This is a genomic window from Dyella agri (genome assembly GCF_044904705.1).
GTDB classification, from domain to species: Bacteria; Pseudomonadota; Gammaproteobacteria; order Xanthomonadales; family Rhodanobacteraceae; genus Rhodanobacter_A; species Rhodanobacter_A agri.
The window spans coordinates 112,571-227,913 of sequence record NZ_JADIKL010000001.1 but is presented as its reverse complement, the minus strand read 5'-3'; the positions used below and the strand labels follow the sequence as shown (position 1 = coordinate 227,913).

Below are 115,343 nucleotides of genomic sequence, written 5' to 3'. Positions count from 1 at the left end.
CTGGCCGCCTTACTGTGCGCGGCGGCGCTGCTGCCTCTCGCGTCGCAAGCGCAAACCCTGCACGTCGCGCCAGGGGGTTCGGCCAACGGCGCCTGCGATGCGTCGTCGCCCTGCAACTTGCAGGCGGCGCAGGCGAAGGTGCGCGCATGGCGTGCCCAGGGTCGCAACGACATCACTGTGCAGTTGCAGAGCGGCACTTATCGCCTGCAGCAGCCACTGCATTTCGACCCGGCGGACAGCGGCACGAACGGCCATCCCGTGCGCTGGCAGGCGGCGCCGGGGGCGCATCCGGTACTGTCGGGTGCCCGCCTCGTGCAAGGTGCACGCGATGGCGCGCTGTGGCGTTTCGCCTTGCCTTCGGACGATGCGCCATCGAGTGTCTATGTCGATGGCCGGCGCCGCTGGCCTGCCCGCACCAGGGCCTGCCCGCATTGCGTGGTGGATGCGAAGGGCTTGTCGAACGTGCCGCCGGCGATCCTGCATGTATTGCAGGTCGGCTCGGTGGCGGCGATGCACGCGCGCTGGCGCGATTTCCACTGCCGCGTGATCGCCCTCGGCACGGATCGCGTCGATCTTGCGCAGCCGTGCTGGCATAACGCCACGCTGGATTCGCGCGGCAACGGCTGGGCGGTGGCGAGCCCGGTGGGCAAGTACTACGGCGGCGTGGACTGGTTCGAGAATCTTTCCGGCGATCCGCTCGAGCCCGGCAGCTACACGGTCGATGCAACGCATCGCACGCTGCGCTACCGGCCCCTGCCGGGCGAAACATCGCGCGCACCGTCGATCGAACTGCCGGTGCTCGAACAATTGCTTGTGTTGAAGGGCACGCTCAAGGCGCCGGTGCACGACCTGGTGTTCAGCGGCATCACCTTCGCGGGCACCGATTGGCGCAGGGCCGCGTCCGGTGACGGTTACGTAAGCCTGCAGGCAGGTTACCTGGTGGATGGCCCGCGCCAGGGCGGGCTGCCCGACGATGGCGAGGGCATGACGCGCATAATCAGTGCCGTGGATGTGCAGGCGGGCCGCGACATCGTGTTCGACCGTGACAGCTTCCATCAGCTTGCTGCAGCGGGCATCACGTTGGCAGGCGGTACGCACGGCGGAGCCGTGACGAACTCGCGCTTCACCGACCTTGGCGGCGGCGGCGTGTTCACCGGCGACACGGAAGGGCATCCCGCCGATCCGGCCAGCAAGACGTCGGACATCGTGGTCGCCGACAACCGCATCGATCACGTGGCGCTGGCCTGGCGCGACAACGTGGCGATCATGGCCGGCTTCGTGAACGGCCTAGCCATCGCGCACAACACCATCACCGATCTGCCCTACAGCGGCATCTCGGTGGGCTGGGGCTGGAACTACGAAGGTACGGCACCGGTGGAGTCTTCCATCCACATCGTCGGCAACCGCATCGAGCGGGTGATGTTGCAGCTGGCCGACGGCGGCGCGATCTACACGCAGGCGCAGTCGACCCCGGGCACTTCCTGTGTGGTGCGCAACCTCACCGACATGCGCCACAGCGGCGAAGGCAACGGCATCTACCTCGACGAGCACAGCACGTATTTCGACGTGGAACGCAATGTGGTGCTGGGCTCATGGGTGAGCGCGTGGGCCTCGTGGAGCGGACATCTGCGCATCGTGGACAACTGGACCGACAACGCGGGCGGGCCGCACAACGCCGGCCCGACCAAGGTCTGGTCGCCCAACTTCACCCAGTTGAAGACGCTGCCTGCCGCAGCCTTGGCCGTGCAGCAGGCGGCTGGCGCGAGGGAAGGCAGGCCCGAATCCGCACTGCCGATTCGCGTGCCGTCTCTCTGCCCACAACCGTAGGAGCATCCCGATGCAACGCAGGCACTTCCTGAAACTCGGCGCGCTCGGTGTGGCCGGCACGCTGGCCGCGGATTTTGGCCTGCGTGCCGATGCACTTCCCGCGCAGGACGAACACACGCCGCGGCCCAACGACGGCAAGCCGCACCGATTCAGTTTCGGCAAGCGGCAATTCCTGCTCGACGGCAAACCGTTCCAGATCATGAGCGGCGAGATGCACCCGATCCGCATTCCGCCGGTGTACTGGCGGCAGCGCATCCGCATGGCGAAGGCGATGGGCCTCAACACCGTCAGCCTGTACCTGATGTGGAACGCCTACGAGTCCGAGCCCGGTGTGTTCGACATGGACAGCGGCGCGCGCGACTTCGTGCGCTTCATCCGCCTGTGCGCGGAGGAGGGCATGTGGGTGTACCTGCGCCCCGGCCCCTTCGTTGCCGGTGAATGGGATTTCGGTGGCCTGCCCTCATACCTGCTGCGCGATCCGAGCATCGTCGTGCGCACCAAGGACGATGCGCGCTACATGGCCGCGGTGCGGCGCTATTTCGACCACGTCGCACCGCGCATCGCGCCGCTGCTGGTGGCGAACGGCGGACCGATCCTGATGCTGCAGATCGAGAACGAGTACGCCTCGTACGGCAGCGACCTCGCTTATCTCGAAGTGCTGCGCCGGTTGTGGCTGGAACGCGGCATCGAAGGTCCGTTCTCGATCTCCGACGGTTTCAGCCAGATCCAGTCCAAGCACACTTATCTGCCGGGCGTGGCCTTGGGCCTGGACGGCGATACCGATTTCGACGCGGCGCAGGCGATCGCCGGCGATCATCCGGTATGGATGGGCGAGGGCTATCCCGGCTGGATTTCCTCCTGGGGCGAGAAAGACTTCCCCAAGGACGATTTCGAGCCGACGCTGAAGCAATTGCTGGCCGCCGGGCGCTCGTTCAATCTGTACGTGGTGCATGGCGGCACTAACTTCGGCCTCACCTCCAGCGGTGGTTCGCGCCCGGACGGTAGCGGTTTCTCGACAGTGACCACGAGTTACGACTACGGCTCGCCGATCAACGAGCATGGCGCGCCCGCGCCGGCCTATCACCGTTTCCGCGCCTTGCTCGCGCAACACTCGCGGCGCGGTCTGCCCGAAGTGCCGGCGACGCCAACCATCGCGGGTTTCGATCCGGTGCAAGCGAAGCCGGTGGCCTCGCTGTGGGATCTTCTCCCGGCGCCGCAGAAGGTGCACGCGCCGCGCTCCAACGAGGAACTGTTCGCCCAGAACCAGGGCATGGTGCTCTACCGCAAGCGCGTGCGCGGCCGGCAACTGCAGTTCACCGGCGTGCACGACTACGCCACGGTGTTCACGGACGGCAACTATGTGGACTACGTCTCGCGTGTCGTCGACCCCCGCCTGCACACCACGGGCAAGTTCGCCCTGGACGGGCAGGAGCGCGTGCTCGACCTGCTGATCGACAGTTTCGGCCATATCGGCAACGCGCAGATATACAACGACCGCAAGGGTCTGGTCGGCGGCGCGCAACTGGACGGCCAGACGCTGCTGGACTGGGATGTCTACAGCCTGCCGGTGGACGACGCGCTGCTGCAGCGCGTGCGCCATGCGCCTGCGCCATCGGCACCCGATCGACCGGGCCTGTTCTTCCGCGCCGAAGTCACGCGCGACGTCGAAGCCGATGCCTACGTGGACATGAGCGCCTGGCGCAAGGGCTATCTGTGGGTCAACGGCCACCTGCTGGGGCGCTACTGGAACCTCGGGCCGCAGCAGCGGCTGTATTGCCCGGCGCCGTGGTGGCGCAAGGGTGTCAACGAGATCCTGGTGCTGGACTTCCATCGCACCCGCGGCGCGGCGATTGCCGGCGCCGTCAGCTTGCACGATTGAGGGGCGGCCACCCGTCAGGGCAGCCCGATACGCCGCGCTCCCAGTGTTTTCGGTTTGCTGGCCGCTGTCCCGTCGATCGCTGTATAGACGGGTTCCGCGCCGGATCGATCGACGCGCCGGATCAGATAGGCCTTGCCGGCCTGCACGCTGAGCCGAAGCACGTCGTCGTGGCCATCGGCTTCGGCGACACGCGTGCCGCTGCCTGAGGCGACGGCCTCCGTAGCCTGCCCGGGCCATGGATTGCGCACCGCTATGCGGCCATCGGTACCTGCTTCGATCACCACAGTGTTCGGCACGCCATCGCGAATCTGCAGATCGACCTTGCTGCGTTGCTGGATATAGACCGTGGCATCGGCGTTCCAGCCTTTGGGCCACGCGGGTGCGATGCGGATCAGTCCGTCGTGGTCCTGCGCCAGCGCATCCTGCAGCGTGGCGGCGACCACGCCCATTTGCTCGACATAGAACTCGTTGCCGGTGAATCCAGAGAAGCCGGAAAGGTATTTCTGGTATTTGCCGGTGAGCGTCAGCAGGGCGGTTCTCACTTCATCGGCGAGGCCGAGGTGCGCGGCCTGCAGCGGGTCGTAGCTCCAGTCGTTTTCGAACTTGTTCGGACGTTGCATGTACGTCTGCACGCCGAGCGCGTGTTGTGGGCCGCTGTCGCCGATCAGCGCATAGGGCCAGACAGGTTCGAGGCCGATGTTCTCGGTGTTCTGGATTTCTGCGCCGGCGTCGTAGGAGGGGCCGATCACATCATCGCCGCCGGATTTCTGCAGCGGCAGTGCAGGGATCTTCGGCAAGGCCTTCTGCAGCTCGGCGATCAGCGCGGCATCGGTGTGCAGGGTTTGCGCCGCCTCGATGATGACGGGGAACGCCGCCTTCATCGCCGCGATGTCGGTGGTGGGGTCGTGCACGTCCCACTGGGTTTCGTGCGCGTTGGAGGGAAAGGTGTGCAGCAGGCCGTCCGCGCCGGGCCTGGCATAGGCAAGCAGGAAGCGCGCGGAGGCGGCCATCACCGGGTAGTTGGCGGCGAGGAAGGCACGGTCCTGCGTAGCGAGGTATTGCTGCCAGATCCACAGCGATATCTCGGCGCCGGTGCTCAGCGTGCGCGCGTTGTAGTACGGCGGCGACTTGGTGCTGCAATTCACGCCGGGCTGCTTCAGCCAGTTCGCGTTCTCGTAGCCGCGGCCGTTGAAACGCATGGTCTCCGGCACGCAGGCGCCGGGGCGGCCATCCATTTGCGCGCGCGTCCAGGCTTCGATGCTGGTGAGGTTGCTGCGGTAGAGGTTGAAGTATGGCGTGTTCAGTTCGTACAGGCCGGCGCCGAGGTTGGCGGCGACCTGCATGCGCAGGTTCCAGTGCCAGTACGCGGAAGGCGACCAGCGATGCTGGTCGCGGGTGGAAGAAAACAGGTCGGCGATGCCTGCCTGCGAGCCGGGCAGCGGGCCGCGGCTTTCGGCGGCGGTGGCATACAGGTCGATGGCGCGCAGGTTCTCCATGTACTCGGCGCTGCCGTCGGCGGAAGTCAGCTTCATCAAGCCGGCGCGTCGCCAGAATGCACTCCACCAGTCACGATGCGCGGTGTCGGGAACCCCGCCGGCGTCGGCGAGCAGCCGCCTCGCGCTGCGCATGGCGTCGCCGCCTTTCCACGCTGGCGCAGCGACCAGCACGCGGAACGAGCCATCCGCGTTGGGCTTGAACGACAACGCCACCGTCTGCGGCCCTTGCACCTGCCCGCGTACGTCGCGTGCAAGCGCGGTAATGGCGGCCAGCGAGCCGAAGGTCTGGCCGGAGGCGCCGGCCTCGCCGGTGTCCTTCCATGTTTCGGCGAGCGCAGCCAAGCCCTGTTGCGCGATGGTCTGCGGCTGGCGTGGTTGCCACAGCTGCAGCAGCACGGATTGCCGCGCATCCGGATCGGCGCCATGCACATCGATCACCGCGACATCCGTATCGGGCTGCACGTAGACCGTGGCCTGCATGCCGGCGCCGCTTTCGCGGAATTCGCCATCGTGGAGATCGAGCCGGCCTGCATAGTCGGGCGCGTCGACCAGGCGCTTGAGGCCGGGCAGCAGTACCTGTCCCGGCGAAAGGCGGCCCGGCAAGGTGTCCGCGCGATTGAGCTGCAAGGTCAGGCCGTCCTGCGACCACGCGGCGAGGCCCAGGCGACCGTTGCCCAGCGGCATCGCTTCGTCGGCGCGCAGGTTCGCATGCCCCAGCACGATGTCGGACCGGCCCACCACGCCGCTGACGTCCGCATTGAAGCGTTGATCGTGCCAGGCGGTGGTGATGTCTGCGGCAGCGCAGGCCGATGTGACCAGGCATGCGATGAGTGTGAATGTGGCGGTGCGCTTCATCGCTTGTCCCCGGGCATGGCCGCACAGGCTTGCAGTACCGGTGGTGCGTTACCCAGTTGCCCGGCCAGTGTGCGGTACTTCGGCATCAACACCGCTGCCTGCGCATACAGCGCGGCGCTGTTGTGCGGGTCCCAGGCGCCGCCGTAGCCCTTCAGTCCGGCCTTTTGCCGTTCGATGTCGAACGGTTCGCTGGTGTGCACGAACTCCTGGTGTGTGCGCCGGCCTTCGGCCCAGGGCGCCAGCCAGTCCAGTGCGGCGGCGATGGAGCTGCCGGTGGAGGAGCGTGCCTCCAGCAGGTTGTCTTTGCCGTAGGACGAGAGCGCGAGCGCGGCCTGTACCAGCGGCTCAAGATCGTAGGTGACGTAGTGCAAGGCGTCGCGCTGGGCGAAGTCCACCGTGCTGCCGTCCGGGCGGATGTTGGCGGCCACCTGGATCAGCAGCCGCTCGCGCGCGGCGGCGACCAGCTGCGGATCGCCCAGTGCGGCGGCGCTGGTGGCGAGCAGCTTGATGCGATGGCTCTGCCAGTTGTTGATGTCGTTGATGTAGGTGGAGCCGGTCTTGGCTTGCAGACGCGTGAGGTAACCCTCGGCGATGCGGCGGATCAGCGCGGCCGTCGCCTTGCGGGTGGAGGCGGGCAGGGCGTCGTGGGTAAGCACGTAGGCCTGGAACAGGTTGGCGAGGTTGGTTTCGTCGATCGGGTTGAAATCGGGCTGGTAGGTGCCGGCCCAGGCGTCGAGGTAACGCGCCGCCTGCTGCAACAGTTCCGGCTTGCCGCTCAAGCGCCACGCTACCGCGGCCCGCAGCGCCAGCGGCCAGTCGCGTTCGGCTTCGTCGCTGGCGTCGTGGATGCCTTGGTGCGGCAGCAGGCCTTGTGTGTGCACGTGGGCCATGGGGTGTGGCTGGGCATCCAGGTGCGCGAGCGCGTCGGTCACCACGGCATCGTTCGCATGCGCGGGCGATGGTGCGGTCAGCGGGCACCACCAGCGGGGCGCATCGTCGGCGTGGGCTGCGGCGCAGGTGAGCGTGAGCAGGGCGACGGGAATGAGGTGGCGCGTGTTCATCGCGATGTCTCCTTGCTCAGCGCATCGACTTCGCCGGCGGCGAGCAGGAAGGCGCCCACGCCGTACACGTAGCTGGCGCCGGGCGGATAGTCACCCGGCGCGGCGCCGATCGGCTGGATGTCGCCGAGCCGGCCGTCGGCATAGATTTCGCCGACCAGCCCGCGCCAGCCGCGCTCGATCGCGGGACGATAGCTGGCGTCGTCCAGCACGCCGTGGCGCACGCCCCACGCCAGTGCGTAGACGATGAAGGCGGAACCGGAGGTCTCGGGGCGCGGATAGGCGTCCTCATCCAGCAGGCCGGCGCGCCACAGACCGTCGCGGCCTTGCAGTTGCACCAGCCGCGCGGCCATCTCGCGGAACTGTTGGACGTAGCGCGGACGCTGCGGATAGCCGGCCGGCATCAGTGTCAGCACGCGTGCGAGGCCGGCCATCACCCAGCCATTGCCGCGGCTCCAGAACAATTTGCTGCCGTTGCGCTCGTGCTTGTGCAGATAAGAGGCGTCGCGGCTGTAGAGGTGTTCCGCCGGGTCGTACAGCAGCGCGCTGGTGATCCGCCACTGGCGATCCATGTAGTCGAGATACGCCGTGTCGTGCGTGGTGCGGGCGAGGCCGGCCCAGGTCGGCGGCGCCATGAACAGTGCGTCGCACCACCACCACAGCGGTCGCTGCGTATCGTCGGGTTCGCGCATCTGCGCGTCGTAACGTTCGCGCAGCGGCTTGAGCATCGCTGCGTCGGGCGTGCGTGCGTACAGCGCCAGCCAGGCCTGCGCCACCGCCTGGTCGTCGGCATGGTGCACGCGTGGGCCGAGGCCCCAGCCGGCATGCTTGCCCACGCCACGCACGTAGTCCGCGTAGCGCGGTTCGTGCAGCAGTTCCGTGGCGCTGAGAAAGCCGAGATAGAGCGGGGCGTAGGTCCAGTCCAGGCTGTCGTGGTCCTTGACCCGGCCGTATTGCCAGGCGGCGACCATTGCCGCGGCGCGGCGGATGTCGGCGGAATGCATCGCGCCGGAAAGCTGCGCGCGCGGACCGGGGTTGGCCGGCGCATCGCCGGCCTGGGGATCGTCGGCCCGCGCGTTGCCCGGCGACATTGCCAACAGCAGGCTGGCCAGCAGGCATAGCGCGCCGGCCAGCAGGCGCGATGGAAGCGGGGACGGTGCGAGGCGTGCGGATGGCATGGCGATCCCGGAGACGGATGGCGTGTTGAGGCCGAAGTCGAGCTTAGGATAGAGTTTCGAAAAGTTTCAACAGATTTTGAAAGTTTCGAATTCTTTCTGTTGGCCGGAGACGGGATGGCTAGGCATGTGCGCAACAAGAGGTGTGGCATAGCGGCGTTGCTGTTGCTGGGCGCCGCTGCCGGCGCCGCGACTGCCGCGCCCGTGGCAGGCCGGGGCACGCCGCCGCTGCCGTTGGCGGTGAGCAATCCGCTCGCACTGGCACGCCACGCCGAGGTGCTGTCGTTGCCGCTGGCCGAGGTGCTGCGGCGCCGCCCGCAATGGAAACCGGGCCAGCTGGCCGTGCGCGAGGCCGGCGCAGCCGGCTGGCTGCCCGTGCAGCTTTACGCGAGCGACGGCGGCGACGTGCCGGACTGCCTGCTGGTGCAGATGGATATCGCGCCGCATGCCACCGAACGGCTGGAAATCCTGCCGGCGCCGAAGCCGGCGCCGGCATCCGCGAATCCTCTTTATGCCCGCCTCGTGCCCGAACGCGACGACGACTTCGCCTGGGAAAACGAGCAGGTGGCTTATCGCATCTACGGCACCGCGCTGGAAAAGACCGGCCAGGTATTTCCCGGCATCGACGTATGGTCCAAGCGACCGCCGCGCCACGTGGTCGACGCGTGGTACCGCCGCGACGCCGAAGGCCAGCGGCTGAACGATCCTTCGATGTCTTACCACATCGACCACGGCGACGGCATGGACAGCTACGACGTGGGCCGCACGCCCGGCGATGGCGGCACCGCAGGTTGGCTGGACGGCGTGCCGGTGGCCTCGCACAACGCCGCGAAGGTGCGCATCACCGCGCTGGGCCCGGTGCGGTTGCGTTTCGAGGTGGATTACCCGGCGTGGCGCGTGGGCAACGCACTGCTGCGCCAGCACAAGGTGATCACGCTGGATGCCGGTTCGCATCTCAACGAGCAGGTGGTGAGCTACCGCATCGAAGGCGCATCGCGCGCAACCGTGGCCGCGGGCGTGGCCGTGCATGCCGGCGCCGACTCCGTGCACGACGGCGCCGCGCGGATCGCCGTGTGGGACACGCCACAGAAAGCCAGCGCCGGCCGCATCGCCACCGCGCTGTTGCTGGCGCCGGGCGAGAAGGCGCGCTACGCCACCACACACGATGCGGCCTGGGCGCTGTTCGACGTGGCCGACGGCGACAGCATCCGTTTCGCCTCCGGTGCCGGCTGGTCGCAGGGCGACATGCACGACTTCCATGCCTGGCAGTCATATTTGTATGATTATTCGTTGCGCTGGTCGAACCCCTTGCAGGTGCGCTGGCCGCACAGCCGCGACTGATGCCATCCACGAGGAGTACACCATGCAACGCCGAACCTTCCTGCGCCTGAGCATGCTGACTCCATGGGCCCTGGGCGCGGGTTGGCGCATCGACGGCGCGCAGGCCGCCACGGCGACGGTCGGCATCAAGCCGGATGGCCGGCCGCATCGCTTCGCGCTTTCTGCGCAGCACTTCCTGCTCGACGGCAAGCCGTTCCAGATCATGAGCGGCGAGATGCACCCGATCCGCATTCCCGTCGAGTACTGGCGCCACCGCATCCGCATGGCGAAGGCGATGGGGCTGAACACGATTTCCGTCTATCTGATGTGGAACGCGCTGGAGTCCGAGCCGGGCGTGTTCGACCTCAAGAGCGGCAACCGCGATTTCGCGCACTTCATCCGGCTATGCCAGGAAGAAGGCATGTGGGTGTACCTGCGCCCCGGTCCCTACATCTGCGGCGAGTGGGACTTCGGCGGACTGCCGCCGTACCTGCTGCGCCACCCGCACATCCGCATACGCGACAAGGACGACGCCGACTACATGGCCGCGGTGCGCCGCTACATCGCCACCGTCGCGCCGGTGGTGAAGCCGCTGCTGGCAGAAAACGGCGGCCCGGTCCTGATGGTGCAGGTGGAGAACGAGTACGCCTCGTTCGGCAAGGATCTCGGCTATCTCGAAGCGATCCGCGCGCTGTGGGAACGGCACGGCGTGCACGGGCCGTTCTCGATCTCCGACGGCCTGGGCCAGGTGCGCGAGGCGAAGACCTATCTGCCCGGCACGGCGCTCGGCCTGGATGGCGATACCGATTTCGCGGCCGCCCAGACCATTGCCGGCGAGATGCCGGTATGGATGGGCGAGGGCTACCCCGGCTGGATCACCCACTGGGGCGACAAGGATTTCGCGCGCGGCGATTTCGCCGACACGCTGGGCAAACTGTTGGCGGAGGGCCGTTCGTTCAACCTGTACGTGGTGCACGGCGGCAGCAACTTCGGTTTCGGCGCGGGCGCCAATGCGAACGGCGACTACTCGAAGTTCCAGCCGGTGATCACCAGCTACGACTACGGCGCGCCGATCGACGAACACGGCGCACCCACGGCGGACTACCACGGTTTCCGCAAGATGTTCGCCGCCCACGCGACGCAGCCCTTGCCCGAGGTACCGGCCACGCCGCCGATGGCGAGCTTCGCTCCGTTCACGCCGCAGCCGCACGCCGCGCTGTGGGACAACCTGCCGGCGGCGAAGCGGGTGCAGCAGCCGCAGCCCAACGAACTGTTGTTCGGCCAGGACCACGGCATGGTGCTGTACCGCCGGGCCGTGCAGGGCGGTGGCGGGCTGAGCATCGACGGCGTGCGCGATTACGCCACGGTGTTCCGCGGCGGCCGCTACGTCGACTACATCTCGCGCGCGGAGCATCCGAAGCTGCGCGCAGGCAACCGGCTGCAACTGCCGGCCAGCCGCGACGAGTCGCTGCTGGAAATTCTCGTCGACAGCTTCGGCCACGTCGGCTACGGCCACGCGACGGCCGACCGCAAGGGCATCGTCGGCGAGGTGCAACTGAACGGCCGGGCGCTGGAAGGCTGGGAGGCGGTGAGCCTGCCGCTGGACGGCAAGTGGCTGGCGTCGTTGCAGCCGCTGCGCGGCAAGCCTTCGCGGCCGGGCGTGTTCTTCAAGGGCAGGCTGTCGTTGCAGCAGGCAGGCGACTGCTACCTCGACATGGCGGACTGGGCCAAGGGCTACCTGTGGGTCAACGGCCACTTGCTGGGGCGCTATTGGAACATCGGCCCGCAGCAGCGTTTGTACTGTCCCGCTTCGTGGCTGCACGCGGGCGACAACGAGGTGCTGGTGTTCGACCTGCACCGGACGGAAGGAGCGGCGATCCGCAGCGCAGCTTCGCTGAGTATCTGAGCGCGGCCCCGCCGCGCCCCCTCTCCCACACGTGGGAGAGGGGATGACTCTTACGCCTTGCCGTGGAACAGCTCGCGGCCGATCAGCATACGGCGGATCTCGTTCGTGCCAGCGCCGATCTCGTACAGCTTGGCGTCGCGCAGCAGGCGGCCGGCGGGGAACTCGTTGATGTAGCCGTTGCCGCCCAGCGACTGGATCGCCTCCAGCGCTACCTTCACCGCGTTGGTGGAGGCGTTGAGCAGGCAGGCAGCGGGATCGACGCGCGACTTCACGCCGGTGTCGAACTGCTGCGCCACCATGTAGGCGAAGCCGCGCGAGCTCTGCAGCGCGGTGTACATGTCGGCCACCTTGGCCTGCATCATGCCGAAGGTGCCGATCGGCGCATTGAACTGCTTGCGCTCGCGCACGTAGGGCAGGGTGAGGTCCAGCGCCGCCTGCATCAGGCCGATCGGGCCGCCGGAGAGCACCAGGCGCTCGGTGTCCAGGCCGCTCATTAGCACGCGCACGCCTTCGTTCACCTCGCCCACGACGTTCTCGGCGGGGATCTCGCAGTCCTCGAACACCAGTTCGCAGGTGTTGGAGCCGCGCATGCCGAGCTTGTCCAGCTTCTGCGCGGTGGAGAAACCCTTCATGCCCTTCTCGACGATGAAGGCGGTCATGCAACGGCTGCCGGCGGCGCGCGGCGCGGTGCGCATGTAGACCAGCAGCACGTCGGCGTCGGGGCCGTTGGTGATCCACATCTTCGAGCCATTGGCGACCCACACGCCGTCCTTCAGCTCGGCCTTGCAGCTCATCGAGCCGACCACGTCGGAACCGGCGCCGGGCTCGCTCATCGCCAGCGCGCCCACGTACTCGCCCGAGCACAGCTTGGGGATGTACTTCTTGCGCTGCGCCTCGTTGCCGTTATGGAAGATGTTGTTGACGCACAGGTTGGAGTGCGCGCCGTAGGACAGGCCCACCGAGCCCGACGCGCGCGAGATTTCCTCCATCGCCACCATGTGCGCGAGGTAGCCCATGCCGGTGCCGCCGTACTCGGTCGGTATGGTCATGCCGAGCAGGCCCAGGTCGCCGAACTTCTTCCACAGGTCGGCCGGGAACAGGTTGTCGTGGTCGATCTGGGTGGCGCGCGGCGCGATTTCCTTCTCGGCGAAGGCGTGCACGGTGTCGCGCAGCAGGTCGATTTCCTCGCCAAGCGGGAAGGGGCGCATACGAGGACACTCCGTGGGGATCAGGAGGCGAATGATAGCGTGCCGGCCGTATGGGCGGCATCGACGCCGCCGGCCGGCCCCGGCGCGAAAGGAAACGCCGGCACAGGGCCGGCGTTTTCGTTCAGCAGCGGGTAGCGGGGGTGTTCAGGGCAGCTTGACCAGCTTGGCCTTCAACGCGACGCCGGACATCAGGAAGCCCTTGTGGCATTCGTAGTTCTGGCCGTCGCGGTACTCGGTGTCGTTGTAGTTGCTGACGATCTCCGTCACCGCGTTGGCGCCGGCCTGCTTGGCCTCGCTCTGCAGGTAGATCAGGTCGGTGGCGAGCACGTGGTTGCAGGTTTCCTCGTCGCTCTTGCCGAAGGCATTGGTCTTGCGGTTGATGGTGACGTTGTCGTTGACCACCTTGCCGTGCGGGCCGTTGCCGGCCAGGTAGAACTTCACGCTGCCGTCGATCTGGCCGGCCTTCTGGGCGGCAGCCACGCCGTTCTCGAACGACAGGTGGATCACCTTGTCACTGGCCATGGCGGCGGCCGGAGCGGCCAGAAGCAAGGCGGTAAGACCGATGGTGAGTGCTTTCATGCGTTTCTGTCTCCTTGGGTGGGCAGGGTGGGCAACCGTCGTGAAGGGCGCGCCGAGCCAGCATGCTGCCATGCTTCGCCGCATTCAGCACAGGCCGCCGTTGACGGCGAGCACCTGGCGGGTGATGTAGCCGGCTTCCGCGCTCGCCAGGAAAGCCACCGCGGCGGCGACTTCCTCCGGCGTACCGGCGCGCTGCGCGGGGATGGCCTTGAGGATGTCCTCCACCGGCACGTCGGCGTCAAGCATGTCGGTGTCGATCAGGCCGGGCGCCACGCAGTTCACGGTGATCCTGCGCTTGGCCAGTTCCACCGCCAGCGCTTTCGCCGCGCCGATCACGCCGGCTTTCGACGCGCTGTAGTTGACCTGGCCACGATTGCCGATCAGGCCGGACACCGAGGTGATGCAGACGATGCGGCCCGGCGCGCGGCGACGGATCATCGGCATCACCAGCGGGTGCAACACGTTGTAGAAGCCATCGAGGTTGGTGCGCAGCACGCGGTCCCAGTCCTCGTCGGAGAGCGCGGGAAACGCGCCGTCGCGGGTGAGTCCGGCGTTGCACACCACGCCGTAGGGGGCGCCGTGTTGTTCCACGTCGGCTTCCAGCGCGGCGCGGCAGGCTTCGCGGTCGGCGATGTCGAACTGCAGCACGCGCGCGGCGCGGCCCATGGCCTCGATGTCTGCGCGCACCGCCTCGGCTTCGTCGCGTTTCGCGCGGCAATGCAGGACGAGGTCGTAGCCGGCCTGCGCCAGCCGCAGCGCGATCGCGCGACCGATGCCGCGGCTGGAGCCGGTGACCAGGATGGTGTCGGCCATGTCAGGACTCCGTTGCGGGTGATGGGGAGTTGCCGCTTTGAAACAAGGCGCTGGCGTCGGGCGGGCTGAACACGGTGAGCCGGGCCTCGGCCAGCACGCCGGGTGCCTCGATACGGCAGGCGAACACGCCCATGCCGCTGTCGTCGTGGAAGTCGCGCCGCGCCTCGACACGCAGCTCGCTGCCGGGCGCGAAGGCGGCCACGTTGCAGGTGTAGTGGCGGGTGCCGAGCAGGAAGCCCAGCCGCACCGGCTCGCCGGCTTCCCTGGCCTGGCAACCGGCCCAGGCGGCGATGGCCTGCGCCATCAGCTCCACCCCCATCCACGCCGGCAGTGTGCCGTTCGCGTCGTGGAACAGGCCGGAGGCCGGGACGCGCCGGCTGCATACGGCATGCTCGGGGCCGTGTTCCAGCACCGCGTCGAGCAGGATCATCTCGCCCGCGTGCGGCAACAGTTCGGCGATGGGCCAGGCGGTCATGCGGCGTCCCCCAGGATCAGGCAGGCATTGTTGCCGCCGAAGGCGAAGGAGCTGCTCATCAGCCGGTGCGGCTGGCCGTCCGGCAGGCGTGCGCCGATCTCGACGAAGCGCAGCGCGGGCAGCTCGGGATCGGCTAGGCCGTCCCATGGCTGCGGCGGCAACCGGCCGTTGCGCAGGCTGAGCCAGCAGAACGCCGCTTCCAGCGCGCCGGCGGCGGCCAGCGTGTGGCCGGTGAGCGGCTTGGTCGACGAGCACGGCACGCCGAGCGGGAACACTGCGGCCACCGCCTGCGCCTCCATGGCGTCGTTGTGCGTGGTGGCGGTGCCGTGCAGGTTGAGGTAGTCGATCTGCGTGGGCTCCAGTCCGGCCTGCGCCAGCGCGGCGTGCATCGCCTGCCGGGCGCCCAGGCCTTCCGGGTCGGGCGAGGACATGTGGTAGGCGTCGGAGCTCGAACCCGCGCCGAGCAACTGCACGGGACCGTGCTCGCGTGTCATCAGGAACAGCGCGGCAGCCTCGCCGATGTTGATGCCGCGGCGCTCGCGCGAGAACGGATTGCAGCGTGCGGGGTCCATCGCGCCCAACGCGTGGAAGCCGTTCAGCGGCAGCCGCGCCAGCGTATCCACACCGCCGCAGATCACCGCGTCGCAGAGGCCGGCCTGCAGCAGTCGTTGCGCGCTGATGAGGGCGCGTGCACCGGCGGTGCAGGCGGTGGAGATCGTGTAGCAAGGGCCGGCCAGCTCCAGCCATTCGGCGAGGAATTCGGCGGGCCCGGCCAGCTCCTGGTGCGCGTAGCGGTAATCCGCCGGCCAGGCCTGGTCGCGGCGATACGCGGCGAGACCGTGGGTGGCTTCCTCGATGCCGCCAGTGCTGGTGCCCAGCACCACGCCGACGCGCGCATCGCCGTGGCGCGCGATGGCCGCGCGGAGGTCGGTTTCGATTTCCTGCGCCGCCGCCAGCAGCAGGCGGTTGCAGCGGTTGTCGCGCGAGGCAGCCAGCGCTCCGGGGATGCCGGGCAAGGGCGTGCGCACCGCACCCAGCGGCGGCGCGTGGCCGGGGATCCAGCCGGACTCCGCCTGCAGCCCGTGTTCCTCACCGGCGAACAACGCCTCGGCCACCGCATCCTTGCCCGCGCCCAGCGCGCAGACCACGCCTAGTGCGTTGAGGAAGGTTGCGTTCATGCCTGCGCCGGTTTGCGGGCGGCCACGTTCACCAGGGTTTCCTCGCGCTGGCCGGGGGGCGGCGGTGCGCGCAGACCCCAGCGTTCGAGCAGGCCGAAATCCTTCGCCCGGCTCCACCACAGGTAGGGCAGCGAGACGTTGGCGTCGGTGAACTCGAAGCCTTGCGTGCGCAGCATCGCCAGGTAGCCTTCGGCGCTTTTCTGCACGTGCATCGGGTGGCGGAAGAACCAGCGGATCACCCAGCTGTCGATGTAGGCCTTGGTGGATTCGGCGAACAGCAGCCGGCCGCCGGGTTTCAGCACGCGCCAGAACTCGGCCAGCGCACGCTCCTGCTCGACCAGGTGATGGAAGGTCTGATGGCAGAACACCACGTCCACGCTGGCGTCGGGCAGGTCGATGTGCGCGCAGTCGGCGGCAATCAGTTCCGCGGCGATGCCTTCGCGCTGCGCCTCGGCGCGCGACAGCGCCAGGCTGTGCGCGTCGGCGTCCAGCCCGATCAGCCGGTCGGGCGCGAAGGCTGCCTGCAGCAGTCGGAACGACTTGCCCTGGCCGCAACCAGCGTCGAGCAGCACGCCGCCGCGTGGCAGCGGTTCGCCGAGCAGACGCTTCAAGTCGTTGATCGCCACGCGCAACACATGGTGCTGCCAGGTGTGGGTGGCGAGAAAGCGGAAACCGATGCGGGTTTCCTCGACGTAGGTGGGGCTGGCGTAGGTCATGCGAAACTTCCGGAAAGACACTGCTCTACTGCGTCGATGAACACGGCCGGCGAAACCAGCTGCATCGCGCCGTCGGCAAGGCGCACCGCCACTTGCACGGTGCTGGCGCGGGTGAGGCGTTCGCCGCTGGCGGCGTCGCTGATGAGGTAATGGATCTTCAGGCGGTTCTGCCACTCGACCAGGTCGGCGCGCACCACCAGCCGCTGGCCGAAGCGCGCGGCGCGCGCATAGCGCAGCTGCAGGTCGATCACCGGCCACACATAGCCGGCCGCCTTCATCTGCGTGTAGTTGTGGCCGATGCGGTCGAGCAGGGCGCAGCGGGCGATTTCCAGGTACTTCACGTAGTGGCCGTGCCAGACCACGTCCATCGAGTCGACGTCGAAGAACGGCACGGTGACCTCGGTGTCCACATGCAGCACGCCGCGGCTACGCATCGGTGCTTCCCCAGTACGGGTAGAAATTGAACCACTGCTGCGGTGCCAGCAGGCACCACTCGGCGAGACGGTCGGCGTAGCGCTGCGCCCAGCCGGCGATGGCTGCGTCGCGCTGGCCGCGTTCCCAGGCCGGCGCATCGAGGAAGCGTTCCAGCCGGATCTCGTAGCGGCCGGCTATCTTCAGGCAGCACATCAGGTTCACCGGGCAGCCGAGCAGGCCGGCCAGCAGCCACGGCCCCTGTGCGAACGCGGCGGGATGGCCGAGGAAATCCACCTCGATGCGGCGGCCATCGTGCAGGGGCACGCGGTCGCCGGCCATGGCCAGCCATTCGCCGCGCTCGAGGCGTTGCGACAGGTCGAGCATCAGCGCGGCGTCCAGTTCGCTGACTTGGATCAGCCGCATGCGTTGTTCACCCGCTTCGCCGAGCAGGCGGTTGAGGTGCGCGACGTGGTGCGTGTGCACCAGCACGTTCAGCGGCACCTGTTCGCCCAGTTCGGCCAGCGCGCGGCAGACGTCGAGGTTGCCCAGGTGGGTGCCGACCAGCAGCTGGCCGCGGCCGCCGCTGCGGGTCGCCAGCAGTTGCGCGCGCAGACCGTCGGGGTCGATCAGGCGCACCTGTTCCAGCCGCAGTGCGCCGCGCCACACGTCGAGGCGGTCCAACAGGCAGTCGGCGAAAGCCATGAACTGCGCGAACACGCGGCGCGGCGTCGGCAGCAGCCCGTCGCGGCCGCTCCACGCGGCGAGGCGCTGCAGGTATTCGCGGATGCTGCGCCGCGCGCGGCGCCCGGTGAGGAAGAAGTACAGCACGATCAGGTGCAGCAACGGCGACAGCAGGCGTCGTCCGCAACGGCGCGCCACGAAAGCGGTGAAGCGCATCAGCAGCAGGCTGCCGCGCTCGCGCTGCGCGGACCAGTGCTGCTGCGTGGCCGCCTGCGCCTCGCTCATGCACGCGGCTCCAGCACCAGGCGGCCGGAGGAGTACGCCGTCTCGGCTTCGCGGTAGGCGAAGTGCAGCTTGCCGCGTGCGCGGTCGTAGCGCAGCGCCAGCGTCACGTGGTCGCCCGGCTGCAGCAGGCGCTGGAACTTCAGCGCTTCCATCTCGCGGCACTGCGGTGCGGTGCCGAGCCGCGACGCGGCCAGCTGCAGCGCCCAGGCGATCTGCACTGCGCCCGGCAGCACCGGTGCCTGCGGGAAGTGGCCGGGGAAGTAGGCGAGCTCGTCCGGTATGCGCAGCCGCAGCGTGCATTCGTCGCCGTCGCGCCGTTCGTCCAGGATCGCCGGGGCGGTGCGCGGCGCGCTCACGCGTTCACCCGCAACCGTTTGCGCAACAGCCATTCGCCGACGAACAGCGGACCCATGATGAAGTACACGATCAGGCCGTTGTACAGCGTCCACCATTTCAGCGGTGCGTACAGCGTGAGTGCGGCCGACACCACGGCGTTGAACACGAAGAAGCCCACCCAGACCCAGGTGACCTTGCGCGTGTAGGGAATCGCTGCGTCCGGTAGGTTCGGTTCGCGCACGCGGGCGATGCGCTCCACCACCGGCGGCCCGTACACCAGGCTGAGCCCGAAGGTGAGCAGCAGGAACAAGCTGATCAGGGTGGGGTACCAGCGCAGCAGCGCGGACTCGCCGCTGACGCCGAGCAGCGCGCAATAGGCCAGCGCCACGATCAGCATCCAGCGCCCGCCCGGTTCGCGCAGCAGGAACGGCGCGCGCAGCAGCCACGCCGCCGCCAGCGCCAGCGCGAACACGTGCGGCGGCACCGTCTCCATCCCGAAGTAAACCAGGAACGGATACAGGATGCCGATCAGCGGCAGGAGGATTGAGAGCCTGTTCATGGCTTCACCGTGGTTCGCGTTGAGTCGCTGTGCGGGCGTAGCGATTCAACCCTTTGGGCCGGATCGGCTGGCAAATGCCAGCCGATCCCGGCGCGGGCCAGGGTGGGGCCATGGGCAGGCTCTGGAATCAGTTTGCGCATGCGGCCTGCTGACTGGCGACGAAGGCGGCGAGGCTGGCCACGCTGGCGAAGTGGCGGCGCGCGTCCTTGTCGTCCGAGGCGATGCGGATGTCGTAACGCTTCTGCAGCGCCAGCGCCAGTTCCAGCGCATCCACCGAATCCAGCCCCAATCCGTCGCCGAACAGCGGCTGCTGTGGCGGGATGTCGGCGACGGCAAGGTCTTCGAGGTTCAGCGTGTCGATGACGAGCTGGGCGATCTCCTGCTCCAGCGCGGTGTGGGCCAGCGCGGTATGGGTCGGTGCGTTCACGAGGCGGCGAGCTCCCTGAGGAAGAGTTGGTGCAAGTGGTCGTTGAGGCGGCGCGAGGCGATCGGCATCGGCGCGTCGTCGCGGAACGGGGCCGGATCGATGTCCGCACCCACGTGCAGCCGCACGCGGAAGCGGCAAGGCGGAATGTGATACCACGGCCGGCCCTTGGTCAGCGTGGGCGGGTCGACCGTGATGAACACGGGCGTCACCGTGCGCGCGCCGCGCAGCGCTATCGACGCCGCGCCGCGGTGGAACCGCGGCGGTTGGCCCGGTACCGTGCGCGTGCCCTCGGGAAACACGATCAGGCACTGGCCATCGCGCAGCACGTCGGCGGCGCGTTCGAGCATCTCCATGCTGCCGTCGTTGCCGATGTATTGCGCGGTGCGTACCGGGCCGCGCGTGCACGGGTTGCCGAACAGCCCCTGCTTCACCACGCAGTTCGCGTCGCGGATCTGTGAGATCAGGAACACCACGTCGATCAGCGAGGGATGGTTGGCTACCACCAGCTGGCCGGGGCGCCCCAGCCGCTCGGCGCCATCGATGACGAAGTCCAGCACGCGGGTGCGGTACATGAACTGCACGTGCAGCCAGAACGCTTTGCTGATCGCGTCGCGCGCCCGCCGGCGCCTGACCAGCGTGTCGCCCGGCAGGCAGCCGAGCAGGGGCAGGACCAGCACGCGCAACACCAGGCCGCCCAGGCCGAACAGCACGAAGCTGGCGCCGGTGGCGATGAGGCGCCAGGCCCAGAAGTCGCGGCGCTGGTTCAGCGGATACGTTGCCAGTTCCATCGGCGTGCCTTCCAGGTGTGTTGAAGCGAGGTCTCGCGGGTGAGCAGGGCACGCAGGAAATCCAGCGCGTGCGGCCAGGCACAGGGCGCATCGTCGTGGCCGTGGCCGAGGCGCAGCTGCCAGTCGCCATCGGCGGGTGCCGTAGCGTCCGCGTCGAGCTTCCCCAGCCGCAGCGCCACAGCATAGGAGAACGGCACATCGGCGATCCACCGCGCGTAAGCCGGCGGCGGCCGTTCCTCAGCCACTACCACCAGCGCCGATGGCGCACCGGCGGCCAGCTGCAGGGCGCCTTCCAGCAGCGCGTGTTCGAAGGTGTCGGCTTCGCCGGCGATGGCCGCCGATTCGCCGTGCTGGCCGCGCAGGATCGACCACTGGCCGGCGATGGCGTTGTGTACCGACAAGCCGAACTGGGTCGGCGACAGCGGCTGGCCATCGGCGACTTCGCCGAGCAACTGCCAGGTGCGCGGCGTTTCGCCGTGCCGCGAACCGAACACGAAGGGCAGCTGTTCGGCGTCGCCGCACAGCGGCCACGCCGTTTCCATCGTCATCCGCGCCAGCCGGCTCAGCCGGCGTCGCTGCAAGGTGGGCAGGAAGGCGCAGGCGGGCTGCGCCTGCGCATCGTCGGGCACGACGTCCGGTGCCTGCGCCCAGGCCTGCCAGCCCGCTGCGCTGTCCAGCCCCGGCGCCCAGGCCCGCCAGCCTTCGAGGCGGAACGCGATCATGCGGCGTCCTCCGCCGGGCGGCGGAACAGCAGCGCGGCACAACTGCCGCCGAAGCCGAAGCTGCTGCTGAGCGCGGCATCGATGCGCTGTGCACGGTTCGCGGCCAGCAAGGGCGCGCCGGCAAAGGCCGGGTCGGGATCGTCCAGCGGCGCGCCGGCGGCGAGGAAGCCGTGTTCGAGCATCAGCAGGCAGGCGATCGCGTCCAGCGCGCCGGCCGCGCCCGGCGCGTGGCCGAGCAGCCCCTTGATCGAGGAGATCGGTGGCACCGCCGCGCCGCGCTCGGCGAACACGGCGGCGATGGCCTGCCATTCGGCGAGGTCGCCCTGTGTGCCGCCGGCGTGTGCGTTGATGTAGTCGGGCAGCGTGCCGGCGCGGTCCAGCGCCTGGCGCAGCGCGCGGGCGATGCCGTCGGCGCTGGGGCCGACCATGCTGGTTGCGTCGGTGGCGCTGCCATAGCCGGCGAGCTCCGCCAGCACGGTGGCGCCGCGCGATCGCGCGTGTTCCAGCGATTCCAGCACCAGCACGCCGGCGCCGGCGGCCAGCGCGAAGCCGTCGCGCGCACGGTGGAACGGGCGCGAAGCGTCGGCCGATGCGGCCTGCGGCGACAGCGCGCCCATCGCGTCGAACCACATCGCGGTGCTGGGGTGCAGCTCTTCGGCGCCGCCGGCGATGACTACGTTCTGCCGGCCGAGCTGGATCAGCTCCATCGCATGGCCGATCGCGTGCGCCGAACTGGTGCAGGCCGAGCTGACCGTGTAGCTGCTGCCGCCGATGCCGAAGGCATGGGCCAGGCTGGCGGACAGTGCGCTGCTCATGCCGCGCGGCACCAGGAAGGGCGAGAGTTTCGCGATGCCCCTGGCGCGATGGTCGGCCAGTGCTTCTTCGTGCTCGCTGAGTGCCGCGCCGCCGCCGAGCACCAGGCCGCAGTCGGCGCCGGCGAGGCGGGCGGCGGGCAGGCCGGCCTGCACCAGCGCCTCGTTGGCCGCATGCCAGGCGTACAGCGCCGGGGCGGGCAGGAAGCGGCGCAGCTTGCGCGGCGGCTCCGGCGGCAGCGCGGCCTCGTCCACCGGGCCGCCGACCTTGCCGCGCATGCCCAGCGCTGCAAAGGCATCCATGGCGCGCAGGCCGTGGCGGCGCGCGCGCAGTGCGTCGAGCAACGCGGACACGCCCGTGCCCACGCAGCTCACCGCGCCCATGCCGGTGATGACCACGCGCGGCAGGCCGCTGGCGTCGCGCAGACGCATCAACCGACCGCCTTGAAGATCAGCGAGGTGTTGATGCCGCCGAAGGCGAAGTTGTTGTTCATCACCACGTCGGTGGCGATGGCGCGGCCTGCGCCGGTGAGGTAGTCAAGTTCGGCGCAGTCGGGAGCGCGTTCGTCCAGGTTGAGCGTCGGCGCGAACCAGCCGTCGCGCATCATCTGGATCGCCCACCACGACTCCAGCGCGCCGCAGGCGCCCAGCGTGTGGCCCACGTAGCTCTTCATCGTGCTGACCGGCACGCCCGCGCCCAGCACGGTGGCGGTGGCGTGGCTCTCGGCCGCGTCGCCGCGATCGGTAGCGGTGCCGTGCGCGCTGACGTAGCCGATCGCGCCAGCCGGCAGCTGTGCGTCGTCCAGCGCCAGGCGCATCGCCACCGCCATCGTCTCGGCGGTGGGCTGGGTGATGTGGGCGCCGTCGGAGTTGCAGCCGAAGCCGACCACCTCGGCGTAGATCGTGGCGCCGCGCGCCTTGGCGTGTTCGTATTCCTCGAGCACCAGGGTGGTGGCGCCTTCGCCCACCACCAGGCCATCGCGGCGCGCGTCGAACGGGCGCGGCGTGAGCGCAGGCTCGTCGTTGCGCGTACTGGTGGCGAACAGCGTGTCGAACACCGCGGCGCCGGGGCCGGAGAGCTCCTCCGCGCCGCCGCACAGCATCAGCTGCTGCCTGCCGCAGCGGATCGCCTCGTAGCCGTAGCCGATCGCCTGGCTGCCCGAGGTGCATGCGCTGGAGGTGGGGATCACGCGGCCTTTCAAGCCGAAGAACACGCCCACGTTCACCGCCGTGGTGTGCGCCATCATCTGGATGTAGCTGGTGGCGGTGACGCCTTGCATCGAGCCGGTGTCCAGCATGCGTCCCATCACCCGCACCGGCTCCACGCTACCGCCGGAGGAGCCATAGGCCACGCCCATGCGGCCGTCGCGGATGGCCGCGTCGTCGATCAGGCCGGCGTCGCGCAGCGCGTGTTCGCTGGCGGCCACCGCCAGTTGCGACACGCGGCCCATCGAGCGGGTTTTCTGGCGCGGCCACGGCGGCGTCGCGAAGTCGTCCACCGGGCAACCGAGGCGGCCGTTCAGCGCGTCGAAATAATCCCATTCGTGCATGCGCCGCACCGCGTTGCGGCGTTGGTGCAGCCGTTCGGAAATCGTGGCCCAATCGTGGCCCAGCGGCGTGATGCCGCCCATGCCGGTGACGACGACGCGTTTCATCGTGGCAGTCTCGCAGTGGTGTCCGTGGTGGCCCGGCTCGCCGGCACCAGCAGCGCGGTGAATGCAATGCCGAGCAGCAGGGTAAGGCCGAAATCCCGCAGCGCGGGCAGCGAACTCAGCGACAGCAGGCCGAAGGAGAGCAGGGCGGTGAGCGCGGAGAGCAGCACGCTGGCGTACATCGCGCCCGGCCGGCCGGCGGTGTGCGGCTCGCCCTCGTGCAGGAACACCGCGTAGTTCGCGCCCACGCCCAGTACCAGCATCAGCGCCATCCAGTGGAACAAGGTCAGCGGCTGGCCGAGGTAGCCCAGGGCGGCCAGGGTGAGCGCGATGCCCAGCACCGGCGGCGCCAGCACGCGTGGCGCGCGGCGCCAGCCGTAGCGCCAGCCGAATACGGGCACGATCAGCAGCATCGCGGCGAGCAGCCACAGGCTGGCGTAGCCGCGGTAGCGGCCGAACAGGCCGGAGACGCTGGCCGGCTTGTCCACCAGTTGCACGCCGGGCAGGCCGGCGGCGGCTTGGGCGAGCAACGCGTTGTCGTCGCTGCCCTGCGGCAGCACCAGCGAAGCGCAGCCCTGTGCGTCGCAGCCCATCCACAGTTGGCGGAACGGCGTGGACAGCGGCGTCTTCAGCCAGTCGTCCAGTCGCAGCGGCGCGCCGGGCCATGCGGCCAGCCAGGCATCGATGGCGTCGGCGCGGAAGCCGGCGTCGGCCAGCGTCTGGCGCAGGTGCGCGGGGTCGTGGAACAGCCGGGCGAGCAAGGCGTGGTCCTGTGCCTGCCGCGCCGGCGAGGGCACCATGCCAGCCAGGCCCAGCCAGCCTTCCAGCTTGCCGTCGTCCACCAGCGCCTGCAGCCGCGTTTCCAGTGCTTCTTCGCGTTGCGCGACCTGCGCGCTGTCCCGGCCTTGCACCAGGTAGAACTGGCTGCCATTGCCCAGTCCGGTGATGTCACGGATCTGTGTTTCCTGCGCGGTGAGCGCGGCGGGCTGGGCGATCAGGTTGTGCACGTCGTCGTCGTGGCGCAGCTGCATCCAGCCGGGCAGCGCGAGCAGCAGCAACAGCAGCGCCGCCAAGACGCCGCGCCAGCCGTGCGCCGGGCGGGACAGCGTGTGTTGCAGGGCCCGCGCGCCGCGCACCAGTGCGGCTGTCATCGGCCGCGCCGGGCGTTGCAGCAGCGCCGGCAGCAGCCAGAACACGCTGAGGCAGGCGGCGCTCATGCCGCTGATCGCGAACACCGCCATCTGGCGCAGTGCCGGAAACGGCACCAGCCCCAGCAGCAGGTAGCCCAGCAGCGAAGTGGCCAGCGCCAGCAACAGGGCAGGGCGCACCTGGCGCAGGCCCGCGCCGGCCTGCCAGTGCGCGCCGGCATTGGCGCGCGCGCTCAGGTACTGGATCGAGTAATCCACCGCTTCGCCCAGCAGCGCGGCGCCAAATACCAGGGTGAGCAGGTAGATCTGGCCGAACACCAGCAGCGAGACGGTAGTGGCGGCGACTACGCCTACCGCGGTGGAGAGAAAGGCCAGCAGCAGCGGCCCGGGCGAACGGAACACCCCAAGCAGCAGCAAGGCGATGCCGATCGAGGAGATCCAGCCCACCATGTGCACGTCGTGCTCCGCGCCGGTGCGCGCGGCGGCGGCGTAGAACACCGCGCCGGTGCGCAGCAGCCGGGTGCCGGGGAAATCGTGTTCGAGCTGCTGTTCGGCGTCGTGCACGGCGCTCAGCGCACGGCGCTGCACGTCGTCGTCGTAGGAGGAACCGTCCAGCGTGGCGGTGACCAGCACGTAGGTGGCATCGTCGCGATGCGCGACCAGCAGGTCGTCCTCAGGCAGCAGCGGCGAGCGGCTCCACGGTTGCTGCGCAAGCCAGTGCTGCAGCCAGCCGAACGGATCGTCCTGCAGCGGCACGCCCACGCCGGTGAGGAAGGGCTCGTTGAGGCGTTGCGCCAAGGCCTGTGCCGGGTCGTAGCCCGGCTTCGCCAGGGCGGCGCGGTCGGCGTCGGTGAGCAACCAGTCGCGGTGCGCCAGATAGGGCGCGAGCAGTTGCTGCAGGTCGAACGGCGGCAGCTCGGCGGTCACTAAGCCGAACACTTTGTGCGTGGCCAGCGCCTTGCCCAGCGCGCGGGCGGCGTCCTTGGCGCGGGTGTCGTCGGCGTCGGCTACCAGCAGCGCCACGCGGTCGCCGTTGGCGTGGGCCAGCCGCTCCACCGCGGCTTCGGCCAGCGGGCTTTGTTCGGTGGCCGGCAGCATGGCCAGCAGGTCGGTCTGTATCGGCAGCTTGCCGCGGCCGAACAGCAGGAAAGCGCCCAGTGCGGCGATCAGCAGGGAAGCGACGGCGAACAGGCCGGCGCGCAGCTTGAGCGCCTGCGGCGTCATGGCAGGCCGAGCGCGCGCCGCTCCAGCGCGGTCAGCGCGCCGGCATCGCGGGTCTGCGCGAAGCGGATTTCGGTGCGGGTGCCGTCCTGCATCGCGATGGCGATGCCTTGCAAGTAGGCGTCGCCGCGCAGTTCGATGCTGCCCAGTACGCGCGCCATGCGCTCCTGCTTCGGCACGAAACGCAGTGTCCAGTTTGCGGGTGTGCCGCTGGCCTCGACCTTGAACTGGCGCAGCGCCTCGTCCAGCTTGCCGCCCAGCATGCCTTGCAGCATTTGCGAAACCTGGCTGACGCCGCGGTCGCCGCGCATGGCATGGGCCGTACCGTCGGCGTCGATGCGCGCGGTGCGGCTGCCGGAAAGCGCCAGGGTCTCCTGGTAGGGCGATTCGGTCTGCCACAGCATGCCGTGGCCGAGCACGAACAGCAGCCGGCCGCTGCTCACCTGTGGCTTGGCCAGCACGGGATTGCTGCGGGTCTGGGTGAAGTCGGCGCGTACGGCGGCATGCCGGCCCAGCTCGGCCAGCACGTTCTGCATCAGCGTGTCGTCCGCCTGCGCGTGGGCGAACGGCACGAGGCAACACAGCAGCAACAGCAGCATCAGGCGACGCATGCGGGTTCTCCTCGCAAGCGGCGCCACAACAGCCGCGGCGCCCGGGGCAGCATGCCAAGTAACAGCCGGGTGTGCATCGCCGAGATGCGCAGGTTGTCGCGGAACATGCGGAAGTGGGACAAGCCGTTCGCCGGATAGATCACCCGGGTCGGCAGGTTGAGCACAGGCAGGCCGCGCCAGACCAGCCGCACCGCGATCTCGGTGTCGAAATCCATGCGCGCGGGCGGCGGTTTGTGCGCGATCTCCGCGCAGACGGCATCCAGCGGGTACAGGCGATAGCCGCACATCGAGTCGCGGATCGCCAGCGACAGGGTTTCCAGCCAGACGCAGACGTGGGTGACGTAGCGCCCGTACAGACGCGCCCGCGGCACGCTGGCGTCGTAGATCGGGGCACCGCAGATCAGCGCCCGCGGGTGCGTGCGCGCCGCGGCGATGAAGCGCGGCACGTCGTCGGTGTCGTGCTGGCCGTCGGCGTCGATCTGCAGCGCATGGCTGTGGCCGGCTTCATGCGCGGCGCGCAGGCCCAGGCCGAGGGCGCGGCCCTTGCCCTGGTTGTGCGGCAGCCGCAGCAGCAGCACTTCGTCGGTGTCCCGAGCCAGCGCGTCGAGTATCTCGCGCGTGGCTGCATCGCTGCCATCGTCGACGATCAGCACGGGCAGGCCGTGCGCACGCAGCGCCTGCACGGTGCGCACGATGGTGCTGCCGTGGTTGTAGATGGGGATCAGCGCGCAGGGGGCGAAACAGCCGTGGGCATCCGGCATGGCCGGGCTCAGCGTTCGAGCAGGCTGCGCACGGTGCTTACGACATCGCCCACGGTGCGCACGTTCTTGAAATCCTCCGGCTTGATGCGCATGCCGGTCATTTCTTGCACCTGGATCGCCAGGTCCACCGCGTCGATGCTGTCCAGGCCGAGGTCGGTGAACAGGTGGGCGGACGGCGTGACGCGCGCCGGCTCGATCTCGAAGGTGTCGCGCAGCACGTCGCGCAGACGTTCCAGGATGTCCGTGTCGCTGATGTCGGCTGCCAGGATGGTACTCATATCGCGTTCTGCTCTTGTTGTTCCATGCGTGTCGTGAGGCCTTCCGGGGCGGTGGTTCCGTGCGGGGCGGCCGGAGCGCCGCTGGCGGCGCGCGGTCCGGGCGGCATCGACGATACCGGTGGTCCCGACGAGGTGGTTCCCCTGGGTGGCGGACGCCGGCCAGGCCGCCCCGCCACTGCCTGGGGATTGTACCAGAGCCCTGCCGCGGACCGGGCATGACGGGCGGCAGGGTGACATGAACGAAAAGGCCGCCTTGCGGCGGCCTTTCGCGGGGATTCCCGGGCAGCGGGCTTACTGGCCGCGCATGCGACCCTGGAAACGGGTGCTGCCATTGCCCATGTGCGGCAGCTTGATCTTGCCGATCGCGTTGATGCGCTCTTCGGCAAGGCGGTCGGCGGCCTTGTAGGTGGGCACGTTCTGGGTCTTGCTGATCTCGAAGATGCGGCCCAGGTTGTAGTAGATCGTGCGCATCATGCGCATGGCGCGCTCGCGGTTGTAGCCGTCGATCTCCAGCGACACGTTCATCACGCCGCCCGCGTTGACCGCGTAGTCCGGCGCGTACAGCACGCCGCGGCGCTGCAGTTCGTCGCCGATCTCGTCGGTGGCCAGCTGGTTGTTGGCGGCGCCGCAGATGATCTTGGCCTTGATGCGGTCGATCGTCTGCGCGTTGACGGTGCCGCCCAGCGCGCACGGCGAGTACACGTCGGCGTCGACGTCGTAGATCTCGTCCAGGCCCACGGCTTCGCAGCCCAGCTCGTCCACGCAGCGCTGCACCGCATCCTTGTTGATGTCGGTGACGAACACCTTGGCGCCCTGTTCGCGCAGCAGCTTGATGAACTCGCTGCCGACGTGGCCGCAGCCCTGCACGGCAAAGCTGTACTTGCCCACGTCCTCGTTGCCGTGCTTGAAGTTCAGCGCGGCCATCAGGCCCTGCAGCGTGCCGTAGGCGGTGAACGGCGAGGGGTCGCCCGAGCCGCCGTGCACCTGGTGCACGCCGGTCACGTATTCGGTCTCGCGGAACACGTATTCCATGTCGTTGACGTCGATGCCGACGTCTTCGGCGGTGATGTAGCGGCCGTTGAGCGAGTTGACGAAGCGGCCGAACGCGCGGAACAGCGCCTCGGACTTGTCCTTGCTCGGGTCGCCGATGATCACCGCCTTGCCGCCGCCCAGGTTCAGGCCGGCCACGGCGTTCTTGAAGGTCATGCCGCGCGACAGGCGCAGCACATCGTTCACCGCCTCCTGCTCGGTCTTGTACGGCCACATGCGCAGGCCGCCGAGCGCGGGGCCCAGCACCGTGTTGTGAATCGCGATGATGGCCTTCAGGCCGGCGTCCTTGTTGTGGCAGTAGACGACTTCTTCGTGACCCGTGTTGGCGATGGTTTCGAAAATCATTGGAACGGCGACTCCATGGAGAGGTGCCCGCAGGCATCTATGGATGACGGCATCGCAGCGATGGCCGCCGGGGGACAGCAAACAACACGATGACGCCGCCCCGGAACGGACCGGGGCGGCGAATCAAGTCGGTCATTCTAGTACGGCGACCCGCGCGGGCCGTGCCGCGACGCAGCAAGGCGGCGGCGGTTCTACCCTTGTCCGGCGCATGAACGAAAGCTGAATGAATCCGGCGGGCGTGCCCGTGTTTCGCGCGCCGTTGCGCATTGGGTAGTGAGAGGAAATCTCGGCGGCGCTCGCGTCCTGCCGCACCGGCCGTGCCTGCCACGCCGGTGCGGCACGCGCCCCGAAATCGGGCTCGACAGGGGAATCCGGAGCGTGCGAGGCCATCGCGCGCGCTGTTCTCCCCGCGGCGATCCGTGCTGCACGGATCGCCGACACCTTGCAATCAGGCAGTACCTACGTCCCGGGAGACATCGCATGGCCAAGCAGAGCAGTCAGAAGTTCATCGCGCGGAACCGCGCGCCGCGGGTGCAGATCGAGTACGACGTCGAGGTCTACGGCGCCCAGAAGAAGGTGCAGGTGCCGTTTGTGATGGGCGTGATGTCGGACCTGTCCGGCAGCAACAACGCCGAGCTGCCGCCGATCGAGGATCGCAAGGCGCTGGAGATCGACGTGGACAACTTCGACAACCGCCTCCAGTCGATGAAGCCGCGCGTTTCCTTCGCCGTGCCGAACACGCTCACCGGCGAAGGCAACCTCAGCGTCGACATCACCTTCGAGAGCATGGACGACTTCTCGCCCGCGGCAGTGGCGCGCAAGGTGAGCTCGGTGGCCAAGCTGCTTGAGGCGCGTACCCAGCTCGCCAACCTCGGCACCTACATGGATGGCAAGGCCGGCGCGGAGAAGCTGATCTCGCAGGCCATCAACGATCCGGCGCTGTTGCAGTCGCTGGTGTCAGCAGCCAAGCCCGGCGACGCCGGCAAGGACGGGGAGTAAGCCATGGCAACCGAGAAACTGGCCGAACAGGGCGGTGAAGCCCAGACCCTGGTGCCCGATGATTTCGCGGCACTGCTCAGCAAGGAGTTCAAGCCCAAGAGCGATCGCGCGAAGGAAGAGGTGGAGTCCGCCGTCCGCACGCTCGCCGAGCAGGTGCTGAACAAGGCCGACATCGTTTCCGACGACGTCACCCAGACCATCAACGCCTACGTGGCCGAGCTGGACCGCAAGATCAGCGAGCAACTCAACCTGATCATGCACCACGAGGATTTCCAGAAGCTGGAAAGCGCCTGGCGCGGCCTGCACTACCTGGTCAACAACACCGAGACCGACACGCAGCTGAAAATCCGCGTGATGAACATCTCCAAGAAGGAGCTGGGCAAGACGCTGAAGCGCTACAAGGGCACGGCGTGGGACCAGAGCCCGATCTTCAAGAAGATGTACGAGGAAGAGTACGGCCAGCTCGGCGGCGAGCCCTACGGCTGCCTGATCGGCGACTACTACTTCGACCACAGCCCGCCCGACGTGGAGCTGCTGGGCGGCATCGCGCAGGTTGCCGCGGCCTCGCACGCGCCATTCATCGCCTCGGCCAACCATACCTTGATGGGCATGGACAGCTGGAGCGAGCTGGCCAACCCGCGCGACCTGGCGAAGATCTTCTCCACGCCCGAGTACGCCTCCTGGCGCGCGCTGCGCGAGTCGGACGATGCCAAGTACCTCGGGCTGGCGATGCCGCGCACGCTGGCGCGCCTGCCGTACGGCGCCGCGACCGATCCGGTGGAGGAGTTCGATTTCGAGGAGGACACCTCGGGCGCCGATTCGTCCAAGTACACCTGGCAGAACGCCGCCTATGCGATGGCGGTGAACATCAACCGCTCGTTCAAGGAATACGGCTGGTGCTCGCGCATCCGCGGCATCGAATCGGGCGGTGCGGTGGAAGGCCTGCCGGTGCACACCTTCCCCACCGACGACGGCGGCGTGGACATGAAGTGTCCTACCGAGATCGCGATCACCGATCGTCGCTCGGCCGAGCTGGACAAGATGGGCATGATGCCCCTGGTCCACCGCAAGAACTCGGACATGGCCGCGTTCATCAGCGCGCAGTCGCTGGCCAAGCCGGAGGAGTACGACGATCCGGATGCGACCGCGAACGCGGCGCTGAGCTGTCGTCTGCCCTACCTGTTCGCGGCCAGCCGTTTCGCGCACTACCTGAAGTGCATCGTGCGCGACAAGATCGGTTCGTTCGCCAGCCGCGAGTCGATGCAGAGCTGGTTGACCAACTGGATCATGCAGTACGTCGACGGCGATCCGACCAACTCCAGCGAACAGACCAAGGCGCGCAAGCCGCTGTCGGCGGCGGAGGTGGTGGTGGAAGAGGTGGAGGGGGCGCCGGGGTATTACACCTCGAAGTTCTACCTCAAGCCGCACTACCAGCTGGAAGGCCTCACCGTGTCGTTGCGGCTGGTGTCGCGGCTGCCGTCGGCGGCCAAGGCCTGACGAACGCCGGGTCCGGGCGCGGCCGCCGCCGGCGGTCGCGCCAGTGCCGGGCGAAGGAGTCGCGCTGGCGCATCGGGCATCGATGAAGCGCAACACAGCGTCTGGATGACAGCGCGGGGAAAGTGGCGACAAACACGTGGCAACCGGCCATGGCGCAGCCCGGCCGGGTGGATCAATTCATCAACAGGTGATCGAGGAGAAGGTTCATGGCATTCGACATGCACATCAAGTTCGGCTCGGGCAAGGTCGAGATCAAGGGGGCGTCCAACCACAAGAAGCACAAGGGCGAGGTGCCGATCCTGGCGTGGTCGTGGGGCGTCAGCAACAGCGGCGACCTGCACAGCGGCGCGGGTTCGGCCAGCGGCGGCAAGGCGCATGTGCAAGACATCTCCATCACCAAGTACGTGGACGGCTGCTCCAACGCGCTGATCAACGCCTGCTGCACCGGCGGTCGCGTGGAACAGGCCTGGCTGTACGTCACCAACGCCACCGGCGAGCAGACCGACTTCCTCACCATCGAGTTGAGCGAGGGCGTGCTGGTCACCTCGGTGTCCACCGGCGGCAGCGGCGGCGAGGACAAGCTCACCGAGAACATCACCTTGCACTTCGGCAAGTTCAAGTACTCGTTCCAGCCGCAGGACGACAAGGGCGGCAAGGACGGCGGCACCAAGGACTTCACCTTCGACATCCAGCAGGTGGCCAGCGCCTGAGCTTGAAGCGGTCCCTTGCAGCGGCCTCGTTCCTTCCAACCTACACACGCTTCGGTATGCCGATGACTCCCGAAAACATGCTGAAAGAAGGTCGGTTGGACGAGGCACTGCAAGGCCTGACCGCGCAGGTGCGCGGCAATCCCGCGGACGCCAGGGCGCGGGTGTTCCTGTTCCAGCTGCTGGCCGTGCTGGGGCAGTGGGAGCGGGCGCAGAACCAGCTCAAGGTCAGCGGCGAGCTGGATCCGCTCAACACCTTGATGGTGGAAGCCTACAGCCGCGCACTGGCCGGCGAGCTGCAGCGGCAGCAGGTGATGGCCGGCACGCACTCGCCGATGGTGATCGGCGAGCCCGCGCAGTGGCTGGCGCTGCTGCTGCAATCGCTGAAGCTGCAGACTGAGGATAGGCACGTACAGGCGCAGCCGCTGCGCGAGCAGGCCTTCGAGCAGGCCGAGGCGGTGGGCGGCGAGATCGACGGCGTGCCGTTCGAGTGGATCGCCGACGCCGACTCGCGCTTCGGGCCCTGCCTGGAGATGATCGTCAACGGCGGTTATGCCTGGGTGCCGTTCACCCGCCTGAAAAAGCTGGTGTTCGAAGCGCCTGCCGATTTGCGCGACAAGGTGTGGGCACCGGTGCAGGTGACCTGGAGCAACGGCGGCGAGGCGGTAGGTTTCGTGCCGTGCCGCTATCCCGGTTCCGAACGGGCGCAGGACAGCGAACTGGTGCTGGCGCGGCGCACCGACTGGACCGACCTCGGCGACGAATGCTTCGTTGGCTCCGGCCAGCGCATGTTCGCCACCGATGCCGGCGACTACCCGCTGCTGGATATCCGCAGCATCGTATTCAACGCGGCCTGAGCGGACCTTGCCGAGTCATGGCCGAACTGACCACCCAGGAACGGCTGCAGCCCTCGCTGCTCGACCGGCTCACCGATGACGAACCGGGCAAGGCCGACGAGAGCCGCGAGAAGCGGGTGATCTCCGCCACGCGCTTGCGCGACTGCGTGACGCGCGACATGTCCTGGCTGCTCAACTGCGTGAACCTTGGCGGAGAAGCCTTGGCGGACTACCCGGACGTGGCGAGTTCGGTGCTGAACTTCGGCGTCCCCGACCTCACCGGCGCGGCGCTGTCCGGCATCAAGGCCGACGCGCTGCAGCGCCAGGTCCGCGACGCCATCCTCGCGTTCGAGCCGCGGCTGACGCCGAGCACCTTGCAGGTCACCGTGAAGGCGGACACCCAGCGCATGGATCGCCAATCGCTGGTGTTCAACATCGCCTCGGAGATGTGGGCGCAACCGATCCCGCTGAATCTCTACCTCAAGACCGAGGTGGACCTGGAGACCGGGCGCTTCAACGTCTCCGAGAGCTTCGGCTGAGAGCTTGCCCATATGGATCCGCGTCTGCTCCGCTACTACAACCGCGAATTGCAGCACGTCCGCGAGATGGGCGGCGAGTTCGCGCGCGAATACCCCAAGATCGCCGGCCGCCTCGGCATGGAAGGCTTCGAGTGTGCCGACCCCTACGTGGAGCGGCTGCTGGAGGGTTTCGCCTTTCTCGCCGCGCGCGTCCAGCTCAAGCTCGACGCGCAGCATCCGGTATTCACCCAGCACCTGCTGGAGATGATCTACCCGCACTACCTCGCGCCGGTGCCTTCGATGGCAGTGGTGCAGCTGAACCCCGACATCAAAGAAAGCGCGCTGGTCACCGGTCCCGTGGTGGCGCGGCAGACCGCCTTGCGCGGGCTCACCGGCCACGACGAGCGCACCGCCTGCGAATACCGCACCGCGCACGACGTCGCCCTGTGGCCGCTGGAGCTGGCCGAGGCGAAGTATTTCGAGACGCCCGCCGCGCTCGCCGCCGCCGGCGTGCCGCTGCCGACCGACCGCATCGTGCGCGCCGGCCTGCGGCTGAAGTTCACCGTCACCGCCGGCGCGCAGGCGAACATGCTGGCGCTGGACGAACTGCCGCTGTTCATCGCCGGCGCCGACGAATTGCCCAAGCGCCTGTACGAGCAACTGCTCGGCAACGCGGTGGGCTACCTGGTGCGCACGCCGGGCGCGGGTGGCCTGGTCAGCGAGTTCTTCGACGGCAGCTGCATCCGCGACAAGGGCTTCGCCGAAGACGAGGCCTTGCTGCCGTACACCGACCGTTCGTTCAGCGGCTACCGCTTGTTGCAGGAGTACTTCGCCTGTCCGGAGCGCTTCCTGTTCGCGGTGTTCACCGGGCTGAAGCAGGTGCTGGCGCGTTCGTCGGCCTGCGAGTTCGAAATCGTGACGCTGTTCGACCGCAGCGTGAGCCGCCTGCACAACGCGGTGGATGCAGGCAATTTCCGGCTGTTCTGCACGCCGGCGATCAATCTGTTCCCGCGCCGTGCCGACCGCATCCACCTGCAGCAGGGACGCACCGAGTACCACATCCTGGCCGACCGCACCCGGCCGATGGATTTCGAGATCCACAGCATCGCCGACGTGGAAGGTTTCGGCGACCGCCAGGAGCCGGAGCAGCGCTTCCAGCCGTTCTACGGCAGCGACGAGCGTACCTGGCACAGTGGCGCCGCGGCGTTCTACACCGTCCGCCGCGAACCGCGCCTGCTGTCCTCGCGTCAGCGCCTGCAGGGCGCGCGTTCCAGCTACGTCGGCAGCGAGATGTTCATATCGCTGGTCGACGCCAACGACGCGCCGTATCCCACGCAGCTGCGCCAGATCGGCATGCGCTTGCTGTGCACCAATCGCGACCTGCCGTTGCAGATGCCGGTGGGCAAGTCGCGCACGGACTTCACCCTCGACACCGGTGCACCGGTGGCCTCGATCCGCTGCGTGGCCGGTCCCACCAAGCCGCGCGCGCCGACGGCCAATGGCGAAACCGCGTGGCGGCTGGTCAGCCACTTGCAGCTGAACTACGTCTCGCTGCTCGGCGACAGCGGCGAGGAGGGGGCGTCGGCGCTGCGCGAGATGCTCACGCTGTACAGCGACGAATTCGATGCCAGCGCGCGGCGCCAGATCGAAGGCGTGAAGGCGGTTGCGGCGCAGCCGGTGGTGCGGCGCATCCCGGTGCCGGGGCCGATCAGTTTCGGTCGCGGGCTGGAAATCACCCTGACCTGCGATGACGGTGCCTTCGAGGGTACCGGTGCCTTCCTGCTCGGCGCGGTGATGCAGCACTTCTTCGCGCGGCATGTCTCGGTGAACTCCTTCACCGAAACCGTGCTGCGTACCTTGGAACGCAACGAGGTGGCCCGATGGCCGGCCCGACTCGGCAAGCGCCAGATCCTGTAGCGCCGGCGCGCGCGGAGCTCGAGCGCGCGCTGCGGGAGCAGCCGGAGGGCTTCGAGTTCTTCGAGGCGCTGCGTCGGCTCGAGTGTGCGCATCCGGAACGGCCACGGCTGGGCGAATCCGCCAAGCCGACGGAGGACGCCGTACGCCTGTGCCACACGCCGTCGCTGGCGTTTTCGCCGCGCGCGGTGGATCGCTACGAAGCCGCGGTCGACGGTCGGCCGCCCCGGTTGCACGGCTTGTTCTTCGGCTTGTTCGGGCCGAATGCACCGATGCCGCTGCACCTGACCGAGTACGCCATCGATCGCCAGCGCAACGCCAAGGACCCCACCCTGGTCGCGTTCGCCGACATCTTCCATCACCGCATGCTGAGCCTGTTCTACCGGGCCTGGGCCAGCGCGCAACCGACCGTGCAACTGGACCGTCCGGACGAGGATCGTTTCCGCCTGTACATGGGCGCCCTGGTGGGGCTGTCCACTGGCGGGCTGGAAGCGCGCGACGCGCTGCCCGACCAGTACAAGCGCTTCTTCGCCGGGCGGCTGGTGGCACAGGCGCGCAATGCCGAGGGCTTGCGCGGCTTGCTGGAGCACTTCTTCCGCGTGCCCGTGCGCGTGCTGGAATTCGTGGCGAGCTGGATGCGCCTGCCGCGCGAAGCGCACTTGCGCTTGGGCGCCACGCCTGACGTGGCGGGGCTGGGTCGCACCGCGGTGCTGGGCGAATACGTGTGGGGCTCGCAGCAGCGCTTCCGCCTGCGCCTGGGCCCGCTGACGCGCGCGCAGTTCAACAACTTCCTGCCCGGCGGCGAAGCCTTGCGCCAATTGGTAGCGGCGGTGAAGACCTACGTGGGCGAAGAAAAGGCCTGGGACGTGCAGCTGGTGCTGCAGCGCGCCGAGGTACCGACCATGAAACTGGGCCAGTCCGGGCGCATGGGGCTTTCCACCTGGATCGGCGAGCCGCGTCGGGACACCGATGCGGATCAGGTGATCCTGCAACCGGTGGGCTAGCCGATGACCCGAACCAGCGCCCGCGCCGCTTTCCCGATTTTCCATTCCACCGGTGGTGCGCAGGCGCGGCCACCGGTTCCACCTCAGGGGTAGATCCATGGCAGAGATCAGTCGCAGCGCGCTGTTCGGCAAACTCAACAAGCTGGCGTACCGGGGCATCGAGAGCGCCACCGTGTTCTGCAAGTTGCGCGGCAATCCGTATGTGGAACTGGTGCACTGGATTCATCAGATCCTGCAGCTGCAGGACTCGGACCTGCATCGCATCGTCAAGCAGTTCAACCTCAACCCGTCCAACCTGGCGCGCGACGTCACAGACGCGCTGGACCGCCTGCCGCGCGGCTCCACCAGCATCTCCGACCTGTCCAGCGACGTGGAAGAAGCCGTCGAACGCGGCTGGGTGTTCGCCACCTTGATGTTTGGCGAGGCGCAGGTGCGCACCGGTTATCTGATGGTGGGCGTGCTGCGCATGCGCCACCTGCGCAACACGCTGCTCGGCGTCTCGAAAGAGTTCGAGAAGGTCAAGCCGGAAACGCTGGTGGAGAAGTTCGCCGAAGTGGTCGCCGGCTCGCCCGAGGACGGCCAGAGCGCCAGCGACGGCTTCAAGCTCGGCGGCGCCGCCGCGCCGGGCGAGGCCAGCGGCGCGATGGGCCCCGCACAGATGGGCAAGCAGGAGGCGCTGCGCCAGTTCACCGTGGACCTCACCGAGCAGGCGCGCAGCGGCAAGATCGATCCCATCGTCGGCCGTGACGAGGAAATCCGCCAAGTGGTGGACATCTTGATGCGCCGTCGCCAGAACAACCCGATGCTGGTCGGCGAGGCCGGCGTGGGCAAGACCGCGGTGGTCGAGGGCTTCGCCCTGCGCATCGCGCGCGGCGACGTGCCGCCGCAGCTCAGGGACGTGGAGCTGCGCACGCTGGACGTGGGCCTGCTGCAGGCCGGCGCCAGCATGAAGGGCGAGTTCGAGAACCGCCTGCGCCAGGTGATCGAGGAAGTGCAGTCCTCACCCAAGCCCATCATCCTGTTCATCGACGAGGCGCATACCCTGGTCGGCGCGGGCGGCGCGGCCGGCACCGGTGACGCCGCCAACCTGCTGAAGCCGGCGCTGGCGCGCGGCAATCTGCGCACCGTGGGCGCCACCACCTGGGCCGAATACAAGAAGCACATCGAGAAGGACCCCGCGCTCACCCGCCGCTTCCAGACCGTGCTGGTGGAAGAGCCCAGCGAAGAGAAGGGCATCTTGATGATGCGCGGGGTGGCCAGCGTGATGGAGAAGCACCACCGCGTGCAGATCCTCGACGAAGCACTGGAAGCGGCGGTGAAGCTGTCGCACCGCTACATCCCGGCGCGCCAGCTGCCCGACAAGGCGGTGAGCCTGCTCGACACTGCCTGCGCGCGCGTGGCGGTGAGCCAGCACGCCGTGCCGCCCGAGGTGGACGACACCCGCAAGCGCATCGAGGCGCTGGAAACCGAACTCGCCATCATCGCCCGCGAAAAGAGCGTGGGCGTGGAAGTGGCCGAGCGCGAGGCCTCGGCCAACGAGCGGCTCGCCACGCAGCAGGCGCGACTGGAAAAGCTCGACGCGGACTGGCAGGCCGAGAAGACCCTGGTCGAGCAGATCCTCGCCCTGCGCGCCAAGCTGCGCGGCGACGCCGCACCAGTGGAAGGCACAGGCAGCAAGCTGGAAGCGGCCGCCAATGCGGAAGCCGCGGCCGAAGCCGCCCCCGCGACGCCCGCTGGCCCCAGCGACGCCGAACGCGCCGCCACGTTGGAGCAGCTCAAGGGCTTGCAGGCGCAACTGGCCGAACTGCAAGGCGAGCATCCGCTGATCCTGCCGACCGTGGATTACACCGCCGTGGGTTCGGTGGTGGCCGACTGGACCGGTATTCCGGTGGGGCGCATGGTGCGCAGCGAGCTGGAAACCGTGATGAAGCTGGCGTCGATCATGAGCAAGCGCGTGATCGGCCAGGATCACGCGATGGAGATGATCGCCAAGCGCATCCAGACCAGCCGCGCGGGCCTGGACAACCCGAACAAGCCGATCGGCGTGTTCATGCTTGCCGGCACCTCCGGCGTGGGCAAGACCGAGACCGCGCTGGCGCTGGCCGAGGCGCTGTACGGCGGCGAGCAGAACCTGATTACCATCAATATGAGCGAGTTCCAGGAGGCGCACACCGTCTCCACGCTCAAGGGCGCGCCTCCCGGCTACGTGGGTTACGGCGAAGGCGGCGTGCTCACCGAGGCGGTGCGCAGGAAGCCGTACTCCGTGGTGCTGCTGGACGAGGTGGAGAAGGCCCACCCCGACGTGCACGAGATCTTTTTCCAGGTGTTCGACAAGGGCGTGATGGAAGACGGCGAGGGCCGCTCCATCGACTTCAAGAACACCTTGATCCTGCTCACCACCAACGCCGGCACCGACATGATCGCCGGCCTGTGCAAGGACCCGGAGCTGATGCCCGAACCCGAGGGCATCGCCAAGGCTCTGCGCGATCCGCTGCTGAAGATCTTCCCGCCCGCGTTGCTGGGCCGCCTGGTGACGATCCCGTATTACCCGCTGAGCCCGGAAATGCTGGGCGAGATCGTCAAGCTGCAGCTGGGCCGCATCAAAAAGCGCATCGAAGCGCGCTACCGCATCCCGTTCGACTACGACGACGACGTGGTGAAGCTGGTGGTGAGCCGCTGCACCGAGAACGAATCGGGCGGCCGCATGATCGACGCGATCCTGACCAACACCATGCTGCCCGACGTGTCGCGCGAATTCCTCAACCGCATGATCGCGGGCGCCCCGGTGACGGGGGTGAAGGTCGGGGCCGGCAGCGGAGAGTTTACGTACGCGTTCGCCTGAGCGCCAAGGCGCGCAGCGAATCGACCGTCAAGGCATGAACTTTCATCGCTTTGCTTACCGTGTTTGGCAAGAAGAAGGTTGGAGGACGTGGTTGTGACCGTGACATATCGAAATTATCAGGACCATCGCATCAACGAGCTGGTGTTTGCCGGTACGCACGACGCCGGTATCAACAAGGGCTCGGGAAATGAAAAGACGCAGGATCTGGATATCGGCGGCCAGGCCACGGCGGGCGCCCGCATCTTCGACCTGCGCATCGCGGCGAAATCCACGGGTCTTACGGGTTCCGGTGTCCTGAAGGCTTATCACGGCCAGGGCTTGCACAAATCCATCGGCGGCAACCGCCTGGTGGCCGGTACCTGGGGCGGCGGCCTGGAGGGCATGCTGCAGGATGCCAGGCGGTTCGTGACGACCAAATCCAGCGAGTTCCTTTTCCTCAAGTTCGACCACTGCAAGAACTGGGGCAAGATCGCCGAGATGTGTGTCGACGTGCTCGGCAACGCGATCTATACCGGCGGCGGCAACCTCAACACGAAGACGGCCGGTGAGCTGGGCGGCAAGGTGGTCGTGCTGTTCACCAATGCCGGCCTGCGGGAGATCGGCGGCGCCAGGCCGGCGCAGGGCATCATCGGCATCAAGAGCCTGTACGAGAAGGGTGAGAACCAGAAAGCCTACGATCCGAACTTCGTCGGCCTGCAGTACCACGGCAAGGGTGGTACCAGTGCCATGAATGGCAAGTCCGACAACAAGAAGATCAACGAGAACGTCAAGAAGCAGACGACGATCATCAGCTCGGGACGGAAGATCAACGGCGGCGATCCCCGCGTGATGGGGATGATCTACTGGACGTCCACCGGCCTGTTCCGGAACATCAAGTCGCGCGACGACTTCAACTGGTCGAAGGGCGGTTTCGGCGACGGCATGGTCAAGCTGTGGCTCGATGGCGTGGGCGAGTACATCGACGACAACCTGCCGCTCTACATCATGCGCGATGCCTACGGCTCCGCCAGCGTGCTGAAGCGGTTCATGCCGAACTTCGTGATGATCGATTTCGCCGACAGCCAGAAATGCGAGACCGTCTTCGCGCTCAACGAATTGAAGGGAACGCGGCTGGTCCAGGCGGCGATCAACTATGGCGCGGTCAGCCCGGAGCGGTACCAGGACGGTCTGCAGAAAACCATGCAGAGGGGCTGGGTGCGGGCGGTTTGACGCGGCGGCCGGGTCGAGTGACCGACCCTGGCCCGGCCGCTTGTACAACGAACGAAGAGTAACGGCGCCCGCCTTTGGCGGCCCCCGGTACTTCAATGATGCTGCGGTTACATCACGACTGAAAGGTGGTGCATCGATGGACTGGAATGCCTATCAGATTTTCAGGGCCGGCATCTTGAACGGCAGTACGCCCGAGTCGTACGCCGGATCGCTGATGCTGTCCGGCACCACATTCGACAATCACACCGATCTCTCCATCAAGGGAGAAGAGCGGGACAACGTGTTGGCGAACTTCACCAACGATATGGACGACGGCAGCGACTTCGTCTGGTTGGGCAGGGGGCGTATCCGTGGCCATTTCGGGATGACCACGGGAGGGCATCCGGCGCTGAAGGGACATCAGGAGATTTATTCTGCCGGCGAGGTCCACAACGGCAGCGTGGTTTTCAAGAGCGGCCATTTCCATCCGGCGCGGGAAAACGCCATCGGTTTCATGATCGACATGGTCGATACTTCCTGCAACGGCCTTCTGGGATTGGCGCGAGACACGATGGTCGCCGATATCGCCAGGCTCCCGATGGTCATCTATCGGTCCGAAACGGCGACCTACCGGACCACGCTCGATCAAATCAACGCTCCGGTGGTGCCCATGGCGCCCGTGGTGGCAACAACTTCCACGAGATCGGCGCCCAGGGCTATCGGGGGCAAGCCGGTGGGCGGTGGTATGGCGAGCAGCTCCGTCGTGTCGATTTCGAGGGCGCCGGTGATTACGGTGCTGGACAATGGCGCATCCCGCCGCAAGCAATGGCAGCCTGATTCCGCCAACCCGAATTGCCATGAGTGCGGCAAGGCGTTCACTTTCACCAAGCGGCGTCACCATTGCCGGCGATGCGGGCACGTTGTGTGCGGCGATTGCTCGCAAACTCGGCGATATGTTCGCTTTCCGTCCAACTCGCGCAACGTTGACGAGGAGAATACAAGCCGCGATCAGGTGCGCGTTTGCGATGGCTGTACTGCCGTCAGGGATATTTAGAGGAATGTGAGGTGGCGGGCAAAAAGGCGGAGCGGCTTGCGCTTGCAGGCGGTCGGGAAGACTTGTAAAGGTATCGGTCGATAAAAGGCTTGTGGCGGTGTCGGTCGATAAGAGGTCGGGTTATTTATCTCTTGGATGCCGTTATGGTGGAAATGAATTAACTGAACCTGTCCATTTTTCGGTCGGCTGTTGGCTTGCTAATCGCGAGGATGTGTCATGCCTAAGATTTATGCGTCATATCTCGGAAAGATTAGTGGGAAGAGAATCAGTCGTGAGGGATTCAATGCCAATGAGCGTGCGAGGGGCAATCGACGAGCGCCATCGATCAACATAAAGAAGTATGCCCCTAAGCTGGGTGAGTTGATGGATGGTCTCAAGCTTGAAAGTCGTAGCGCATATGCATGTGCCGAGGCGCAGGCGCTGGCCAAATTACTTGGCGCGATAAACAATTTTGGTCTGGATTTCAGTCAGATTGAATTTTCCAGGCCGACTTCGGATTCAGGCTTGCTGTTGTGGTCGCCGTGTCAGAATTGTTCTTCATGGATGTCCCTGAAATCAGGGGGAGGGTCGACTGGTATCTATAAAATCAAGGATGAAGTCGTCGCGCAATTGCATCCAAAAGAATCTCCGAGGTTCAGTATAAACATAGATAGCAAGACGGAATTTCCGGATCTTCCCTCCAAGTGATGAGGTGGGTGATTTAGGGTATGGGTGGATGGCGGGATGGATGTCGGAATGTGCTTTTCTCCGCCCTTGGCAACAGTCCGCTCTGACTCTGGTTTTGCAAGCCGATCAAATTGGCGGCCAATGGCGGATTCGTTATCTTTATCTTTGCGTGTCCGATGGTGGTCCGCGTTTCGGTGCTCAGGCATTGATCGCCTGAATGTTTTTGCAGCTATCCATCAACTCCTGAGGGCTGACCATGGCCGCAATCGACTATGAATACGAAGTCTCCCGTGGCATACGCAACTCAGCCGACCCCGGGGATGATCCGGGTGCGCGTTGCGGTGCCGGTGGACGCCTGGCTGTCAAGGAAACCGATCCGCACCGCATACCCATCATCCGGGAGTGGGAGTACGCCGCGGGCCGGGTGATCGCCTTTTCAAAAATCGACTCGTGCCTCGGCGCCATACAGATCGCTGACAACAACAGGTTGCGCGGAGCCCACTTCGCGATGTTCGCGTCTGGCCTGCAATACGACACTGTCCAGTTCGTCGCGGCGATGGCCGCTGCCGGATTTCAGGTGGCACTACCCATTTTGTACATCGGAGGAGGGGTTGCCGATTGGACGGCAGGCCTGGGAGCGAATGCGTACATGGGCGTCGCTCCTTTTCCTCATGCCGTGGTAGATGCAGCACAGCAAAGGTGGATTTTCGAGATCAGCAACGGTCTGTTTACCTACCACTCCATGGCGTAGAGCGTCGCCGCCGGTGGTGGCGGAAGCGCGTGAGCTCGTGATTGAGCGCCCCGGCGCCATGACAGGAATCGCCGGGCGATTGCGCATTGGAGGGTAGAGGAGCCTTTATGCAGCCAGCCGCCCGTCTTACCGACATGCACGTCTGCCCCATGGTCACCGGCGTGGTGCCCCATGTCGGCGGGCCGATTTCCGCGCCCGGCGCGCCCACGGTGCTGATCGGCGGCCTGCCGGCGGCGCGGCTGGGCGACATGGCGGTATGTGTGGGGCCGCCGGACAGCATCGTCAAGGGCTCGCCCACGGTGCTGATCGGCGGACAGCCGGCGGCGCGGCTGGGCGACTCCTGCGCGCATGGCGGCACGATCGTGCTGGGCTGCTTCACCGTGCTGATCGCGTGAGCATGCGCATGAACCGCGATTCGGCCCAGGTCGTGGTCCGCCCTGCGGCCGTGAAGGACTGGCGTGCCGTGCTGAAGCAGGCGATGCGGGCGCACCAGGCCGACGATCCCGATCATGCCGAGCAGTTGTATCGCGAGGTGCTGGACCTGCGCGTGGCGCAGCCCGACGCGCTGCATTACCTCGGTGTGCTGTGCCACCAGGGCGGGCGCAGCGACGAAGGCGTGGAGCTGATCCGCACCGCGCTGCAAGTCACGCCGAAACACCCGGACGCACACAATAACCTCGGCAACATCCACAAGGAGTGCGGTCGCCTGCGCGAGGCGGAGGCCTGCTACCGCAAGGCACTGGAGCATGGCCCGCAGCACTACAACGCGCTGAGCAACCTCGCCGTGGTGCTGGAGGCGCAGGAGCGTCCGCAGGAGGCTTTCGAGGCCTATGAAAAGCTGCTGCAGCAAGCGCCTGATTTCGCGCAAGGGCACTATCTGCTGGGCTTGTTCCTGCGCAACCACGCGCAGGGCCTCGAGCACATCGAGCAGTCGGTGGCCTGCTTCCGCGAGGCCTACGCGCTGGAACCCCGTTTCGTGCAGGCGCTGGAGGCGCTGAGCGTGTCGCTGTACGTGCTGGGCCGGTCCGACGAGGCCGTGCAGGTATACCGCGACTGGATGGCGCGCGAGCCGGACAACCCGATCCCGCGCCACATGCTGGCGGCCTGCGGCGGCGCCGACGCGCCGGTGCGCGCGGGCGACGCCTATGTGCGCGATATCTTCGACCGCTTCGCCGACAGCTTCGACGAACAACTGCTGCAGAACCTCGACTACCGCGCGCCGCAGGTGCTGGCGGGTGTGCTGAACGCGGTGCTGCCGGCGCCCGCCGCCGCGCTCGACGTGCTGGATGCCGGCTGCGGCACCGGTCTGTGCGCACCGCTGCTGCGCCCGCATGCGCGCCAGCTGGCGGGTGTGGATCTTTCCGGCGGCATGGTGGAGAAGGCGCGCCAGCGCGGCGGCTACGACGCGCTGGACGTGGCGGAGCTCACCGCCTACCTGCAAGAGCAGCCCGATGCCTGGGACGTGGTGCTGTCGGCCGACACCCTGGTGTATTTCGGCGAGCTCGGCCCGGTACTCGCCGCGGCCCACGCGGCCTTGCGGCCGGGCGGCTGGCTGGTCTTTTCGCTGGAGGCGAAGGAGGGCGAAGAGGATCGCGTGGAACTCACCGCCAGTGGGCGCTACCGCCATTCGCGCATCCATGCGCTGCGTGCGCTGGAGCGGGCGGGTTTCGGCGACATCCGCATCGACGAGGACAGCTTGCGCAAGGAGTTCGGCCAGCCGGTGCGCAGCTGGGTGGTGCGGGCGCGTTGCGTAGATGCTGCGACGGCGGCAGCGGAGCGGCTGCCGGCGTGAACCGGCTCTCGAAGCGACATCCGGGCGGAAGGGCGCGCGCGGGCCAGGCGGCTGCGGCGTCCCCCTCCACGCGGTGGCCGGCGATCCCGGTATCGCCCTGACGGCGCCGCGATGCCGACGGCGCCCGCTGCGGGCGCCAGTGCTGGCAGGAAAATCATGTCAATCAATCGGTTGTAGCGCCGCGGCAGCAAATTTGCAGGGGCGTGACCCGAAATGCCGCGCGATTGCGCATTACAGGGGGAGGAGTTCCTATGCCACCCGCCAATCGTCCAGCCAACCTGCCTGTCTGTCCGCTGCCCGCCGGTGTGCAACCACGCGGCGGCGACCCGTTTCCGGTGCGCAGTGCACAGATGCTGCCGGCCGGTCGGGCGATGGAGCGCAGCGACGCCCTGCAGGAGCCACGCCGGCATGAACGACCTTTGCCATTTCCCGGGAGCGTAGCCGCATGAGCGATCCCATCAAGATCACTTCCAGCAAGTGCGACAACCTGCTGTTCGTCGGCTTGAGTGCGGACGAGGCGCTGGGCGAGCTCTTCCGGTTCGAGCTGCAGTTCGAGAGCCAGGACGCGAGCATTGACCTGACCTCGCTGCTGGGCTCCTCGATGACCGTGACGCTGACCCTGCAGGATGGTTTCGAGCGTCATTTCAACGGCATGGTCTGCGAGGCCTCGCAGACCGGCGTCACCACCGTCGACACGCTGGTCTTCGCGCAGTACGCCGTCATCCTGGTGCCCAAGCCGTGGCTGCTGGAACAGATCGTGGACTGCCGCATCTTCACCGAGATGACCGTCCCCGACATCATCCAGAAGCTGCTGGAGGAATCCGGCTACACCGACGTGAAGAACAGTCTCACCGGCAACTACACGCAGCGCGACTACTGCGTGCAGTACCGCGAGGATTGCCTGGCCTTCATCCATCGCCTGATGGAGCAGGAGGGCATTTACTATTACTTCACCCACGACAGCAGCAAGCACACCATGGTGCTGGCCGACGGTGTGGGCGCGCATGCCGCCGTGGACGCCTTCAAGAAGGTGCCGTTCGCGCCCGGCGCCGGCGGCGCGTTGAGCAAGGCTGCGCGCATCGCCACGTTCGAAGCGGTGCGCGGCGTGGATGGCGCCACCTTCAAGCTGACCGACTACAACCCGCTCACGCCGAAGGCGTCGCTGCTCTCCTCGCAGACCAGCGACGGCAACCAGCCGGCGACGACCTACAGCGTCTTCGACTTTCCCGGCGCGCATGGGGACGCGAGCGTGGGCCAGCATTACGCCAGTGTGCGCGCCGAAGCCCTGACTGCTGCGCGTTCCGGCTACCGCGGCTCCACCGACGCCTGCGGCGCGGAAGCCGGCAACCTGTTCACCCTGAGCGAGTACCCGCGCAAGGATCTCAACCGGGAATACCTGCTGACAGCCACCCAGAGCCACCTGCACGGCGGCGGCCACGCCTCGGGCGGCGGGGACGTGCTCGAATTCCAGTGCCAGTTCCGCGCGCTTCCCAGCAGCATTCCGTTCCGCAAGGAAATCAGGACGGCGAAGCCGAAGGTCGTCGGCCTGCAGACCGCGATCGTCACCGGCAGCGATACCGACGAGGACATCGCCGTCGACCAGTACGGCCGTGTGCAGGTGAATTTCCACTGGAACATGCCGGACAAGCCGAACGCGAAGTGCTCCTGTCCGGTGCGCGTGGCTTCGCCGTGGGCCGGCAAGGGCTGGGGCGCGGTGAGCATCCCGCGCGTGGGCCAGGAAGTGGTGGTGAGCTTCCTCGAAGGCGACCCCGACCGGCCGCTGATCATCGGCAGCGTCTACAACGCCGCGAACACCGTGCCTTACGGCCTGCCCGACAACAAGACCCAGAGCGGCATCAAGAGCCGCAGCCTGCTCGGCGGCACCGACGACTACAACGAGCTGCGCTTCGAGGACAAGCAGGGCAGCGAGGACTTCTTCATCCACGCGCAGAAGGACATGCACGAAGAGGTGGAGAACGATCACGTGGTGACTATCGACCACGACGAGACGGTGGAAGTGAAGAACAACCAGACGCTGACCGTCGACAACGACCAGACCGAGACGATCAAGCACGACCGCAAGGTCACCGTGCAGAACGAAGACAAGCTCGACGTCACCGCCAACGGCACCACCACGATCGGCCAGAAATTCAAGCTCGACGCGGGCACCGAGATCGACCTGGTCTGCGGCGCCTCCAGCATCACGTTGAAGGCATCGGGCGACATCGAGATCAAGGGCGTCAACATCAAGATCACCGGCGACGCCACGGTGAAGGTGGCGGGCCAGGCTTCGGTGGACATCGGCGCCGGCGCCAGCGTGAAGGTGCACTCGGACGCGATGATGAACGTGGAGGGGGGCGCGATGACTACGGTGAAAGGGCCGATGCTGCAGCTCACCGGCGATGGCATGGCCAAGCTGGGCGGCGGCATCACCATGATCGGTTGAGGAGGCGCATATGTCCGCGATCTTGCAAGCGTCGATGCAGATGGGCCTGTCGCCCGCGGCCAGCGCGCGCCTGCGGCCGGAGATGACGCCGCAGGCGGCGGTGCAGTCCCTGCTGGACGCCGGCGAGGCGCAGGACGCGCTGAAGCTGTTGGCGCGCCTGCTGCCCAAGCGCTACGCGGTGGCGTGGCTGTGCCAGTGCGCGCGCGACCAGCCGCTGGAGCTGGAGGACAAGGCCGGCGCCTCGCTGGCCGAGAAATGGGTGCGCGAGCCCACCGAAAGCAACCGCCGCGCCGCGTACGAATTTGCCAACTCCGGCGGCTACAAGTCGCTGGGCGCGTGGATGGCCGCGGCGGCCGGCTGGTCGGGCGGCAGTCTGGCGCCGGCCGCACAGGAGACGCCGGCGCCGCCGCCGGAACACCTCACCGCGTGCGCCACGGTGGCGGCGGCCAATCTGATGGCGGCGCTGGTGGCCGAACAGTTCGCGGCACGCCGCGCCGAGTTCGTCGCCCGTGCCTTGACTCTGCTCGGCACCGGCGACGCCGCCGCTGCGGGCACCAGGGGAGCTTGAGCGTGTCGATGCAGACACTGACATTAGCGGTGCTCGGCCGGCAGGCCGCGCAGTTTGGCAGCCGCAGCCAGCGAAGCTTTCCGCAGGTCGGCGGCAGCATCGGCCGTTCCGAGGATTGCGACTGGGTGCTCGGCGCACCAGGGGTGTCGCGCATCCACGCGATGGTGCGCTGCCTCAACGGCATCTACTTCATCGAGGACCGCAGCACCAACGGCATGCTGCTCAACGGCGCGCCACTGGCCAGGGGCGAGCCCTCCGCGCTGAAGGACGGCGACCGCCTGCAGATCGACACCTTCGAAATCTCGGTGCAGGTGCAGGCGCAGGATCAGGCTGTGCCGTCGCCGCCGGTCGCACTCGCGCCGGCCGTCGCGCCTGCGCCCCTGGCCGGCGATCCGCTGGACTTCGGCCTGTCCGACCTGTTGTCGCCGGCCACGCCGCCGGCCGCTGGTGCGGGTTCCAGCCTGATCCCCGATGCCGCGGCGATCGGTGGCGACCTCGATCCGCTGAGCTTCCTCGATGCGCCTTATGCGACGCCGGCGCCGGAGCCCGCGCCGTCGCAGCCGGCGCCGGTCCCCAGCTGGAACCACACGCCTGGCACGGCCGACCACTTCCGCCCACCGGTCACCGACGTGCAGCGCCAGGCGCAGGTGCTGCCGGAGAACTGGGATCTGACCATGGGCGATTTCGCGCCCAAGGCGGAACCGGCCGCGCCTATCGCTGCGCCCGTCGCGCCGCAGGCCGCCGTGCCGGTGGCTGCGCCCATCGCCGCAGCGGCGGCGACCGCTCTGCCGGCGGAACTGGAGCAGATCCTGCTGATCGTCGCCGACGGCGTGATGGACGTGCTGCGCGCCCGCGCCGAGATCAAGAACACCTTCCGTCTGCCGGTGACCATCATCCAGCGTTCGGAGAACAACCCGCTGAAGTTCGCGCCCACCGCGGACGAGGCGGTGCAACGCATCCTGGCGCCGACCGGGCCGGCCTTTCTGTCCGGCAGCGCGGCCTTCCAGGATGCCTTCGAGGACATCCGCTGCCACCAGATGGCGATGCTGGCCGGCGTGCGTGCAGCGTTCGAGTCGCTGCTGGTGCACTTCAATCCCGACCGCTTCGAGCACGAGGCCGACGGTGGCGCGAAGCGCGCGGCCTTCGGCGGCAAGGGCCGCTACTGGGATCGCTATCGCGAGCATTTCGAAGAACTGATGGGCAATCCGGACGAGTGCTTCCGCCGACTGTTCGGCGACGAATTCGCGCGTGCCTACGAGGAACAACTGGCACGACTGAAGTCGGCGCGGCGGGCAGGGCACACGCCGCGTCCGTCGACCACGGGCGCATGAAACCAACGACAAGCGAGTGCGAGGCATGACGCAGAACAACAAGGTGATCTGGAGCGAAGGTCTGTTCCTCAGGCCCCAGCACATGCAGCAACAGGAGCGCTACCTGGAGCGCTTCGTCGAACTGCGCGCCGGCAGCCTGCGCCCCTACGCCTGGGGCTTCCACGAGCTGGAACTGGAAGCCGACCTGCTGGCGATCGGCAAGCTGGGCATCAAGCGTGCGCGCGGTGTGCTTCCCGACGGCACGCCGTTCGCGATGCCCGGCGACGATCCGCTGCCGCCGCCGCTGGACGTGGATGCGAACTGGCGCGACCAGACCGTCTACCTCACCTTGCCGCTGCGCTCGCCCACCCAGCCCGACAGCGGGCGGCCGGAGGCGCCGGCAGAGAAGCTGTTCCGCTTCCGCGTACGCGAGGCGGAAGTGCGCGATGCCTCCGGCAGCACCGACGGCGCGACGCCGCTGGAAGTGGGCGGCATGAGCAGCCGGCTGCTGCCGCAGTCGCAGCCGATGGAGGGGCTGACCCGCATGCCGCTGGCACGCATCATCGAGTGCCGCACCGACCGCCGGGTGATGCTGGACGACGCGTTCATGCCCACCGGCCTTTCCTGCCAGGGCGTGTCGCGGCTGGTGACCTTCCTCACCGAACTGCTCGGCTTGCTGCACCAGCGCGGCGAGGCGCTGGCCAGCCGGGTGGCGCTGACCGACCGCGGTGGCGCGGCGGAGATCGCCGACTTCCTGCTGCTGCAGGTGGTGAACCGCTGCCAGCCGCTGGTGGCGCATCTGGCCGAGGCGCCGCTGCTGCATCCGGAGGAGCTGTACCGGGTGCTGGTGGCGATGGCGGGCGAATTGGCCACCTTCACCGCGCCGGGCAAGCGGCCGCCCGCGCTGCCGCCGTACCGCCACGAGGCACTGCGCGAAAGCTTCGAGCCGGTGATCGCCGCACTGCGCGCCAGCCTCAGCGCCGTGATGGAACAGACCGCCACGCCGATCCCGTTGCAGGAACGCAAATACGGTGTGTGGGTGGCGGTGGTGCCCGACCTCACCTTGCTCGACAACGCCGCCTTCGTGCTGGCGGCGAAGGCCGACGTGAAGTCCGAGGAGCTGCGCCGGCAGCTGCCCGCGCAATCGAAGATCGGCCCGGTGGAGAAGATCCGCGACCTGGTGAACCTGCAGTTGCCGGGCATCCCGGTGTCGCCGATGCCGGTGGCGCCGCGGCAGATTCCGTACAACGCCGGCTACCTGTATTTCGAGTTCGACCGGCACGCGGCGATGTGGCGCGAGCTGAAGACGTCCGGCGGCATTGCCTTCCACTTCGGCAGCGGCTTCGCCGGGCTGGACCTGCAGCTGTGGGCGATTCGAGGAGGCTGATGTGAGTACGCCCAAAGGTCCGTTCGACGACGATCCGATGCGCGACGCCACCGTGGTGCGTCCGCGTGGCGCGGCACCCGCGCCCGCGCAGGCACCCGCGCCGGTCGCGCCGCCCGTGGCTGCACCCGCACCCGCGCCGCGCGGTGTGGCGGCCACGCCGGCCGAGATCAGCGCCTTCCTCGGCAGCGGCATGAATCCGCTGGTGCAGGCGGCCAGCCCTCTGCTGCTGCTGGCGGTGCAGCTGCGCCACAGCGCGACGCCGCCGGACGCACACCATCTGCGCGAGCAGACGGTGGCCCAGGTGCGCAAGTTCGAAAGCCACACGCAGCAGGCGAACATTGCCCAGCAGACCGCGCTGGCCGCGCGCTACGTGCTGTGCACCATGCTCGACGAGGCGGTGCTCAACGCGCCCTGGGGCGAGCAGAGCGGTTGGGCGCAGCAGACCTTGCTGGTGACCTTCCACGGCGAGTCCTACGGCGGCGCGAAGTTCTTCCAGATCCTGGAGCGCTTGTGCGCGGATTTCTCGCGCCACATCGACCTGATCGAACTGATGTACATCTGCCTCGCGTTGGGTTTCGGCGGGCGCTACCTGATCGAGGCCGGCGGCCGCGCCAAGCTGGCCGACATCCAGGAAGACCTGTACCGGCGCATCCGCGCGCAGCGCGCGCCGGCCGCGCAGGAGCTGGCGCCGCATTGGCGCGGCATCCAGGACCGGCGCAATCCGCTGATCCGCTACGTGCCGCTGTGGGTGATCGTGGCGGCGGCGGCCTGCGTGCTGCTGGGCGCCTACCTGTATTTCCATTCACGCTTGAACACCTTGTCCGCGCCGGTCAGTGCGCAGCTGGCGCAGGTCGGCCTGGAAAGCGCCACGCCGCCGGCCATGGCACAACTGAACAAGACCAATCCGCCGCCGGCGCATCCCACGCTCAAGCAGCTGCTGGCGCCGGAGGAACAGGCCGGCAAGCTTGCCATCGTCGAGCAGGGCAACGGCCGCGAGCTGGTGCGGCTGTCCGCCACCGGCATGTTCGCCTCCGGCGGCGTGGAGGTCAGCGACAGCGAGCTGCCGCTGCTGCATGCGATCACCGCGGCGCTGAACCAGGTGCCGGGACGGGTAATCGTAGTGGGGCATACCGACGACCAGCCGATCCGCTCGCTGAAGTTCAAGGACAACTTCGCGCTTTCCGCGGCACGTGCGCATGCAGTGCAGCAGGTGCTCGGCGAAGGCCTGGACAACCCCGGCCGGCTCGAGGCCAGCGGTGCCGGCGATTCGCAGCCGATCGCGCTGCCGCCGAACCAGCCGGCGAATCGTGCGCGCAACCGGCGCGTGGAACTGATGTACATCCCCGAGGGTTGAACCAGTGGCCAAGTTCCTGAGCTTGTTGAAGACCGGCTGGTTCATCACCCTCATCGGCATCGTGCTGCTGGCGGTGCTGATCTGGCTGGGCGGCCCGTACCTGGGCATCGGTGCGTCGCAGCCGCTGGCCGGCGTGGCGGCGCGTTTGCTGCTGATCGTGTTGATCGTGGTGGTGTGGCTGGCGATCCTGCAGATCCGCGCCTGGCGCGCGCGCGGCAAGGCGCAGCAGATGTCCGGCGAACTGGCCGGGCAGGGCGGGCAGGGCGACGATCGCGACGCACGCAGCACGGCCGAACGCAGCCAGTTGCAGGCGCGTTTCCAGGAAGCGGTAGACACCTTGCGCAAGACCCGCCGCGGCGGCAACTTGTATGCGCTGCCGTGGTACGTGGTGATCGGTCCGCCGGGTTCGGGCAAGAGCACGCTGCTGCAGAATTCCGGGCTCAATTTCCCGCTGTCCGAGCGCTTCGGCAAGGAAGCGCTGCGCGGCGTCGGCGGCACCCGCAACTGCGACTGGTGGTTCACCGACGAAGCGGTGTTCCTCGACACCGCCGGCCGCTACACCATGCAGGACTCCGACCGCGACGCCGATGCCTCGGCGTGGGCCGAGTTCCTGAAGCTGCTGCGCAAGTACCGCAAACGCCGGCCGATCAACGGCGTGGTGATCGCGATGAGCATGTCCGACCTGCTGACGCTGGACGAGACGGGCCTCGCCGAACACATCCAGGCGATCCGCCGCCGGCTGGACGAACTGGCCACGCACCTGCGCATCGGCGTGCCGGTGTACCTCACCTTCACCAAGTGCGACCTGGTCGCCGGCTTCGGCGAATTCTTCGACGACCTCAATCCCGAGCTGCGCAGCCAGGTGTGGGGCTTCTCGTTCCCGCTGGAAGCGACCATGGACGGCAGCGCCGCCAAACGCTTCGGCGAAGAATTCGACCTGCTGCTGCGCCAGCTCGACACGCGCATCCTCGACCGCCTGCATGCGGAGCGCGACCGCAACCGGCGTGCGGCGATCCTGTCGTTCCCGCAGCAGCTGGCCGCCTTGCGCGAGATCGCGCGGCGCTTCGTGGAAGGTGTGTTCAGCGGCCACGCGTATGCCGCGCAGCCGCTGTTGCGCGGCGTCTACCTCACCTCTGGCACCCAGGAAGGCACGCCGATCGACCGCATGATGAGCGCCGTGGCGCGCACCTTCGGCGTCGACGCGGGACAACTGCACGTGCCCGGCGCACAGCGGCGCACCTTCTTTGTCGAGCGCTTGCTGAAGGAGGTGCTGTTCGGCGAGTCGGGTTTTGCCGGCACCAATCCGTCGCTGGAGCGGCAGAAGGTGCTGCTGCAGATCGCTTCCTACGCGGGCGTGCTGCTGCTGACGGTGCTGCTGCTGGTGGGTTTCGGCACCAGCTACGGCCACAACCGCGGCTACCTCGCCGACGTGCAGGCGGCGCTGCAGGGTTATCCGGCCAAGAGCGACGTCGACGCCACGACCACGCAGAAGGAGTATTTCGCCCGCGTGCTCGAACGGCTGGAAGGCCTGTCCGCGGTGCAGGATGCGGCGAACAAGTATCAGGGGCACGTGCCGTTCTCGATGCGTTTCGGCCTCTACCAGGGCAGCGCGGTGAGCGGGGAAGTGCGCGACGCCTACCTGCGCGAACTGAACGGCTTGCTGCTGCCGGGTGTGGCGGCGCAGTTCCGCAGCGGGCTCACCGGCAACGCCGGCGATCCGCAGGCGCTGTACTACTACCTCAAGGGCTACCTGATGCTGGGCGAGCCGCAGCACCAGAACGCCGACGAGCTGGCCGCGCTCACCGACATCGAATGGCGCAAAGTGTTTCCCGGCGACACGGTGCTGCAGCAGGCGCTGGCGAAACATTTCCACGCGCTGGTGGCGGAGCCGGGCCGCTTGCGTGCGCTCAGCCTGGACAAGACCCTGGTGGAGCAGGCGCGCAACACCTTGCGCACGGCAGACCTGCCCACGCTGATCTACGGCAACCTCAAGCTCGGCGCCGGCAGCACGGACTATCCGCCGCTGCAGCTGGACAAGTCGCTGGGCCTGCTAGGCAACGTGTTCCGCCGCAAGAGCGGCGCGGCGCTGTCCGAGCCGATACCGGCGCTGTACACCCAGCCGATGTTCCAGTACGAGGCGAGCAAGGGCATCGCGCAGGCGGTCGACCAGTTCGCCAAGGACGACTGGGTGTTCGGCGCCACGCCCATCGACAGCTTGCAGAAGGCCCGCCTCGCGCAGCAGGTGCAGGCGCTGTACGAGCAGGACTACATCAAGGCCTGGGACGGCTTGCTTGCCGACCTGCAGTTGCAGCCGGTCGCCAGCATCCAGGACGCCAGCGCGATCGCCGCCAAGCTGTCCGGGCCCAGCTCGCCGCTGAAAGCCTTGCTCAACACGGTGCGCGACAACACCAGCGACATGATGAAGGCGCCGCCGCAGGATGCCGGGGACAAGGCGTTGGCCGGCGCGCAGCAGGCGGCCGAGAAGAAGGCGGCGCAGAAGCTCACCCAGAACGCGCTGGCCCGCGCGCTGGCCTCGTCCGGCGGCGCCGCCGCGCCCGCGGCGCAGCCGCCGGGTGCGGCGATCAGCGCGCACTTCGCCACGCTCGACCAGCTGAGCACGGGTGCGCCGGGCACGGCGCCGATCGACCAGACGCTGGGCGTGCTCGACCAGTTGAGCAAGACGCTGCTGACCATGACCGACTTCAGCAACGCCGCCGGCCAGCCCAACCCGCAGCTGCTGCTGGCGCAGCAGCAGGCATCGCAGCTGCCGGCGCCGGTATCCGGCTGGGTCGATGCGCTCACCGGCAAGAGCCAGGCGCTGGTGGCCAGCGGCACCAAGGGTGCGCTGGGCGACCAGTTCCAGCAGGTGGTGGGCAAGGACTGCGCCAGCTTCGTGCGCGGCCGCTACCCGTTCTCGCCGGACAGCCGCACCGACATCCCGCTGCAGAACTTCGGTGAGCTGTTTGGCAACGGCGGCAGCTTCGACAGCTTCAACAAGCAGACCTTGTCCAAGCTGGTCGACGCCAGCGGCCGCAATTGGCAGTGGAAGACCGGTCCGGGTGCCGTGGCCGGTCCGCCGGGCGTGCTGGCGGAGGCGCAGATGGCCGACGACATCCGCCAGATGTATTTCCGCAGCGGCAACCTGCCCGAAGTGGGTTTCACCTTGCAGGCGCCGCTGCTCGATGCCGGCATCGGCAAGCTGGAGTTCGACGTCGACGGCCAGAAATACGTCTACCAGCCCGGCGGCGCCACCAGCATGGCGATGAAGTGGCCGGGGCCGCAGCCGGGCCACGTCACGGTCTCCGCCTGGGACAGCTCGGGCACCTTGCTCAGCACCTTCGACTACCAGGGCGACTGGGCGTTCTTCCGTGCGCTGCAGGCCGCGCGCCTGCAGAAACAGTCGGACCTGAGCTTCCTCGCCACCTTCAATTTCGGCGGCAAGACGGCGAAGTTGACGATCCAGGCGAGCAATCTGAAGAACCCGTTCCTCAATACCGAAGTGCAACGTTTCCGGTGCGGTGGGTAGCCAGATGCCGATAGAGCCTGTTCACGGTTTCCAGGTACCCCGCGCCGGAATCTGTTTGCGCGCAGGCCAAGGAAGAGAGAGGGAGTGGACGTCCGCCCACGATCGAGCGATAGCAACGCGGAGTACCTGGAAACCGTGAACAGGCTCTCTACAGGGGGATTCTTCGGCAAGCTTCCCGGTACCGGGGATTTCGTACAACGGCGTTTGCCGTCGTTTTTCGTGGACAGCTGGGATCGCCATTTCGAGCAGGCGGTGAGCGCCAGCCGTGCGCGGCTGGGCGACGACTGGGCGGCTGCGTGGCGGGACGGCGCGGTGTGGCGCTTCGTGCTGGCGCCGGGCATTTGCGGCGAGCCGGCCTGGACCGGCGTGACGGGCCCGGCCAGCGACCGGGTGGGACGCTGCTTTCCGATGGTGATCGCCGTGCCGCTGGCGAATGCTGCCGCGATCGATGCAGTGCTGCGCAACGACACCTGGTTCGCCAGCGCCGAACGCACCCACCGCGAAGCGCAGGCGAACGGCGCCGGCGTCGATGCCTTCGATCTGCAGGTGGCTGCCTTGCCCGATCCGCTGGCGCCACCGACCGCGACCGGCGGCAGCGTGCCGCAGGCCGACTGGCGCGGCGCCGGCCATTGGCGGCTGGCGCTGCCGCTGGCCGGCGCCGACACCGGCTTCCTGGCGACGCTGTGGGAACAATTGCAGGAGACGCCAGGGCAGGCGTTGTGGTGGACGATGGGTGCGGCACGGATGCCGCCCAGCGTACTGGTGACCCGTGGCCTGCCCGAACCGGCTGCGTATGCCGGCATGCTCGACGCCGCGCATGCCGGCGCGCCATGGCAGGTGCCGGGCGCGGCGGCGCCGCCGCGCATGGCGCCACCGGTCGTGTCGCCGGTCGCCGCGACCATGCCGCCCCCCACGCCGGTCAAGCTGCCCGACGATCTGTCCGAGCTGTTCGCCGACCTGGCGCCGCAGCTGCACGCGATCGAACCCAGCGCGGCGGAGACCACGGTGCGCGCGGCCGACGTGGGCGGCGCGCGCGTGCTGCATCGCTACGATTGCGCACTGACGATGGTGGTGGCCGACGACGGCACGCCCGATCCGCGCCGGCAGGCCGCGGCGTCGGTCAGCGAACTGATCGGCCGCTTCGTGCCCAGCGATTTCGTCGCCGGCATGCAGGCGCTGCGCACGCGCCTGCTGGTGCTGCACACGCGCCTGCGCCAGCTGTCCGAGGACCATGCCGAGCCGGTGCACGAGGACGGCGCAGTGATCGCCGTGCGTGTCACCGGACGCTGGGCCGACCTGTTGCGCATCGGCACCGCGAGTGCCTGGCACTGGCGCGCAGGCCAGCTGCATCCCGTGTTCGCCGCCGGCGGTGGCGAGCGGCCGGCGGACGGCAGCGGACTCGGCGGCGAGCTGGACGACTTGCTGTTCAGCCGCACCTCGCCGGTGGCACCGGGGCTGGGTGCGCCCGCGCAGCCGATCTGCGACGAGGTCGTCTGCGAGATCGACACCGGCGACCGCCTGCTGCTGCTGGCCACCCGCAAGCTGGCGGAGCTGCCGCCGTCGCTGCTGGGCGAGGCGCTGGCATTGCCATCGCCGGATGCCGCGTGCGCGCACATCGCCGCCGTGGCGGGACTGGGTTCCAACGCGGCCGGCTGGCCGCTGGCCGTGATCGAGGTGCAGCCATGACCCTGCATTACCTGTCCGCGGGCCGTACCGAGACGGGCAAGGTGCGTCGGCACAACGAGGATTCGATCCTGCTGCGCGACGACGTCGGCCTGTGGGTGGTGGCGGATGGCCTCGGCGGCCACGCCGCTGGCGACTACGCCAGCCAGCTGATCGTCGAGCGGCTGAGTGCGTTGCCGCGCAAGGGCAGCGTGTTCGATTTCATCGAGTCGATCGAGGACAGCTTGCAGCAGATCAACGCCGACCTGATCGCCACCGCGCTGGAGCGCGGCAGCGACATCATCGGCTCGACCGTGGTCCTGCTGGTGCACGACAAGGACTTCATGCTGTGCGGCTGGGTAGGCGACAGCCGCGCCTACTGCAACGAGGACGGCCACCTGCGCCAGATCACCCGCGACCACGTGCACGGCGCCAAGGACGACATCACCCAGTTCGGCGGCGGCGCGGCGACGGCGCAGGCGGGCGCCGGCGTGCTCAGCCGCGCGGTCGGCGCCGAGGAGCGCCTGTTCATGGACTGGGTAGTCGCGAGCAACCGGCCCGGCACGCAGTTCCTGCTCTGTTCCGACGGCATCAACAAAGAGCTTTCCGACGAGGAACTCGACCAGGAGAGTCACGTCCAGCCCGAGCCTTCGGCGCTGCTGGCGCGCCTGTTCGACCTGTCGCTGCAGCGTGCCGCGCGCGACAATATTTCCGCCGTGATCGTGCGCCTGCAGGATTGAGCGGCGCATGACTTCCGTCGCCGAACTGCTTGTCGAATTCCAGGCCGGGCGGCTCACCTCGCCCGGGCTGTTCGACGCGCTGGCCGCGCGCGGTGCGGTGGCGGACGAAACCCTGCGCGACGAGCAGACCCTGCTTGAAGCGATGGCGGCCGACGGCAGGATCGAACCCGCGTTCGCCCACGCGCTGGTCGCGAAGCTGCACGGTCTGCAGCCGCCCGCAGCGGCGTCCGCGGCCGACGATGAGATGACGAAGGTGCAGGTGTCGGGCCCTCGCGCCGTGGCATCGCCGCCGGGCGCCGAGATGACCATGGTGCAGCCCGCCTCGCGTCCGCCGGCACCCGTGGGCGGTGCGGATGCCACCGTGGTCATGCCCGCCTCGCGCATGCCAGTGAGCGAGACGCCGCAGGCCAGCCGCACCGACTGGGCGCAGGTGGCCGAGGCGGCGGCCAGCGACCACGCCAGCGCGGGCATGCTGCTGAAGGGCCGCTTCCTGCTCGAACGCGAGATCGGCCGCGGCGGCATGGGCGTGGTCTATCTCGCCCGCGACGAGCGCAAGGTGGAGGCGCGCGACCGCGATCCGTACGTGGCGGTGAAGGTGCTGAACGACGAGTTCCGCCGGCATCCGGATTCGCTGATCGCGCTGCAGCGCGAATCGCGCCGCGCGCAGCTGCTGGCGCACGACAACATCGTGCGCGTCTACGATTTCGACAAGGACCGCAGCATCGTCTTCATGACGATGGAGTACATCGACGGTACCGACCTGCGCACACTGATCCGCGAGCGTGCCTACCACGGCATGCCGCTGGCCGAGGCGCGGCCGCTGATCGCCGGCATGGCCAGTGCGCTGCAACGCGCGCACGCGGCCGGCATCGTGCACTCGGACTTCAAGCCCGGCAACGTGATGGTGACGCGCGACGGCGTGCCCAAGGTGTTCGACTTTGGTATCGCGCGCGCGGCCAAGCGCCTGGGCGAGGCGGCCGGCGAGGAGACGGTGTTCGACGCCGGTACGCTGGGTGCGCTGACGCCGGCCTACGCCAGCCTGGAGATGACCCAGGGCAAGGAGCCGTCGCCGGCCGGCGACATCTACGCGCTGGGTTGCGTGACGTTCGAGCTGCTCACCGGCAAGCATCCGTTCGACAAGCAAAGCGCCGAAGTGGCGATGAAGGAAGGCCGCAAGCCGCCGTCGGTGCCGGGCCTGACCCGGCGCCAGTACAAGACGTTGTGCGACAGCGTCGCGTTCCAGGCCGGGCAGCGGCTGAAGAGCGTCGAGGCGTTGGTCGAAGGCCTGCGCGACGTCCGCCTGCGCGAACGCGCCGGCCGGCCACTGGCCTATGCGCTGGCCTGCATTCTGTTGCTGCTTGCGGGCGGCTGGCTGGCGGTCAGCCAGTGGCGCGCTCGCCAGGTGGAGGCGGTCGTGGCCGGCTTCCAGCCCGGTGCCGTCCATGCTTACGCGGACGAGACACAGGCGTTCGCCGCATTGACCCGGTTGAGCGAGGACGAACGGCGGCAACTGATGCTGGCGCACGGCGATCTGGTGCAGGCGTATCTGCTCGGGCGCGTGGATGCTTACTGGAAGCCTGCCCAGGGCCGGCGCGATTACGCCGCTGCCAGCCGGGTTTTCGACCTGCCTGCGCAACTGCATCTGTTCCTGCCGCAGCTGGAAGTCAGGCGCCTCGCCGTCGACAAGGAAAAGCACGACCTGGACCAGCCGAAGCCGGTCGCGAAGCCGGCGAACCCGACGGGGCCGGCGGCGGCCACGCTCGCATCGCAGCCGGCTACGGCCGCGCGCCCGGCCGCCGACGACGCATCGCGGATGCGCAAGGTCGTAGCGGAGTTGCTGCGGGAAGGCGAGCAGAACTACGGGCAGCAGAAGTATTCCGCGGCGATCGCCAATGCCAAGGCCGCGCTGCAGATCGCCCCCGGGGACCCGGGGGCCAGGCAACTCCTGCAACGCGCCCAGCAGGCGCAGCAGCGGGCGATGAGCAACATCACGATCAACTGAAGGAGGGGCGGTCATGCATGCTCACGAATTTCGCAGCACGGGACTCCCGGCGATGGCGATCGCCGTGACTCTGCTCGGCGGATGCGCCGACATGGGCGGCCTCGGCAAGCCGGACGCGACCGCCGCGGCCCCCGGCGCCAGCACCCAGAGCACGGCCACGCACGAATGCAATCCGGTGGTGACCGGTGCCATCGGTGCGCTCGCCGGCTCGCTGTTCGGCAACGGCAAGGGGCATCTTGCGGGCGCGGCGATCGGCGCCGGGGTCGGCGTCTTCGCGTGCATGGCCTACAACTACCACAGCCGGCGGGTGCGCGACGCGCGGGCGGTGGAGGCGCAATACCAGAGCCAGCGCGGCGCCTTGCCGGCGACCAACACCATCGATTCCTACCAGAGCGCGCTGGTTCCGGGCGGCACGGTGCAGAGCGGCGGCAAGGTGGAGATGCAGTCGCACGTGACCTTGTTGCGGGGCGCGCACGACGTGCCGCCCCAGCTGAAGGAGCAGCTGACCCTGTACTCGCCCGACGGCAAGCAGCTGGCTACCTCCACCAAGGATGTCGACGCCATCAACGGCACCGGCGAATACGAGACCAGCTTCGACTTCAACCTGCCCAAGGGCATCCAGGAAGGCCGCTACACGATGAGCTCGACGCTCTACATGGGCGGCCAGAAGGTACGCACCAACGAAGTGCCCATGCTGGTGGTCAGCTGATGCCGGCGGCCCGCGCCCGGCCCGACCAGGCTCCCGGTGCGGCGCTTCCGTCACGACTCCGTGATTCCGCGAACGACAGGAAAGATTGCTCCTCATGAGTTCCATCGCCGAACTGATTGCCGACTACCAGGCCAAGCGCCTCACGCTTCCCGGGCTGTTCGAAGCGCTGACCGCCCGGGGGGCGCTGCCGGACGAAACCTGCCGCGACGAGCAGGCCTTGCTGGAGGCGATGGCGGCCGACGGCCGGCTCGATCCGACGCTGGCGCGTGCGCTTGCCGCGAAGCTGCGCAGCCTGCAGCCGGCGGAGTCCGCGCCGCCGTCCGCGCCGCCTGCGCCGGTGGACAACGAAGTGACCAAGGTGCAGGTGTCGAACCGTAGTGCCGCGCCGCCGTCGGATGCCGAGATGACCATGGTGCAGCCGGCCTCGCGCCCGCAGGCACCCGCGGGCGAGGCGGACGCCACCGTGGTCGCGCCGGCCTCGCGGCCGCCCGCCGCCGACGCGCCGCAGGCCACCGCCGTCACCGGCACTCAGGGCACCGGCTCCAGCAGCAGCTTCAATCGTTCGAGCTGGGAAAAGGTGGCCGAAGCCGAAGGCGGCGACTTCGCCAGCGCCGGCATGTTGCTGAAGGGCCGCTTCCTGCTCGAACGCGAGATCGGCCGCGGCGGCATGGGCGTGGTCTATCTCGCCCGCGACGAGCGCAAGGTGGAGGCGCGCGATCGCGATCCGTACGTGGCGGTGAAGGTGCTGAACGACGAGTTCCGCCGGCATCCGGATTCGCTGATCGCGCTGCAACGCGAATCGCGCCGCGCGCAGCTGCTGGCGCACGACAACATCGTGCGCGTCTACGATTTCGACAAGGACCGCACCATCGTCTTCATGACGATGGAGTACATCGACGGCACCGACCTGCGCACACTGATCCGCGAGCGTGCCTACCACGGCATGCCGCTGGCCGAGGCGCGGCCGCTGATCGAAGGCATGGGTTGGGCGCTGAAGCGCGCGCACGCAGCCGGCATCGTGCACTCGGACTTCAAGCCCGGCAACGTGATGGTGACGCGCGACGGCGTGCCCAAGGTGTTCGACTTCGGCATCGCGCGCGCCGGCAAGCACCTCAACGAAGCCACCGGCGAGGAGACGGTGTTCGACGCCGGTACGCTGGGTGCGCTGACGCCGGCCTATGCCAGCCTGGAGATGATCCAGGGCAAGGAGCCCACGCCTTCCGACGATATCTACGCGCTGGGTTGCGTGACGTTCGAGCTGCTCACCGGCAAGCATCCGTTCGACAAGCAAAGCGCCGAAGTGGCGATGAAGGAAGGCCGCAAGCCGCCGCTGGTACCGGGCCTGACCCGGCGCCAGTACAAGACGCTGTGCGACAGCGTCGCGTTCCATGCCGAGCAGCGGCTGCAGAGCGCGGGTGCGCTGATCGACGGCCTGCGCGACATCGGCCTGCGCGAGCGGCTGCTGCCCAAGCTCGGCTATGGCGCGGTGGCGGCGGTGGTGATCGGCGCCGGTACCTGGGGCACGATCAGTTACCTGCACCAGCACCACATCTCCCAGGTGATCGCGCGTTTCGCGATCGGCAATCCGCATCACTACGCGAATGAAGACGATGCGGTGAAGGCGCTGGACGGCCTCGGCGAGGACGATCGCAAGCGGCTGGTGCTCGACCAGGGCGAGGCGATCCAGGACTTCCTGCTCGCGCGCATCGATGCCTACTGGAACCCGGCCAAGGGCCGCTACGGCTACCCCAGCGCCCAGCACGTGTTCGATCTGCGCGACCAGCTGAAGCTGTACTCGCCCAAGCTGGATACCCGGCGCACCGAGGTGACCCAGCAGAAGAACGATCTGCTCAACACGCTGGACACCGAGCTGTCGCAGCGCATTGCCGCCGGCGCGATCTACGAGAACCAGCCCGACAACGCGGTGGTCACGCTGGACCGCATCCGTACGATCGATCCGCACAGCGCGTTGCTGCACAACGCCGAGCTGGAACTGAAGTACGACATCGCGATCGGTCAGTCGCTGAGCGCCGACCATGCGGACGAGGCGCGTCAACGGCTGACCTTGGCCACCCGGCTGTTCCCGGATTCGACGCGGCTGAAGCAGCGCGCGGCACAGTTGGCCGCGCTGGCCGCACCGGCGCCGGCCGCGCCCGCGGCAGGCGCGCCGGTACAGAGCCTGGCGCAGGCGCGCAGCGCGCTGGCCGCGCTGGTGGCCAACCCGGCGGCGAATGCCGGCTGGCAGCAGTCGGTGGCAAGTGCGATGGCCGTGTTGCACAACGACCCGTCGCCCGAGACGCGCCGGTTGGTGGCGTCCCTGGGCGCCGCCATCGCCGGCGCCGCGGGGCAGCAGACCGATACGATGCACCTGCCGCAGGACCTGGCGCTGGTGAATTTCGGCCTGCAGTACGCGCCGCAGTCGGCACCGCTGCTCGCCCAGCGCGACAAGCTGACCAGCTTGCAGAGCCAGGCACAGGCCCAGCTCGACCAGGAGGCGGCCACCGCCGAGGTGGCCTCGCGCATCGAATCGGTGCGGCGTGCGGCGGCCGCCGACGACAGCGCCAAGGCGCTGGAATCGCTGACCCGCATCCGCAGCCTGCAGCCGGACAATCCCTTCCTCGCCAAGGAAGGCCCGCAGCTGGTGGCATCGGCCTACCAGGGCCAGGCCGACGAGCAGTTCCAGCGCGGCAAGTACCAGGCCGCAGCGAATGTACTGGCGCAAGGCGTGAAGGCCTTGGGCAATCGCAGCGACCTGCGCAATGCCCAGCAGCGTTACGAACTCGTCGCCGCGCTGCTGAAGGCCAACGGCCAGCCCTTGTCCGCTGACGACTACCAGCGCCTGCGCAGCCAGCTGGGCGCCGCTCGCAAGGCCGATGCGCAAGGCCTGGACGCGCTGGAGTCCGATCTGAAGCAGCATGGCCGCCTGTCGCAGGGCAGCCTGGCGGCGTTGCTGGACAGCTTGAAGCCGAGCGCCACCGCAGCAGCAGCCACGCCGACGCCCGCCGCACCGGCGCCATCCACGCCGTCGGCACCGTCCGCCGTCGCGCCGGGCCGCACACCCAACGAGGCGGCAGCAGCCAAGCCCGCCGCGGGCGTTGCGACCAAACCTTCGACGGCCGCCGCTGGTGCAGCCGCCCCGGCGGCGGCTGCCGCGGCGCCGGGCAACGACCCGTGCGGGCGTCCGGAACTGGTCGGCAAGGGGCGTGCCTGTGTCGACACCCTGGGTACCAGCGGGCGCGGTCCGGCCCTGGTGGTGATCCCCGGCGTCGGCGGCGGCAAGGCCTTTGCGATGTCCCGCACCGAGATCACCGTGGGTGAATTCAACCGCTACTGCCGGGCCAGCCATGCCTGCACCGGTGTGTCCGCGGGCGACCAGGACAGCAGCCAGCTGCCAGTCAGCAACATCAGCCTGGACCAGGCCAAGGCTTACGTGCAGTGGCTCAGCAGCAGCAGCAGCTACACCTACCGCCTGCCCAGCGATGCCGAATGGATGCACGCGGCGCATGCGGGCGGCGGCTGGAAACAGGCGCCGGACAGCAACTGCATCCCGCCCTCGGCCAGCGACGACAGCGGCGGCGGGCCGATTTCCGCGCTGGGCCGCGAGCCCAATCCGTGGGGGCTGGTGAACATGACCGGCAACGTCTGGGAATGGGTGACCAGCGGCGGCGGCGTGATCGTGCGCGGCGGCAGCTACAACAGCTACTGGTCCGATTGCACGGTGGACAGTCATCGGAGCGACAATGGCAGCGCGCAGAAAGATGTCGGGTTCCGGGTGCTGCGGGAGCTGAAATGAGCGAGCGGGAGCGACGGGTCAATCAGGGGCTGCGCGTCCTCGACGAGGCCCATTACAGCGGACGGATCAGCCGCGAAGAGTACCGGCTGCGGCGGCGCCAGCTGCTCGGTTCGCTGTGCGACAGCCACGGCATCACGGCGCGCAACACCTTGCGCGGCCGGAATGCCCAGCAGGGCGGGCGCGGCGCGGCCGGCGCCCATGCGCAAGCCCTGCCTGCGGAATCCCTGCCGGCCCCTTACGCCGCCCGCCACGCGGTGGCCTGGAAACAGCTGCTGGCCTTCGCGTTCGGCCTGGTGCTGTGCGCGCTGCTGCTCTACTGGCTGTTGCGGGGAAACTGACGACCGCTTGGCGGTTTGCACCGCCGGTTCGCCCGGCGTGACCGGAAAAACCGCCGCTTTGCGCATTGGGTATCAGGGACGGTCTTTTTTCGATGATCGTGGGCCCGGACGCGGCAGCTAGTCCGGCGGGCACCGTCGATCCGTCATGACCGAGCCGCGGGATGGCACGGGCGCCGTTGGCGCCCGTGTGCGTTCGTTATCGATCATGAGACTAAGGGGATTGCCGTGCGCAGGGTCTGTCTGGCAGCAGCGTTGGCGCTGGTCCTGGGAACGGGGGAGGCTTGGGCGCAGGCGGCGGGGGGGAGTCCGCCGCAGATCCTGGTCAGCGGCGTACCGGCCGCCGCCGCCGGGCCGGACACGCAGTCCGCGGTGCAGGCGGTGATCGACCGCGAATACCAGCAGACGCTGGTCGCGACCGGTCATCCCGCCGCGTTGACGGCGGTGCAACTGCAGGCACTGGCCGACCGGATCACCCTGGCCTTGCACAAGGCCGGTTACCCCGATGCGCATGCCTACCTGCCCGAGCAGGTGATGGCCTATACGGTGCATACGACGGCGGGGGCCGGCCAGGCGGCCGTCGCGGCGGCATCCGTCGTGGCGCAGGCGAAGCCGGCCGCGGCAGCCCAGGCTGTCGCGCCGGCGCCCGCGCCGCCGGTGCCTGCAGCGCCCAGCGACCGGGTGGTGCCGGCGCTCAAGGAACGCGACGTGGGCAGCGCGCAGACCCAGCAGATCGCCGTGCAGGGCTTCCATGTGGAAGGCGTGGGCGAGCACAAGGGAGCCGGCATCACCCCGGCCGCCATCCAGGCGCTGGCCGACGCGCAATTCCACAAGCTCGGCGGCGGCAGCGGGCAACCAGCGCAACTTGGCTTCGACCAGATGCAGGGCGTGGCCGACGCGATCACCGCGCGCTATCGCAAGGCCGGCTTCATCGTGGCCACCGCCTTCCTGCCGGCGCAGACAGTGGGCGACGACCGCATCGTGCATATCCAGGTGCTGGAAGGAAAGATCGGCCGGATCATCGTCAAGGGGACCAAGCGCTACTACCCCGGCGTGATCGCGGCGCCGGCCGAGAAGCTGCGCGGCAAGGCGCTGCAGAAGAGCGATGTGGACACGGCGCTGTTGTACGACCGCGACCTGCCGGGCGTATCGGTGACCTCCACCTTCCAGCCCGGCGTGCAGACCGGCGACACCGACCTGATCATGGTGGCGCGCGAGGCACCGCGGCCGTACACCATCACCGTGGGCGCGAATAACTACGGCACTGCGCTCACCGGCCGCTATCGCGCGGAGGCGGGCATCACCTGGAACAGCCCGCTGGGCATCGGCGACAGCCTTGCCGCCAACGTCAATTACGCGCTGGATCCCAGCCAGAACGTCTACGGTTCGCTGGTGTATCGCGCGCCGACCGTGGTGGTGCCCGGCCTCAGCGCGGTGGTGGGCGGCACCCGCAGCGAGCTGCAGATCAACTCCGGCCAGTTCGCCCAGCTCAAGGTGAAGGGACCCAGCTCCTCGTATTTCGGCGGTGCCGACTGGAAGTTCGTCAACGACGACGACCTGACGATGCTCGGTTCGCTGCACCTCATCCGCGAAGAGTCGAAGCTGGATCTGGGCGGCTTCGGTTTCCCACTGTCGGACGAGCGCTTCAACGTGGCCGAGCTGGGCTTCGGCGTGGAGCACACCGACAAGCGCTTCAACGGCGTGGATCTGTTGCAGGTAGCCGTGCGCAAGTCGATCAAGGACGATTCGAAGCAGCCCGACCTGGTCAGCCCGGACCATGCCAGCAATTTCGTATCCACGCGGATCTCGTACACCCGCCTGCAGTTCCTTACCCGCACCCAGCGGCTGTACTTCAAGTTCAACGGGCAGTACAGCAACGACGTGCTGGCGCCGCTGGAGCAGTTCGCGATCGGCGGACCCGACAGCGTGCGCGCCTATCCGATCGCCGACGCGCTGAGCTCCCGCGGCTACTACACCTCGCTGGAGTACCACGTCGACGCACCGGGCTTCAGCAACAAGGCGTCGCCGTTCCGCGGCCGGCCGTGGCGCGAGCTGCTGGAACTGGAAACCTTCCTCGACTACGCGCGCGGTTTCCCGGTGGCCGAGGAACGCGCCAGCGGCCTGAAGTCGGTGACCTACAGCGGCGTGGGCGCGGGCTTCATCTTCCGCCTGCCGTTCTGGCACCACCTCGAATTCCATCTCGACGGCGCCGTGCCGCTGGGCGGCCAGAAGGCTTCCGACGACCACGGCTACCACGTGTACGGGCGCTTCGGCCTCACGTTCTGACGGATACGATCATGAACAAGATCACGGGCAACACCCTTCGGGTTTCCGGTGCGCAGTCGGACGCGGGGGCGCGGTCGTCGCTGGAACGGTTGCATCGGCGGCGGCTGGTGCTCAGCCTGTCGCTGGCGCTCGGCTCGCTGTCGTTCTGCGGCGGTGCGCTGGCCGCGTCCGGCAACGTGGCGCCCGGCACCACGCCGGTCGGCGGCGTCGTGGTCGGCGGCTCGGGCTCGATCGCGCAGAACGGGCTCAACACCGTGGTCAACCAGAATTCCGCGCTGCTGGCGCTGAACTGGCAGAGCTTCAACGTGGGCAAGGACGCCTCGGTGCTGTTCAACCAGCCCTCGTTCAACGCGGTGGCGCTCAACCGCATCCTCGACCAGAGCCCCAGCCAGATCTTCGGCCACATCAATTCCAATGGCCAGGTGTTCCTGATCAACACCCACGGCATCATCTTCGGCCGCAGCGCGCAGCTGAACGTCGGTGGCCTGGTGGCAAGCACGCTGGACCTCACGCCCACCGATTTCCTGTCGAACCATTTCAACCTCGACGCGCACGGCGGCAGCGCCGGCGTCGTCAACCACGGCACCATCCAGGCCGCCAGCGGCGGTTCGGTGAGCCTGGTCGGCGGTCAGGTGCAGAACGACGGCTTGATCGTGGCCAACTATGGCCGCATCAACCTCGACGGCGCCGACAAGGCCGTGCTGGATTTCGACGGCAATGGCCTGATCAGCGTGCAGGTCACCGGCGCGCTGCAACAGCGCCTGAGTAACGACGAAGCCGCGGTGACGAACAACGGCAGCCTGCAGGCCGACAGCGGCACCGTGGTGCTGCAGGCCTCGGCCGCGAAGGACTTGTTCACCAACCTGGTCAACAACGCCGGCGTGATCGACGCGCACGGCATCAGCACCGACGGCGGCGTGGTGCGGCTGGTCGGCAACGGCGGCAACACCGTCGACAGCGGCAATATCGACGTCTCGGGCCAGCATGGCGGCAGCGTGCAGCTGCTATCCGACCAGAACGTCGGTGTGATGGGCGGCAGCATCGATGCCTCGGGTGCGCAGGGCGGCGGCAGCATCCGCGTGGGCGGCGGCTGGCAGGGCGGCGAAGGGCTGCAGACGGCAGCGGCTACCTATATCGCGCCGAACGCCACGCTCAAGGCGGACGCCACGCAATCCGGCGACGGCGGTTCGGTGGTGGTGTGGGGCAACAACGTCAACAACTTCTACGGCAGCATCAGCGCGCGCGGCGGCGCGAATGGCGGCAACGGCGGCCAGGTCGAAACCTCCTCGCACTACGGCCTGAATGCCCAAGGCCAGGTCAATGCGTCGGCGGCGCACGGCAAGGCAGGTCTCTGGCTGCTGGACCCTTACGACGTCAACATCGTCACGGGTGGCAGCGGAACGCTCAGCAGCAACATTTTCTCCGCGGCGTCGAACAATTCGACGATCGACCCGAGCGTCATCGATGCGGCGCTGACCGGAGGCAGCAATGTCTCGATCTTCACCGGCACCGGCGGCGGCCAGAAAGGCGACATCACCGTCAGTAACGCCATTGTCGCCCAGGGCGGGGGAACGCTCTCCCTGCAGGCGGCGGGCAGCATTTTTCTGAATGCCGGCATTTCTAGCGACGGCACGGACAAGCTCAACGTCAACCTATGGGCGAACTACGGCGGTGCGGCTGGTGGGACGTCCTATGTCAGCAACGCGTCGTGCGCCTCGAGCACCAACTGCGTGGTGGGTATCGGCAACGCCGCCAATGCCAGCATCACGACCAGCGGCGGCACTCTCGACATAGAAACCGGTACGGGCGGCGGTGCGCTCAACATCGGCAACGGCAGCAAAGTCGGCAGCATCAATACCGGTAGCGGCGCCCTGACGGTGAATGCCGCCGGGATCACGGAAGCTGCCGCCGCCGGCAACACCATCACGACGGGCGCAGCGACCCTCAATGCAGGCGCGAACGCGATCAGCCTGGGCAACAACAACAACTTCAGCGGCGCGGTGACGATCGGCAACAGCGGCGCGAACAACGTGACGCTGAGCAATGGCAGCCATGCGTTGACGCTGGGCAACGTGGCGGTGGGCAGTGGCACGCTGAGCCTGAGCGGCGTGGGCATTTCGCAGGCCGCCAGCACATCGGTCACGCAGGCGGTGAGCGCGGGTGCGGTGACGCTGGCTGGCGGCGCGGGTGCCATCGGCCTGGGCAATGGCAACGACTTCACCGGCACGGTGGCGATCAGCAACAGCGGCGCGAACAACGTGACGTTGAGCAACGGCAGCAACGCGTTGACGCTGGGCAACGTGGCCGTGGGCAGCGGCACGCTGAGCCTGAGCGGCGCCGGCATCTCGCAGGCGGCCAGTACGTCGATCACGCAGGCGGCGGGCGCGGGTGCGGTGACGCTGGGCGGCGGCGCAGGCGCCGTCAACCTGGGCAACAGCAACAACTTCACGGGTGCGGTGGCGATCAGCAACAGCGGCGCGAACAACGTGACGCTGAGCAACGGCGGCAACGCATTGACGCTAGGCAATGTGGCCGTGGGCAGCGGCGCGCTGAGCCTGAGTGGCGCGGGGATTTCGCAGGCCGCCAGCACGTCGATCACGCAGGCGGCGGGCGCGGGTGCGGCGACGCTGAGCGGCGGCGTGGGCGCCATCAACCTGAGCAACAGCAACGATTTCACCGGCACGGTGGCGATTAGCAACAGCGGCGCGAACAACGTGACGCTGAGCAACGGCGGCAACGCGTTGACGCTGGGCAACGTGGCGGTGGGCAGTGGCACGCTGAGCTTGAGCGGTGTGGGGATTTCGCAGGCCGCCAGCACGTCGATCACGCAGGCGGCGGGCGCGGGTGCGGTGACGCTGAGCGGCGGCGCGGGCAGCATCAACCTGGGCAACAGCAACGGCTTCACCGGCACAGTGGCGGTCAGCAACAGCGGCGCGAACGACGTGACGCTGAGCAATGGAAGCAATGCGTTGACGCTGGGCAATGTCGCGGTGGGCAGCGGCGCGCTGAGCCTGAGCGGCGCGGGCATGTCGCAGGCCGCCGGCACGTCGATCACACAGGCAGCGGGCGCGGGTGCGGTAACGCTCAGTGGTGGTGCGGGCATCATCAACCTGGGCAACAACAACGACTTCACCGGCACGGTGGCGATCGGCAACAGCGGCGCGAACAACGTGACGCTGAGCAATGGCGCCAACGCGTTGACGCTGGGCAATGTGGCAGTGGGCAGCGGCACGCTGAACCTGAGCGGCGCGGGCATGTCGCAGGCCGCCAGCACATCGGTCACGCAGGCGGCGGGCGCCGGCGCGGTGACGCTGAGTGGTGGCACCGGCGCGATCACGCTGGGCAATACCGGCAACGACCTGGTCGGTGCGGTCGATATCGTCAGCAGCGGCGCGAACAACGTGACGCTGAACAACGGCAGCAATGCGTTGACGCTGGGCAATGTGCTGACCGGCGGTGGCCTGGTCCTGACCTATGGCGGCGCACTCACGCTGACCGGCAACGTGACGACGGGCAGCGCGCTGGCCTTCACCACGCCGGTGCTGCTCGGCAACAGCATCCTCATCAACACGGGCGGCCAGTCGCTCACCTTCGGCGGCACGCTGGACAGCGTGCCCGGCTTGAGCAATTACGGACTGACCGTCGCCAACAGCAGCCTGGCCACGTTTCAGGGCGCCGTCGGCGGAAACAATGCGCTGAGTTCCCTCAGCGTGGGCGGCCCGGCGACGCTCAATGGCGCGGCCGTCACCACCACCGGTTCGCAGTCCTATACCGGCACGCTGACGCTAGGCGCCAATACGGCGCTGGCCGCCACTACCGTCAACCTGGGAGCCGTCGTCGGCGGTGGCTATTCCCTCGGCATCGCCGGCGGCGCCAGCCTGGGCAGCGGCAGCGCGCTCAGCGGGTTGACCAGTTTTTCCGTCAGTGGTGCGACCACGTTCGGCGCCGGCAGCTCGGTCTCGACGTCGAGTGGACAGACTTACTCGGGCGCGGTGACCCTGGCCGGCAATACCACGTTGACCGATACCGGCGCAGGCGTGGGTTTCAGTTCCACCGTCGACGGCGGCTACGGCCTGACCGTCACCGGAAATGCCAGCTTCGCCGGCAACGTCGGGACGGGCACCTCGCTGGGCTCACTCAGCGTCAGCGGCAGCACCAGTCTCGGCGGCGATGTCACCACCACGGGGGCGCAGACGTACAGCGGCGCGCTGACCCTGACAAATACCGCGACCGTGGCCAGCACGGGCGGTGGCGCGATCTCGTTCGGGTCCACTATCGGCTCCAGCACCAACGGCGGCTACGGCCTGACCGTCAGCAGCGGCGGCAACATCGGCTTCGGTGGCGCCGTGGGTGGCGGGACGGCCGCGCTCGCCTCGTTGCTGGTCGAGGGCGGCGGCACCACGACGCTGACGGGCAACGTCACCACGGCGGGAAGTCAGACCTACGACAACGCCTTGTTGCTGGCGGGCAGCGTCACGGCGAGCGCCGGCAGCAGCGCGATCACGTTCGGGTCCACGGTGGATGGTCCGTACGCGCTCGTCGCCAGCACCACGGGCACGACCAGCTTCGACGGGGCCGTGGGCAGCACGGGTGCCGGGCTGGCGAGCCTGGCCGTCAACAGCGGCCCGACGGTGCTGGGCGGCAACGTCACGACGTCAGGGGCACAGTCTTACACGGGCGCGGTGACGCTGGCCGGCAATACCACCTTGACCACTGGCGCCGCCGGCTCGGTGACGTTCGGCTCCAGCGTCGACGGGGCATACGCGCTGGGTGTGAATACCGGTGGCCTGCTCACGTTCACGGGAGCTGTCGGCTCGAACACTGCGCCGACGGCGCTGACGACCACCAGCGGCACGTTGAGCGTGCTGGGCAGCATGGCGGTTGGCCTGGGCGGTCTTTCGATGACCACCACGGCTGGCGACATCACCGTCGCCGGGCCCGTCACGGTAATGGGGAACAGCAGCTTTACCGCCGGCACCAACAGCACCGTCTCCAGCGATTACGCGATCAACCTCACCAACACCGGCAACGTGTTCTCCAAGCCGGTGTCGCTGCAAGGCAACGGCGTGGTCGTCGACACCTCGAGCCCCTTGGCGCTTGGCGCGCTCAACACCGGCGCGCTCACCGTCAGCGCGTCCGGCAACCTGGACCTCGGCAGTGGTTCGGTGGCCGGTGCGCTGCAGGCCAGCAGCAATGGCGGCAACATCACCCAGGCTGGTGCGTTGACCGTCGGCGGCACGACTTCGCTCAATGCTGGGGCCGGATCCGTCACGCTCGGCAGCAGCAACAACTTTGGGAGTGCGGTCTCGGCGACCGGCACCGGTATCACTCTGGTCGGCAGCAACAGCAGCACCTTGCAGCTGGGCACGATCACCGACAACGGGAACGGCAACGTCGACCTCAGCGCCGGTACGCTGCAACTGACGGCGATCAACACCGGCACCGGCGGACTCACGCTTGCCGCCACCAACGGCAGCCTGACGACCAACGGCGCACTCAGTGGCGGCGCCGTCTCGTTGAGCGGTAGCAGCGGCGTCGTACTCAACGACAACGTCACCGCAGGCAACGGCCTCACGCTCGGCAGTTCGGGCGGCAGCATCGTGCAGACGGCCGGTGTCCTTGCGGCAGCCACGCTGACTGGCAACTCGGCGGGAAGCACGACGCTGAACGGCCTGAACGCGATCTCGAACCTGGGCAACTTCACCGCGAGCGGCTTCAGCCTGACGAATGCGCAGGCGCTGACGGTGGCCGCGGGCGCCACGGTGGACGGCGGCGCGGCCGGCACGACGTTGACGACGACAGGTGCGGGCAACGCCGTGACGATCAACGGCACGCTGGGCAACACCGGCGGCAACACCACGCTGGTCTCGACTGGCGCGATCAACGAAGGCGCGAACGGCGTGGTCAAGGCGGCCACGTTGGGCGGCAGCGCCACCGGCGATATCACGCTGGGCGGCGCGAACCAGGTCGGCACGCTGGGTAGTTTCAGCGCGCAGGACATCACCCTGGTCGATGCACAGGCATTGACCGTGAACGGTCCGCTGACGACCACGGGCGGCACCGGCAATATCAATCTGAGCACCACGGGCAGCGGCAACGTGCTGAGCGTGAACACGGCGCTGAGCGGCGGGACCATCACTTTGGGTTCGGCGGGCGCGCTGACCGTGGACAACAGCATCAGCGGCAGTGCGGTGAACCTGGGTGCCGCGGGCAACCTGGCGATCAACGCGGCGGTGAGCAGCGGCGCGGGCACGACCACGCTGACGCAGACCGGCACCGGCGCGATCACGGAGGGCGCCGGTGGCGCGATTACGGCGGGCACGCTGACGGGCAGCTCGACGGGCAGCACGGCGCTCGATGGCGCTAACGCGATCACGAATCTGGGCAACTTCACCGCGAGCGGCTTCAGCCTGACGAACGCTCAGGCGCTGACGGTGGCGGCAGGTGCCGCGGTGGACGGCGGTGCAGCGGGCACGACGCTGACGACGACGGGCGCGGGCAACGCGCTGACGATCAACGGCACGCTGGGCAACACCGGCGGCAACACCGTGCTGGTGTCGACCGGCGCGATCAGCGAAGGCGGCAGCGGCGTGGTCGAGGCGGCCACGTTGAGCGGCAACGCTGCCGGCGCGACCGCCTTGAACGGCGCTAACGCCATCACAAACCTGGGCAACTTCACTGCGAACGGTTTCAGCCTGACTAACGCGCAGGCGCTGACGGTGGCCGCGGGCGCGACGGTGGACGGCGGCGCGGCGGGCACGACGCTGACGACGACGGGCGCGGGCAGCGCCGTGACGATCAACGGCACGCTGGGTAATACCGGCGGCAACACCGCATTGGTGTCGGCCGGCGCGATCAACGAAGGCGCTGGCGGCGTGGTGAGGGCAGCCACGTTGAGTGGCAGCGCCACCGGCGATGCCACGCTGGGCGGTGCGAACCAGGTCGGGACGCTGGGCAGCTTTAGCGCCAAGGACATCACCCTTGTCGATGCGCAGGCGCTGACAGTGGCTGGCCCGCTGACGACCACGGGCGGTACCGGCAACATCAACCTGAGCACGACAGGCAGCGGCAACGTGCTGACCGTGAACACCGCGTTGAGCGGGGGTGCGATCACGCTCGCTTCGGCGGGTGCGCTGACTGTGGGTAACAGCGTCAGTGGCACCGCGGTGGATCTGGATGCTGCGGGCAACCTGGCGATCAACGCGGCGGTGAGCAGCGGTACGGGCACGACCACGCTGACGCAGACCGGCAGCGGCACCATCACGGAAGGGGCGAGCGGCACGATCACGGCGGGCACGTTGACCGGTAGTTCGACGGGCGCAACCGCCTTGAACGGCGCGAATGCCATCGCGAACCTGGGCAACTTCGCCGCGAGCGGTTTCAGCCTGACCAATGCGCAGGCGCTGACGGTGGCGGCAGGTGCCACGGTGAACGGCGGTGCGGCGGGCACGACGCTGACGACGACCGGTGCGGGCAACGCCGTGACGATCAACGGCACGCTGGGCAACACCGGTGGCAACACCGCGCTGATATCGGCTGGCGCGATCAACGAAGGCGCCGGCGGCGTGGTCAAGGCAGCCATGCTGACAGGCAGTGCGGCGGGCGCGACCGCCTTGAACGGTGCGAACGTCATCACCAGCCTGGGCAACTTCACCGCGAGCGGTTTCAGCCTGACGAATGCGCAGGCGCTGACGGTGGCGGCAGGTGCCACGGTGAACGGCGGTGCGGCGGGCACGACGCTGACGACGACCGGCGCGGGCAACGCCGTGACGATCAACGGCACGCTGGGCAACACCGGCGGCAACACCGCGCTGGTCTCGGCTGGCGCGATCAACGAAGGCGCTGGCGGCGTGGTCAAGGCAGCCACGCTGACGGGCAGTGCGGCAGGCGCGACCGCCTTGAACGGCGCGAACGCGATCACGAATCTGGGCAACTTCACCGCGAGCGGTTTCAGCCTGACGAATGCGCAGGCCCTGACGGTGGCGGCAGGCGCCACGGTGAACGGCGGTACGGCCGGCACGACGCTGACGACGACGGGCGTGGGCAACGCGCTGACGATCAACGGCACGCTGGGTAATACCGGCGGCAACACCGCACTGGTCTCGGCCGGCGCGATCAACGAAGGCGCTGGCGGCGTGGTCAAGGCAGCCACGCTGACGGGCAGTGCGGCGGGTGCGACCGTCTTGAACGGCGCGAACGCGATCACGAGCCTGGGCAACTTCAGTGCGAACGGTTTCAGCCTGACGAATGCGCAGGCGCTGACGGTGGCCGCGGGCGCCACAGTGAGTGGCGGTGCAGCGGGCACGACGCTGACGACGACGGGCGCGGGCAACGCCGTGACGATCAACGGCACGCTGGGCAACACCAGCGGCAACACCGCGCTGGTCTCGGCCGGCGCGATCAACGAGGGTGCGAACGGTGTGGTGAGGGCTGCCATGCTGACCGGCAGCGCGACCGGCGATGCCACGCTGGGCGGTGCGAACCAGGTCGGTACGCTGGGCAGCTTCAGCGCCAAGGACATCGCCCTCGTCGATGCGCAGGCGCTGACAGTGGCCGGCCCGCTGACGACCACGGGCGGCACCGGCAACATCAACCTGAGCACGACGGGCAGCGGCAACGTGCTGAGCGTGAACACGGCGCTGAGCGGCGGGATCATCACCTTGGGTTCGGCCGGCGGTCTGACGGTGGGCAACAGCATCACCGGCAGTGCGGTGAACCTGGGGGCCGGCGGCAACCTGGCGATCAACGCGGCGGTGAACAGCGGCGCAGGCACGACCACGCTGACGCAGACCGGTAGCGGCACCATCACGGAAGGGGCGAGCGGCACGATCACGGCGGGCACGTTGACCGGCAGTTCGACGGGCGCGACCGCCTTGAACGGTGCGAACGCCATTACCAACCTGGGCAACTTCAGCGCGAACGGTTTCAGCCTGACCAATGCGCAGGCGCTGACGGTCGCCGGCACGGTAGGTGGCGGCACCGGAATGGCCGCCATCCGCACCACGGCAGGCGCGCTGACGGTGGACCGCGCGGTGAGCGGCGGTGCCGTGACGCTGGGCAGCGCCGGCGGACTGGCAATCAACGCGGGCGTGAACAGCGGCAGCGGCACGACCACGCTGACATCCGGCAGCACGATCAGCGAAGGCAGCGGCGGCACGATCACCGCCGGCACGCTGGCGGGCAGTTCGGCAGGCGCGACGACGTTGAACGGTGCGAATGCGATCGCGAATCTGGGCAACTTCACCGCCAACGGTTTCAGCCTGAGCAACGCACAGGCATTGACGGTGACGGGTGCGGTGAACAGCGGCAGCGGCGTGGCGAATCTCGCCACCACGGCGGGCGCGCTGACCGTCAACGGCAGCGTCGCGGGCGGCACGGTGAACCTTGGCGGCAGCGGCGGCCTTGCGATCAACGGCGGCGTGAACAGCGGCAGCGGCACGACCACGCTCACTTCCGCGGGCGCCATCGACGAGGGCAGCAGCGGCGTGATCGCCGCCGGCACCTTGACCGGCAGTTCCGCAGCCGCGACCGCGTTGAATGGTGCGAACCAGGTCGGCACGCTGGGGACCTTCAGTGCGGGCGGCTTCAGCCTGACCAATGCGCAGGCGCTGACGGTGGCCGGCACGATCAACGGCGGCAGCGGCGCCACCAGCATCGGCACGACCGCGGGCGCATTGACGCTGTACGGCAGCGTCGTCGGCGGCTCGGTCGCGCTGGATGGGCAGGGCGGTCTCGGCATCAACGGCAGCGTGAACAGCGGCACCGGCAATACCGCGCTCAGCTCCGGCGGCACCATCGTCGAAGGCGGCAGCGGTGCCATCACGGCTGGCTCGCTTACCGGCAGCTCCAGTGGCGCGACCATGCTTGGCGGCGCCAACGTGATCGCGAACCTGGGCAACTTCACCGCGAACGGTTTCAGCCTGACCAATGCGCAGGCGCTGACCGCGACGGGTACGGTGAACGGCGGCAGCGGTGCGACCAACCTCGCCACCTCGGTGGGGGCATTGACCGTCAACGGCAGCGTCGCGGGTGGCGCGGTGGGCCTTACCGGCAGCGGCGGCCTCGCGATCAACGGCGGCGTGAACAGCGGCAGCGGCACGACCACGCTGAGTTCGGGCGGCGCGATCAACGAAGGCGGCAGCGGCGTCATCACCGCCGGCACCTTGATCGGCAATGCTTCGGGCGCCGCCGCGTTGAACGGTGCGAACCAGATCAGCAGCCTGGGCGGTTTCAGCGCGAACGGCTTCAGCCTGACCAATGCGCAGGCACTGACCGTGGCCGGCGCAGTGAACGGCGGCAATGGTGCGGCGAGCCTCGCCACCACGACGGGCGCGCTGACGATCAACGGCAATGTCGCCGGCGCCAGCGTGGCCCTCAGTGGCGGCAGCAGCCTCGCGATCAATGCGAACGTGAACAGCGGTGGCGGCACGACCACGCTGGCCTCGGGCGGCGCGATCAGCGAGGGCAGCAACGGCACCGTCACGGCTGGCGTGCTGACCGGTCATTCGGCAGGCAGCACCACGCTGGATCCCGCGAACATGGTCGCCACGCTAGGCGACTTCACGGCGAACGGTTTCACCCTGCTGAATGGCCAGGCGCTGACCGTCGCCGGCAACGTCAATGGCGGCAGCGGCATCACGCTGCAGACCACCAGCGGCGGCCTGACGATCGACGGTGCGCTGTCCGCCAGCCTGGTCACGCTGCAGTCCGCGAGTGCCATCGACGGTGGCGCGAACGGTGCGATCACGGCAGCCACGCTGACCGGCAGCGCGGGCGGTCCCACCATGCTGGGTTCGGCCACGCAGTTCATGGGCAACCACGTCGGAACGCTGGGCGGGTTCTCCTCGCCGGCCGGCTTCAGCTTCACCAATGCGCAGACGTTGACGCTGGCTTCGGTGGGCGGCAGCGCATACACGGTGAATGCCGGCACGTCGGCACTCTACCTTGGCGTGACCAATGGCGACCTGCTGCAGCAAGGCACTACCTGGCTCTACGACGGCACGGGCACCTGGTCGTCGACGGGCCGCATGGGCACGCCGGGCGCACCGATCTATGTCACCGGCGTGGGTAACCAGCTGGTGTCGGAGGTGGGCATGCCGCCGGCGTACTTCTACGCGGTGGACGCGCAGGGCAACCTGCTGCCGGTGGTCGGCGCGCCCAGCGTCAACGTGCCGACCTCGGCGCTGACCAGCCGCGCGCAGAACGGCAACCACGGCGACGCCTACATCGATCCCAGCGTGGTCAACGCGAACTACCGTTCGTTCGGCATCGTGCCGTCCGGCATTCTGCTGCCGGCCGACCAGCAGGCCTGCCAGCCCGGCCAGCCGGCCTCGGCGGACTGTCCGGACAATGACTGAGCCGCGGCGGATGCGGCGGAACCCGCGCCTGCTGCCGGCGCTGGCATGCTTCGCCCTGCTGCTGGTGGCGGGCGGCTGGAGCGCGGGGGCGGCGGCGCAGGACGCAGCGCGCCCCACCGGCGACTATGTGCTCGCGCAGCTCGATGCGGCGCGGCAGGCGTTGGCGCAGCGGGCGAAGGAGCACCCTGACCAAGCCCTGGCCGAAACCGACCAGCGACTCGGCCAGATCGGCGATGCCTTGCGCCAGCAGCTGGGCGGCGCAACAGCCCAGCCCATCGAAATCCTCGGCGACAAGGTCAAGGCGGCTGCGCTATGGGCGAATGCCGCCGCCCAGCGCACGCAGGCCTACCTGAAGGTATCGGCGGCCTGTCGTGGCAGCGATGCGAAGGCACTGGCGGTGGCGCTGGCGCTCGCGATCGAGCGGCTCGCCGCAGCCCCGGCAGCCGGCAAGCCGGCGCCGCCGGTGATCGGCGCGGTCGAGGGTGCGGATCAGCAGCCCCTGTTCGTGATCCATCCTGCCGAGCAGCCGCTGGCCTTCGCCGTACTCGGTGCGAACCTGCTGGATGCGCAGTGCGCCAACCCCCAGGTAAGCCTGACTGATGCGCAGGGCAAACCGGTCGATGCGCAACCCGTCATCACCGGCATCACGCCGCAGCGCATCGCACTCAAGCTCGCGGGCACCGCCGGCCTGAAGCCGGGCGGTTATGTGTTGCACGTGGTGCCGGAGCGCAAGGCTTTCCTGGTGGGGTGCACCAGGCAGCCCGAGGCGGTAGCGGCCGTGCAGGTGGCGGTGCCGATGCAGGTAACGGTCGATTACACGCTGGCCGCGACGTGTCGCGGGCAAGGGCAGCTCACCCTGGGGCACGGCAGCCTGCCGATCGTCACGCGCCAGGGTGGCGCGGCGTCGCAGCCGATCGATGTATCGGCCTGTGCGAATCCCGAGAGCTACACGATCAGCGCGACCGCGCATTTCGGCGACGAGCAGGCCACGGTCGGCCCGGTTACGCAGCCGGCCGATGCGGGCATCACGGCGGGCCTGCCAGGTGGCTTGTCGTTGAGCTGGAATCCGGCCATCCACACCTTGTTCGCGCGTGCCGGGGCGAACATGTGCCTGGGCAGCAACTGAGGACGGCAACAGCACGCACCTGCCTGTTTCCGCGCCGGTGGCGCCGGCGCGGGTAGTCGTTTCGGAGGAGGGCCGGCGGAAGCGGGTTTATTCTTCGCCGCTGTTGCCGGAGATGACCTGGAATTCCGACAGGCCGCCCGGTGCCAGTTCCTTCATCAAGTCGATGAAATCCATGCCGACCAGGCGCTGGGCGCGGCGCAGCAGATGCGGGATCGGGCTGGAGGGTTCGCGCCGCGCGTAGTACTCGCAGATGTCGTCCAGCCGGCGGATGACGTCCTGCGGCGTTTCGATGCGTCCGCTGGCTGCGTTGGCAGGCGCGGCGCCGGGCACAGCGCCTTCTTCGCCGGCCGGGGCGTCCGCTTCGGCCACCGGCATGCGCTTGGCCATCTCGCTGTCGAGGAATTTCTTGAGTTCGTAGATCTCGCCGAGCAGCGGCTTGAGATCCGGTCCCGCGGTGCCGATGCGGTCGGTGAAGATCGCATCGATGGCCCGGGCATGCTCCATGGCCGCCGTGGTCGCCTGAGCGGCGGCGATCAGCTGTTCCTCGGGGCAGTCCAGGCAGCAGGCTTCGATGTCGGTCATGCTCGGCAAGGCGGCATCGCCTTCCGTCGCGGTGATTTTCAGCGTGCCGTTGGCGATGCGCAGGTCGCGCAGCGAAAACCGGCCCAGGCGCGGAGATTGCACAAACGGCGTGCCGCGGAAGTAACCGAGCACGCCCTGCATGTCGACCAGCGGCATCACCGCATTGACGCGGGCGGTGGGGTCGTTGTCGTCCTCGGCATCGAGCTGCGGATGCACGGTATCCCACTGGTTTTCCAGCAGGCCGCGGATCAGCGCCAGGCCGTCCGACCAGCCGGCGAGGCTGTGCATGCGTGTCCAGGCGCCGGTCAGGTGCAGGCCTACGCGCAGATCCTTGGTGCGGCCAAGCAGGCTTTCGCCCAGCGACGAAACCTTGTCCCAGTCGGGTTCTTCGGCGGTTTTCACGCTGTCGCCGATCGAGCGTTCGGCCTTCGGCGTGGCTGTGCGTTCCAGGGTCTGGAAGTCCGGGTCGTATTCCAGGTCGGGGCCGCTAGGGGCCTCGTCGGCAAGCGGAGCCAGCAACGATTCAAGATCGTGATGCGCCATCGGATTTTCCCCCTGAGCCCAAGCTCCGGATGGTACATCAGGCGGGCTGTGCGCGGCCGTTGCAGAGAGCGCAAAAAGACGAAGGGCCCGGCATGGCCGGGCCCTTCGTCTTCGATTCGGTGGTGGGCGGTACAAGGATCGAACTTGTTACAACTGCCGTGTGAAGGCAGTTTTACGTGTGCATTGTTGTGCGTCGTAGTTTTTAAATAGCTGATTTCATTGCTTATATTGTGCAACGTTGTGCGTGGAAGTGTGCTATAGTTTTTCCACGTGGTTTTCACGTCGGAGAAAAATCATGCGCAAGGGGATCGGTGTAGCGGCGTCAGAGGGTGATCCGACCCTGGCGCAAGTGCGCGCGTGGATTCAGTCCAAGAGCGGCCGTGCGAAGTTGCCGCAGCGCAACGACCCCTTTTGGGGGGCGCCCGTTGATCGCGGTTTGTTCGTCGGCTATCGCCGCATGGCGCATGGCGGCAACTGGATTGCCCGCTGGCGCGACGAGGACGGCAAGCAGAACTATCACCGGCTAGGCGCAGTGGATGAAGACGACAAGGAGGCCTATGCGAATGCGCAGAAAGCAGCGCGGCAATGGCTCAAGCGGATGCGCGCCGGCGTTCGGAGCGTCGAGGTTGCCACCGTGGCCGACGCATGCCGCGAATACGTGCAAGACCGGCGCCGCGAGAAAGGGGAGGCTACGGCGACCGATGCAGAACAGCGATTCGCGCGCACGATCTACGACAGCGACTTGGGCAAGATCTCACTGGATCGCCTCACCACGAAGCGCATCACCGAATGGCGCGACGCGCTGTCCGATCCAGACGACGCCGGCAAGGTGCTCGGACGCGCGAGCGTTAATCGCACGCTGACCGCGTTGAAGGCTGCACTCAATCTCGCGGTACGCAATCGCAACGTGACACCGGAACGCGAGATCGAGTGGCGCATGGTGAAGCCGCTGAACAACGCGAGCGACCGGCGCGAGCTGTTCCTGGATCTGACGCAGCGCCGCGCGCTGCTGGCTGCGGCGGAGGGATCCATCCGGCACCTGATCGAGGCGGCCATGCTCACCGGCGCGCGCCCTGGCGAGCTGGGCCGCGCGCGCTGCCGCCAGTTCGACCCGCGCACCGGAACGATGGTGTTCGACGGCAAGACGGGCAAGCGTAGCGTTCGCCTGACGCCGGCCGCGGCGGCACTGTTCAAGGCGCAGCGGAAGGGCAAGCTACCCGACGCGTGGCTGTTCGATAACGACGGTGCAGCGTGGGACAAACACGTCTGGAACGAGCATGTGCAGAGGGCCGCTGAGCGCGCTGAGCTGCCGCCGGGAGTGTGCCTCTACACGCTGCGCCACAGCTTCATCACCGAGGCCATCACCGGCGGCCTGTCGCCGCTTGAGGTGGCGCGCATGGTGGGCACCAGCCTCGCCATGATCGACAAGCACTACGGGCACCTGGCGACGGATACCGCCGTCGAGCGGCTGGCCCGTGTAGCGCTGATTTAACCGCCGCCCGGTGCGCGAACACCGGGCGACTTCCACAGCAACACCTGACAGAGAGGTGACACCATGGCAATCGAAAGTGTAGCAACCGCCCAGCCCAACGACTCCAACGACTCCAACGGCGCCGGCTTCGCGTTCATCCCGCGCATCAATCAGCACCTGTTCCGCGTGCCGAAGGACGCTCCGCAGGATGCGCTGCTAGGGCACCTGAGCTGCATGCTGGCCGGCATGCGGAAGATCACGAACGATTGCGATGGTGGGCTGGAGGACGAATACGTGTGGATCTTGAATGCGCTTGCCGAGCAGGCAGAGGCCATCGTGGATTCGCTGGAGTTGCGCAGCACGCCGCCGCGCCGCAATGGCCTGGGCAGCATCCTTGCTGACGCTGCCACGCTCCCCGACGCCGACATGGCCGTGCTGGTCTCCCTGCTGCGCGGCATGCGCAACGGCATGGACATGGACCCCGACTCGCTGCGCAGCGCGAGCGACGCAGACGTGCGCAGGTTGGCAGACAGGGATGCGCCATGGGCCGTTGCGGCGCAATGAATGAGGCGAAGGCAAAAGGTGGAACGGGCTCCCGAGCGGCGCCCGACGTGAGCGAGGCCATGAGTCATGGCTAAGCTACCAGCGTTCGATCATTGGCTATCCGAGGCGATCTTGCATGCGCCGAGCGATCCCGAGGCCGCCGCGTGGGTGCTAAAGGAGGTCGCCGGATATCTGCGGCGCATGTTCGAATGCACGAAAGGCGATCCTGTAGAACTGCCATCGGATGCCGCTCGATATCTGGCGGACGCATTCGAGAAGGCCTCTCGCGTTCCCGCCAAAGCGCGGCCGGCTGAGCTTGCCCGCGCGTTGAACCTTACCGCGCCAGGGCGGCGCCCGAAGGCGCCGTCTTTCACCCTGGCATTGGCTGTTTTGGAGTGCGGAGGCGGCGTGAACGCAGCGATAGGCGCCGTGGCGGAAAGGTTCAATGTGGACGTTTCGACCGTGCGCCGCGCATGGCGTGAATGGCGAAGCGCATTCTAGGCAAAAGGTGACGACCTTTTGCCATTATTTGCATCTCGTCTGTTCGATTTAATGGGTGTCACCTACACGCAGGTGCACATCCATGCATGCAATGCAGTCCGCCCCCACTGCCCAGGCGAAGCAAGACAAAGGCAGTCCCATCATTCTCCGCGACGGAGAAGTCCACTTCACCCCATTGGTTCACCAGGTTGACGCCGCCGCGCGTCGCCTTGGTGTGAGCCGGCGCACGTTCTACGCCCTGGTCAAGGAAGGTCGCCTGCACACCTTCCGCATCGGTGGTCGCGTCGTCGTCGCCGAAACTGAGCTGCAGCGCGTCGTGGCCGAGGCGATGAGGAAGGCCGCATGAGCGCCGCCCCTATCGATCCGTCTACCTGCCTTACCACGAAGCAGGTCGCAGCCTGGCTGCATCGCTCTGAATACACGATGCGGCGCTGGCGTAGTCGAAAAATCGGGCCGCCGCACTTCGCAATCCATGGTCGCGTGCTCTATGGCATGGCGCAGCTTCGAGAATGGTTTGCGGAGCAGCAGGCAAGCCGCCAGGGAGAAGCTGCATGATGCCGACCGAGGACCACTTCAAGGCCTTCCTGCGGGACGCCACGCCGGCCGAGCTAGAGCAGTTCACCGATGCGATGGCAATGGCGCTTACGGTAGTAGCCACCGCAGGCCTTCCGCAGGAATTCAGGGCGGACCTTGCCGCGTCGGTGCGCGTGTGCCTGGAGGAAGAGATCGCCGCGTGGCGTGGCGCGCAGGAGGCTGCCGCATGAGTACCCTGCGAACCATCCGCCTGTACGGCAAGCTGGGCGCGCGCTTCGGTCGCGTGCACCGCTTCCACCTGGAGTCGAACTCCGTGGCCGAGGCCATCCGGGCGCTGGACAGCCAGCTGACCGGGTTCAAGGCCTTCCTGGTCAACGCCGGGCAGTACGGCATGGTGTTCGCCGTGTTCGCTGGCAAGCGCAATCTGGCGCAGGAGCAGCTATGCGATCCGGTGGGCAGCGAGGATATCCGCATCGCGCCCGTGGTCGAGGGCCGCAAGAACGGCGGTGTGCTGCAGACAGTGCTGGGCATCGTGCTGATCATCGTCGGCTCGTACACCTCATGGGCCGGTGGCTCAGCGCTTGTTGCTGCGGGCATTTCCATGGTCGCAGGCGGCATCGTGCAGATGCTCTCGCCGCAGCCGAGCAACAAGGCCAGCAACAACTCGAACGAACCGAGCTATGTGTTCAATGGCGCGGTCAACACCGAGGCTCAGGGCCATCCGGTGCCGCTGCTGTACGGCCGCATGATCGTCGGCTCTGCCGTGATCTCCGCAGGCATCGAGGCATCCGATTACGCGCCGTCCACCACGGGGGTGCTGCCCGGATCGCCGAACTGGAAGCCGACAAACCCCTACGAGGTGGCGCCGTGATGGATGAAAAATTGCCGAACCGCACCGAGGCGCTTGCGCTGCTGGTGAGCATGACGCCCGAAGAATCACAGCAGTGGGTGCGCCGCACGGCAGAGCTGGCGGAGCAATTCAACGCGCTGGACAAGGGCATGCGCTACGCCCTGGCGGAGATCGCGCAGGCGCGCGCAAAGGCAGGTGGCGCATGAACACTGTCGAGATCGTGGAATGCGCCGACGATGCCGCGCTGTGCCGTGCGTTGGAGGCTGGGAACGGCTGGGTTATCGCCCTGGGCCGCCAAGCCGATGGCACGCTTGAGGATGCGTTGATCGTCCGCAATCGCGAGTCGGGCTTCCTGGCGGCGGTTCCGGTCGCGGAGGTGGATCGGATCGCTGGCGGCTTGCCGTTTCAGGTCGCTGGCGCGATGCGTGATGCGGCAGCACGCATCCGCACGGAGGGCGCCGAATGACGAACCCCGAAAACGCGAACGCCTCGCTGGCGGGCGAGGCGAACGCAGAAAGCGCAGACATGGGCGGACTGCACGATGAGCGTAGCACGGCCAAAAGCCCCCTGCGTGAAGTCGACGCCGCCACAATGGGCGCTGAGTACATCGAACACGGCTGGTCGCTGTGCAATATCCACCCGGACAGCAAGGGTCCCCGGGGATCCGCCGCGACGGGCTGGAACACCCGGGCGAAGGCCATCCGCGACCCGCACGCGTTGCACGCCGGCTGGAGCGTCGGCCTGCTGCACGCCTGGTCGGGCACCTGCGCCATCGACATCGACAAGTACGCCGAGGCGCACGCGTGGCTGGCAGAGCGCGGCGTAGATCTCGACCGATTGATGGCCGCCGACGATGCTGTGCAGATTTCCAGCGGGCGCCTTGGCCGCGGAAAGCTCCTGTACCGCGTGCCCGTTAGCGTCGATCCGCTGTCGCTGTCGACGCACCAGATCAGTGACCCGACCGCCGCTCCCGAGGATCGCAAGTCTTCCATGTGGCTGGAGCTGCGCTGCGCTACTGATACCGGCCTCACCGTGCAGGACGTGCTGCCGCCATCGATCCATCCGATTACCGGCCAGCCGTACGCATGGGCCGGCCTGGGCGACTGGCGCGCTCTGCCGGAGCTGCCTGCGGAGCTTCTGGTGGTGTGGCGTGGCCTGTGTGACGAAACCCCTGGACAGCGCAAAGCGCGCGGCGCGACCGGTCCTGGCACCAGCGCGGAGTTCATGGACGCTGTGCGACGCGTGCAGCTGGCCGGCCTCAAGCCGTTTCGCTGCGGTGACAGCGTGCGCTCGCACTGCCCGGTGCACGGCGGCGAATCCGGCACAACCTTCAAGATTGACGAGGCGGCCAATGGTGCGGCGCTGTTCCACTGCCACGCCGGGTGCTCGCAGGCGGCCGTCTTGGCCGCCCTGCAGCCGCGTGATCGATCCATCCCAACCATGACGAAATCCGACCAGCTCAAGGCCGCGATGGACGCGCGCCGGGCGCAGGCGGCCAACGACGACAAGCTGATTCTCCCGGCATTCCCCGCCGAGCTGCTGGACCTTCCCTATGGCTTGGGCAAGCTGCAGCGGTGGATTTTGGGCACGATGCCATACCCAAGCGCGGCGGTGGCGGGCTTCACCGCCTGGGCAGTCCTGGCGCACTTCGCGATGTCCGCGATCAAGATCGACAGCTACGACGGCCTTGGCGTGAACGAGCAGTTCCTGCTGCTCGCGCCTACCGGCTTCGGCAAGGAATCAGTGCGCAAACCGTTCGACAAGCTCACCAGCGCGTTGCAGGCGGCGCCGCGGCCAGCTGGTACTGGCAATCTCTGGCCTGGCGCGTTGCCCACCATCCAGCACAGCGCGCCAGCCTCGCAGCAGGGCCTGCACAAGCTGCTCGAAACCAATCGGGCGCAGTCGTTCCTGGCCGACGAGTTTGCCGAGTGGCTGGGCCACGCTGCCAGCGACAGCCACAAGCAGCAGGCGCTCGGGCACATCATGCAGGCCTACAGCAAGGCCTTCAGCATCCTCGCCGCGCCAGCTGCAGTGACGAACGAGTACAAGCCGGTCAGCAACCCCCGCGTGCTGGTGTTCGCCACGTCAACCGCTGAGCGCATCCTTGAGACAATCACCGCCAGCCAGGCCGACAGTGGCGCACTCAACCGCTTCGTCATCCTTGCGGCCGAGCAGGAGCGGTTGCCCAAGAATCGCCGCATCCGCCCGTCGTTGTTCGACCCGCCGGACGAACTTGTCGATCTCGTGGCATGGATCGTGTCGCTCGATCCATGCACCATCGTGACGCTCGATGACGACGCGTGGGAGCTTTACGAGCAGCACGACGAGGCGGTGCTCGATCCGCTCAAGTTTCGCGACTACCGGCTGGCTGGGCGGCTCAATGAGCAGGCGTTCAAGCTCGGCGCCCTGATCGCTCTGTCTGATAGGCGCAAGGTCATCGGCGTGCGCGACCTGGCGATCGCCTACGCCGCGCGCGAGGGCATCTACCACCGCGCCGCGAGCCTGATCGGCTACGACGGTGCGCTGTCGGGCATGCATGCCACGGGACAGGCGCTGGAACAGCTCCGGTCGCACTTCGAGGAAAAGCCGTTCCTGTACCTCTCGAACCTGCCGAAGGTGTCGCGCAAGTTCAAGGCGCTGCATATCCGGGAGCGGGATGCGGTGATTCACGCATTGCTTACCGAGGGCATCGCGAAGAGGGACGGCGGTCGCCTGGTGTCTTGCATCTGCAAGGCGGCGGCCTGAATCGGGCGCCTCTCGGACATTTTCGGACAGCATGCGTCCGAGAGGCGAAGTGACCAAAAACAAGGCTTTTTCAAATAGAAAAGAGAGAGATTCGGACATTAGGACACATACACACACCCGTAGGTAATTGGATGGAGGTGTGTGTGTCGTCCGAGCGTCCGAATCGTCCGAATCGTCCGAGTGTTTGGGCGCGGATATGGTGGGCGGCCGGGCATTGTTCGCCGCGACTCTTAAAGCATTGTTTTTCAAGTGTTTTTGCGCATCGCATGGGCATTTTGGTCAAAAAATCGCCTCGGCAATGCCCCGCAAACCGCGCCACTAAGCCATTTGGTGGTGCTTGGCATTCGATTGCGATAGGCGGCATTCGAAGTGCGGTCACGATGGCGCCAGCAAGCCCTTGTCTGCCTCACTCAGGCAGTTGAAGTCGTCGCGAATCGCTGTGCTTGTGGGGATCACGATGCGCACGTGAAAACTGGCGCGTAAAACCGCACCTGCAACCGACACAGAACGCCACAAGACGCCACGGCTTGCCGTCTGGTGCGGGACGCCAGTTTCAGCAGACTTTGAGGCGACTACTTTTTGCGCCACGGCGCCCCGCTCAGGAACCACGATGGCAACCCAACGAACCGCACCCACCTTCATCGCCGGCCGCGCGGTGAACCTCATGGAGCTACCGGCGCACCTGGCCGATCACCCGTCCGCACAGATCGCGAACAGCACCCTGCGGCAGCTGGGCGACTTCGTGCAGCACCACACCGACGTGATGCAGGATCCGCTGCTGTCCGAGCGCGGCAAGGCCGCGAAGCTCAACCCGTTGAAGGTCGGCATGGCGCGCGTCATCGCCGCAGCTGCCGCCGTCAACCAGGACGCCGCCAAGCAGACCGACAAGCGCGAGGCGGCGATGTTGGCTGTGCCGGCCATCGCACCCAGCGACGCTGCCAGCGCGGCCGTGGACGTGGAGGTGCGCCAGTGGTGGCGCAGTCTGGACAGCAAGCAGCGCGCCGACATGCTGCAGAAGTTCCAGGACGGCCCGGAGCACCAGCGCATCGAGGCCGCGCTGCTGCGTTCGCCGGTCGCGCTGGCCGATCCCGAGCTACTGGCGATCCGCGACAGCTGGAACCGGCAGGCGCGCATCGACAACGCTGGCGAGACGACCGCCATCGCGCGCGACCGCTACGCGCAGGACTACGCCGGCGACGCAATCAAGCAGGCTGCCGCGATCTTCCAGGCGTCCACGGCCATGCCTCACGGCGACCTGCTGCGCGCCGTGGTCACCGGCGACAACCCCATGGCTAACGGCGCCGCGGTGTTCGGCTTCTCGCAGGACGCCATCGACCGCGCCAAGGTGCTGGCCGACGGCAACGAGTCCGTCGATGGCTGAGCGCGCCACGCCTCGCTTCCTGGTCGCCTACTTCGGCGGCCGGGACGCCATCAACGGGCACGCGCTCGAGGTGCTGATCGGTGACGTGCTCAAGCGTCCCGCTCCTCGCTCGGGCGCCGGGTACTCCATCCGGCCGGGTGCGCTGCAGCGCCTGGCCGACTTCGGCAGCAGCAAGCTAACCGCCTGGGCGGACGACTTGAAGCGCGAGCAGCAACACGAGCAGGCCGCACATGCCAATCAATGACATTGCCACCCTTGGCATCCAGGTCACGACCGATGGCGTCAGCACCGCGAAGCGGAGCCTGGACGACCTGGCCGCCAGCGGCGACCGGGCGGCGGCATCCACCGCGAACCTCAACAAGTCGTTCTCGCAGGGCACCGGAACCAGTGCGCGCCAGGCGTCGGCGAACTACCGCGAGCAGCAGGATGCGCTCGCCAAGCTCGCCGGCCAGATCGACCCGACCATCGCCGCGCTGGGGCGCCTTGATGCGCAGCAGGCGAAGCTGGCCGCCTTCAAGAAGGCCGGCATGCTCGGCGCGGACGACTTCAACGCGCTGAACGATGCCATTGAGCTGAACCGCGTCAAGTTCACCGCGGCCGGCAATGCGCTGCACCAGTTCTCGCTGAACAACTCGTTTGCGCGCCGCGAGCTGGGGCGCCTCGCCGCCGACCTGGCGAACGGCAACTGGGGCCGCTTCGAGCAGACCAGCCTGACGCTGGCGAATGCGAGCGGCCTGCTGGGCATGGCGTTCAGTGCCACCGGCGCGATGGTCCTGGGTGCCGTGGCGGCGATGGGTCTGTTCGCCATCGGCGCGGAGCGCGGCTGGGCCGAGAGCGAAAAGCTGCGCGTCTCGCTGATCGCCACGGGCGGCGCGGCCGGCACGTCCGCCACGGCGCTGAACAGCATGGCGGATGACGTAGGCCGCGCCACGGGCCACTGGGGCGACGCGCGCAAGGCGCTGGACGACATGGCCGCCTCGGGCAAGTTCGCCGGTGCCGGCCTGAGTGGCCTCGCCACCGCGGCCGTCGATGCGTCCACGGTCACCGGTCTGAGCATCGACAAGATCATTGCGCAGTTCGAGAAGCTGCAAGACCAGCCGGCGAAGGCTGTCGCTGCGCTCAACGACCAGTATCACTTCCTGACCGCCGCCGAGTACGCGGAGATCGCCGCGCTGGAGGAGCAGGGTCGCACGCGCGACGCTGCCCGGGTGGCTGAGACGGCTTACACCGAGGCGATGAAGCAGCGTGCCCAGGAGGTGGCCGACAACGCCGGCTGGCTGCTGCGCTCGGCTCACGCGGTGCGCGATGGATGGAACGAGGCCTGGGCGTCGCTCAAGGGCGCGGGCGCCCCGCTCGGCCTGCAGGACAAGATCAACATCGCGCAGGAGAAGATCGACCAGCTGCAGGGCGGCCGCATCCTGCCGAACGGAACGTGGCAGGCAGGTGCCGGCAGCGACGATCCGCGGGTGAAAGCCCTGCAGGCGGAGATCGACAACCTGCGCCACCAGCAGGTCGTCGCGGCGTTCGCCGACAACGCGCAGCAGTTGAAGGATCGCGCGAACGCCGATTCCATCGCCGCCCAGCAGCGGCTCGGCAAGTTCAAGACGCCCAAGCAGGCGCTGGACGACTCGCTGGCGCAGGCCAATGCGGACAAGCTGGCCGCGCTCTACGGCGTGGTGGATCCGACGCAGCGCGCCAGGATCGAGGCCGAATACCAGGAGCAGGTGACGCGCGCCAAGCAGGCCTACGACTCGGCGGTGAAGAAGCGCGGCCCGCACGGCGCCGACCCGTTCGCCAGCCTCAACAGCCAGCGCGACAAGGCATACAACCAGTATGCCGACGCAGCATCGGTTGATTCGGGCGCGTCGTCCACGGCGCAGGCGAAGCTGTACGAGCAGGAAGTGCAGCAGTTGCAGGCCATCGCAAAGGCTGGCGCAGAAGCCATTGAAAAGGGCGGCGACCTGGCGCGAGTTCAGGCCGAGGTGGCTGATGCTACGAGCAAGGTCACGGCTACCTTCGCGCTGGAATCGCAACAGCTGTCAGCCAAAAACGCCGCCGCGCTCAAGGCCTACCAGGACGCCATCGACGACCAGATTGCGGCGAAGCAGCGACAGCTCGACCTGCAGGTTGCGTCGGTCGGCATGGGCACCAAGGAAGCCCAGCAGATGCAGGCCATCGACGCCATCTACGCGAAGGTGAGCAGCACCATCGAACAGCTCAACCGCCAGCGCGCGCAGAAAAGCGCGGATACGCAGCTGATCGATGGGCAGATCGCTGCGCAGAAGGCATCACTCCCCATCCTCGTGAAGCAGCAGCAGGACGCCTACTCGGCCATGAGTGCGGCGCAGGCCAGCTGGGAAAACGGCGCCATCAAAGGCATGCAGGATTTTGTGGATGAAGGCCAGAACGTCGCGGGCCTCACGGCCAGCTTCTTCACGACCGCCTTCAACGACATGGGTACTGCGCTGGCAAATTTCGCCACAACGGGCTCGATCAACTTCCGCTCCCTTGCTACATCGATCCTCACCGACCTTGCCCGCATGGAGACGTGCATCCTGGAGTCGCAGGCGTTGCAGGCGATCCTTGGTGCGTTCACAGGCGGCGTCAGCTATGGCGGAGGAAGTGGTGGCGCGACCGGCACAGGTGCATTCAGCGGCTTCGGCGCCATCGCAACGCAAACCGTTTCCTACAATGCCAACGGCGGCGTGTTCATGAACTCGCCCAGCCTGTCTGCCTACTCCGGCAGCGTGGTGAACAGCCCCACGCCGTTCATGTTCGCCGCTGGCGCCGGGATCATGGGCGAGGCTGGCCCCGAGGCCATCCTGCCGCTGCGCCGCGGCCCGGACGGCAAGCTGGGCGTCGCCTCCGGCGGCAGTGGTGGCGCGGCCGTGACGATCAACGTCAACGTGGACAACAGCGGCGCAGCGACGCAGCAAACCACGAGTACCAGCAACGCATACGCCCACCAGTTCGCCCAGGCGATCAACGCCAAGGTGCGCGAAGGCATTGCCAACGAGCAGCGCCCTGGCGGCTTGCTGTGGAGGATGGCGCACGCATGAGCCGCCCCTGTTCCATCTGTGAGCACCCCGACCGCGCCCAGGTCGAAATCGGCCTGGCGAACGGCATCGCGTTGCGCGTGCTCGCCGGCAAGTACGGCCTGGACCAGACGCAGCTCTGCCGGCACCGGCACCGCCACATGGACGCCGACCTTATCGCCAGGCTGAAAACGCGCGGGCACCGCTCCGACGAAGAGCTGGCGAAGATCCGCGAGCACGAGTCCAAGAGCCTGCTCGATCACCTGGTGTGGCAGCGTGGCCGCCTGTATCGCAACGCCGACAAGGCGCTGGAGATCGGGGACTTCGCCGGCGAGCGCGCGGCGATCGACTCCGCCGGCAAGGCGTCCGAGCGCATCGGCAAGCTGCTTGGTGAGCTTGGCTCGGCCATCACGATCAACCACAACACCCAGATCAACCTGGTGCAGTCTCCGCAGTGGCATGCCATCCGCACAGCTCTGGTGCGCGAGCTGCGGCCGCTTGGCCCTGAGGCCATCGCTGCCGGCGTGTGCGCCATCGAGGCGGCCGAGGCCAGCATCACGCCGCCGGCTGAGCGCGTGCCGCTGCTGATCGAGGCTGCGCCATGAGTTCGGCCGCCGCTGACTTCGCACGCGCCGCCGACCCGGTGCAGGTGTTCCGCGAAGGTGCGCGCGACGCGAACGGCCAGCCTATCGAGCCGGCGCCGTGGCAGGTGGAGGTCATGCGCTCCGAGGCGCGCCGACACCTGATCCTGTGCAGCCGGCAGGCGGGCAAGTCGACCACCATCGGCGCCAAGGCTGCGCACGGGCTTGTCTACCGGCCCGGTCTGTACCTGGTCATCGCGCCGACGCTGCGCCAGTCGCGGCTGCTGTTCAAGAAGGCCAGCGCGGTCTATCGCAACCTGGCCGACGTGCCGCGCATCGTGAAGGACAACGAGACGGAGCTGGAGCTGGAGAACGGCTCGCAGCTGGTCGCGCTGCCCGGCGACAACGATGCCAATATCCGCGGCTTCTCCGCTCCGCGTGCCGTGTACGTGGACGAGGCTGCGCGCGTGGTGGATTCGGTCTATGCCGCGCTGCGCCCGATGCTCGCGGCGTCGCCGGACGGGCAGATGATCGCGCTCACGACACCCTACGGCCGGCGCGGCTGGTTCTACGAAGCCTACGAGTTCGGCAAGGGCTGGGAGCGCACGAAGATCACCGCGCGCGACGTGCCGCACATCAGCGAGGAGTACCTGGCCGAGGAGCGGGATGGCATGTCGGAGTGGCAGTTCCGCGCCGAGTTCCTGTGCGAGTTCACAGACACGTCGGAATCCTTCTTTTCCAGCGAGCTGATCGACGCCATGATCGACAACACCATCGAGGTTTGGGAATGAATGCCCTTGCCGCGGCGCTGCCGGCGCAAGACCCCCGCTTTCACTACGGATCGACCGTTGCTGTTGGCGTTGACCTGGGCCAGTCGCAAGACCCGACCAGCATCGCCGTGATCGAGAAGATCGCCCCCACGATCCCGGCGAACACATACCCGCCGCACGTCGAGGCGTTGCGCTTCGCCTTGCGCGGCATTCGACCGAAATACCGGCTGCACCTACTCCAGCAGGCGCCGCTGGGCGAAAGCTATCCTCTACAGGCGCAGCGCTTGAAGCGCATCCTGGCGCGTGCGCAGATCGCCGCGCATGACCCGCTGGTGTGGGTCGATTACACCGGCGTGGGGCGCGCGGTGTTCGATATCTTCAAGCAGGAGCGCGTCCCGAACCTGCGGCCGGTCACGATTACGTTCAACGGACAGGAAGGCCCGAACGGGCATGGCGGCCACAGTGTGCCGAAGATCAACCTGGTAAGCCGCCTGCATGCGCTGATGCAGACCGGGTGCCTGCACATGCCCGACACGCTGCCGCTGGCAAAGACACTCCGGCGCGAACTGCAGGACTTCCGCGTGGGTTACACCGCTGTCGGCAACGCCACTTTCGGCGCGCGCGAGGGTGCGCACGACGACTTGATCCTGGCGGTGGCGCTGGCGGTGTACGGGCTGGACAGCGGGCGCGAGATCATCGTGGAGCCGCTGCGGGTGTAGGGGTGTCATCTCATGCCGCAGATTGCGAATGCAACGGGGTACAGGGTCCGCAGCTGATCGATCGATAGATATTCGCCCCTCGCATCGTAGAGCTGGCAGAACAGCAGCCCACCAACCCGCAACAGCGCGGCACGCTCGTCACCGAGTGCTCTGCGCTGGATCTTGCTCGTCTGTGCTGCGATCCAGTCGCCATAGGTCTGCTGCGCTGGCACCTGTCCGGTCATGCTTGCGCGCGTCCCTAGCGGCATCTCCGGTAGGTCTATGCCCCACGCGCGCCAGCTTTTCAGCACAGGGAGAGCGATGCAGCGACAGCGCGCATGGATGCCGCCAGGGCCGCCAAGCCACGGAACCTCATGATTGATTGGCGCGTGATCAGCGGTCTTGGAATAGATCAGGCCATCCCTGATCCTGCACTGAGGGCATGACGCGGCATCGAGTGTACCAAGCCATTGCACGGCGACGATGATGTCGTCATTGCGGTAGGTGTCAAGGTCGCCGCCTCTCATGGCCACATCCATCCGTCGATCGGCCCAGGTCGAGGCATCCTATGCGCGCGACGCCTACACCGTCCATCCAGCCACCCGAAAAATCTTTTCCATGTCTTTTTTCACGCGCACGAAAAAGGCCACCTGTTGAGGTGGCCTAAATCGTTGAATCTATTGGTGGGCGGTACAAGGATCGAACTTGTGACACCTGCCGTGTGAAGGCAGTGCTCTACCGCTGAGCTAACCGCCCGCCGAGAGCGCGCAAATATACGGGTTGGGGCCGGCGAGGTCAACCATTACGGGGTCATCGCGTAAAATGCCAGACCTCTCCTGCCGACCGGATCAGCGCCATGCCCCACGACCTTTCCCATGCCCTGCAGGCGTTGCAGCAGTTCCAGCTGACGCCTTGGAAGGCGATCGGCCTGCTGGGTTCGGTGATGTTCACCAGCCGCTGGTTTGTGCAGCTTTACTACACGCGCAAACTGAAGCGGGTGGTGATGCCGCTGTCGTTCTGGTGGCTGTCGGTGCTGGGCAGCGCGTTGCTGCTGGCGTACTTCACCATCGGCAAGAACGACTCGGTAGGCATCATCTCGAACTTCTTCCCGGCGTTCGTTTCGGTCTACAACCTCTGGGTGCATCTGCGGCACCACAAGAACAACGTCACCGGCGACGAGATCGCCTGATCCGCTGCTGCGGGAGCGTGCCGGACACGCCCCGCATTTGCCCTCACTCCGGATCGTAGTCGAGGTTGGAGGCCAGCCAGCGTTCGGCCTCCCCACGGGTCCAGCCCTTGCGGGCGGCGTAGTCCTCCACCTGTTCGCGGCTGAGCCGGCCGACCACGAAATACTGGCTGTCCGGGTGCGAGAAGTACCAGCCGGACACCGCAGCGGCCGGATACATCGAGAAGCCTTCGGTGAGTTCGATGCCGGCGTGCTTCGGGGCGTCGAGCAGGCGGAACAGCGTGGTCTTCTCGGTGTGGTCGGGGCAGGCGGGGTAGCCGGGGGCAGGGCGGATGCCGCGGTACTTCTCCGCGATCAGCGCTTCGTTGTCGAGTTGCTCGTCGGGGACATAGCCCCAGAATTCGCGGCGCACGCGCTCGTGCATGCGTTCGGCGAATGCCTCGGCGAGGCGGTCGGCCAGCGCCTTGAGGGTGATCGAGGAATAGTCGTCGTATTCGGCGCGGAAGCGCTCCAGGTGCGGCTCGATGCCCAGGCCGGCGGTGACGGCGAAACCGCCGATCCAGTCGGGCTTGCCGTATTCCTTCGGCGCGACGAAGTCGGCGAGGCAGAAGTCGGGGCGCTCGACCGGTTTGTCGACCTGCTGACGCAGGTGGTGCAGCACGATTTTCCCCTCTCCCGTCGGGAGAGGGTGCCCCGAAGGGGCGGGAGAGGGGGCGGGCGGAGCGAGGTGCTGTGCTTCGCCCGTACCCTCTCCCCCAACCCCTCTCCCGGAGGGAGAGGGGAGCAGTTCGATGTCGTCGCCGACGCTGGCGGCCGGCCAGAAGCCGATCACCGCGCGGGCGGTAAGCCATTTTTCCGCGATCACGCGGTCGAGCATCTTCTGCGCGTCGGCGAACAGCTCGCTGGCCTGCTTGCCCACGATTTCGTCGGTGAGGATGGCCGGGTAGTGGCCGGCCAGCTCCCAGGCCTGGAAGAACGGCGTCCAGTCGATGTACTCGCGCAGCTCGGCAAGATCGTAGTCGTCGAACACGGTGAGGCCGGACTTGGCCGGCTGCGGTGGTGTGTAGTTCGCCCAGTCGCAACGGAAGCGTTGTGCGCGGGCCTTGTCCAGTGATACCAGCTGCTTGCCGGGGCCGCGGTTGCGATGGCGCTCGCGCACTTCCGCGTACTCGGCGCGGATCTTCGCCATGAAGTCGTCGACCAGCTCCTTGCTGACCAGCGACTGCGCCACGCCGACCGCGCGCGAAGCGTCTTTCACCCACACGCAGGGCGACTTGTAGTGCGGTTCGATCTTCAGCGCGGTGTGCGCACGCGAGGTAGTGGCGCCGCCGATCAGCAGCGGGATGCGGAAATCCTGCCGCTGCATCTCGCGCGCGACGTGGCTCATCTCTTCCAGCGAGGGCGTGATCAGGCCGGACAGACCGATCATGTCGGCGTTCTCGGCGATGGCGGTGTCGAGGATCTTTTGCGCCGGCACCATCACGCCGAGATCGATCACCTCGAAGTTGTTGCAGCGGAGCACCACGCCCACGATGTTCTTGCCGATATCGTGCACGTCGCCCTTGACCGTGGCCATCACGATCTTGCCGTTGTTCTTGCCGACGTCGCCGGTGCGCGCCTTTTCCTCCTCGATGAAGGGCAGCAGGTAGGCCACCGCCTTCTTCATCACGCGGGCGGACTTCACCACCTGCGGCAGGAACATCTTGCCGGCGCCGAACAGGTCGCCGACCACATTCATGCCGTCCATCAGCGGGCCTTCGATCACGTCGAGCGGGCGAGTGGACTGCTGGCGCGCCTCCTCGGTGTCTTCGACCACGTACTGGTCGATGCCGTGTACCAGCGCATGGCTGAGGCGCGCGCGTACATCCTTCTCGCGCCAGGCCAGGGTCTCGACGGCGACCTCGCCCTTTTTCTTCTTGTAGTTGTCGGCGATCTCCAGCAGCCGTTCGGTGGCGTCGGCGCGGCGGTTCAGCACCACGTCCTCGACGCGCTCGCGCAGCGTGGCGTCCAGATCGTCGTAGATTGCCAGCGCGCCGGCGTTGACGATGCCCATGTCCATGCCGGCCTTGATGGCGTGGTACAGGAACACCGAGTGGATCGCCTCGCGCACGGTGTCGTTGCCGCGGAACGAGAACGACACGTTGGAGACGCCGCCGGAAACGTGGCAGTCGGGGAAGCGCCGCTTCAGCTCGCGGGTGGCCTCGATGAAGTCCATCGCGTAGTTGTTGTGTTCCTCGATGCCGGTGGCGATGGCGAAGATGTTGGGGTCGAAGATGATGTCTTCGGGCAGGAAGTCGAGTTCCTTCGTGAGCAGCGCGTGCGCGCGCGAGCAGATCTCGATCTTGCGTTCGGCGGTATCGGCCTGGCCCTGCTCGTCGAATGCCATCACCACCGCGGCGGCACCGTACTGCTGCACCTTGCGCGCGTGTTCGAGGAAGGTCTGCTCGCCTTCCTTCATCGAGATCGAGTTGACGATGCCCTTGCCCTGCAGGCAACGCAGGCCGGCCTCGATCACGCTCCACTTGGAGGAATCCACCATCACCGGCACGCGGGCGATGTCGGGCTCGGCGGCGATCAGGTTGAGGAAGCGCACCATCGCCGCCTCGGAGTCGATCAGGCCCTCGTCCATGTTGACGTCGATGATCTGCGCGCCGTTGGCGACCTGCTGGCGTGCGACTTCCACCGCTTCCTCGTAGCGGTCTTCCTTGATCAGCTTCTTGAACTGCGCCGAGCCGGTGACATTGGTGCGTTCGCCGACATTGACGAACAGCAGGTCGGGCGTGATGACCAGCGGTTCGAGGCCGGAGAGACGGGTGTGGCGGGTGTTCATAGGGACAGGCTTCTTGCGTTGGCCTCCTCTCCCGCTTGGGGAGAGGATTGAGGTGAGGGGCGGGGGCTCGCCGTGTTGTTGGTCGAAGCGTGTTCGGGTGGAACGCCGGCGCGGCCTCTCACCCCGGCCCTCTCCCTGGAGGAGAGAGGGCGCAAGGTACGTGGCGACGCCGTGTCACGCGGCTTCCCGCGCAGCGCCGGGGAGCGCGCGCGGTGCGTAGTCGCGTACGGCCTCCGCGATGGCGGCGATGTGCGCGGGCGTGGTGCCGCAGCAGCCGCCGACCAGGTTGAGCAGGCCGTCGCGGGCGAAGCCGCCGATCACGCCGGCCATCTGCTCCGGCGTTTCGTCGTATTCGGCGAAGGCGTTCGGCAGGCCGGCGTTGGGGTGGGTGCTGACGAAGCATTCGGCCGTATCGGCCAGGGTCTGGATGTGCGGGCGCAGGTCGGCCGCGCCCAGCGCGCAGTTGAGCCCGACCGACAGCGGCCGCGCGTGGCGCACGGAATACCAGAACGCTTCGGCGGTCTGGCCGGACAGCGTACGGCCGGAGCGGTCGGTGATGGTGCCGGAGATCATCACTGGCACCCGCGTACCGCGCTCGCGGAACAGTTCGGACAGCGCGTACAGCGCGGCCTTGGCATTCAGCGTGTCGAAGATGGTCTCGACCATCACCACGTCGGCGCCACCATCGATCAGGCCGGCGGCGGACTCGCGGTAATTGCCGGCCAGTTCCTCGAAGGTGACGTTGCGGAAGCCGGGGTCGTTGACGTCCGGCGACAGCGAGGCGGTGCGGCTGGTGGGGCCGAGCACGCCGATCACGAAGCGCGGCTTGCCGGGCGTCTGCGCCGTGAACTTGTCGCAGGCGGCGCGCGCCAGCCTTGCGCCTTCCAGGTTCAACTCATGCGCGAGATGTTCCAGCTTGTAGTCGGCCTGGCTGATGCGGGTGGAATTGAAGGTGTTGGTTTCCACCAGGTCCGCGCCGGCCGCGAGGTAGGCCTCGTGCACGCCGCGGATGATCGCCGGCTGGGTCAGCGTGAGCAGGTCGTTGTTGCCCTTGAGGTCGCAGCCGCCCGGATGTTCATGGGCGTGACCGTCGTGATGGTGCTCGCGCGCGCTGTCATGGCCGTGTTCGAAACGCTCGCCGCGGAAGCCGACCTCGTCCAGCCGATGGCCTTGCAGCATGGTGCCCATGCCGCCGTCGAGGATCAGGATGCGTTCGGCCAGCGCGGCCTGGAGCAGGGCGACGCGCTCGGGGTGCAGCCAGGGCAGGGTACTCATCGGTGGTTTCTCACTTCTTCTGCGCGAGCAGGCTGATGACTTCGAAATGCGGCGCCTTGCGCTCGCGGCTGAGCCGGTTGCAGCTGACCACCTGCAGCCCGGCGCCGTTGGCGTAGTCGTGCAGTTCGGCCTCGGTGAAGCCGAGATTGCGGTGATCGAACGGCTCCACCGCGGCGCGGTGATCGTGCCGGCCCAGCGTCACCGCGAGCAGGCGGCCGCCGGGGCGCAGCAGGCGCGCGGCGGCGGCCACCGCCTGGGCGGGTCGCTCGGCATAGGTGAGTGCGTGCAGCATCAACACCAGGTCGAAGCGGCGCTCGCCGAGGTCCAGCGCATGCATGTCGCCCTGGCGCACCTCGACGTTGGGAAAGGCTTGCAGGCGCTTCGCTGCGGCCTCGACCACGCGTTCGCTGGAGTCCACGCAGACGATGGAATGCGCGTGCGGCGCCAGCAGCTCGGCGGTGATGCCGTCGCCGGAGGCGATATCCAGCACGTCGCCGGTGCCCAGCAGCTGCAACAGCGCACGCGCCAGGGTTTCCCAGGTGCGGCCGGGCGAATAGTGGCGCTCCATGTCGCCGGCCACGGTGTCCGCCCAGCCTTCGCTGCGGGCGCGGTTGGCGAGCACGGCGGGCAGGCGGTCTGCATCCTCGCGCAGCAAGGCGTCATCGATGTTCTCGCGCAGCGAGGCGATCAGCGCATGCTGGTGCTCGTCGCCCTCGCTGTTGGCGCGGTAATAGGCGGAGACGCCGGCGCGGCGGTCGCGCACCAGGCCGGCCTCCTTCAGCTTGGCCAGATGGGTGGAGACGCGCGGCTGCGCCAGGTGCAGCACGGCGGCCAGTTCGGCCACGGTGAGTTCCTCGCCTTCCAGCAGCGCCAGCAGGCGCACGCGGGTGGGATCGGCCAGCAGGCGCAAGATGCTGGAGGCGGTGCTCAGATCCACGGATTATCCACGCATCGCGATAAAGAGATGCAAAGGCTAGGACGCGCCTGCAAAATCGTCAAGGGCGGGGTGCTGCGGGGGCGCGCGACGGAGGGTTCGCGACGGCCGCCGCGCGCTTCTGCTGCACTCGCACAAGGCCTGGTCGCCGAGGCGGCTAAAATGAGCGGCTTTTCATCCCCGTTTCGCTACCCGGAGTCCCCCATGGATTTCAGCTTTACCGAAGACCAGTTGTCGATCCAGGCCATTGCCCGCGACTTCGCCCAGAAGCGCATCGTGCCGGTGGCGGCCGAGCTGGACGCGAAGGGCGAGTTCCCGCTGGACAACATCCGCGAGATGGGCCAGCTCGGCCTGATGGGCATCGAGGTGCCGCACGAGTACGGCGGCGCGGGCATGGACCCGGTGGGTTACGTGCTGGCGATGATCGAGATCGCCGCCGCCGATGCGGCCACCTCCACCGTGATGTCGGTGAACAACTCGCTGTTCTGCAACGGCATCCTCAAGCACGGCACCGAGGAGCAGAAGCAGAAGTACGTGCGCGCGATCGCGCAGGGCGAGGCGATCGGCGCGTACGCGCTGACCGAGCCGCAGTCCGGTTCCGACGCCTCGGCGATGCATACCCGCGCCCAGAAGAACGACGACGGCGACTGGGTCATCAACGGCAAGAAGAGCTGGATCACCTCCGGCCCGGTCTGCCGCTACATCGTCTTGTTCGCTATCACCACGCCGGGCATCGGTGCCAAGGGCGTGTCGGCCTTCATCATCGACACGCAGAAGCCGGGCTTCCACGCCGGCAAGACCGAGCCCAAGCTCGGCATCCGCGCCTCGGCCACCTGCGAGATCGAGTTCACCGACTACGTGTGCTCGAAGGACGACCTGCTGGGCCAGGAAGGCAAGGGTTTCTCCATCGCGATGGGCGTGCTGGACGCCGGCCGCATCGGCATCGCTTCGCAGGCGGTGGGCATCGCCCGCGCCGCCTATGAAGCCACCTTGCAGTGGTCGCGCGACCGCAAGGCCTTCGGCCAGCCGCTGGGCAGCTTCCAGATGACCCAGGCCAAGATCGCCGACATGAAGTGCAAGTTGGACGCGGCGACGCTGCTGACCCTGCGCGCGGCGTGGGCCAAGGGCAAGGCGGAGAAGAATGGCGGCCGTTTCGGCACGGAAGCGTCGGTTGCCAAACTGGTCGCTTCCGAGGCGGCGATGTGGATCGCCCACCAGGCGGTGCAGATCCACGGCGGCATGGGTTATTCCAAGGAAATGCCGCTGGAACGCTACTTCCGCGACGCCAAGATCACCGAGATCTACGAAGGTACCAGCGAGATCCAGCGCATCGTGATCGCGCGCAACGAGACGGGGCTGCGCTGAACTTCAGGTCCCTCTCCCTCCGGGGAGAGGGTTGAGGCCAGGAGTAGATTTTCGCTTCAAAAAAAGCCCGGACGGGGTAACTCGTCCGGGCTTTTTGCTGAAAGAGGCGAAGGATTTACTTGTTCAACTGTCGCCAGTTTTTCTTGCTTTCCTCGATCTTTTGCTTGAATGCTTCTTGTTGTTCTTGTTTGGTAGGCCCGGCGAATATCCCGAGAGCAAAGAGCGCTGCGCATATCAAGACCGCTGGCAAAGCTGGCAGAAACTGTAACGCCAGCTTTACCAGTAGCGCCGTCAGAAAACCCAGGAACAAATTGAATTGCCAGGGCTTTCCGCGGAGCCATTTCATCTCAATGTCCTCGCTGTGGATCGGAGTCGAACGACTGCATGTCCGTGCCCGTGGTTCCGTGCGGCTTGTCGCTGCTGTCCAGCTTGTCGCCCAGCAGGCGCCGCACCACCACGTAGAACACCGGGATCAGCAGCAGGCCAAGGAAGGTCGCGAACAGCATGCCGCCGATCACGCCGGTGCCGATCGCGTGCCGCGAGTTGGCGCCGGCGCCGGTGGAGACGGCCAGCGGGAGCACGCCGAGGATGAACGCCATCGAGGTCATCAGGATGGGGCGCAAGCGCAGCCGCGAGGCGGTGAGCACCGCATCGAACAGCGTCTTGCCGGCGGCCTGTTCGGCCACCGCGAACTCGACGATCAGGATGGCGTTCTTCGCCGCCAGGCCGATCACCGTGACCATGCCGATCTTGAAGTACAGGTCGTTCGGCATGCCGCGCGCCCACATCGCCACCGCCATGCCCAGCAGGCCCAGCGGCACCACCAGCAGCACGGCGACCGGGATCGACCAGCTTTCGTACAGCGCGGCCAGACAGAGGAACACGATCACGATGGACAGTACCAGCAGCAGGGTGGCCGCATTGCCGGCGAGTACTTCCTGGTAGGACTGTCCGGTCCAGTCCGAGCCGAAGCCGTGCGGCAGGTCGTGGTTCACGATGTTCTGCAGGGCGCCCATCGCCTGGCCAGTGGCGTAGCCGGGAGCGGCGTCGCCCACGATCTCCACCGCGGCATAGCCGTTGTAGCGCGGCAGCGCCAGCGGGCCAGTGTTCCATGCGGTCTTCACCACGCTGGACAGCGGGATCATGCTGTACGGGCTGTTGGTCGGGTTGCCCGTGCCCGAGGCGCCGGCCAGCGTGCTGGGGGTGTAGATGTGCTGCAGGGCATCGATGTCCATGCGGTACGGCGCGTCGGCCTGCACGTAGACGCGCTTGACGCGGCCGCCGTAGGTGAAGTTGTTGATGTACACCGGAGCCAGCAGCAGCGAGATGCTGTTGTAGACGTCGCTTATCGACAGGCCCAGCGCATGCGCCTGCACGCGGTCCACGGTGAGCTGCAGCTGCGACGCGTCGGGCAGCGAGTTCGGCCGCACGCCGAACAGCTCGGGGCTGTTCTTGGCCTTGCCAAGCAGGGTGAACATCGCCTGGCCCAATTCGCCGCGGGACTGGCCCGAGCGCGCCTGCAGGTACATGTCGATGCCGCCGAACTGGCTGAGGCCGCGGATGGTGGGCAGATTGACCACGAACACCTGCGCATCGGTAATGCCGTGGAGCACGCCGTTGGCCTGCTGGATGAACTGGTCCGCGGTCATCGCCCGCTTGCTCCAGTCGGCCAGCTTGATGAAGGCCATGCCGGCGCTTTCGGCGCGGCCGACGAAGCTGAAGCCGCGCACCTGGAAGATGCCGACGTAGTCGTCCTTCAGCGGGCTCTGCGCGAGCTTCTCGCGGATTTCCGTCATCACCTTCTCGGTGCGTTCCAGCGTGGAGCCGGGCGGCAGGTTGATGATCGCCAGCGCGAAGCCCTGGTCCTCGTTGGGCACGAAGCTGGTCGGCAGCTTGGCGAAGGCGAAGAAGGCCAGTCCGCTGACCAGGACGAACACGATCATCCAGCGCGGCGCGTGCCGCACGGCGCTGCCGATGTGGCCCTGGTAGGTGTGGGTGACCCAGTTGAACAGGTCATTGAACTTGCTGAAGACGAGGTTCTTCTGCTGCCTGTGGGTGGGCTTGAGCATGGTCGCGCACAGCGCCGGGGTGAACGACATCGCCAGGAACGCCGAGAAACCCATCGACACGGCGATGGTCAGGGCGAACTGCTTGTAGATCACGCCGGTGGCGCCGGGCTGCAGCGCGGAGGGAATGAACACCGCCGCCAGCACCACGGTGATGGCGATGATCGCGCCGGTGATCTGGCCCATCGCCTTGCGCGTCGCCTCCTTCGGGTCGAGGTGGTCCTCCTCCATGATGCGTTCGACGTTCTCGATCACCACGATCGCGTCGTCCACCACGATGCCGATGGCCAGCACCATGCCGAACAGGGTCAGCTGGTTGAGCGAGAAGCCCAGGATCAGCAGGCCGATGAAGGTGCCCAGCAGCGCCACCGGGATCACCAGGGTGGGAATGATGGTGGCGCGGACGTTCTGCAGGAAGATCAGCATCACCAGGAAGACGAGGATGATCGCCTCCACCAGCGTCTGCACCACATCGTGGATCGAGGCGGTGATGAACGGGGTGGTGTCGTAGGGCACTTCCCAGGTGACGCCCTGCGGGAAGTCCTTCGACAGCTCGGCCATCTTGGCCTTCACCGCGTCGGCCACGTCCAGCGCATTGGCGCCAGGCAGCAGGAACACGCCCAGGCCGCCGGCCGGCTTGCCGTTCCAGGTGGCGCCGAAACCATAGGTTTGCGGGCCGAAGCTGATCCGCGAGATGTCGCCCAGCTTGACCACGGTGCCGTTGGGATCGGCGCGCAGGATGATGTTGCGGAACTGCTTCAGCGAGGAGAACAGGCTGTCCGAGGCCACCGTGGCGGTGAAGGTCTGCCCCTTGCTGGCCGGGTCGGCGCCCAGCGAGCCCGCGGCGGCCTGGATGTTCTGCGTGTTGATCGCGCTCTGCACCTGGCTGGCGGAGATGCCGTAGCCCTGCATCTTGTCCGGGTCCAGCCACACGCGCACGCCGTATTCCGAGCCGAGCTGGAAGGTGCTGCCCACGCCCGAGATGCGGCCGACCTGCGGCGCGATGTCCGAGGCCATGATGTCGTTGAGCCGGGCGTTGTCGATCTCCGGATTGGTGGAGGTCACGCTGACGAACATCAGGATGTCCGGGCTGGCCTTGGCCACCACCACGCCCTGCTGCACCACGGCGGCGGGCAGCTGCGGCTGCGCCAGCGACACCTTGTTCTGCACCTGCACCTGGGCGATGTCGGGGTCGGTGCCGGTGGCGAAGCTGAGGGTGATCTGCGCCGTACCGTTGGAATTGGACACCGAGCTGAAATACAGCAGGTTGTCGATGCCGGTGAGCTGCTGCTCGATCACCTGGGTGACGGTGGATTCCATCGTCGCGGCATTAGCGCCGGGGTAGGTCGCGCTGATCGTCACCTGCGGCGGCGCGATGTCCGGGTAGGAGGCCACGCCCATGCGCATCACCGAGATGGTGCCGAGCAGGGAGATCAGGATGGCCACCACCCACGCGAAGATCGGGCGGTCGATGAAGAAACTTGGCATGGGGAGTTCCTTACGACTTCGCGGCAGTGGACGGCGGCTGGTGGCCGGCTTGCGGCGCGCTGTCCGGCTGCCACGGCGCGGGCTTCACCGGCATGCCCGGCTGGATGCCCATGGGGCTGCCGCCCTGCAGGCCGGAGACGATCACCTGGTCGCCGGCGGCCAGGCCGCTGGTGACGATCCACTGGTTGCCCTGGTTGCTGTCGGCGACCACGTTCTTGCGCTGCGCCTTGCCGTCCTTGTCCACCACCAGCAGGAAGGCGCCGGCCACGTCGCGCTGCAGCGCCTGCTGCGGCACCAGGAACACGTTGTGCTGCTGGCCCAGGTTGATGGTGAGCGTGACGTAGGTGCCCGGCAGCAGCAGGTGCTGCGGGTTGGGCAGCACGCCGCGCAGGTTCACTGCGCCAGTGGTGGCGTTCACCACGGCGGCGGAGAAGTCCAGCGTGCCCGGCTGGTTGTAGGAGCTGCCGTCCGGCAGGCTGACCTGCATGGTGGTCTTGTTCGGCGCGGACAGCGCCACCTGGCCCGCGGCCTGGGCGCGCTGCAGTGAGGACAGGTCGGCCGCGCTCATGGTGAAGTTCACGTACAGCGGATCGAGCTGCTGCACCGTGGTGAGCAGGGTGGAGTTGGCGCCCGCATCGGCGGTGCCATTGCCGACGATGGCGCCCTCGGTCACCTGCTGCTCGCCGGAACGGCCGTCGATCGGTGCGGTGACCTTGGTGTAGCCGAGGTTGATCCGCGCGGTCTGCACGCTGGCCTGGGCCTGCTGCACGGCAGCTGCGGCGCTGCGCTCGGCGGCTGCGTCGGAGTCCAGTTGCGCGCGGGAGACATAGCCCATCGGAATGAGCGAACGGTCGCGCTCGGCCACCACGTGCGCGTTGGTGTAGGTCGCCTTGGCCGAGGCCAGGTTGCCCAGCGCCGAATCCAGCGTCGCCTTGTATGGCGCCGGGTCGATCTGGAACATCAGCTGGCCCTGCTTGACGTCGCTGCCTTCGGTGTACACGCGCTTGAGCAGCAGGCCCGAGACGCGGGCGAGCACATCGGCGCTGCGGAAGGCCGACAGGCGTCCGACCAGGTCCTTGGTCAGCGGTTCGTTGCTCGACTGCACGGTGATCACGCTCACCTGCGGCGGCGGCATTTGCTGCTGGCCTTGCTCCTTCTTGCCACAGGCGGTCAGGGCCAGCAGGCCGAGGCACAACGCGGGCGCGCGCAGGGACGGGGATTTCATGAGAGCTCCGAAACGTGCTGATCGTGGTCGAATGACGAACGTTTACAGGCGCAGCGGGGGCTGGCGCGAGTTGGTGGGGCGCTACTATACCGTACAGTTCACAATTTATCGAAGGGGTCGTGGAACTTTTCCATGGAAGCGGTTCGAGCGGGCGTGAAGGCACGCTGTCACGCTTCTGCCACGTGCGGCAAACACGCGTTTGCCGATGATGCCGCATGTGCGTCGCGCGCGCCTGCATCGCGGTTCCGACGATGCGTTTGCGTACTGATGCCCGAGCATGAATGGAGCGCCATCCATGACGCTGTGCACAAGGCACAACGGTGGATTGAAGCGTATCCTTTTAGGGCTTTATCGCGTCACTTTCATCTCCACTACACAGTAGATGCCATGAATGCCATTCGTGCAGCCCATGAAGTTCCGTTTCAGTCCGCCGTGTTCGAGGCGCTGAAGCAAACCGGATTCCCCGCCCAGCGCCTTGATGAGGCGCAATTTTTTATCGGAGCCTTCTTCGCGCGGATCAGCGAGGGCGATTGTGGCCTGCACACCCCGGCGCAATGGGCGGCCGTGGTGAACGGCCTGCTGGACTTCATGCAGCAGCGCACGCCGGGCCGCGCAGCCGTGCGTGTGGCGAACCCCGAGGCCGGCCATGGCTGGCTGCAGATCGTCACCGACGACATGCCGTTCCTGATCGACACCGTGAGCATGCTGGTGTCGGCGCGCTCGCGGATCCACGCCGTGGTCCACCCGGTGCTGCCGGTGCAGCGCGATGCCGGCGGCAAGCTGCTGGGGCTGGGCGGCGAGCAGGGCGTGGCTGAATCGGTGATGCATTTCGAGATCGATCGCATGGCCGATGCCGCCGAGCAGGCGCAACTGGTCGCGCAGATCGAGTCCGCGCTGGAGGACGTGCGCGTGGCGGTGAGCGACTGGGCGGCGATGCGCGACAAGGCGCTCGCCATCGCCGACGAGTTGCCGCAGCGCAAGCCCGCGCTGGACGCGGCCTCGGCGCGCGAGGCCGGCGACTTCCTGCGCTGGCTCGCCGCCGACAACTTCACCTTCTTTGGCTACCGCGAATACGAAGTGGCCGACGCCGACGGTGAGCGCGTGCTGCGCGCCATCGACGATTCGGGCCTGGGCATCCTGCGCAAGAGCGAGCAGTCGCTGGCGCCGCGCTCGCTGAAGACGCTGGCGGCCAGCGAGCTGCCGCAGTCCGGCTCGATCGACGCGATCATCCTGACCAAGACGAATGCCCGTTCGCGCATGCATCGCCCCGGCTACATGGATTACATCGGCGTGCTCAAGTTCGGCGCCGACGGCCGCGCCGTGGCGGAGCAGCGCTTCCTCGGCCTGTTCACCTCCAGCGCCGGCATGGCACGCCCGCAGGACGTGCCGCTGGTGCGGCACAAGGTGGAGGCGGTGCTGGCGCGCTCGGGGCTGAAGCGCGATTCGTACTCCGGCAAGTCGCTGCGCCACACGCTGGAGACGCTGCCGCGCGAAGAGCTCCTGCAGAGCAGCGAGGACGAGCTGTTCGCCATCGCCATCGGCATCCACGAACTGCGGCAGCGCGCGCGCACGCGCCTGTTCATGCGCCGCGACCGCTACGGCCGCTTCTTCGCCTGCCAGGTGTTCGTGCCGCGCGAGCGCTTCAACACCTCGGTGCGCGAACGCATCGAGGCGCTGCTGGGCGAGGCGCTGCACGCCGAGCAGATCGATTCCTCGGTGCTGATGGGCGAGGACGCACTGGCGCGCCTCTACATCGTGCTGCGTCCGAAGATCGGCGATCAGCCCAAGTACGATTTGGTCGAGCTGGAGCAGGGCGTGGCGGCCATCGCGCGCAACTGGCACGACGACGTGCGCGACGCGCTGGTGGCGCAGCGCGGCGAACATGATGGCGTGGTGCTGGCGAACCGCTACGCGCGCGCGCTGCCGCCCGGCTATATCGACGATGTGAGCCCGGCGGTGGCCGCCGAGGACGTGTACCAGCTGTCGCTGCTGGAAGGCGACAACGCGTTGCGCATGTCGTTCTACCACCCGCCGAAGGCGCCGGAGATGCTGCGCTTCAAGGTCTACCGCTCCGGCGGCGACATCGCGCTGTCCGAGGTGCTGCCGCAACTGGAGAACCTGGGCCTGCGCGTGCTCACTGAGCACGTCTACGAGATCCAGGGTGACGGCGTGCCGCTGTCGATCCAGGACTTCGAGGTGCAGCCGGTGGGCAAGCTCACCTTCGGCGTGGAGCAGGTGGGTTCGCTGTTCGAGCACGCCTTCGAGCAGATCTGGCGCGGCAACGCCGAGAACGACGGTTTCAACCGTCTGGTGCTGGGCGCCCGTCTGAGCTGGCGCCAGATCGCGATGCTGCGCGGCTACTGCAAATACCTGCTGCAGGCCGGTTCGCCGTTCTCGCAGTCGTACATGGAAGACACGCTCAACAACTATCCGGCCATCGCCGGCTTGCTGGTGGAGCTGTTCCTCGCCAAGTTCGATCCGCGCCGCGAGTCGCTGTCGGACGACGAGCGCAAGCTTGCCGCCGGGCTGCTGCACGGCGAGATGTCCGCGCTGATCCCGGCGAACGTGCAGGCCGCTAACCCCACGCTGGTCGACGGCCTCGCCGCCGCGCTGGCGCAGCCGCGCGCCGAGCAGGCCAAGGTGATCGAGGGCGCCATCAACGTGCTGCTGGAGAACGTGGCCAGCCTCGACGAGGACCGCATCCTGCGCAGCTTCATCGCGGTGATCCACGCTACCTTGCGCACCAGCTTCTTCCAGCAGTGGAACGGCGCCTACCGCGACTACATCAGCTACAAGCTCGACTCGCACGCCGTGCCCGAGCTGCCCAAGCCGGTGCCGTACCGCGAGATCTGGGTGTGCGCGCCGCGCGTGGAAGGCATCCACCTGCGCTTCGGCCCGGTGGCGCGCGGCGGCCTGCGCTGGTCCGACCGCCGTGAGGACTTCCGCACCGAGGTGCTGGGCCTGGTGAAGGCGCAGATGGTGAAGAACACCGTGATCGTGCCGGTGGGCTCGAAGGGCGGCTTCTTCGTCAAGAAGCCGCCAGTAGGTGGCGACCGCGATGCGCAGCAGGCCGAGGGCATCGCCTGCTACAAGCTGTTCATCAACGGCCTGCTCGACATCACCGACAACCTGGTCGAGGGCAATGTGGCGAATCCGCACGACGTGGTGCGCCACGACGCGGACGATCCCTACCTGGTGGTGGCTGCCGACAAGGGCACGGCCACGTTCTCCGACATCGCCAACGCGATCTCCATCGAGCATGGCTTCTGGCTGGGCGACGCCTTCGCTTCCGGCGGCTCCAACGGCTATGACCACAAGGGCATGGGCATCACCGCCAAGGGCGCGTGGGAATCGGTGAAGCGCCATTTCCGCGCGCTGGGCCGCGACAGCCAGACGCAGGATTTCACCTGCGTGGGCATCGGCGACATGTCCGGCGACGTGTTCGGCAACGGCATGCTGTTGTCGAAGCACATCCGGCTGGTGGCCGCGTTCGACCATCGCCACGTGTTCATCGATCCGAACCCGGATGCGGCGCGTTCCTTCGTCGAGCGCGAGCGCATGTTCACGGTGCCGCGTTCGAGCTGGGACGACTACGACAAGTCGCTGATTTCCGCCGGCGGCGGCATCTGGCCGCGCAGCGCGAAGTCGATCCCGGTATCGCCGGAGGCACGCGCAGTGCTGGGTCTCAAGCCCGACGTTACCCAGATGGCGCCGACCGACCTGCTCAACGCCATCCTCAAGGCGCCGGTGGACCTGCTCTGGAACGGCGGCATCGGCACCTACGTCAAGGCCAGCAGCGAAACCCACGCCGACGCCCGCGACCGCGCCAACAACGGCCTGCGCGTGGACGGCAACGAGCTGCGCTGCAAGGTCGTCGGCGAGGGCGGCAACCTCGGCATGACCCAGAAGGGCCGCATCGAGGCGGCGCACAAGGGCGTGCTGCTGAACACCGACTTCATCGACAACTCCGCCGGCGTGGACACCTCCGATCACGAGGTGAACATCAAGATCCTGCTCAACGACGCCGTGCAGCGCGGCGAGCTCACCGAGGCGGCGCGCAACACCCAGCTGGCCGCGATGACCGACGAGGTCGGCCAGCTGGTGCTGTGGGACAACTATCGCCAGAACCAGGCGATCACCTTGATGGAGCACCAGTCGGCCAAGCGCATCGGCTCGATGGCGCACTTCATCCGTACGCTGGAGGCCGAGGGCTCGCTGGATCGCCAGGTGGAGAACCTGCCGGGCGAAGCGGAACTGACCGAGCGCAAGACGCGCGGCCAGGGCATGACGCGCCCGGAACTGTCGGTTCTGCTGTCCTACGACAAGATCCGCCTGTACCAGCAGCTGCTGGACTCCGACGTGCCGGAAGATCCGTACCTCTCCAAGGAACTGGTGCGCTACTTCCCCGCGCCGCTGCATGACAAGTACGCCGCACACATGCAGCGCCATCGCCTGAAGCGCGAGATCATCGCCACCGCGGTGACCAACTCCACGATCAACCGCATGGGCGCCACCTTCATGATGCGCATGCAGGAGGACACCGGCAAAGGCCCGGCGGCGATCGCCAAGGCCTACACCGCTGCACGCGAGATCCTGGATGCGCGCGAGCTGTGGGCCGAGATCGAGGCGCTGGACAGCCAGGTGGCCGAGGGCACCCAGGTCGATGCGGTGATGCAGATCTGGTCGCTGCTGCGCCACATGACCCGCTGGCTGCTCAATCGCCCCGGCGGCACGCTGGAGATCGCCGCCAACGTCGAGCGCTACCAGGCGGGCGTGGGCGCCCTGCGCAAGGCGCTGCCGGAGGTGCTCACCGCCACCGGCAAGGGCGACTTCGCCAGCAGCCAGGAGAAGTGGGAAGGCCTGGGCCTGCCCGCCGAGCTGGCCGTGCGGCTGGCGCGCCTGTCCGAACTGCGCGCCGCGCTGGACATGGTCGAGGTGGCGCAGCAGAGCGGCCAGCCGATCGAGAAGGTTGCCGGCGTGTTCTACGAGCTGGGCGAGGTGCTGGACCTGGAGTGGCTGCGCGGCCAGATCGAGGCACTGCCGGTGGAAGGCCACTGGCATGCCCAGGCGCGCGGCTCGCTGCTGGACGAGCTGACCCACCAGCATCGCGCGCTGGTGCAGCAAGTGCTGAAGCTGGCCGGCAGCCGCACCGACGTGTCGCCGGTGCAGGTCTGGCTGCAGCGCGACGACGCTACGCTGCAGCACACCCGCGGGATGCTGGCGGAGATCCTCACCCAGAATGCCGACTACCCGATCGCCTCGGTCGCGGTGCGCCGGCTGGCACAGCTGGCGCAGGTGCCGGTGGGCTGAGAGGGCCGGCCCATCTTTCTCCCTCTTCCCTTTGGGGAGAGGGTTGGGGTGAGGGGCCGAGCGGGCAAAAGCCTCCATGCATGATCGAAGCCCCGGCTTGTCCGGGGCTTCGCTTTTACGGCATGCGCCAGCGCTCCATGCAGTAAGCTCCCGGCATCGCCTCCGGAGCCCGCTTGCCCATGCGCTTCGCTTTCGTCGCCAGTGACACCACCGTCGCCCAGCAGGCGCGACGCAAGCTCGTGGAACGCTATGGCGACGTGCCGGCGGAACAGGCGGAACTCATCGTGGCGCTGGGCGGCGACGGCTTCATGCTGCGCACCTTGCACGCGCATCGCGCGCTGGACGTGCCGGTGTACGGCATGAAGCTTGGCCGCGTCGGTTTTCTGATGAACAAGCACAAGCTCGACGACTTGCCCGAGCGGGTGGCGCGTGCGCATGCGGCCGAATTGTTTCCGCTGGAGATGCTGGCCACCGATGCGGCGGGCGACAGCCATCGCGCGCTGGCTTTCAACGAAGTCTCGCTGCTGCGCCAGAGCAACCAGGCCGCGCATATCGAAGTGAAGCTCAACGAGGCGGTGAAACTGCCCAACCTGATCTGCGACGGCGTGATGGTGGCCACGCCGGCCGGCTCCACCGCCTACAACCTTTCCGCGCACGGGCCGATCCTGCCGCTGGATGCGAACGTGCTGGCGCTCACGCCGATCAGCCCGTTCCGCCCGCGCCGCTGGCGCGGCGCGATCCTGCCGCACCGCACCCGGGTCAGCCTGCGTGTGCTCGATCCCGGCAAACGGCCGGTCAGCGCCACCGCCGACTTCCATGAAGTGCGCGACGTGCGCACGGTCGAGGTGGTGCAGTCCGCCGCACAGGGCGTGCGGCTGCTGTTCGACCCCGAGCACAACCTGGAACAGCGTATCCTCGACGAGCAGTTCGCCGCGGATTGACCCGCATTTCTCCCTCTCCCCGTCGGGGAGGGGGCCGAGGTGAGGGGCGGTTTTTCGTAGGAGCGCACCCTGTGCGCGAATGCTTTGATGCCCAATCAAAGCCAAAAGCATTCGCGCACAGGGTGCGCTCCTACACAAAGCCAGTCTCACGCTGTGCGCATGGCTTGCGCTAGATTGCCCCCATGTCCGAATCCACCGTCCACGCCTCCGCCTCCGCCTCCGACAACCGCCTCGTCGTGGCGATCTCCTCGCGCGCGTTGTTCGATCTCGGCGATAGCCACGAGCTGTTCGAGCGCGACGGGCTCGATGCCTACCGCAGCTTCCAGATCGCGCACGAGAACGAGATTCTCAAGCCCGGCGTGGCGTTTCCGCTGGTGCAGAAGCTGCTCGGCCTCAACAAGCTGGCGGGCGACGTGCCGCCGGTGGAGGTGATCCTGCTGTCGCGCAATTCCGGCGACACTGGCTTGCGCATCTTCAATGCGATCCAGCATTACGACCTGGAAATCAGCCGCGCCGCCTTCACCAGCGGCGCGCCGACTTCCGACTACATCGCGCCGTTCAAGGCCGACCTGTTCCTCTCGGCCAATGCCGAGGACGTGGGCCGCGCGCTCAAGGCCGGCGTGGCGGCGGCGACGATCCTGCCCAGCACCGCACCGCCACGCGCCACCGAACAGCTGCGTATCGCCTTCGACGGCGACGCGGTGATCTTCGGCGACGAGGGCGAGCGCGTTTCGCGCGAGGAAGGGCTGGAAGCGTTCCACCGCAGCGAGACCGAACATGCCGCCGAGCCGCTGTCGGTCGGCCCGTTCCGCGGTTTCCTCACTGCGCTGCACCGGCTGCAGGCGGCGTTCCCCGCCGAAAACTCGCCGATCCGCACCGCCCTGGTCACCGCGCGCTCCGCCCCTGCGCACAAGCGCGTGATCCTTACCCTGCGCAAATGGGGCGTGCGCATCGACGAAGCGCTGTTCCTCGGCGGCCGCGACAAAGGCCCGTTCCTCGATGCCTTCGGCGCCGACATCTTCTTCGACGACTCGCCGGCCAATGTGGAGTCCGCGCGCCGGCACGTGGCGACGGGGCATGTGCCGCACGGGGTGAGTAACCGCTAAAGGGGGCGCCACCTGCGACAGATCTTATTTTGGGGAGGAATGTGATGAAGCAGGGGTTCGGATGGGAATTCATTCCCGCCATGTTCTTTCATCCGCGCAAGACCATGGCACGGATCGTTGATGGTGAACATGACGAATGGGTGCTGGTGATCGCCGCGGCGATAGGCTCCAGCTCCGCATTGATACAGGCGAGCGGGTGGCGCATCGGGTTGCAGTACGGCTTCTGGCCGGTACTGCTCGCGGCGCTGGTCGCTGGCGGATTGTATGGAGTGCTGTCGCTCTATCTGAATGGCTGGCTGCTCACCGTGTCCGGGCGCTGGATGGGGGCAAAAGGCAGTTTCGGGACGGTCAGGGCTGCTCTCGCATGGGGGCGCACTCCGATGCTGGCGGCATGCCTGGTATTCATCATGCAACTGATCATGTTCGGCGATCAGGTCTTTGGGGTGACTAATCGCTCATTGGGCAGCAGTGACGCGTTGCGTGAGTTTTATTCGCTGTCGAACATCGCCATCACGGTGCTCAGTATCTGGTCGCTTGTGACAACCGTGGCGGCATTGAGCGAGGTTCAACGTCTTTCGGTTGCCAAGACATTTAGCAACCTGCTCATTGCCGGGTTGCTGCTGCTGCCGCTGCTGATATTGATCGTCGTGCTTTTCGGTGTATTCAACCACTGAAAGACCCTGATGCGTGATATGAGAATCAGCGTGCTGCGCTCCTTTCTCGCCAAGCAGATCGCTTACCCATCCTCAGCATCCACCGACATGCAGCTTGAGGTGTCGGAACAGGGTGCGGAAAGAGGATGCTTCAGGTACTTCGGGTGACGCCTGTCACTGGTTGCGCCATGGGTCGTGCCCTACCGTAGCGCCATCTTGGGGAGGGCAACGACGATGACGGACAACGAGACCAGCACTGGAACGAGCGCTGTTGTGCGGCGTGGCCATCGCATCATTCCGGCCTTGCTGGTGGTCGGGGTCGGCCTGATCTTTCTGTGCGGCAACCTGGGCGTGCAGCTTCGCTTCCTCAACTGGGCGAACTGGTGGGCGTGGTTCATGCTGATCGGTGCGGCATGGCCGATTTCGGAGGCCTGGGATCGCTACCGCGCCGTTGGCACGGTGGATGGCCTGGTGGCGCAATCGTTGTTGAACGCGCTGGGCATCGTGATGGTGGCGACGATCTTCATCCTCGATCTGTCCTGGGGTACGTGGTGGCCGCTGTTCGTGATCTACGGCGGCTTGTGCATGCTGGTGCACGGACCGCGACGCCGGGACAGGGTGCGGTAACCTCGCGGTTCCTTCGTTCCGCGTCTTTGAGGTGCCGGTGCTGCTTGCCGTCCTGACGATACTGTTCATCGCCAGCTTCATCCGTTCGGCTTTCGGTTTCGGCGAAGCCCTGATCGCGGTACCGCTGCTGGCGTTTGCGATGCCGGTGGAGACGGCGGCCCCTATCGCCGCGCTGGTTTCGATCACGGTGGCGGTGGTGGCCATCGCTCAGGACTGGCGGCACATCCACTTCCGCAGCGCGGGCCGTCTGTTCCTGGCCACCGCGGTGGGTACGCCGCTCGGTCTGTGGGCGCTGCACGCGCTGGGCGAGCATCTGGTGAAGATGATGCTCGGCGCCGTGGTGATGGCGTTCTCGGTGTTTGCCCTGATGCGCCACCGGCAGGCGGCCCTGCACGACGACCGCCATGCCTGGGCCTTCGGCTTCGGCGCGGGCGTGCTCGGCGGCGCGTACGGCATGAACGGGCCGCCGCTGGTGGTGTACGGTGCGCTGCGTGGCTGGTCGCCGCGGCATTTCCGCGCCACGCTGCAAGGCTATTTCCTGCCGGCCAGCCTGATGACCATGGCCGGCTACGGTCTTACCGGGCTGTGGACGCCCACGGTGACCCGGGACTATCTGCTGGCCTTGCCGTTGGTGCTGGTGGCCACCCTGCTGGGCCGCGTGCTCAACCGACGCCTGAGCGGCGAGGTCTTCGTGCGCTGCCTGTATGTCGGCCTGGTGTTGATCGGTGCGATGCTGTTGCTGCAGTCGCGGGGATGGATGGGCGGTTAGCGTTTGGCGCCGGACTGCGTCGCCGCACTCAGTTTGTCCGTCGACCAGCCGCCGCCCATGTCGCCGATCAGCGACACCGTGTCGAGCAGGCGCTGCTGGCGCACGTTCAATGCGTTCTGCTGGGTGCTCAACTGGGTGGCGCGGGCGGTGGCGGCGGTGGTGTAGTCGACAGTGCCGGCCTGGTATTCGTTGAGCGCGATCTCGGCGCCGCGGGTGGCGTTGCGCACGGCGTCGTCGAGCACGCCGGCCTGCTGGGCGAGGATGTGCAGGCCGGAGAGGTCGTCCTCTACGCCTTGCAATGCGGTCAGCACGGTGCCGCGGTACTTGGCCACCGCGCCCTCGTAATTGGCCTTGGCCGCGGCGACCTCGCCGTGGCGTTCGCCGCCGTCG

Annotated in this window: 88 protein-coding genes, 1 tRNA gene and 1 pseudogene (2 of these 90 running past the window's edge); 57 read left to right on the top strand and 33 right to left on the bottom strand. The window is 67.6% G+C overall.

What is annotated here, in order from left to right; genetic code table 11:
* Together ISP14_RS00940 and ISP14_RS00935 are read left to right on the top strand one after the other, a co-directional pair.
* Nucleotides 1-1,827, top strand: the 3' portion of a protein-coding gene (locus ISP14_RS00940) for a right-handed parallel beta-helix repeat-containing protein (protein WP_404535250.1). Its footprint begins 39 nt before the window's first position; 1,827 of the gene's 1,866 nt are visible here — the last part of the coding sequence; its start codon lies beyond the left edge, outside the window; its stop codon occupies nt 1,825-1,827.
* Between the two features lie 10 nt (nt 1,828-1,837).
* A complete protein-coding gene (locus ISP14_RS00935; RefSeq protein ID WP_404535247.1) occupies nt 1,838-3,706 on the top strand; it encodes a beta-galactosidase in 1,869 nt (622 codons plus the stop codon).
* Between the two features lie 14 nt (nt 3,707-3,720).
* On the opposite strand, the gene ISP14_RS00930 is transcribed toward ISP14_RS00935, so the two are convergent.
* Genes ISP14_RS00930 through ISP14_RS00920 form a run of 3 tightly spaced genes read right to left on the bottom strand, consistent with a single transcriptional unit; the run spans nt 3,721 to nt 8,293 of the window.
* Nucleotides 3,721-6,057 (bottom strand): glycosyl hydrolase family 95 catalytic domain-containing protein, encoded by a 2,337-nt coding sequence (locus ISP14_RS00930; protein ID WP_404535244.1) that lies wholly within the window; start codon nt 6,055-6,057, stop codon nt 3,721-3,723.
* The gene (locus ISP14_RS00925) at nt 6,054-7,118 is read right to left on the bottom strand and encodes an alginate lyase family protein (RefSeq protein WP_404535242.1); all 1,065 of its coding nucleotides are present in this window, start codon (nt 7,116-7,118) and stop codon (nt 6,054-6,056) included. Before ISP14_RS00925 ends, ISP14_RS00930 begins: the two co-directional genes overlap by 4 nt.
* Nucleotides 7,115-8,293 carry a glycoside hydrolase family 88/105 protein gene (locus ISP14_RS00920; RefSeq protein WP_404535240.1) on the bottom strand — a complete coding sequence of 393 codons (1,179 nt, stop codon included), beginning with the start codon at nt 8,291-8,293 and terminating at the stop codon, nt 7,115-7,117. The genes ISP14_RS00925 and ISP14_RS00920 overlap by 4 nt, the downstream gene beginning before the upstream one ends.
* 114 nt (nt 8,294-8,407) lie before the next feature.
* On the opposite strand from ISP14_RS00920, the gene ISP14_RS00915 reads away from it, so the two are divergent.
* Together ISP14_RS00915 and ISP14_RS00910 are read left to right on the top strand one after the other, a co-directional pair.
* Nucleotides 8,408-9,631 (top strand): DUF4861 family protein, encoded by a 1,224-nt coding sequence (locus ISP14_RS00915; RefSeq protein ID WP_404535238.1) that lies wholly within the window; start codon nt 8,408-8,410, stop codon nt 9,629-9,631.
* 22 nt (nt 9,632-9,653) lie between these two features.
* Complete coding sequence (locus tag ISP14_RS00910) at nt 9,654-11,516, top strand: beta-galactosidase (protein WP_404535236.1); 1,863 nt, start codon at nt 9,654-9,656, stop codon at nt 11,514-11,516.
* 50 nt (nt 11,517-11,566) lie between these two features.
* On the opposite strand, the gene ISP14_RS00905 is transcribed toward ISP14_RS00910, so the two are convergent.
* The 20 genes from ISP14_RS00905 to ISP14_RS00810 all read right to left on the bottom strand — a co-directional run bounded on the left by ISP14_RS00905 (nt 11,567) and on the right by ISP14_RS00810 (nt 28,575).
* On the bottom strand, nt 11,567-12,724 hold the full coding sequence (locus ISP14_RS00905; RefSeq protein WP_404535234.1) for an isovaleryl-CoA dehydrogenase: 1,158 nt from the start codon (nt 12,722-12,724) through the stop codon (nt 11,567-11,569).
* Nucleotides 12,725-12,868: 144 nt separating this feature from the next.
* The gene (locus ISP14_RS00900; protein ID WP_404535231.1) at nt 12,869-13,303 is read right to left on the bottom strand and encodes an excinuclease; all 435 of its coding nucleotides are present in this window, start codon (nt 13,301-13,303) and stop codon (nt 12,869-12,871) included.
* 84 nt (nt 13,304-13,387) lie between these two features.
* Nucleotides 13,388-14,116, bottom strand: a complete 729-nt coding sequence (gene fabG / locus ISP14_RS00895) for a 3-oxoacyl-ACP reductase FabG (RefSeq protein WP_404535229.1) — start codon at nt 14,114-14,116, stop codon at nt 13,388-13,390.
* Nucleotide 14,117: 1 nt separating this feature from the next.
* Nucleotides 14,118-14,591: an ApeP family dehydratase gene (locus ISP14_RS00890; RefSeq protein WP_404535227.1), complete on the bottom strand. Its 474-nt coding sequence runs from the start codon at nt 14,589-14,591 to the stop codon at nt 14,118-14,120.
* Entirely contained in the window at nt 14,588-15,769 is a 1,182-nt protein-coding gene (locus ISP14_RS00885; RefSeq protein WP_404535224.1) for a beta-ketoacyl-[acyl-carrier-protein] synthase family protein, read from the bottom strand. The genes ISP14_RS00890 and ISP14_RS00885 overlap by 4 nt, the downstream gene beginning before the upstream one ends.
* Nucleotides 15,766-16,485, bottom strand: coding sequence for a class I SAM-dependent methyltransferase (locus tag ISP14_RS00880; RefSeq protein ID WP_404535222.1), 720 nt, complete (start codon nt 16,483-16,485; stop codon nt 15,766-15,768). The genes ISP14_RS00885 and ISP14_RS00880 overlap by 4 nt, the downstream gene beginning before the upstream one ends.
* Nucleotides 16,482-16,919 carry an acyl-CoA thioesterase gene (locus ISP14_RS00875; RefSeq protein ID WP_404535220.1) on the bottom strand — a complete coding sequence of 146 codons (438 nt, stop codon included), beginning with the start codon at nt 16,917-16,919 and terminating at the stop codon, nt 16,482-16,484. Before ISP14_RS00875 ends, ISP14_RS00880 begins: the two co-directional genes overlap by 4 nt.
* The gene (locus ISP14_RS00870; protein WP_404535218.1) at nt 16,912-17,865 is read right to left on the bottom strand and encodes an LpxL/LpxP family acyltransferase; all 954 of its coding nucleotides are present in this window, start codon (nt 17,863-17,865) and stop codon (nt 16,912-16,914) included. The genes ISP14_RS00875 and ISP14_RS00870 overlap by 8 nt, the downstream gene beginning before the upstream one ends.
* Nucleotides 17,862-18,221 (bottom strand): ApeI family dehydratase, encoded by a 360-nt coding sequence (locus ISP14_RS00865; RefSeq protein WP_404535216.1) that lies wholly within the window; start codon nt 18,219-18,221, stop codon nt 17,862-17,864. Before ISP14_RS00865 ends, ISP14_RS00870 begins: the two co-directional genes overlap by 4 nt.
* Entirely contained in the window at nt 18,218-18,760 is a 543-nt protein-coding gene (locus ISP14_RS00860) for a COG4648 family protein (RefSeq protein ID WP_404535214.1), read from the bottom strand. Before ISP14_RS00860 ends, ISP14_RS00865 begins: the two co-directional genes overlap by 4 nt.
* Nucleotides 18,761-18,887: 127 nt before the next feature.
* A complete protein-coding gene (locus ISP14_RS00855) occupies nt 18,888-19,187 on the bottom strand; it encodes a phosphopantetheine-binding protein (RefSeq protein ID WP_404535212.1) in 300 nt (99 codons plus the stop codon).
* Nucleotides 19,184-19,975 (bottom strand): lysophospholipid acyltransferase family protein, encoded by a 792-nt coding sequence (locus ISP14_RS00850; protein ID WP_404535209.1) that lies wholly within the window; start codon nt 19,973-19,975, stop codon nt 19,184-19,186. Before ISP14_RS00850 ends, ISP14_RS00855 begins: the two co-directional genes overlap by 4 nt.
* On the bottom strand, nt 19,951-20,697 hold the full coding sequence (locus ISP14_RS00845) for a beta-ketoacyl synthase chain length factor (protein ID WP_404535208.1): 747 nt from the start codon (nt 20,695-20,697) through the stop codon (nt 19,951-19,953). Before ISP14_RS00845 ends, ISP14_RS00850 begins: the two co-directional genes overlap by 25 nt.
* Complete coding sequence (locus tag ISP14_RS00840; protein WP_404535206.1) at nt 20,694-21,941, bottom strand: beta-ketoacyl-[acyl-carrier-protein] synthase family protein; 1,248 nt, start codon at nt 21,939-21,941, stop codon at nt 20,694-20,696. Before ISP14_RS00840 ends, ISP14_RS00845 begins: the two co-directional genes overlap by 4 nt.
* Nucleotides 21,941-23,164, bottom strand: a complete 1,224-nt coding sequence (locus ISP14_RS00835; RefSeq protein WP_404535203.1) for a beta-ketoacyl-ACP synthase — start codon at nt 23,162-23,164, stop codon at nt 21,941-21,943. The genes ISP14_RS00840 and ISP14_RS00835 overlap by 1 nt, the downstream gene beginning before the upstream one ends.
* Nucleotides 23,161-25,533 (bottom strand): MMPL family transporter, encoded by a 2,373-nt coding sequence (locus tag ISP14_RS00830; protein WP_404535200.1) that lies wholly within the window; start codon nt 25,531-25,533, stop codon nt 23,161-23,163. Before ISP14_RS00830 ends, ISP14_RS00835 begins: the two co-directional genes overlap by 4 nt.
* Nucleotides 25,530-26,141, bottom strand: a complete 612-nt coding sequence (locus ISP14_RS00825; protein ID WP_404535198.1) for a LolA family protein — start codon at nt 26,139-26,141, stop codon at nt 25,530-25,532. The genes ISP14_RS00830 and ISP14_RS00825 overlap by 4 nt, the downstream gene beginning before the upstream one ends.
* Entirely contained in the window at nt 26,129-26,902 is a 774-nt protein-coding gene (locus ISP14_RS00820) for a glycosyltransferase family 2 protein (RefSeq protein ID WP_404535195.1), read from the bottom strand. The genes ISP14_RS00825 and ISP14_RS00820 overlap by 13 nt, the downstream gene beginning before the upstream one ends.
* Before the next feature lie 8 nt (nt 26,903-26,910).
* Nucleotides 26,911-27,180: an acyl carrier protein gene (locus ISP14_RS00815; protein WP_404535192.1), complete on the bottom strand. Its 270-nt coding sequence runs from the start codon at nt 27,178-27,180 to the stop codon at nt 26,911-26,913.
* 291 nt (nt 27,181-27,471) lie between these two features.
* Nucleotides 27,472-28,575, bottom strand: coding sequence for a Glu/Leu/Phe/Val dehydrogenase dimerization domain-containing protein (locus ISP14_RS00810; protein WP_404535189.1), 1,104 nt, complete (start codon nt 28,573-28,575; stop codon nt 27,472-27,474).
* Between the two features lie 480 nt (nt 28,576-29,055).
* On the opposite strand from ISP14_RS00810, the gene tssB reads away from it, so the two are divergent.
* The 29 genes and pseudogenes from tssB (at nt 29,056) to ISP14_RS00665 (ending at nt 78,944) form a co-directional block, all read left to right on the top strand.
* Complete coding sequence (gene tssB, locus ISP14_RS00805; protein ID WP_404535187.1) at nt 29,056-29,574, top strand: type VI secretion system contractile sheath small subunit; 519 nt, start codon at nt 29,056-29,058, stop codon at nt 29,572-29,574.
* Between the two features lie 3 nt (nt 29,575-29,577).
* Nucleotides 29,578-31,071, top strand: coding sequence for a type VI secretion system contractile sheath large subunit (gene tssC / locus ISP14_RS00800; RefSeq protein ID WP_404535184.1), 1,494 nt, complete (start codon nt 29,578-29,580; stop codon nt 31,069-31,071).
* A 206-nt stretch (nt 31,072-31,277) separates the two neighbouring features.
* Nucleotides 31,278-31,781 (top strand): Hcp family type VI secretion system effector, encoded by a 504-nt coding sequence (locus ISP14_RS00795; RefSeq protein WP_404535181.1) that lies wholly within the window; start codon nt 31,278-31,280, stop codon nt 31,779-31,781.
* A 56-nt stretch (nt 31,782-31,837) separates the two neighbouring features.
* The gene (locus tag ISP14_RS00790) at nt 31,838-32,635 is read left to right on the top strand and encodes a type VI secretion system accessory protein TagJ (RefSeq protein WP_404535179.1); all 798 of its coding nucleotides are present in this window, start codon (nt 31,838-31,840) and stop codon (nt 32,633-32,635) included.
* Nucleotides 32,636-32,652: 17 nt separating this feature from the next.
* On the top strand, nt 32,653-33,153 hold the full coding sequence (gene tssE / locus ISP14_RS00785; protein WP_404535177.1) for a type VI secretion system baseplate subunit TssE: 501 nt from the start codon (nt 32,653-32,655) through the stop codon (nt 33,151-33,153).
* Between the two features lie 12 nt (nt 33,154-33,165).
* Nucleotides 33,166-35,049, top strand: a complete 1,884-nt coding sequence (gene tssF, locus ISP14_RS00780; protein WP_404535175.1) for a type VI secretion system baseplate subunit TssF — start codon at nt 33,166-33,168, stop codon at nt 35,047-35,049.
* On the top strand, nt 35,013-36,050 hold the full coding sequence (gene tssG, locus ISP14_RS00775) for a type VI secretion system baseplate subunit TssG (protein ID WP_404535173.1): 1,038 nt from the start codon (nt 35,013-35,015) through the stop codon (nt 36,048-36,050). Before tssF ends, tssG begins: the two co-directional genes overlap by 37 nt.
* 97 nt (nt 36,051-36,147) lie before the next feature.
* Complete coding sequence (gene tssH, locus ISP14_RS00770) at nt 36,148-38,892, top strand: type VI secretion system ATPase TssH (protein ID WP_404535171.1); 2,745 nt, start codon at nt 36,148-36,150, stop codon at nt 38,890-38,892.
* A 99-nt stretch (nt 38,893-38,991) separates the two neighbouring features.
* Nucleotides 38,992-40,101 carry a PI-PLC domain-containing protein gene (locus ISP14_RS00765; protein ID WP_404535168.1) on the top strand — a complete coding sequence of 370 codons (1,110 nt, stop codon included), beginning with the start codon at nt 38,992-38,994 and terminating at the stop codon, nt 40,099-40,101.
* A gap of 136 nt (nt 40,102-40,237) precedes the next feature.
* Nucleotides 40,238-41,134 (top strand): FYVE zinc finger domain-containing protein, encoded by an 897-nt coding sequence (locus tag ISP14_RS00760; RefSeq protein WP_404535166.1) that lies wholly within the window; start codon nt 40,238-40,240, stop codon nt 41,132-41,134.
* Nucleotides 41,135-41,350: 216 nt separating this feature from the next.
* Complete coding sequence (locus ISP14_RS00755; RefSeq protein ID WP_404535163.1) at nt 41,351-41,821, top strand: hypothetical protein; 471 nt, start codon at nt 41,351-41,353, stop codon at nt 41,819-41,821.
* Between the two features lie 235 nt (nt 41,822-42,056).
* On the top strand, nt 42,057-42,551 hold the full coding sequence (locus ISP14_RS00750) for a hypothetical protein (protein ID WP_404535161.1): 495 nt from the start codon (nt 42,057-42,059) through the stop codon (nt 42,549-42,551).
* Between the two features lie 107 nt (nt 42,552-42,658).
* Entirely contained in the window at nt 42,659-42,946 is a 288-nt protein-coding gene (locus ISP14_RS00745; protein ID WP_404535159.1) for a PAAR domain-containing protein, read from the top strand.
* A gap of 83 nt (nt 42,947-43,029) precedes the next feature.
* Nucleotides 43,030-44,343, top strand: coding sequence for a tetratricopeptide repeat protein (locus ISP14_RS00740; RefSeq protein WP_404536090.1), 1,314 nt, complete (start codon nt 43,030-43,032; stop codon nt 44,341-44,343).
* Nucleotides 44,344-44,788: 445 nt separating this feature from the next.
* Nucleotides 44,789-46,789: a type VI secretion system Vgr family protein gene (locus ISP14_RS00735; RefSeq protein WP_404535156.1), complete on the top strand. Its 2,001-nt coding sequence runs from the start codon at nt 44,789-44,791 to the stop codon at nt 46,787-46,789.
* A gap of 10 nt (nt 46,790-46,799) precedes the next feature.
* Nucleotides 46,800-47,357, top strand: a complete 558-nt coding sequence (locus ISP14_RS00730; RefSeq protein ID WP_404535154.1) for a DUF6931 family protein — start codon at nt 46,800-46,802, stop codon at nt 47,355-47,357.
* A 2-nt stretch (nt 47,358-47,359) separates the two neighbouring features.
* Nucleotides 47,360-48,688: a type VI secretion system-associated FHA domain protein TagH gene (gene tagH / locus ISP14_RS00725; protein WP_404535152.1), complete on the top strand. Its 1,329-nt coding sequence runs from the start codon at nt 47,360-47,362 to the stop codon at nt 48,686-48,688.
* 25 nt (nt 48,689-48,713) lie between these two features.
* Nucleotides 48,714-50,054: a type VI secretion system baseplate subunit TssK gene (gene tssK / locus ISP14_RS00720; protein ID WP_404535150.1), complete on the top strand. Its 1,341-nt coding sequence runs from the start codon at nt 48,714-48,716 to the stop codon at nt 50,052-50,054.
* Between the two features lie 37 nt (nt 50,055-50,091).
* Nucleotides 50,092-51,408, top strand: a complete 1,317-nt coding sequence (icmH, locus tag ISP14_RS00715; RefSeq protein WP_404536089.1) for a type IVB secretion system protein IcmH/DotU — start codon at nt 50,092-50,094, stop codon at nt 51,406-51,408.
* A 4-nt stretch (nt 51,409-51,412) separates the two neighbouring features.
* Complete coding sequence (gene tssM, locus ISP14_RS00710) at nt 51,413-54,934, top strand: type VI secretion system membrane subunit TssM (protein ID WP_404535148.1); 3,522 nt, start codon at nt 51,413-51,415, stop codon at nt 54,932-54,934.
* A gap of 135 nt (nt 54,935-55,069) precedes the next feature.
* The gene (gene tagF / locus ISP14_RS00705; RefSeq protein ID WP_404535146.1) at nt 55,070-56,620 is read left to right on the top strand and encodes a type VI secretion system-associated protein TagF; all 1,551 of its coding nucleotides are present in this window, start codon (nt 55,070-55,072) and stop codon (nt 56,618-56,620) included.
* Nucleotides 56,617-57,336, top strand: coding sequence for a PP2C family protein-serine/threonine phosphatase (locus ISP14_RS00700; RefSeq protein WP_404535143.1), 720 nt, complete (start codon nt 56,617-56,619; stop codon nt 57,334-57,336). The genes tagF and ISP14_RS00700 overlap by 4 nt, the downstream gene beginning before the upstream one ends.
* Before the next feature lie 7 nt (nt 57,337-57,343).
* Nucleotides 57,344-59,032: pseudogene (locus ISP14_RS00695) on the top strand (protein kinase domain-containing protein); the annotation flags it as partial.
* A 319-nt stretch (nt 59,033-59,351) separates the two neighbouring features.
* Nucleotides 59,352-60,047 (top strand): hypothetical protein, encoded by a 696-nt coding sequence (locus tag ISP14_RS00690; RefSeq protein WP_404535139.1) that lies wholly within the window; start codon nt 59,352-59,354, stop codon nt 60,045-60,047.
* Nucleotides 60,048-60,141: 94 nt separating this feature from the next.
* The gene (locus ISP14_RS00685) at nt 60,142-63,840 is read left to right on the top strand and encodes a protein kinase domain-containing protein (protein ID WP_404535137.1); all 3,699 of its coding nucleotides are present in this window, start codon (nt 60,142-60,144) and stop codon (nt 63,838-63,840) included.
* On the top strand, nt 63,837-64,178 hold the full coding sequence (locus tag ISP14_RS00680; RefSeq protein ID WP_404535135.1) for a hypothetical protein: 342 nt from the start codon (nt 63,837-63,839) through the stop codon (nt 64,176-64,178). The genes ISP14_RS00685 and ISP14_RS00680 overlap by 4 nt, the downstream gene beginning before the upstream one ends.
* 225 nt (nt 64,179-64,403) lie before the next feature.
* Nucleotides 64,404-66,461, top strand: coding sequence for a ShlB/FhaC/HecB family hemolysin secretion/activation protein (locus ISP14_RS00675; RefSeq protein ID WP_404535133.1), 2,058 nt, complete (start codon nt 64,404-64,406; stop codon nt 66,459-66,461).
* An 11-nt stretch (nt 66,462-66,472) separates the two neighbouring features.
* Entirely contained in the window at nt 66,473-77,818 is an 11,346-nt protein-coding gene (locus tag ISP14_RS00670; RefSeq protein WP_404535131.1) for a hypothetical protein, read from the top strand.
* Between the two features lie 10 nt (nt 77,819-77,828).
* Complete coding sequence (locus ISP14_RS00665) at nt 77,829-78,944, top strand: hypothetical protein (RefSeq protein ID WP_404535128.1); 1,116 nt, start codon at nt 77,829-77,831, stop codon at nt 78,942-78,944.
* A gap of 87 nt (nt 78,945-79,031) precedes the next feature.
* Here ISP14_RS00665 and tssA read toward each other — a convergent pair whose 3' ends face one another.
* Nucleotides 79,032-80,069 carry a type VI secretion system protein TssA gene (gene tssA / locus ISP14_RS00660; protein WP_404535125.1) on the bottom strand — a complete coding sequence of 346 codons (1,038 nt, stop codon included), beginning with the start codon at nt 80,067-80,069 and terminating at the stop codon, nt 79,032-79,034.
* A 295-nt stretch (nt 80,070-80,364) separates the two neighbouring features.
* Here tssA and ISP14_RS00655 point away from each other — a divergent pair, with 295 nt between their 5' ends.
* The 16 genes from ISP14_RS00655 (at nt 80,365) to ISP14_RS00580 (ending at nt 93,199) form a co-directional block, all read left to right on the top strand.
* Nucleotides 80,365-81,561 (top strand): tyrosine-type recombinase/integrase, encoded by a 1,197-nt coding sequence (locus ISP14_RS00655; RefSeq protein ID WP_404535123.1) that lies wholly within the window; start codon nt 80,365-80,367, stop codon nt 81,559-81,561.
* Nucleotides 81,562-81,624: 63 nt separating this feature from the next.
* Entirely contained in the window at nt 81,625-82,104 is a 480-nt protein-coding gene (locus ISP14_RS00650) for a hypothetical protein (protein WP_404535120.1), read from the top strand.
* Between the two features lie 66 nt (nt 82,105-82,170).
* Nucleotides 82,171-82,584: a hypothetical protein gene (locus ISP14_RS00645; protein WP_404535118.1), complete on the top strand. Its 414-nt coding sequence runs from the start codon at nt 82,171-82,173 to the stop codon at nt 82,582-82,584.
* A gap of 82 nt (nt 82,585-82,666) precedes the next feature.
* Nucleotides 82,667-82,930, top strand: a complete 264-nt coding sequence (locus ISP14_RS00640) for a helix-turn-helix domain-containing protein (RefSeq protein WP_404535116.1) — start codon at nt 82,667-82,669, stop codon at nt 82,928-82,930.
* The gene (locus ISP14_RS00635) at nt 82,927-83,139 is read left to right on the top strand and encodes a helix-turn-helix domain-containing protein (protein WP_404535114.1); all 213 of its coding nucleotides are present in this window, start codon (nt 82,927-82,929) and stop codon (nt 83,137-83,139) included. The genes ISP14_RS00640 and ISP14_RS00635 overlap by 4 nt, the downstream gene beginning before the upstream one ends.
* Entirely contained in the window at nt 83,136-83,348 is a 213-nt protein-coding gene (locus ISP14_RS00630; protein ID WP_404535111.1) for a hypothetical protein, read from the top strand. Before ISP14_RS00635 ends, ISP14_RS00630 begins: the two co-directional genes overlap by 4 nt.
* Nucleotides 83,345-83,989: a tail assembly protein gene (locus tag ISP14_RS00625; protein ID WP_404535108.1), complete on the top strand. Its 645-nt coding sequence runs from the start codon at nt 83,345-83,347 to the stop codon at nt 83,987-83,989. The genes ISP14_RS00630 and ISP14_RS00625 overlap by 4 nt, the downstream gene beginning before the upstream one ends.
* Nucleotides 83,989-84,174 (top strand): hypothetical protein, encoded by a 186-nt coding sequence (locus ISP14_RS00620; protein WP_404535106.1) that lies wholly within the window; start codon nt 83,989-83,991, stop codon nt 84,172-84,174. Before ISP14_RS00625 ends, ISP14_RS00620 begins: the two co-directional genes overlap by 1 nt.
* The gene (locus ISP14_RS00615; RefSeq protein ID WP_404535104.1) at nt 84,171-84,434 is read left to right on the top strand and encodes a hypothetical protein; all 264 of its coding nucleotides are present in this window, start codon (nt 84,171-84,173) and stop codon (nt 84,432-84,434) included. The genes ISP14_RS00620 and ISP14_RS00615 overlap by 4 nt, the downstream gene beginning before the upstream one ends.
* Nucleotides 84,431-86,713, top strand: coding sequence for a bifunctional DNA primase/polymerase (locus tag ISP14_RS00610; protein ID WP_404535103.1), 2,283 nt, complete (start codon nt 84,431-84,433; stop codon nt 86,711-86,713). Before ISP14_RS00615 ends, ISP14_RS00610 begins: the two co-directional genes overlap by 4 nt.
* A 610-nt stretch (nt 86,714-87,323) precedes the next feature.
* Entirely contained in the window at nt 87,324-88,094 is a 771-nt protein-coding gene (locus tag ISP14_RS00605) for a hypothetical protein (RefSeq protein WP_404535100.1), read from the top strand.
* Nucleotides 88,087-88,338: a hypothetical protein gene (locus tag ISP14_RS00600; protein WP_404535099.1), complete on the top strand. Its 252-nt coding sequence runs from the start codon at nt 88,087-88,089 to the stop codon at nt 88,336-88,338. Before ISP14_RS00605 ends, ISP14_RS00600 begins: the two co-directional genes overlap by 8 nt.
* Nucleotides 88,325-91,153, top strand: a complete 2,829-nt coding sequence (locus tag ISP14_RS00595) for a phage tail tape measure protein (RefSeq protein WP_404535097.1) — start codon at nt 88,325-88,327, stop codon at nt 91,151-91,153. Before ISP14_RS00600 ends, ISP14_RS00595 begins: the two co-directional genes overlap by 14 nt.
* Nucleotides 91,150-91,734 (top strand): hypothetical protein, encoded by a 585-nt coding sequence (locus ISP14_RS00590; protein WP_404535095.1) that lies wholly within the window; start codon nt 91,150-91,152, stop codon nt 91,732-91,734. Before ISP14_RS00595 ends, ISP14_RS00590 begins: the two co-directional genes overlap by 4 nt.
* On the top strand, nt 91,731-92,501 hold the full coding sequence (locus tag ISP14_RS00585) for a terminase large subunit domain-containing protein (RefSeq protein WP_404535093.1): 771 nt from the start codon (nt 91,731-91,733) through the stop codon (nt 92,499-92,501). The genes ISP14_RS00590 and ISP14_RS00585 overlap by 4 nt, the downstream gene beginning before the upstream one ends.
* Nucleotides 92,498-93,199, top strand: a complete 702-nt coding sequence (locus tag ISP14_RS00580; RefSeq protein WP_404535090.1) for a hypothetical protein — start codon at nt 92,498-92,500, stop codon at nt 93,197-93,199. The genes ISP14_RS00585 and ISP14_RS00580 overlap by 4 nt, the downstream gene beginning before the upstream one ends.
* Nucleotides 93,200-93,204: 5 nt before the next feature.
* Here the strand turns inward: ISP14_RS00580 and ISP14_RS00575 are convergent, their stop codons facing one another.
* On the bottom strand, nt 93,205-93,705 hold the full coding sequence (locus ISP14_RS00575) for a structural protein (protein ID WP_404535088.1): 501 nt from the start codon (nt 93,703-93,705) through the stop codon (nt 93,205-93,207).
* A 154-nt stretch (nt 93,706-93,859) separates the two neighbouring features.
* Nucleotides 93,860-93,934: transfer RNA gene (locus tag ISP14_RS00570), tRNA-Val, on the bottom strand.
* Nucleotides 93,935-94,034: 100 nt separating this feature from the next.
* Here ISP14_RS00570 and ISP14_RS00565 point away from each other — a divergent pair.
* Nucleotides 94,035-94,367, top strand: coding sequence for a lipid-A-disaccharide synthase N-terminal domain-containing protein (locus tag ISP14_RS00565; protein WP_404535086.1), 333 nt, complete (start codon nt 94,035-94,037; stop codon nt 94,365-94,367).
* A gap of 43 nt (nt 94,368-94,410) precedes the next feature.
* Here ISP14_RS00565 and metH read toward each other — a convergent pair whose 3' ends face one another.
* The 3 genes from metH to ISP14_RS00550 form a co-directional block, all read right to left on the bottom strand.
* Nucleotides 94,411-97,194: a methionine synthase gene (gene metH / locus ISP14_RS00560; RefSeq protein ID WP_404535084.1), complete on the bottom strand. Its 2,784-nt coding sequence runs from the start codon at nt 97,192-97,194 to the stop codon at nt 94,411-94,413.
* A gap of 174 nt (nt 97,195-97,368) precedes the next feature.
* On the bottom strand, nt 97,369-98,469 hold the full coding sequence (locus ISP14_RS00555; protein ID WP_404535081.1) for a homocysteine S-methyltransferase family protein: 1,101 nt from the start codon (nt 98,467-98,469) through the stop codon (nt 97,369-97,371).
* 10 nt (nt 98,470-98,479) lie between these two features.
* Nucleotides 98,480-99,406 carry an ArsR/SmtB family transcription factor gene (locus ISP14_RS00550; protein ID WP_404535079.1) on the bottom strand — a complete coding sequence of 309 codons (927 nt, stop codon included), beginning with the start codon at nt 99,404-99,406 and terminating at the stop codon, nt 98,480-98,482.
* Nucleotides 99,407-99,607: 201 nt separating this feature from the next.
* On the opposite strand from ISP14_RS00550, the gene ISP14_RS00545 reads away from it, so the two are divergent.
* Nucleotides 99,608-100,768 carry an acyl-CoA dehydrogenase family protein gene (locus ISP14_RS00545; RefSeq protein WP_404535077.1) on the top strand — a complete coding sequence of 387 codons (1,161 nt, stop codon included), beginning with the start codon at nt 99,608-99,610 and terminating at the stop codon, nt 100,766-100,768.
* A 56-nt stretch (nt 100,769-100,824) separates the two neighbouring features.
* On the opposite strand, the gene ISP14_RS00540 is transcribed toward ISP14_RS00545, so the two are convergent.
* From ISP14_RS00540 to ISP14_RS00530, 3 genes are read right to left on the bottom strand one after another with little or no spacing between them, the layout of a single operon-like run.
* Nucleotides 100,825-101,109 (bottom strand): hypothetical protein, encoded by a 285-nt coding sequence (locus ISP14_RS00540; RefSeq protein WP_404535074.1) that lies wholly within the window; start codon nt 101,107-101,109, stop codon nt 100,825-100,827.
* Nucleotides 101,110-101,115: 6 nt separating this feature from the next.
* Nucleotides 101,116-104,322: a multidrug efflux RND transporter permease subunit gene (locus ISP14_RS00535; RefSeq protein WP_404535073.1), complete on the bottom strand. Its 3,207-nt coding sequence runs from the start codon at nt 104,320-104,322 to the stop codon at nt 101,116-101,118.
* A gap of 10 nt (nt 104,323-104,332) precedes the next feature.
* Nucleotides 104,333-105,547 (bottom strand): efflux RND transporter periplasmic adaptor subunit, encoded by a 1,215-nt coding sequence (locus tag ISP14_RS00530; protein ID WP_404535071.1) that lies wholly within the window; start codon nt 105,545-105,547, stop codon nt 104,333-104,335.
* A 387-nt stretch (nt 105,548-105,934) separates the two neighbouring features.
* On the opposite strand from ISP14_RS00530, the gene ISP14_RS00525 reads away from it, so the two are divergent.
* From ISP14_RS00525 to ISP14_RS00500, 6 genes are all read left to right on the top strand, one after another.
* Nucleotides 105,935-110,857, top strand: a complete 4,923-nt coding sequence (locus ISP14_RS00525) for an NAD-glutamate dehydrogenase (RefSeq protein ID WP_404535069.1) — start codon at nt 105,935-105,937, stop codon at nt 110,855-110,857.
* A 179-nt stretch (nt 110,858-111,036) separates the two neighbouring features.
* Nucleotides 111,037-111,798: an NAD kinase gene (locus ISP14_RS00520; RefSeq protein ID WP_404535067.1), complete on the top strand. Its 762-nt coding sequence runs from the start codon at nt 111,037-111,039 to the stop codon at nt 111,796-111,798.
* Between the two features lie 182 nt (nt 111,799-111,980).
* Entirely contained in the window at nt 111,981-112,904 is a 924-nt protein-coding gene (locus ISP14_RS00515) for a 5'-nucleotidase (RefSeq protein WP_404535065.1), read from the top strand.
* Nucleotides 112,905-112,948: 44 nt separating this feature from the next.
* Nucleotides 112,949-113,578 (top strand): Yip1 family protein, encoded by a 630-nt coding sequence (locus ISP14_RS00510; RefSeq protein ID WP_404535062.1) that lies wholly within the window; start codon nt 112,949-112,951, stop codon nt 113,576-113,578.
* A 213-nt stretch (nt 113,579-113,791) separates the two neighbouring features.
* Nucleotides 113,792-114,184: a hypothetical protein gene (locus ISP14_RS00505; RefSeq protein ID WP_404535060.1), complete on the top strand. Its 393-nt coding sequence runs from the start codon at nt 113,792-113,794 to the stop codon at nt 114,182-114,184.
* 37 nt (nt 114,185-114,221) lie between these two features.
* Nucleotides 114,222-114,953, top strand: coding sequence for a sulfite exporter TauE/SafE family protein (locus ISP14_RS00500; protein ID WP_404535058.1), 732 nt, complete (start codon nt 114,222-114,224; stop codon nt 114,951-114,953).
* On the opposite strand, the gene ISP14_RS00495 is transcribed toward ISP14_RS00500, so the two are convergent.
* Nucleotides 114,950-115,343, bottom strand: partial view of an efflux transporter outer membrane subunit gene (locus ISP14_RS00495; RefSeq protein ID WP_404535056.1) — the end only. It continues 1,079 nt past the right edge of the window; only the last 394 of its 1,473 coding nucleotides appear in the window; its start codon lies off the right edge, out of view; it ends in the stop codon at nt 114,950-114,952. The genes ISP14_RS00500 and ISP14_RS00495 overlap by 4 nt on opposite strands.

Bases quoted from the DNA above. Each gene is read 5' to 3' on its own strand.
- ISP14_RS00935 (WP_404535247.1), top strand. From the start codon at position 1,838: ATGCAACGCAGGCACTTCCTGAAACTCGGCGCGCTCGGTGTGGCCGGC.
- ISP14_RS00930 (WP_404535244.1), bottom strand. From the start codon at position 6,057: ATGAAGCGCACCGCCACATTCACACTCATCGCATGCCTGGTCACATCG.
- ISP14_RS00925 (WP_404535242.1), bottom strand. From the start codon at position 7,118: ATGAACACGCGCCACCTCATTCCCGTCGCCCTGCTCACGCTCACCTGC.
- ISP14_RS00920 (WP_404535240.1), bottom strand. From the start codon at position 8,293: ATGCCATCCGCACGCCTCGCACCGTCCCCGCTTCCATCGCGCCTGCTG.
- ISP14_RS00915 (WP_404535238.1), top strand. From the start codon at position 8,408: ATGGCTAGGCATGTGCGCAACAAGAGGTGTGGCATAGCGGCGTTGCTG.
- ISP14_RS00910 (WP_404535236.1), top strand. From the start codon at position 9,654: ATGCAACGCCGAACCTTCCTGCGCCTGAGCATGCTGACTCCATGGGCC.
- ISP14_RS00905 (WP_404535234.1), bottom strand. From the start codon at position 12,724: ATGCGCCCCTTCCCGCTTGGCGAGGAAATCGACCTGCTGCGCGACACC.
- ISP14_RS00900 (WP_404535231.1), bottom strand. From the start codon at position 13,303: ATGAAAGCACTCACCATCGGTCTTACCGCCTTGCTTCTGGCCGCTCCG.
- fabG (WP_404535229.1), bottom strand. From the start codon at position 14,116: ATGGCCGACACCATCCTGGTCACCGGCTCCAGCCGCGGCATCGGTCGC.
- ISP14_RS00890 (WP_404535227.1), bottom strand. From the start codon at position 14,591: ATGACCGCCTGGCCCATCGCCGAACTGTTGCCGCACGCGGGCGAGATG.
- ISP14_RS00885 (WP_404535224.1), bottom strand. From the start codon at position 15,769: ATGAACGCAACCTTCCTCAACGCACTAGGCGTGGTCTGCGCGCTGGGC.
- ISP14_RS00880 (WP_404535222.1), bottom strand. From the start codon at position 16,485: ATGACCTACGCCAGCCCCACCTACGTCGAGGAAACCCGCATCGGTTTC.
- ISP14_RS00875 (WP_404535220.1), bottom strand. From the start codon at position 16,919: ATGCGTAGCCGCGGCGTGCTGCATGTGGACACCGAGGTCACCGTGCCG.
- ISP14_RS00870 (WP_404535218.1), bottom strand. From the start codon at position 17,865: ATGAGCGAGGCGCAGGCGGCCACGCAGCAGCACTGGTCCGCGCAGCGC.
- ISP14_RS00860 (WP_404535214.1), bottom strand. From the start codon at position 18,760: ATGAACAGGCTCTCAATCCTCCTGCCGCTGATCGGCATCCTGTATCCG.
- ISP14_RS00850 (WP_404535209.1), bottom strand. From the start codon at position 19,975: ATGGAACTGGCAACGTATCCGCTGAACCAGCGCCGCGACTTCTGGGCC.
- ISP14_RS00845 (WP_404535208.1), bottom strand. From the start codon at position 20,697: ATGATCGCGTTCCGCCTCGAAGGCTGGCGGGCCTGGGCGCCGGGGCTG.
- ISP14_RS00840 (WP_404535206.1), bottom strand. From the start codon at position 21,941: ATGCGTCTGCGCGACGCCAGCGGCCTGCCGCGCGTGGTCATCACCGGC.
- ISP14_RS00835 (WP_404535203.1), bottom strand. From the start codon at position 23,164: ATGAAACGCGTCGTCGTCACCGGCATGGGCGGCATCACGCCGCTGGGC.
- ISP14_RS00830 (WP_404535200.1), bottom strand. From the start codon at position 25,533: ATGACGCCGCAGGCGCTCAAGCTGCGCGCCGGCCTGTTCGCCGTCGCT.
- ISP14_RS00825 (WP_404535198.1), bottom strand. From the start codon at position 26,141: ATGCGTCGCCTGATGCTGCTGTTGCTGCTGTGTTGCCTCGTGCCGTTC.
- ISP14_RS00820 (WP_404535195.1), bottom strand. From the start codon at position 26,902: ATGCCGGATGCCCACGGCTGTTTCGCCCCCTGCGCGCTGATCCCCATC.
- ISP14_RS00815 (WP_404535192.1), bottom strand. From the start codon at position 27,180: ATGAGTACCATCCTGGCAGCCGACATCAGCGACACGGACATCCTGGAA.
- ISP14_RS00810 (WP_404535189.1), bottom strand. From the start codon at position 28,575: ATGATTTTCGAAACCATCGCCAACACGGGTCACGAAGAAGTCGTCTAC.
- tssB (WP_404535187.1), top strand. From the start codon at position 29,056: ATGGCCAAGCAGAGCAGTCAGAAGTTCATCGCGCGGAACCGCGCGCCG.
- tssC (WP_404535184.1), top strand. From the start codon at position 29,578: ATGGCAACCGAGAAACTGGCCGAACAGGGCGGTGAAGCCCAGACCCTG.
- ISP14_RS00795 (WP_404535181.1), top strand. From the start codon at position 31,278: ATGGCATTCGACATGCACATCAAGTTCGGCTCGGGCAAGGTCGAGATC.
- ISP14_RS00790 (WP_404535179.1), top strand. From the start codon at position 31,838: ATGCCGATGACTCCCGAAAACATGCTGAAAGAAGGTCGGTTGGACGAG.
- tssE (WP_404535177.1), top strand. From the start codon at position 32,653: ATGGCCGAACTGACCACCCAGGAACGGCTGCAGCCCTCGCTGCTCGAC.
- tssF (WP_404535175.1), top strand. From the start codon at position 33,166: ATGGATCCGCGTCTGCTCCGCTACTACAACCGCGAATTGCAGCACGTC.
- tssG (WP_404535173.1), top strand. From the start codon at position 35,013: ATGGCCGGCCCGACTCGGCAAGCGCCAGATCCTGTAGCGCCGGCGCGC.
- tssH (WP_404535171.1), top strand. From the start codon at position 36,148: ATGGCAGAGATCAGTCGCAGCGCGCTGTTCGGCAAACTCAACAAGCTG.
- ISP14_RS00760 (WP_404535166.1), top strand. From the start codon at position 40,238: ATGGACTGGAATGCCTATCAGATTTTCAGGGCCGGCATCTTGAACGGC.
- ISP14_RS00755 (WP_404535163.1), top strand. From the start codon at position 41,351: ATGCCTAAGATTTATGCGTCATATCTCGGAAAGATTAGTGGGAAGAGA.
- ISP14_RS00750 (WP_404535161.1), top strand. From the start codon at position 42,057: ATGGCCGCAATCGACTATGAATACGAAGTCTCCCGTGGCATACGCAAC.
- ISP14_RS00745 (WP_404535159.1), top strand. From the start codon at position 42,659: ATGCAGCCAGCCGCCCGTCTTACCGACATGCACGTCTGCCCCATGGTC.
- ISP14_RS00740 (WP_404536090.1), top strand. From the start codon at position 43,030: ATGCGGGCGCACCAGGCCGACGATCCCGATCATGCCGAGCAGTTGTAT.
- ISP14_RS00735 (WP_404535156.1), top strand. From the start codon at position 44,789: ATGAGCGATCCCATCAAGATCACTTCCAGCAAGTGCGACAACCTGCTG.
- ISP14_RS00730 (WP_404535154.1), top strand. From the start codon at position 46,800: ATGTCCGCGATCTTGCAAGCGTCGATGCAGATGGGCCTGTCGCCCGCG.
- tssK (WP_404535150.1), top strand. From the start codon at position 48,714: ATGACGCAGAACAACAAGGTGATCTGGAGCGAAGGTCTGTTCCTCAGG.
- icmH (WP_404536089.1), top strand. From the start codon at position 50,092: ATGCGCGACGCCACCGTGGTGCGTCCGCGTGGCGCGGCACCCGCGCCC.
- ISP14_RS00700 (WP_404535143.1), top strand. From the start codon at position 56,617: ATGACCCTGCATTACCTGTCCGCGGGCCGTACCGAGACGGGCAAGGTG.
- ISP14_RS00690 (WP_404535139.1), top strand. From the start codon at position 59,352: ATGCATGCTCACGAATTTCGCAGCACGGGACTCCCGGCGATGGCGATC.
- ISP14_RS00685 (WP_404535137.1), top strand. From the start codon at position 60,142: ATGAGTTCCATCGCCGAACTGATTGCCGACTACCAGGCCAAGCGCCTC.
- ISP14_RS00680 (WP_404535135.1), top strand. From the start codon at position 63,837: ATGAGCGAGCGGGAGCGACGGGTCAATCAGGGGCTGCGCGTCCTCGAC.
- ISP14_RS00670 (WP_404535131.1), top strand. From the start codon at position 66,473: ATGAACAAGATCACGGGCAACACCCTTCGGGTTTCCGGTGCGCAGTCG.
- ISP14_RS00665 (WP_404535128.1), top strand. From the start codon at position 77,829: ATGCGGCGGAACCCGCGCCTGCTGCCGGCGCTGGCATGCTTCGCCCTG.
- tssA (WP_404535125.1), bottom strand. From the start codon at position 80,069: ATGGCGCATCACGATCTTGAATCGTTGCTGGCTCCGCTTGCCGACGAG.
- ISP14_RS00655 (WP_404535123.1), top strand. From the start codon at position 80,365: ATGCGCAAGGGGATCGGTGTAGCGGCGTCAGAGGGTGATCCGACCCTG.
- ISP14_RS00650 (WP_404535120.1), top strand. From the start codon at position 81,625: ATGGCAATCGAAAGTGTAGCAACCGCCCAGCCCAACGACTCCAACGAC.
- ISP14_RS00645 (WP_404535118.1), top strand. From the start codon at position 82,171: ATGGCTAAGCTACCAGCGTTCGATCATTGGCTATCCGAGGCGATCTTG.
- ISP14_RS00640 (WP_404535116.1), top strand. From the start codon at position 82,667: ATGCATGCAATGCAGTCCGCCCCCACTGCCCAGGCGAAGCAAGACAAA.
- ISP14_RS00635 (WP_404535114.1), top strand. From the start codon at position 82,927: ATGAGCGCCGCCCCTATCGATCCGTCTACCTGCCTTACCACGAAGCAG.
- ISP14_RS00630 (WP_404535111.1), top strand. From the start codon at position 83,136: ATGATGCCGACCGAGGACCACTTCAAGGCCTTCCTGCGGGACGCCACG.
- ISP14_RS00625 (WP_404535108.1), top strand. From the start codon at position 83,345: ATGAGTACCCTGCGAACCATCCGCCTGTACGGCAAGCTGGGCGCGCGC.
- ISP14_RS00620 (WP_404535106.1), top strand. From the start codon at position 83,989: ATGGATGAAAAATTGCCGAACCGCACCGAGGCGCTTGCGCTGCTGGTG.
- ISP14_RS00615 (WP_404535104.1), top strand. From the start codon at position 84,171: ATGAACACTGTCGAGATCGTGGAATGCGCCGACGATGCCGCGCTGTGC.
- ISP14_RS00610 (WP_404535103.1), top strand. From the start codon at position 84,431: ATGACGAACCCCGAAAACGCGAACGCCTCGCTGGCGGGCGAGGCGAAC.
- ISP14_RS00605 (WP_404535100.1), top strand. From the start codon at position 87,324: ATGGCAACCCAACGAACCGCACCCACCTTCATCGCCGGCCGCGCGGTG.
- ISP14_RS00600 (WP_404535099.1), top strand. From the start codon at position 88,087: ATGGCTGAGCGCGCCACGCCTCGCTTCCTGGTCGCCTACTTCGGCGGC.
- ISP14_RS00595 (WP_404535097.1), top strand. From the start codon at position 88,325: ATGCCAATCAATGACATTGCCACCCTTGGCATCCAGGTCACGACCGAT.
- ISP14_RS00590 (WP_404535095.1), top strand. From the start codon at position 91,150: ATGAGCCGCCCCTGTTCCATCTGTGAGCACCCCGACCGCGCCCAGGTC.
- ISP14_RS00585 (WP_404535093.1), top strand. From the start codon at position 91,731: ATGAGTTCGGCCGCCGCTGACTTCGCACGCGCCGCCGACCCGGTGCAG.
- ISP14_RS00580 (WP_404535090.1), top strand. From the start codon at position 92,498: ATGAATGCCCTTGCCGCGGCGCTGCCGGCGCAAGACCCCCGCTTTCAC.
- ISP14_RS00575 (WP_404535088.1), bottom strand. From the start codon at position 93,705: ATGAGAGGCGGCGACCTTGACACCTACCGCAATGACGACATCATCGTC.
- ISP14_RS00565 (WP_404535086.1), top strand. From the start codon at position 94,035: ATGCCCCACGACCTTTCCCATGCCCTGCAGGCGTTGCAGCAGTTCCAG.
- metH (WP_404535084.1), bottom strand. From the start codon at position 97,194: ATGAACACCCGCCACACCCGTCTCTCCGGCCTCGAACCGCTGGTCATC.
- ISP14_RS00555 (WP_404535081.1), bottom strand. From the start codon at position 98,469: ATGAGTACCCTGCCCTGGCTGCACCCCGAGCGCGTCGCCCTGCTCCAG.
- ISP14_RS00545 (WP_404535077.1), top strand. From the start codon at position 99,608: ATGGATTTCAGCTTTACCGAAGACCAGTTGTCGATCCAGGCCATTGCC.
- ISP14_RS00540 (WP_404535074.1), bottom strand. From the start codon at position 101,109: ATGGCTCCGCGGAAAGCCCTGGCAATTCAATTTGTTCCTGGGTTTTCT.
- ISP14_RS00535 (WP_404535073.1), bottom strand. From the start codon at position 104,322: ATGCCAAGTTTCTTCATCGACCGCCCGATCTTCGCGTGGGTGGTGGCC.
- ISP14_RS00530 (WP_404535071.1), bottom strand. From the start codon at position 105,547: ATGAAATCCCCGTCCCTGCGCGCGCCCGCGTTGTGCCTCGGCCTGCTG.
- ISP14_RS00525 (WP_404535069.1), top strand. From the start codon at position 105,935: ATGAATGCCATTCGTGCAGCCCATGAAGTTCCGTTTCAGTCCGCCGTG.
- ISP14_RS00520 (WP_404535067.1), top strand. From the start codon at position 111,037: ATGCGCTTCGCTTTCGTCGCCAGTGACACCACCGTCGCCCAGCAGGCG.
- ISP14_RS00515 (WP_404535065.1), top strand. From the start codon at position 111,981: ATGTCCGAATCCACCGTCCACGCCTCCGCCTCCGCCTCCGACAACCGC.
- ISP14_RS00510 (WP_404535062.1), top strand. From the start codon at position 112,949: ATGAAGCAGGGGTTCGGATGGGAATTCATTCCCGCCATGTTCTTTCAT.
- ISP14_RS00505 (WP_404535060.1), top strand. From the start codon at position 113,792: ATGACGGACAACGAGACCAGCACTGGAACGAGCGCTGTTGTGCGGCGT.